Origin of the sequence: Aeromonas allosaccharophila (assembly GCF_000819685.1) — a bacterium.
In the GTDB taxonomy this organism is placed as follows: domain Bacteria; phylum Pseudomonadota; class Gammaproteobacteria; order Enterobacterales; family Aeromonadaceae; genus Aeromonas; species Aeromonas allosaccharophila.
In genome coordinates this window covers 1-111,813 of sequence record NZ_CDBR01000023.1, presented here as the reverse complement: position 1 = coordinate 111,813, position 111,813 = coordinate 1, and the positions used below count along the sequence as shown (strand labels likewise).

Sequence of the window (111,813 nt, the reverse complement as noted above, 5' to 3'; positions counted from 1 at the left end):
AGATCCGGATCATCGTCTCGCAGACATGCGCATCCAATGCTGATGGTCACCGGGTGCGACATGCCAGGCAGCGCCCGGTTGGCCACCATGTAGCGGATCCGCTCCGCTACCCGGCGCGCCTCTTCGAGGCTGGTATCCGGCAGCAGGATCAAAAACTCCTCTCCGCCGGTGCGCCCGAGCTGATCCTGACGCCGCAATTGGCATACTGCCAGTTGTGAAATCCACTGCAGAACCCGGTCTCCCTGATGATGCCCCAATGTATCGTTGATCCGCTTGAAATAATCGATATCGAACACCAGCAGACAAAATGGCGTGCCCTGCTTACGGGCCAGCGCAAACATCTGGCTGCCATAACGCAACACCCGACGCCGGTTGTTGATGCCGGTCAGCTCATCGGTAAAGGCCAGCCGATGCATCCGACGATTGCGCTCAAGCAGCCACCCCATGGTCAGCAGAGCCAATCCCCCGCAGAGTACCATCACCACCAACAGCCAGAAACGACGCTCCTTGACTCGCGCCAACTCCTGCTGCTGTAACTGTTGTTCAGCCCGTAACCGTCGGTTTTCAGCCTCCTGGCGGGCCAGTTCAAACTCGCCACGCACCCAGGCGGTGCTCTGCTCCCGTTGCAGTTGATCGAGACGCTGCTCCTGTACCAGATGTTCACGCAGCGCCGCCAGTGCCGCAGGATAGTTGCTCAACTGCTCCAGTGCGTCACTGCGCAAGCCATAGAGTGTTTTCAGGAAAAGAACATGGTCTTCAGCCTTAAGAATGGGCTCTGCTATTGCCAGCGACCTAAGCGCCTGCTCGGGCTGCTGCACACTGTTCTGCCACTTGGCCAGCACCAGTTCGATATGGGCATGAAGCACCGGATCCACGTCTGGCAACAACACCTTCGCAGCAGTATCCAGCAACACCTTGGCCTCATCGAGGCGAGCCAGCACCAATAGCGCTTCGGCCTTCATCACCTGACGCTCGGCATATTCAATGTGATACCGGATCCGCAAATAGTAGGCGGCGCTCTGTTCAAGCTCTGTCAGGGCATCCTGATAACGGTCGGTCTGCAGGTAAATCATTGCCAGCTGATCGCTTAGTCTTGCCGTGCCATAACTGTCATGGCTGTCGATAAAATGCTGGCGCAGGCTCTCCAGCGCGGCAAGCGCCTCGGTATAAAGACCCATGCGGCGAAAGGCGGCGGCAATATCGAGCTGCGCCTGCTGGTACCAAGAGATAAGTCCTAGCCGCTCGTAAATGGTGTGAGCCCTGGTCAGGTCAACGAGCCCCTGCCCGGATGCCCCCTGAAACGACAACATTGCGCCGCGACGAGCCAGCGCCAGCGCCTCCAGCTTTTCGAGACCAGCCTGCTTGGCCCGCACTAACCCCTCATCGTAATCACGGCGAGCATGGACAACATCCCCTATTAACTGATGAAACCAGCCACGACAGAGGGTCAGATCGACAACTGCAGCCTCATCGCCCCCTTTTTGCACCCACTTCAGTTGGCTATCTGCATAGGCGATGGCAGCACGGGACTTTTCCATGTCATCGGCCGATTGTGACCAGCAGGAGAGCCGCCGGATCCGCATCTGTTGCGACATCGGATAAACGTCCGCCTCCTGAAGCAGGTAGCCAATGCGATCTCGCAACAACTCGATCGGCTGATAGACCCGTTCCATATCATCCAGTTCGCTCTCCAGCTGGGCGGGTGACAAGGGTTGGGCCGCCAGCCCGAACACCGCCAGCAACAGCAGTAAAGCAAGGTGACGCATAAAGACTCCGGGTGAATGGGAGAGGTCATCGGGCAGTGGATGCCGGAAAATCACTATCTTTTCCCCTGCAACAAGGGTTGTAAAGACCTGAGTCCCGCGCTGCCGCCCGAATGGCTGTCTGGTCACATTTTACAGCGACATCATTGACTTGGACGCTCGCGGGACAATCACGGCGGCAAGAGGGCACAACGTAACGTAGAGCCCTCCCGGTTACTAGTGATGCTGCCAGCGCCGCAACAACCGACCACGCAAGCCGCAATCGAGCAGCCAGCTGTTGTCGAACACCCGCAGCAAGGCCGGTTTGGCATGACGGGACATGGCGACGGCGTGAAAACGGGTCTGGCGCTGACGATAGCGATTCATCTGATCGAGCAGGGGATGGGGCAGGCTCTGGGCAATAAAGTCGGAGATGACCAGCACATCGGCCTTGGCAAAGGCGGGATCATCGAGCTTGGCCAGCGCTTTTTCCAGGCAAGGCACCAGGTCGGTACCACCGTGAAAACTCATGGAGAGAAAGCGCTCCGCCTTCTCCAGACCGGTATCTGCGGTGATCTCGAGGGTCGCCACCTCGGTGGAGAAGAGCATCAGGTAGCAGCCACGCTTCTCATCCATCGCCACCTTGAGCAACGCCAGAAACAGCGCCTTGGCACACTCCTCCGGATATCCGCCCATGGAGCCGGAGGTATCGACACAGACGATGAAAGGGCCACGCTGCTGCAGTTGCTTGCCGCCCTGCTCGGGGGTGCGCAGCATGATGCGCTGGCGCGGCAACGTGCCGCGCGACTGGTAACTGAGCAGGCGCCGCTCCAGATAGCGGCGATAGAACTCCAGCTCCAGCTCCGGCAGCCCCAGCATCACCGCCTCGCTTGGCAATAGCCGCATCAGATCGCTGGCCTGATGAATGCCCACCAGATCGTCCGGCACATCATCGCTGGGGGCGGGCTCCAGCTCCAGCACCTCGACCGGCGGCACCGGTTGTTCCTGCGCTCGCCGATCCCGCTCGCTGCGCCCGAGCAGACCCGCGATCTCCGCCAGCAAGGGCTCGCGCTGCAACATGCGGGCATATTGCTTGATCAGCACCAGACTGCGCTTGTGCCAGTGTCCCTGCGCCAGATCCCAAAGGCCGCCAGCGGAAATCTGGTTGGGATCGAGGGCATCGGCCAAGGTGCGGCTCGCCAGCAGCTGATCTTCAATCTCCTGACGCTGCTTCTCCCGCTCCGCCTCGGCGATCTGCTGCTGCAACTGCAACAGGCTCCCCACCAGACTGGCTCGCCACTTGTCGATAAAGAGCTGGCGCAGCCCCTCGGTGGGGTGAGCCATCAGCTGGCGCACCAAGGATCGGGCCTCACCGGCGAAGGGGCTGTACTGCTCCAGCGACTCCAGCAGGCCGGGCAGGCGACCAATCAACTCGGTCATCGGCAGTTGCCGGTGCGCCTGATAGAGCAGGTACTCCTGCTCCAGCGCCACCGGCACCGGCTTGTGACGGATCTCCTCGCCAAGCTGCTCGCCCCAGCTCTGCAGGCGCTTTTTCAGCAGCTTGCCCTGCAGCGGAGAGCGCCGGATAAATTCGGAAATCTTGGGAGAGGCCGCCAGCAGCGCCACCACCTCTCCCGCCAGCTCCCCTTCGCCCATCAGGAGCCCCAGATCCAGCATGCCGATCTCAAGCATGAGCGCTCCTTACTCGTCCAGCCTTGGCAACCGTTCGCGCCACTGCACCAACTCGCTGCGCAACAGTTCGAGATCCCGGTTCAGCACGAAGAAACTGTCTTCCACCTGCTGCAGCCAGCGTGAGGCGATAAAGAGGTGTTGTTGATGACGCTCGAACAGGCTGCGCTGCTGTTTGAGTTCCTGCATCACCTTGCCGACCTGGACCAGTTGCTCGTCGAGCGCCTGCAACCAGGGCTCCAGCACCACTTCGGGAATGGCGTTGCGCTCCATCAATACCAGCGGGATCTGCTGGCGCTGGATATCGAGCACCTGCAGCCGCAGTTCATCATCGAGCACCAGCTCGTAGTGCCCCTCTTTCGGGTTGCCGAACTGATAGCCGACCAGCGCCTCGCCGGTGGGGCGCCAGTGGGAGAGCAGGGTGCGATCGAACACCAGTGTGCGAGTGAGGCGCTCGGGATCGCTGCCATCCAGCGGCGCCGGAGTGAGCAGATGAAAGTGCACCTGCTTGCCAAAGGGTCTGGCATTGGCGAGCGGGATCTCGATGCCCCGGGCGCGGCGGCCAAACCACTGCTTGCGCTGGCGCGCTTTGGTGCAGAGCCGCTGGGCCACGCTCTGTTTCAGCTGTTTGAACTGATCGCGCAGCGCCAGCAGCTGGCGGGTCATCGCCAGTTGCTGATAACCATAGAGACGGGAGAACTCGGTCATCATCTCCATCAGGGTGGTGCGGGACTCCTCGTCATGCCAGAGGCAATCCTTGAACAGCAGCAGGTCGAGGGGGGCCACCTCGTCGCGGCCATTGAAGAAGGCACTCGCCTTGATAAGCCGTACCGCCTTCTTCCAGCGGCGATCCGACACATAACAGCGGTGGGCCAGCTGGCTATCGAGCTGCTGGCGCAGTTGATAGATCAGCTCGAAACAGGCATCAGGCAGGCGCACCTGCTCAATCTGGCTCTGCCACTGCTCGTACTCATCCCCCCGGATCTGCAAGGATTCCGGCAAGTTCTGGTGGGCATGGCCATCACTGGCCAGCATCGCCTGAAAATTCGACTTCTCCTGCACCCGGTCCATCCAGATCCGCACCAGCATCCGGTCGTAGAGCGCCTCCAGCCCGCTATCCGGCGCCGGCAGCTCGTTGGAGGCGGTCACCAGCAAGCGCATCGGGATGGGGTGCTGGCTGTCGCCATTGCGGAACTGCCGCTCGTTGATGGCGGTGAGCAGGGTGTTGAGGATGGCGGGGCCCGCCTTCCAGATCTCGTCGAGGAACACCACCTCGGCCTCCGGCAGATAACCGGCGGTGAGGCGCAGGTATTTGCCATCCTCCTTCAACGCCTGAATGGAGAGAGGGCCAAACACCTCCTCCGGCGTACTGAAACGGGTCATCAGGTATTCAAAATGGCGAGCGTCGTGAAATGCCAGCTTGAGGCGGCGGGCAATCAGGCTCTTGGCGATGCCGGGCGGGCCCAGCAAGAAGAGGCTCTCGCCACTGAGGGCGGCCAGCAGACCGAGGCGCAGGGCATCCTGCCGTTCGTAGAGCCCCTCGCCAAGGGCCGCCAGCAGCCGGGGCAGCCGCTCCTGGATGGGAATAAGACGCGCGGGGTTCTGGGCTTGAGCTAAAGACGACATAGAGACTGTTCCGAAGCTGGGATGATGATAGCCCCAAGGTGCGATATCCATTTGTTCGACCTTGGGTTTTGTCTTGTTATGATGTTTATTCTGGTATCTCTTGCCGCAGAATACCCGACTCTGGCAGGAAAAAACGCCAAGGCGGTGCGATACCGTTGCAGCGCCCATACGTGGCCAGAGTGGTTATCAGCATCATGGCCAGCGTGTCATACCCGCATGCGCCAGATGATACGTTGCAAAGGGTGCAGCAAAACCGGTTCGAGTGTACCCTGCGCAACACGATTTTCCCCAATGCAGATCAAGAGTGAGTCGCCCCAGATGCAAGATCCCGTTCGTCAGAGCATGTTGGCCCGCATGGGCATTCAAAGCTGGCAGCTGCGTCGTCCGGCATTGCTGGGCGCAGAACCTGCTCCCGAACTTGAGCAACATACCGGCCAGACGGCCCCGGCCAGCAGCGCACCGCTGCCCAGCGGCAAACTCTGGCTGCTGGCACCTAGCCTGCCTGCCACCACGCTGCTGGCGGATATCTGCCAGCTGCTCGGTATGACGCCCGATGAGGTCTCCCTGCTCAGCGAGCTGCCGCCCGCCGACCTGCAAAGGGCGGACGCCTCACCGCTGCTCTGGCTGACGGAGGCCAACCCCGCGCGGCCGGATGCGCTAATCTGCCCGCTCGCCCCCAGCGCCGCGCAAAAGCGCGCCCTGTGGCAACAACTGCGCCAGCACCTTGCGGCCAGCGCGGCGTGATCCTGCATCATGCCGCCAAGCCCCACCGTGATGCTGCTCTTTTTACCTGATTTTACACACGCTGCCCCTGCCGCCGCCTCTGCCAACCCTGGTGCCCACAATGCTGCCATCCGGAGCCCCCATGCCTGAGTTTCGTCCCCTGCTCGAGAGCGATTTCGACCTTGTCTACCCCATCGAGCAAGCCGCTCACAAGGAGCCGTGGAGTCAGGCCAACCTGCTCTCCTGCTTCGGCCCTCGCTATCTCAACGGCTTGATGCTGGTAGATGGCCGCCCGGCGGGCTTCTATATCTCGGATCTGGTGGCCGGTGACAGCTCGCTGATGAACATCTGCGTGCATCCGGCGTTTCAGGGCAAGGGGTTGGGACGGGCGCTGTTGCAGGCCTATCTGGCACGCAGCAAGCAAGCCGGCGCAGAGGCCTGGTTTCTCGAGGTGCGGGCCGGTAACCAGACCGCCATCAACCTCTACGAGAGCGCCGGTTTTGCCGAATATTGCCGCCGCGCCGACTACTACGGCACTGGCAACGATCGGGAAGATGCAGTGCTAATGTCGCGGCTGTTCGATTTCGGCTGATACAGCCTGTTCGCCGCACTCCGGCACCTTGTTCCCCTTCAATCGAGGGGGGCGTTATCCAGCGCAGGATCCTGCAAGGAGAGGGTTGTGTGCACCACCGCCTCGAATCCGGCGGCAGAGAGCGGCATATAGAAGCCCCGCTGCCAGGTTTTTCCCGGCATCCAGATCTGGTCGATATCCACCACGACCTTGATGGGCCTGAGGGGCTGCCCCGGCTGCTGGATATAGATACCGGGCGGTGTGGCGACCTTGGGAAAGCGGCGCAGGATCTGCTCGCTGCCATCCCCCTTGCCCGGGTTGAGCCGCACCTTCACCAGCCGGGCGAGCGGGCCTGCCATCTCCTTGCTCTGCCAGAATTTCTTCTCCAGATCGCCGCAGCGGCGGCACTTGGGGGTCTCCAGCACATAGAGCAGCGGATAACCCAACGCCAGCGCCTGTTGCTGGGCCTGATGATACCCCTCGGCTCCCTGATACCAGGGATTGGCGGGCCCCTGTGCCCCCTTGCCAAAAAAGAACCAGGCTGCACAGCCCCCCACCACCATGAGCCCGACTGCAGCCAACGCCCCTTTCACCCACAGATTCATATCGTTAACCCTCTTTGCACTCCCTTGCAGTATCGGCCAGCCTGCCCGAAGGCGTAGCTATTTGCACTCTTTGTGATCCAAGACAAACGGCGAACACTTGTAAGCTGTAATGTTGGAGTTTAAACTCTAGCCCGATTTTTAGTGCCCTCGCGGGCGTACAACTGTAATTAAAGGATGTTTGACTGATGCCGAAGCTTCATCTGGTTCGACTGATGCGTGAACGTATTGCCCAGCTTGGCAACAAGGCTGTCCTGCGGGTTCAGCAAGATGGCCAGTGGCGCGCCATCGGCTGGCGTACTCTGGGCCAGGCCATGGACTACTGCGCCCAGGCGCTGATCCGTGCCGGCCACCAGCCAACCGAAATGGTCGGCATCTACGCCCGCAACATGCCGGAGTGGACCCAGGCCGATCTCGGCATCCTTGCCGCCCGCGGCGTCAGTGTCCCAATCTACCCCACCAGCACCCTCGAACAGCTGCGCTATATCGTGCGCGATGCCAACATCGGCCTGCTGTTCGTCGGGGAACAGCCCCAGTTCGATCAGGCGCTTAACTTGTTAGAGGATGGCGAAATCCGCCAGATCGTCGCCCTCGATGGCAGCGTCAACCTGCGCGGCTGTCCGCAAGCGAGCCACTTCCAGGAGTTTCTGGTCTCCGGCAACCATCAGCCAAGTGAACAGGTGCTGCACGAGCGCGAGAGTCAGTACCGGATGGACGACCTGCTGACCCTGATCTACACCTCCGGCACCACCGGCGAACCCAAGGGGGTGATGCTCGATTTTGCCAACGTTGCCGCCTGTTTCGAAATGCACAACAGCCGCCTCGACCTTAATCCGCAGGATGTGTCGCTCTGCATGCTGCCGCTCAGCCATGTGTTCGAGCGGGTCTGGAGTTTCTACGTGCTCTACTGCGGTGGCGAAAACGTCTATATCCGCGACCCGCAGAAAGTGATGGATGTGATTGGCGAAGTACAACCGACCGTGATGTGCGCCGTGCCGCGCCTCTACGAGAAGGCCTACGCCATGATCCAGGCCAAGGTGGCTCAGGCGCCGGCCCTGCGTCGCGCCCTGTTTGGCTGGGCGACCAAGGTAGGCAAGCAGATGGTTGCTACCCGTCAGGCGGGCAAATCCGCCTCCCCGCAACTCTATGCCCAGCTCTGGCTGGCGGAGCGACTGGTGTTTCGCAAGCTGCGTGCCCGCTTTGGCGGCCGTACCCGCTTCCTGCCGGTGGCAGGCGCCCGTCTCGCCGACGATGTAAACCTCTTCTTCCAGGCGATGGGGCTCAATCTCAAGTACGGCTACGGCATGACCGAAACCACCGCCACCGTCTGCTGCTATGAAGACAGCCAGTTCAAGCTCGGCTCCATCGGCACGGCTCTGAACGGCATCGAAGTGAAGCTGGGTGAGAACAACGAGCTGCTGGTGCGCTCCCCCACCGTGATGCGCGGCTACTACAACAAGCCGGACGCCACCGCCGAGGTGATGACCGAAGATGGCTTCCTGCGTACCGGCGATGCCGGTGAGCTCGATAGCCAGGGCAATATCTACTTCACCGAGCGCCTCAAGGAGCTAATGAAGACCTCCAACGGCAAATATGTGGCCCCGCAACTGGTGGAAGGGACCATCGGCAAGGATCGCTTTATCGAGCAGATCGCCATCGTCGCCGATGCCCGCCACTTCGTCTCGGCACTGATCGTCCCCTGCTTCGAGTCGCTGGAAGAGTACGCCCGCTCCATCAACCTGCAGTACCAGTGCAAGAGCGAGCTGCTGCGCAACTCCCGGGTGAAGGAGTTCTTCGAGGCCCGCATCGCCGACTTGCAAAAAGAGCTGGCCAAGTTCGAGCAGGTGAAGAAGTTCACCCTGCTGCCGAGCGCCTTCTCCATGGAGCTGGGTGAACTCACCCCCACCATGAAGCTGCGCCGCAAGATCATCGAGGCCAAGTACCAGAGCGAAATCGAGGCCATGTATAACCACGTCTGATATCGCTCAGGTTCCAAGCAATAAAAAAGCCGCTCATCGAGCGGCTTTTTACTGTCTGACAAGAGATCAGGGGAGCTTGACCAGTGGCAACTCGCGCATCTCGGTGGGACGCCCCCCCTGGATCTTGTCCACCTCTGCCAGCGCCTGCTTCACCTCATCCCCATTGCGCAGCAGACGATAAGTCAGATCGAAGGTCTTGGTCTCGCCCGGCTGGATCTTGGGCACCAGCCCCAGCGGACGCTGGTACTTGGTGCTGTAGGCATAGCTGGTGCCAGGCTCGATACCCGTCACATACCCCTGGGCCCGGGTGTCGGTGTTCTTCCACAGCGTCAGCACAGGTAACTGTTTGGTGTTGTAACCCACCGCCACCCCGGCGCTGCCAGCTTTGTTGTTCAGCACCGCCAGGGTGTTGCCATTGGCATCGCTGTAAGGCACCAGGTTGAACACCATCTCGTCGAAGCCCTTGGTCGGCCCCAGATAAGTTTGCCAGCTCTTCAGGCCTGCCTTGGCGTAGTCGTTGAACGGGGAAATCTGCTTCACCGGCGTGCTGACTTGCGCTCCCTCTTCCAGGATCGGCGCCCCGAAATTGCTGTGGTAGATGATCTGGTACTCGTTCTCATAATCCGCGTGGTTGGTCAGCTTGTCCTGCAGGGAAAATTCCGCCTGACCGGGCACTACGCTCAGCTGGGTCCAGGTCACCAGCTCGCTCATCTTGAAGGTGCGCTCATCCACTCTACCCAGCACATGAATGGCATAGGGCGGCTCCTCATCGATAGTCACGCTGACCACGGATGCCGGTATGTTCTGCACCCGGCCATGCAGGCTCTTGAGTCGACCGTCATCGTCCACCCCGGGGTGACCTGTCCACTCGTAACCGCAGCGCACCAACATCTCATTGAAGCCATCGAGCCAACCGAGACCGGCGCGGCTCTCCAGATCGATGAAGGCCGGGTTGACCACCTCCTTGACGGGAGAATCCCAACCGAGGCGCAGATCGGCGCCCTTGACCTCCTTGATCCCCATGCCTCGGGTCGGCACCAGGGTAATTTTCATCACGCCGTTGTCGACGATCAACAGATCCACTCCCTCCTGCCGTCCGCCGTGCAGCCGCTTCTTCTCGATGGAGAAAGGAACCTGACTCTTGATACCCAGCTTGTCGCTGCTTATCTTCCAATCCCCCACATCCAGCCCCTGCTGGGAGTCGGTCAACAGGAATTCGGCGGCCTGGCCTGAGCTCGCGCCCAGGGCGAGCAGAACGGCAATGGAGAGTTTCTTCAACATGGATTTATCCTCGTGTCTCTTGTTCTTGTGAATGGTTTTCGTGAAAGCTGAATCGTTTCAGTGATCGAGAAATTAGGCGGCAAGCCCATCAGGCTCAAGCTGAAAAAGAGGGATATGTGAGCGGATTGGCAATAAAACCGCCAATCGCTCTGCTGAAGTGAAGGCTGACTCACAGTTATTTTCGGGCCCGTGACAGGCCGACGGCCCACTGCAAACCGCCAATAAAAAAGCCGCTCCAAAGAGCGGCTTGCAGCAGCGGATCCCGTCAGGCCAGGGTCTTGCTGGTCCCGAAGTAGTCGGCCAGGAAGTCATCAAACGACAGGCTATCGCTGCGCTCGCGCTCCCGCTGCTTGGCCAGCGAATCCTTCGCCTCACCGGCAAAGTAGGCCTCATCCCAGTACTGCAGCTCCCCTGCCAGCAACTCCTCGCGATAGCGGGTCGCCAGCTTGTCGCCGTAGCAGCCGTTGTCCTTGCCACTCTCCAGCAGCTCCTTGAGCATGCGGGCGGAGTAGGTGAGCTCGGGGTTGAGCAGCTTCTCGCGATGCATCGCCAGCGTCTCGCGGTAGCGGTTGCGGCCACAGCAGCGATCCAGCAGCTCGGCCACCTGAGCCAGCTCGTCGAACAGCTTGAGGCCGTACTCTTTGAGGCCAATGGCATTGCCCTGCTCATCTTCAAGCGTCAGGCCGGGACGACGCCCTTCCAGCACTACCTTGTTCTGGTTGCGACGGTTGCGGGCAATCTCCTCGTCACTCAGCACCGCAGACGGGCGCAGCAGGCACCAGACCAGGAACAGATCGAAGAAGCGGATCTGGTCGGCGTCGATGCCGAGCGGGGTGAAGGGGTTGACGTCCACGGTGCGCAGCTCGATGTATTCGATACCGCGCTGATCCAGCGCATCCGAGGGCTTCTCGCCGCTGCGTGGGGTCCGCTTGGGGCGTATCGGGGCGTAGAGCTCGTTCTCCAGCTGCAGCACGTTGTCGTTGAGCTGACGGTACTCCCCATTCACCTTGACTCCGATCTTGGCGAACTCGGGGTCATGGGTATTGATGGCACGGCGCAGGCTGCTGACATAGGCTGGCAGGCTGTCGTGGCTGATCTTGAGCCCTGCCTGGGAACTGTTGGTGTAGCCGAGATCGGAGAGACGCAGCGCGGTGGCGTAAGGTAGATAGAGAGTCCCCTTGCCGGTCTTCTCGAACGGCAGGTTGCTCTTGCGCCCTTTGAGGAAGGATTCGCAGATGGCCGGGGAGGCACCAAACAGATAGGGCACCAGCCAGCCGAAGCGGTAGACGTTGCGAATAAGTCCCATGTACTTGTCGGAGATAAAGCGCTGGCTGCAGCAGCCGACACACTCCAGATCCTGCCACTCGCACCAGAAGCTGTCGGGCATGGAGAAGTTGAAGTGCACCCCGGCGATCACCTGCATCAGGCTGCCGTAGCGGTTCTTCAAGCCCTGACGGTAGAGGGTCTTCATCTTGCCGATGTTGGAGCTGCCGTATTGGGCCAGCCGGATGCTCTCTTCCCCGCCGACGAAGCAGGGCATGGAGAGCGGCCAAATCCGCTCGTCACCCAGATGCTGAATCACATGGTGATGGATGTCGCCGAGCTGCTCCATCAGGCTGTCGATGGAGTCGGTGGCCGGGGTGATGAACTCCAGCAGGCTCTCCGAGTAGTCGGTGGTGATATTGGGATGGGTCAGGGCCGAGCCCAGCGCCCGGGGATGGTCACTCTGGGCGAGTCGGCCATCCGGCGTGATGCGCAGGCATTCACGTTCGATCCCGCGCCGGATCCCCTTGAGCGCGGTGCGGCGCTCCGGTGATCCCAACGCATTCAGCAACTCGGTGAGCGACAAGCTTGTTGTAGTCATATTCACGGCTCATGTGAGGCCGCCCCATCCGGGGCGGCTCTTGATTTTTATAAAGCGTCAGTTACGGCAACTGCAGCGGATAGATGGGAAGATGAAGCTCCTGCAGGGGTTTTTCAAGCTTTTGCTTGTCTCCCACCACCACGATCACCATGTCGGCCGGATTGAGCCAACGGGCGGCACTGGCCTTCAGCGCCTCGGGCGACACTGTCTTGATCAGCTTGTTCTGCTCCTGCACATAGTCCGGCTTCAGGTCATACATCACCATCTGCAGCAGGAAGCCCGCCTTCTGGCCGAGGGTCTCGTAAGAGAGCGCATCCTGCTGGGAAACCGCACTGCGCATATAGGCCAGCTCGACCGGCGTCGGGCCGCTCTTGCGGTAGTTGTCCATCTCCTTGAGGAACTGGCGGATGGCATCCACGGTCGCATCGGCCCGCACATTGGCGCCGGTGGCGAAGGTGCCCACCTCGCGATTGGCGGAGAAGCCCGAGCTGGCCCCGTAGGTGTAGCCCTTGTCTTCGCGCAGGTTGAGGTTGATGCGGCTGTTGAAGTTGCCCCCCAGGTTGAAGTTCATCAGCCCGGCGGTGAAGTAATCCCCCGTGGTATCAAACGCCATGGCGCGACGACCGATGCGGATCACCGACTGGGGCGCCCCCGGCTTGTCCACCAGATAGATGCCCGGCTTGGCCTGCTCACCCTTGGGCTTGAGATCCCCCAGGGTCGGCGTGGCCCCCTTCCACTCGGTCAGGAAGCCCAGTTGCTCCTCGATCTGCTTCTGGCCCACATCACCGACCACCACCACTTTGGCATTGGTGGGGTTGTAGTAGGCCTGATAGAAGTGCTTCACATCCGCCAGCGTCAGCTTGGCCACATCGGCCGGCACCCCGTCGGTAGGTTGACCGAGGCGGTTCTGCTTGCCGTAGACCAGCTCGCGGAACGCCTGCCCAGCCAGCCACTCGGGCTGTTGCTGCGCTTGTTGCATCCCTTGCAGCAGCTGCGCCTTGACCCGCTCGAAGTCCGCCTCCCGCATGCCCGGGCGCTCCAGCACCTCGCGCACCAGCGCCAGCGTCTGGGGCAACTTGTCCGCCAGCGAGCTGACGGTGATCAGGTTGTTGTACTGGGCACTGGAGACATCGATGGAAGAACCCAGCTTTTGCAGCTCGTCACTGAGCTGAGCCTCGGTCAGGCGCACCGTGCCCTGCCCCATCATGGCGGCGGTCAGATTGGCCAGCCCCAGTTGCCCCTTATCTTCGGCACGAATGCCGCCCGGCAAGGCGATCATGATGGAGACCGCGGGGATCTCGTCACTCTTGGTGCCGATAATTTCGATGTTCTTGTCGAGCTTGCCGTGCCAGATGGCGGGCACCTTGACGCTCACCACCTCGCTTGCCTTGGGCTGCACGCTGCGATCGAAATTGTCTTTCACCGGTCGTTCGGCCAGCGCTTCGCCATGCTTGCTGTAATCCGGCAGCTCGCGCTTGGCGGGGGTAAAGTTCGGGGTGGCGACCTGCCACTCTGTCTTACCCTTGGGCACCACGCTCAGCACTACCGCCGGCTTGCCGGCGATGAACTGGTCGTAGGCGGCCTTCACCTGCTCCGGTGTCACCTTGCCGATGGCATCGAGAGTCTTGAACACATAGTTGGGATCCTGGGTAAACACCTGGCCCATGGCGAGCTGGCTCACCTTGCCGGAGACGCTATCGAGCCCCCAGATGGCGGAGGCACGGTACTTGGCGATCGCCTTCTCCAGATCTTCCGGCTTGAGACCGCGCTGGGCGAACTCGCCGATCACCTTGTCCACCTCTCCCTTGAGGGTCTTGAGGCTGCCATCCTGCGACGGGTTGGGGTAGGCGTAGACGGTGAGGGTACAGGCCAGCTCTTCGCAGTAGTGGGACGCCCCCACATCGATCGCCTTGCCGGTTTTCACCAGCGACTGGTAAAGCATGGAGCTGGCGGAACCGCCCAGTACGTCGGCAAACATGTCGAGCGCAGGCTCCTGCGGGTCACCAAGGGATACGGTGGGGTAGCTGATATAGAGCAGCGGCAGGTGCACCTTGTCCTGCAGCGTCACGTAGCGGGTCTCGGGCAGAGTCACCGGCTTCGGCGTCGGCTCGGCCACGTCCGGGCCGCGCGGGATGGAGCCGAAGTACTTCTCGATCCACTCGAGGGCCTGCTTGCTGTCAAAGTCGCCGCCCAGAGTCAGGGTGGCGTTGTTGGGGCCATACCAGCGCAGGAAGAACTGCTTGAGGTCGTTCACATCGACCCGGTCGAGATCTTCCACGTAACCGATAGGCTGCCAGGAGTAAGGGTGAGTACGCGGATAGAGCGCCTCCCCCACCTTCTCGCTCACCAGCCCGTACGGCTGGTTATCGACCCGCTGGGCCCGTTCGTTCTTGACGGTGGCGCGCTGGATCTCGAACTTCTTCTGGCTCACCGCATCGAGCAGGAAGCCCATCCGATCCGCCTCCAGCCAGAGCACTTTTTCCAGCTGGTTGGCAGGCACTGTCTCGTAGTAGTTGGTGCGGTCCTTGTTGGTGGTGCCATTCATGTCGCCACCGGCTTCGTTGATGATCCGCATATGCTCCTGATCACCGACGTGTTTCGAGCCCTGGAACATCATGTGCTCGAAGAAGTGGGCGAAACCGGACTTGCCGACCGTCTCGCGGGATGAGCCGACGTGATAGGTCACATCGAGGTGCACCAGCGGATCGGAGCGATCGGGGGCCAGGATCACGGTCAGGCCGTTGTCCAGCTTGTACATCTGGTAGGGGATGGCGAGCTTGCCCTCCTCCTTGCCCTGTTCGGCGATCAGGGTCGGTGCCGCCAGCACCGGCAGGGTGAAGCCCAGCAGAATCGTTAAAGGTATGACTTTGTTCACGGTAACCTCGTGAGTGACAAAAACAGGCTAGAAAATGTGACTGGCCAGCAGAAAAACCAGGGCATAACGGAACAATTTGCCGAGCCCGATCAAAATGAGAGAGCGCCAGAAGGAGAGGCGCAGCCAACCGGCCAACAGACAGAGACCATCACCGACCACCGGCGTCCAGGCAAGCAGCAGACACCAGTGACCATGTTGTTTGAGCCAGCCTAAGGCTTTTTGTTCCCCACGGCCTTGAAAATCTTCCGGTTTTTTCTTGAAGGTGGCGAGCCAGCCGAGCCACCAGGTGGTCATGGAGCCGAGGGTATTGCCCAGCGTCGCCCACAGTAGCAGGCTCGCCATGCTCCACTCCCCCTTGGCCACCATGGCCCCCAGCAGCACTTCGGAGCTGCCGGGCAGCAGGGTGGCGGAGGTAAAGGCGCTTAAAAAGAGCCACCCCAGCCCCATCTCCATCATCTCGCTCATCCGGGATAGCCGTCGGCCGCAGGCATCCGCAGCAGCAGCTTGCCGCGCACATGGCCCCCTTCGATAGCCTGATGGGCCAGCGCCCCCTCAGCCAGAGCGAACTCACCGGCGAGGGTGACCTTCACCTCCCCCTGACGCAGCAGCACCAACATCTGGCTCAACTGCTTCTGGTCAGGGTGAACCAGCATGCCGACCACCTCGATACCCGCCGCAGCCCCTGCATCCTTGATCTGCTGGGCGGTAATGGTGGGCACCGTCACCAGGCGGCCACCCGACTTGACGCACGCCAGCGCCGCCTTGCCGCTCTCACCGCCTACCAGATCCAGCACCAGATCGACCTGGCCGACCTCTGCCACCACCCGTGCTGGCCAGTTCGCGTCGTGGTAATCCACCATCCAGCGCGCCCCCAGAGCATGGAGGAAGCCATGGTTGTCGGGGCTGGCGGTAGCCACCACCTCGGCGCCATAGGCGCTGGCAAACTGCACCGCCAGATGGCCGACACCACCGGCACCGGCGAGGATCAATACCCGCTGACCGCTCTGGAGGCCGCCGTGCTCAAGCAGCCCCTGCCAGGCGGTGAGACCGGCCAGTGGCAGCGCCGCCCCCTGCTGCAGGCTCACTCCGTCGAGCTTGACCAGCTCGCCTTCGCTTGCCACCACAGACTCCCCGTAGCCACCTGCGGTAAGGGGAAAACCGACCATGCCGCACACCAAATCCCCCTCGACCAGCGAGGTCACCCCGAGGCCCACCTTCTCCACCACGCCGGAGACGTCATAACCCGGCGTCCAGGGTAGCTTGTCCTTGTTCTGGGCAGCCGCCCAGCCAAGACCGGCACGGGTTTTGGCATCGATGGGGTTGACCCCCGCAAAGCAGATGCGCACCCGCACTTCGCCATCGGCAGGCACCTTGTCGAGGGAAGGGTTGAGCTTGAGTACCGAGGGGTCACCGAATGCGGTAATCTGTAGTTGCGTCATTGCACAATCCATCCTGTTGATTGATCAAGGGTCAACAGAATAACAGCGAGGACACCATGGCTCGAATGTTTCTTATTCCTCTGTTGCTGGCACTGGGGTGGTGGGCGTTTCTGCTCTACTTCCGCATCCCGCTCAAACAGGGGGCCAAGGGATTTTACTGGATCATCGGCATCGGTGGCGGACTGGCCGCTTTCCTCAGCCTGATGATGGTGCTGACTCACTGAGTGCTACCGCCACTCGATAACGACAAAGGCCACCGCGTTCCGGTGGCCTTCTCATTATCCGGGTTGCTGCTCCAGCGCCGGATTGAGGTAGTAGTGGCGATTACTCCCCTGCCCCAGTACCCCTTGCGACAGCAGATGGTGGAACACCCGATCCACCTCCTCCAGCGAGAGTGACAGCGCCTGCGCCACCGAGCGCTTGCTGCACTTGAGCTCACCGCTCACCAGCGCACCGCGCACCTGTGCCAGCATCTCGGGAGCAGGCTCTGGGGGCATCATGGGCTCGTGCTGGGCCGCCATCGCCAGTGCTTCCTGCGCCTCAAGGCGGGCTTGCTCCCGCTGCCAGCGCCACATCCGGCGAAAGCGGTTCTCCTCGCCGATCAAGCTGACGAAGAAGGCGCCAAACACGTCGAGCAGCACCGAGAGGAAGCAGACCAACAGGAACTGCACCTGACTGATGCTCATCCCCACCCCGTCCGCCAGACTGCTCATCAGTCCCAGCATGGAGGATTGTTCGTTGACCGGCTTGGCATCGCGCTGCTGGCGCAGCTCATCCTGCTGCAAGCGCAGCTTGGTGTTGGCGTGCTGCAACGAGGAGACGCCGCTAGAGATGCGCTCCAGCTCGATATATTTGCGGGCCGCCTCCTCGTTGAGCTGGATCTGCCGCTCGATGCTGGCGATCTGCTCGTCGAAGCGGGCAAGCTCCCGCTCGTGGCGCGCTTGCTGGCTCAGTACCGTGTTGGTGGCGCTGTTGATGCCGCCGATACTGCCGCCGATGGAGATGGCCGCCAGCACGCTGTAGAACAGCAACGACCAGAAGGCGCCGCCCAGATCCCGCCGCGCCTTGCGCTCACCGTACTCGTACCAGACGTAAAACTTGCCCAGTTCGAAAATGATGGCCAGCCCGCCAAACAGCCACTTCATCAGCGGATTGTCATCGATGGAGAGGAACAGCAGCAGGGAGAAGATGATGGAAGCCAGAATGGCCAACCCGGTGAAACTGTATACCGTCGTCAGAGCAAACCACCCCTTGGGGTAGCGCAGCGCGGAGGAGTCCTGTGTGGTCATGATGAAGGGGTGTGCTGTGCAGGAAAAGTTGGCTGCCGATTATAGTCGTCGAGCCCGCGTAGAGAAGGGCAAATGACTGAATTCCTTCAGATTGACAACCAGCTGCCCAGAGTGCGACCAAAACGGACAAATCGGCAGCAGAAACGCGATACAATCCCCTCCTGACTTAATCGAATGGTGAGATGCACTACGGTTCCGCTCGGGTTCAGCCCCGATCAGTAGACTCATCCACCGTTGCAATTATCCGAGGCCATCATGAACAGTAAGACCACTTTGCTACTCTCCCTTCTTCTGATTAGCGGCAGCGCCGCTGCGACACAGCAATATCAAGAGAGCAGTGGCTCCGAATTCTCCGTCGATGAGCTTAAATTCAATCTGGACTGGGATGACAAGCAGTTCGGCTGGACCCAGAACGACTGCCTCGATCTGGGGATCGGCGAAACCGCTCCAGCCGACTGCAAGGCGGTCAAATTCAATCTGGAAGATGAAGAGAACCGCAATCAGCCACCCAGCACCAACCAGCTCTCCGCCCCTCAGGGTAATAACCAGTAATGTCATGGAGTATTGCAATATGAGCGCACCGACCAGAACCATGCTGAACAAAAACGCCCTGCTGCTCTCCCTGCTGATGGCGCACGGCATCGCTGTTGCAGCCCCGCCCAACAAGAGTGGTGATGGCATCAAGATCTCCGGCGATGACATCAAGCTCAATCTCGACTGGGATGACAAAGAGTACGACTGGTGGCAGGACAACTGCCTGGATCTTGGCATCGGCGACAGCCGGATCAAGCTCAACTGCGACAAGATGGATGGCAAGTACCGGGATCACTACAACCGCAGTATCCACAGCGGCAATAACCCGGGACAGGGTCACGACAAACACCATGACAAGAACAAGGGCAACGGCAAGAAGAACTGACCCCGGTTCCTTATGCAGCAGGGGCTTGATGCCCCTGTGCTTGTTGTTTTACCAGTAATTCTCCGCACTGATATTGCCCGGCGCCCGCCGCAGATTCTTGGCCAACCCCAGCGCCAGCAAGGTCTGCTGGGTCTCTTTCACCATCTCCGGATTACCGCAGATCAGCACCTGGCTCTGCTCGGGTGAAAAGCCCAACCCTACTCGCGCCTGCAATCGACCTTCGGCGATGGCAGCCGGGATCCGCCCTGCCATCGCCTCGGGCCATGGCTCGCGGCTGACAAAGGGAACATAACGAAAGCGTTCGCCATATTGCCCGGCAAAACTGGCGATAAGTGGCTGATAACTGAGCTCCTCGCCTTTGCGCACCCCGTGTACCAGCACCAGATTCTCGAAACGGTTAAAGGCCTCGCCATCGGCCAGCATGGAGAGGAACGGACCGATGGCAGTACCGGTCGAGAGCAGCCAGAGATCGCGCCCGGCGGGCACCTCATCGAGCGTCAGGAAGCCGGTCGCCTGGGATTGCACCAGCAGGGTATCACCGGCTTGCAGCGAGCCGAGCGAGGGGGTCAGTTCACCACTGGGGATCTCGACTAGATAGAACTCGTGGTATGGCGCAGAGGGAGGATTGACGAAGGAGTAGGCGCGCTGAATGCGGCGATCGCCCTGCTCGAGGGCCAGCTTGGTGAATTGACCTGCCTTGTAGGGGGCCAGATCGGCCGCTACGCGCAGGGAGAACAGGGTGGGTGTCCACTCGATGCGTTCGATGACGCGACCCTCGACCCAGGCTGCCATAAAGATCTCCTCCAACAGAACAGACCTTCACTCTACCCCCGGGCCCCAAAATAAAAAACCCGCGCAAGAGCGCGGGTTTTTTCTGCAAAAGCGAATCGCTATTACAGGGCAACAACCTGGATCTGTACGGTTGCTTTAACGTCAGCGTGCAGCTGAACGGCAACTTCGTACTCACCGGTGTTACGCAGAACGTTGCCCATACGGACTTCGCTCTTGGCAACAGCAACACCAGCAGCAGTGATGGCTTCAGCCACGTCACGGGTACCGATGGAACCGAACAGCTTGCCTTCGTCGCCAGATTTGGAGGCGATAACAACGGCAGCCAGTTCGGCCAGCTTGGCAGCGCGCTCTTCAGCGGCAGCTTTACCGGCAGCCAGTTTGGCTTCCAGTTCAGCACGGCGAGCATCGAAAGATTCGATGTTAGCCTTGGTAGCCATAACAGCTTTGCCTTGCGGGATCAGATAGTTACGGGCGTAGCCAGCTTTAACAGCGACTTGATCACCCAGACCGCCCAGTTTGGCGATTTTGTCGAGCAGGATAACTTGCATTACCTTTCCTCTATAAATTTCGTTGAGTTAGGCTTAAGTGCCGGACCGATTCTTACTTGTTGTGCAGATCGGTGTACGGCAGCAGAGCCAGGTAACGAGCACGCTTGATGGCGCGTGCCAGCTGACGCTGATACTTGGCGCGGGTACCGGTGATACGGCTCGGTACGATCTTGCCAGATTCAGTGACGTAGTTTTTCAGAGTAACGATATCTTTGTAGTCGATCTCGGTAACGTTCTCGGCGGTGAAGCGGCAGAACTTACGACGACGGAAATAACGTGCCATGGCCTTTATCCTCTATTCAGTGATCCAGAATTACTCTTCGGAAGCAGCTTCAGTAGCTTCTTCACGGCGCTCGTCGTCACGACGGACAAAACGCTCTTCCTTGGCCTTGGCCATCGGAGAAACTTCAGTCACAGCGTGCTTGGTGCGCATGATCATGTTGCGGATAACGGCATCGTTGAAGCGGAAGTTGGTTTCCAGCTCATCGATAACGGCTTGCTCTGCTTCTACGTTCATCAGAACGTAGTGGGCTTTGTGCAGTTTGTCGATCGGGTAAGCCAGCTGACGACGGCCCCAATCTTCCAGGCGATGAATGGTGCCACCGGAGGTGGTGATAGCGCCGGTGTAACGCTCGATCATGCCGGGTACTTGCTCGCTCTGGTCCGGATGAACCATGAAGACGATTTCGTAATGACGCATTTTAGCTCCTTACGGATTAATTCAGCCTCCGCCCAGGTGCAGCCAGACCTCGGAGGCAAGGAACATAAAGGTGTTTAGTCGCTGCTTTTCTAGGGCGGCATATTGTACAAAATCACATCCTTCACTGCAACTGACTGCCTCAAATGTTTTCCCCGATGGAAATGATACAAAAGACCAATTGATAATAGTTATCATTTAGATCTATTCTCTCTCCATATCCTTATGGAGGGTGATGCCATGCAACCCGCACTGACGACAACGATCCCGGCCCGCAAATTCAAACTGACCCTGCTCGGGCCTGCCTTTATCGCCGCCATCGGTTACATCGATCCGGGCAACTTCGCCACCAATATCCAGGCGGGCTCGACCTTCGGCTACCAGCTGCTGTGGGTGGTGGTGTGGGCCAACCTGATGGCCATGGTGGTGCAGACCCTCTCGGCCAAGCTCGGCATCGTCACCGGCAAGAATCTGGCGGAGCACATTCGCGACCGACTGCCGAAACCGGCGGTGTGGGCCTACTGGGTGCAGGCAGAGATCATCGCCATGGCCACCGATCTCGCGGAATTTATCGGCGCAGCGGTCGGCTTCAAGCTGCTGCTTGGTGTCACCTTGCTGGAGGGGGCCTGTATCACCGCCGTGGTGACCTGGGGGATCCTGATGTTGCAATCTCGCGGCCAGAAACCGCTGGAGTTGGTGGTCGGCGGCCTGCTGCTGTTAGTCGCAGCGGCCTACATCGTTGAGCTGATCTTCTCCCGCCCCCACCTGCCGAGCCTGCTGGAGGGCGCGCTCTTCCCCGGTCTGCCCAACAGCGATGCCGTTTATCTGGCTGCCGGCGTGCTCGGTGCCACCGTGATGCCCCACGTCATCTACCTGCACTCGGCGCTGACCCAACACACGCAGGATCAGGGCTCGGTCAGCCAGCGGCTGCACACCACCCGTGTCGATGTGGCCATCGCCATGACCATCGCCGGCTTCGTCAATCTGGCGATGATGGCGATGGCGGCCGCCGCGTTTCATAGCTCGGGCCACCAGCAGGTGGCGGAGCTGGAGTCCGCCTACCAGACCCTCACCCCGCTGCTGGGTCAGGCGGCGGCGACGCTGTTTGGCCTCTCGCTGGTCGCCTCCGGCATCAGCTCTACTGTGGTGGGTACCCTGGCCGGGCAAGTGGTGATGCAGGGCTTTGTCCGCTTTACCATCCCGCTCTGGCTGCGTCGCGCCATCACCATGGCTCCCGCCTTCGTGGTGATCGCCATGGGGCTCAACACCACCGAAATTCTGGTGCTGAGTCAGGTGATCCTGAGCTTTGGCATCGCGCTGGCCCTGATCCCGCTGTTGATGCTGACCGGCGATCGGGCGCTGATGGGGGAACATCGCAACCACCCCGTCACCCAGGCAGTAGGCCGTCTTATCGTCGCGCTGGTGATCGGCCTCAACGCCTACCTGCTGGTTGCCATGATCTAGCAAACCGTCAAGCAACAGAAGGGCTCATTAACGCTGGTTAATGAGCCCCTTCGCACTTTGGCGTATGCTGCCGCTTTCTCTTCTTATTTATCGTTGCGGGAGCCTTGCCATGGAACATACCCGAGCCAGCTTCGTGCTGGGCCATCATCAGGAACAGGCCAGCGTAGTCTGCTGCCAGCACGGTGACACCACGCTGCTGGTCACCGACCTCACCCCCTTTCATCCCCAAAGCCATCTCTGGCCCGATCAGCCGGGGGATGTGGGCCATGTTCGCTGGGAAGGGGACGAAGCCGCCATTGGCCCTTGCCGGATGGGAGCCATTAGCCCGGATGGCGAGCTGTTTGTCGATACTGCCATTCCGGTCAAGCGGGGGGTTGAAGGGTGGCTGTTCGTGGTGGTGCATCCGCTGAGTGGTGACCACGCACTGGCCGTCGGCAGCCAGGTAGAGTTGCAAGTTGATAGCACCGCCCGCCACGCCTTGAGTCTGGGCCACAGTGGCTGCCATCTGGCCGCGCTCGCCCTCAATCGGATACTCACTCCCTACTGGCGCAAGGAGGTAAGCGAGCGTGATGCGCTGGGTCAGCCCGACTTCGACCGCCTTGCCATCCAGAGTTCACGGGTCGAGCCCATGGGCTCACGCGAGCAGTACCGCATCGGCAAGAGCCTGCGCAAGAAAGGGGTCAACAGCGAGGCGCTGCTGACGGATCTGGCGCTGATTGAAGAGCAAGTCAATCAGCAACTGGCCGACTGGATTGCAGCCGGGGGCGAGATCAGCCGCAGCTGCGCTGGCGAGGCGATCATCGATTCGCGCTACTGGCACTGCACGCTGGAAGGCCAGGAGGTGACCATCCCCTGTGGCGGCACCCATGTCGCCTCGCTCGCCGAGTTGGGAGAAGTCAAGGTAGAGCTCACTCAAGTGGAAGAGGGCTTTGCCATGCTGACCCGGGTCACACCAACCGGCGCCTGAGTCGCAGGTTTGACCACCCGGGGTCACGCCCAGAGTTGGCAATAGAGAAGTATCGTAAAGAGGGGGCATCATCATGCCCCCTCAACGCCAGCCATGACGGGCCAGGGTGCTTCTCTTTTAACCACGCCCTAATTAGAATGCGCCTCCCACAGGAGGCACATCTCATGAGTAGTACCCAACTGCGCACCACCCCGGATCGACTTCGCTATCTGGTTCTCTACGAAGGCATCGGGCTGGCGCTGGTCGCACCGCTGATCAGCCAGCTGTTCGGTCAGGGCGTCGCAGAGGTCGGTTCGCTGGCGATCTTCTTCTCCATCGTCGCCACCGCCTGGACCTACGGCTGGAACCTGTTGTTCGACAAGGGGTTGCTCAAACTTTGCGGGCACACCAACAAGCGACCACTCGACCGCTTCCTGCACACTTTTGGCTATGAGGCGAGCTTTATGCTGCTCTCCCTCCCCTGTGTCATGTTCTGGCTCGATCTGGGACTGTGGGACGCCCTGATGCTGGATCTCGGCTTTGTCGCCTTCTACCTCGTCTACATCATGCTCTTTATCTGGGCCTATGAGCGGATCTGGCCGCTGCCATCCAGCCCACAGACGGCATGAATCCTCAGCCACAGCAAGGCTGACAGAAGGAACTGGCACAGCAATAAAAGTCAGGAAGAACTAGTAGGAAGGATGGGAGAACCCCATAAAAACAATGCCAGTCAGCAAGCTGACTGGCATTGGACAAAACAGACTTTCGGACTTACTTGACGGCGTCTTTCAGAGCCTTGCCAGCCACGAATGAAGGCACGTTGGCAGCAGCAATCTGGATCTCGTTACCAGTTTGCGGGTTACGACCGGTGCGGCCTGCGCGGTGGGTGACCTTGAAGGTGCCAAAACCGACCAGTTGCACAGCATCGCCTTCTTTCAAGCTCTGGGTAATACCATTGATGATCTCTTCCAGAGCCACTTTGGCCTGAGCTTTGCTCAGATCTGCTTTGGCGGCAATCGCATCGACAAGTTGAGCTTTGTTCATAACATTTCCTTTATGATCGGGCATTTAGCGCTGGGTCACTCTATGCAAAAAAAAACGCACAGGCAAAGCCTTTATCGAGCCGAACGCGTCAAACGCTGGGGTTTTCATCAAGATCTGCGGAAATAGTCACATTCCACACCAGAAAAACCGCGGACCGGCCTGAAAGCTGCAGGCATGGGGAAACGAGCGAGAGCCTATTTCTTCGTCACTTAACAATATCCCGGCATGGCTATTGACGCTTGGTCAGATTTTCCCTAGTTATAGGTAATGTCACTGCTCAAACGGCTCGGAAGCCCATCAAACGCCCAGCCTTTGCCCCACGGAGGGATTATGTTGACGAAACTGGAACAGACCAAACAGGCGCTGGCTGGCAAGCATAAGGCTATCGATGACTGGCTGGATGCAAGGCAAGCCTTATTGGTCGAGTATATGAGACTGGCAGGCCTCACCCCGGCCCGCACCAAGCAGCGCAACCTGCCAAAAACGGAAGAGCTGCAGCACTTTTGCGAAAAGCTGGTCGACTATGTCAGCGCCGGTCATTTCGAGATCTACCACCATGTGGTCACCGCCTTCGAGCAAGCCAGCGGCGAAACGCTGGAGCTGGCCAAGCGCATCTATCCCCACATTCGTACCAGCACCGAATTCGCTCTCGAGTTCAACGACAAATACAGTGATGCCGACGAGGCCCAACTGCTGCTGCTGGATGACGATCTCAATGAACTGGGCCCGGTACTGGAAGAGCGCTTCAAACAGGAAGATCGTCTGGTCAAGGCGCTCCATGTGGTGGAATCCTTGACTACCCAACAAGCCTGAACGCCATTTTCGGAGCAAGTTCAAGATACTGGCAACCAAGGTGGATTACACTCAGAGCAATGACCCTAGCGTCCACACTTATTTGCATACAGGAGATGAGCATGTCTGAGCGCCGCCGTTTTGCACGGATCCTCTACTTGACCATGGCAGAACTAACTCAGGGGGAACAGAAGTGGCAGACTCAGCTGGTCGATGTCTCCTTGCAGGGAGCCCTGTTGATCCGCCCCGACGACTGGGAGAGTCGTGACAACAAGGAGTACCAGCTCAGCTTTGTGCTAAGCGGTAGCGATATCGAAATCAAGATGCAGGTCGAGCTGACCCACGAAGCCAGCAAGAAGCTGGGTTTCTATTGCCACCATATCGATATCGATAGCGCCACCCACCTCAAGCGGATGATTGAGCTCAACGTCGGCGACGAAGAGCTGCTCCACCGTGAGCTGGAGCAACTGCTGAGCGAGCATCTGGAACATAGCCAGCCCTGATGACCGGTTCCACCCCGTAAAAAGAGCGCCGAGGCGCTCTTTTTCATTGTTCTGCTCTCTCGATTGCAATGCGGAACGGTTACAGCGCCTCGAGTGCCTCGGACAGCTTCTTGACCGGCACCACATCCATCCCTTCGATGGGGTGCTTGGGGGCATTGGCGTGCGGCACGATGGCGCGACGGAAGCCGTGCTTGGCCGCCTCCTGCAACCGCTCCTGACCGGACGGCACCGGGCGAATTTCACCGGAAAGACCCACTTCACCAAACACCACCAGATCCTTGGGCAGTGCCTGATCCCGGAAGCTGGAGACCATCGCCAGCAGCAGCGCCAGATCCGCACTGGTCTCCTCGACCTTGACCCCGCCGACCACGTTGATGAAGACATCCTGATCCGCCATCTGCAAGCCGCCGTGACGGTGCAGCACCGCCAGCAGCATGGCAAGCCGGTTGTGATCCATACCCACTGCCACCCGGCGCGGGTTGGAGAGCTGGGAGTAGTCCACCAGCGCCTGCAACTCCACCAGCAGCGGTCGGGTGCCCTCCCAAATCACCATGACGATGGAACCGGGCGCCTGCTCCTGCCCCCGACTGAGGAAGATGGCGGAGGGGTTGCTCACTTCGCGCATCCCCTGCTCGGTCATGGCAAAGACTCCCAGCTCGTTGACCGCACCAAAGCGGTTCTTGTGGGAGCGCAGGGTCCGAAAACGGGAGTCATGGCCACCATCGAGCAGTACCGAACAGTCGATACAGTGCTCCAGCACCTTGGGGCCAGCCAGACTGCCATCCTTGGTCACATGACCAACCATAAAGATGGCCACATGATTCTGTTTGGCATAGCGGGTCAGCAGCGCCGCAGCTTCGCGCACCTGTGAGACCGAACCGGGGGACGATTGCACATCCGCCACATGCATCACCTGAATGGAGTCGATCACCATGATCTGCGGCTGCTCCTGCTGGGCAATCAGGCAAATCTGCTCGACGCTGGTCTCGGAGAGCATTCGCAGCTTGTCGGTGGGCAGCCCGAGGCGGTTGGCCCGCATCGCCACCTGCTGGAGCGACTCCTCGCCGGTGACATAGAGGGTTTTCATCCGCTCGGCCAGACCACACATGGTCTGCAGCAGCAGAGTCGACTTGCCCGCCCCCGGGTTGCCGCCGATCAGAATGGCCGAACCGGGCACCACGCCACCGCCAAGCACCCGATCCAGCTCCTTGAACCCTGAGGTAAAACGGGGGATTTCGGTGGTGGCGATCTCTGCCAATGTTTGTACCTGACTGCCGACCGCGCCGGCATAACCGGTGTAACGGGCACTCTTGCCAGCGGGGCTCACCGACCCGAGACGCACCTCGGTGATGGTATTCCACTCCTTGCACTCGCTGCATTGCCCTTGCCAGCGTGTGAAGTCGGCACCACATTCGGAACAAACATAAGCAGTTTTATTTTTGGCCATTGATAACTCGGGGACAGGATGAATTCCTGCTTGATATACTTGTTTGCGACCGACAGATCAAACCCAGAATCGGAAAAGTGACTTTCCGTGGCAGGAACACATGGATTCAGAACACCAGCAACATCTGATTGAACAACTCGTCCCCTTGCTGCGGGAGAAAGATTTCGACGAGATCTTCAACCGCATGACCCAGGAGGAAAACAGCAACAGCCGTTTTCTGATCAAGATGGAGCTCAAGCGCAAGTGCTCACCCTGCCGCAGGGTCATCGACATGCGCGATGAGCTGGGGGATGAGTGCCTGGTGCATGAATTCGACGGCATCACCCACTTCATGCCCGCCGAGGCGATCGGCCTGTTTCAGTCCCAATGCTATCTCTACCGCGATATCTATACTCTCGGCGTCTATGAGGCGCTGCAACAGTGGCAAAAACAGCACCACAACGCTCGTGTGGATGGCCAGCTCTCTCCCCCTGCCAGCCCATTCCGGCAATATGATGTCAACACCATCGCTTTTGCCAGCTACTACGGCCGCCGTCAGGAGCGGATGCACTTCAGCTCGCCGGTGCTGATCAAGTTTCAGGACGGTGAGAAGCTGTTCGCCAAGAGTTCCGATCTCTCGCTTGGGGGCATGCGGGTCTCGGTCCCCTATCTGCCCAACTACCACACCGGCGCCCAGGTGGAGGTCTTCTTTACCGGGTTGGAGCGGGACACCCCCAATCCGGTGCTGCACCAACCGGTCGGCTACCAGATACTCGGTGAAGAGAGCAAAGAGGGGAAATATTGGCTGAGACTGGTGCGCTCCGGCGAGCAGCCCGCCTTCGATGCCTTCCTCAGCGACTTTATCGAGGCCAACAAGATCCGCTATCGGGTCAGCGTTGACTACCTGCTTTCCGCCGCCATCATCAAGGGGTATGAGCAGTTCTACCTGCCGCGGATGACCGGCATGCCGCTCTTCTTCGGCACCGGCGACAGTCCCAACCTCGAGATCGCCCTGCGTACCGAGAACAACCAGCACCTGCTGGAGTATTGGCGCGACGAAAAGAACCGCGATGCCCTCGCGGGCCTCTTCAACGCCGAGCGGATGAAACGGCTCTGCCCGGCCCCCGGCACCACCACCGAGACCATCATCTACTGCTTTACCCACACAGTGCGCAGCCATATCTACTTCTTCTCCGCGACCGCCGAGGAGCTGCGCCAGAGTGGCCTTACCGCCCTCTTCTTCCAGGTGGGCTCGCGCCGCCCCAGCTGGCGCGTCTACAAATTCTCGCTGGAGGCGTGCGATTTGGTCGAGGCAGATGTGGGCCAACTGCAGGGGCAGGACAACCCGCAGTTGCAAGATATCCTGCTGCTCGAGCGGCTCAAGCAGATCGGCTACTGCGGCCTGCTGCAGGAGATAGGCCAGGAGTCCCAGCGGGAAGAGTTCCATCAGGAAGGGGTCAGCAACAATGCCAACGAGCTGCAGCGCTTTGGCCACGAACAGGGCGTCGCCTCGTTCGAGCTCGAAACCCTGCACTATGTCCAGTTGCGCAAGGAGCTGCGCTACATCCACAAGACGGCGGTCGCCATCCACCACAACGGCAAATCCTGGATCGGCTGGACCCGCGACATCTCGACTCACGGCCTGCAAATCGAGCTGGAAGAGGCCTTCGTCGGCGAGAAAAATGATGTGGTGACCATCGCCCTGCCCCGTTTGCAGGAGCTCTCCAAGAGCATGGATCTGCAGCATCTCTCCTACCGGCTGGTCAGCCTCAACATGACCCGCACCGTGCTGCACCTCTGCATCGAGGGGGATTCGGATCGCCACACCGGCCGCCAATTCTTCAGCCTGCTGATCGAGAGCAACCAGAACAAGCTCAAGGCGGCGCAGGAGCAGCGCCGCTATCGTGGGCTGGCGCGGGCACTGCGCAACATCTATACCCACCACCTGTTCAACTCGCCGGTCTACGTCAACAAGCTGAAAGGCGCGCCCAAACCGGCCTCCATCGGCAAGTCTCTGCAACCGCGCAGTCTGCAGCGGCTGCTGCAAGCCTGTGCCGAGCTGCCGGAGCAGGAGAACCTCTACCCGCTGTTTCAGGGGGAGCTGCTCAAAGATCTGCTGATGAACCCGCTGCGCGCCATCGAGCGGGAGGACAAACCGAGAGAAGACGAGGTCTATATCGCCAGCATCCAGACCAAGGCGGGCCTGCCCATCTTCAACAGCCGGCTGGCCAGCAGCTTTGTCAGCAGCAAGGAGAAGCGCCAGTTCATCGAGCTGGCATTGCAACAGGGGGAGTTCTACTCGGTACTGGTCGGCATCTCCCGCACCGGGCGGCCCGACACCAACTTCATCGCCAACGAGCTGGATTACATCGCCAAGTTCGCCATCCACAAGGCCAAAAAGCTGGAAGAGGAGCTGTGGAGCGTGGTGGGTGTCGGCGAGCTGACCGATACCACCCGGGCCACCCTGTTCCGCTTTGGCATCACGCCGCCGCTGAACTGAACATCCCGAAACATCCCCAAATGACACAGGGCGCTCGATGCGCCCTGTTTCTTGTCATGCCGCCTGCGGATTGAGCAGCCAGTCAAGGATCTGGGGGAAGTGATCCTCCTGCGCCTGCGGGGCGGTCAGCATGTTGATGTGGTCATAATCGAGGCGGTTGCCATTATCCCGCCCCAGACGGGTGTGGCGGGTGGCCGAGCCCATCTCGGCGCTGAAACGGCGCACATCGGTCGGGTGACCCAGCACCTTGTCCGCTTTGGCCGAGATCATCCAGAGCGGCGGCCAGTTGACCCGCGCTGCCGCCTCGTCATAGGCAAAACCGTCGTAGGGATCCTGCCAGGGGCCGCACTTGACCCAGGGGATGGTCTCCTGCAGATAGCGCAGCGGCTCGTCGTCAGCACCGATCTTCAGATTGCGAGCCGCCAGAAAACCGCGGCGGCGGGCCAGCCAGGGGGCTAGCCGGTTCCAGATCAGATCCACCTTCAGCCAGCGCTCGGGATTGTGTACCGACACACCGCGCTTGGTGCCAAAGAACAGCAGGCTGGCCACCTGATCTGCCAGCTCGGGGAAACGCACCAGAGTCGAGGCCATGATGACACCACCCCAGGAGTGGGCCACCCAGTGCACCTTGAAGCTGTGATGGCGCGCGGCAATCCAGCGGTGCAGGGCAGGCAGATCCTCGGTGATCAGTTCGTGCTGACCGTGTTCAGCCTGCTCGGCGATGGCCGGGGTGCTGAGCCCCCGCCCCCGCAAATCAGCCACATAGACCTGATAGCCGTGGCGGGCCAGAAAGCAGGCCAGCCCCTTGCCCGATTCGGTGTAGAAGATCCGGCCGTTCTCGATGGCGCCGTGCACCATCAGGATCGGCTCGCCATGCACGGCGACCCGGGGTTTGATGTGGCGAACATGCAGTTGATGGGCGCCACAGGGGATAAACAGAGACTGCTGCAACAATTCCATTTTTATGGGTTTCCTCCTTGAAACACGATCAGCGCTGGTCCCAACGCCGCTCGCTGCAGGCCCGCGCCGCCAACAGGCAGATCACCCCTTCCAGATCGTGATGATTGAGGGTGGCCGCCGCCTGCGCCCGCACCAGCGGTTTGGCGTGAATGGCGATGCCAAGCCCGGCCCCCCCCATCATCTTGAGATCGTTGGCGCCATCGCCGATGGCCACAGTCTGGGCGGCAGCAATGCCGTACTCCTGCGCCAGCTGCTGCAACACCTCGGCCTTGACGCGGGCATCGACGATGCGCCCGCTCACCTCACCGGTCAGCAACGCCCCTTCCACCGCCAGCTCGTTGGCGAAGATAGCATCAAGCCCCAGCGCCTGCTGCAGCTCACCAGCAAAACGGGTAAAACCACCGGAGGCGATGGCCACCTTCCAACCCGCCCCTTTGAGGGTATCGACCATCAACTGCAAACCGGGCATCCACGGCATGTTGGCGGCTACCTCGTCGAGAATGGTGACCGGCGCCCCTGCCAGCAGGGCCACCCGGTTGCGCAGGCTGTCGGAGAACTCCAGCTTGCCCTGCATGGCCGCGGCCGTTACCGCCGCCACCTGCTCCCCCACCCCGGCAAGGCGGGCAATCTCGTCGATACACTCGATGCGGATTGCGGTGGAATCCATGTCCATCACCAGCAGGCCGGGCTCGCTCAGGGTCGGCAGCGCGGGCAGATGACAGAGATCGATCTCCCACTCACCGCTCTTGATCTCGGCAACCAGCGCGGGGGAGAAGCGATCGCAGCCAAGCAGCAGCAGCGGCACGCCCGCCACCTCGGTGGGAGGATAGAGGGTGGCCGCCAGCCCCTGTGCTGCCAACAGTGGCGACAGACGCGCCAGATGGGATGCGCCCAGCCCCTTGCCAAACAGCACCAACCAGCCGCCCGCCTGCGGGGCCTCTGTTGGCTGCAACACATCAACCTTGAGCTGCCAGCAGGGTGCGCCGGACAACAACGCGGGCCAATCGGATAACAGAGGGGGGAGCCGGGACAACAACATAAGGGATACGCCTTCCTTGGTGATCAGGGGGTTAACAATGCTGGCCCAGAGTAGCGTATTGCTTTTTGTACAGGCAAGCGCCAAGATCCCGCCACTCCTTGTCACCATGAGGTCTCACGCTTGCAGCGTCATCTTCCCATCAAACGTGTTCTCAGCCTGGCCGCCGGCATTCTGCTCGGCTGCTGGGTACTCGGCGTGCTCATCCATATGCAGGGTGAAAGCCAGGCGTCACTGCACAGCGAAGCGCGCAACCGGGCGCAGGCGCTGGTCGCCTATGCCGCCCGCGACATGAAGCGCTGGATCAAGGAAGACAAAAGCAGCGAGCTGGAGCGGCTGGCGCGGGATCTGGCGGCCGAACCGGAGATCCTCGATGTCACCCTCTATGACGGACGTGGCATTCCCCTCGCCCAGTCGGAGCAGGCGGTGCCGCTGGAGAGCCTGCTGCCCATCGGCAGCGACAACAAGTCGCTGCCGGATCTGGGCAAGGGGCGGATCCAGTTCGTACAGGAGATCCTCGATGGCGCTCAGACCATCGGCTACCTGCGCATCACCCTGGAAGAGCAAAAGCTGCTGGCAGACAAGGATACCCGGCTCAAAGTTGTGCAGGAGAAACAGCGGCTGATGCTGCTGGTTGCCCTGCTGGCCGGGCTACTCATCTCCTACGGCGTGCGCCGCAACTACATGCGGGTGCGCAAACACAAGAAAAAGAGCAAACCTGCCGATCAGCCGTAGACCGGCGCCGATCCCCCTGCCACCTTGTATATATCCTTGATGGCACAACCAGCAGGAGAGCTGCATGATTGCCCCCACTTTACCCGTGGATGAAGAGAGTCGGCTGGCACGACTGCGGATCCTCGGGCTGCTCGACCGCGAGCCCATCGCCCAGCTGGATCGCCTGACCCGCCTCATCAGCCGCCACTTTGATCTGCCCGTGGCACTGGTCTCCCTGACCGATGTGGATCGCCAGTGGTTTCTCTCCCGCACCGGCATCCCGCTATGCGAAATCAGCCGGGAGCACTCCTTCTGTGGTCACGCCATTTTACAGCCCGGCATCATGCAGGTGCCGGATGCCCGTATCGACCCCCGCTTTGCCGACAATCCGCTGGTGCTCGGCCCGCCCCATGTGGTGTTCTACGCCGGTCGCCCCCTGCGGGCGCTGGACGGAGTGGTGCTCGGCACCCTCTGTCTGGTAGACAGCAAGCCGCGTACCCTCGATGAGGCGCAGCGCCAGGATCTCGATGATTTCGGCCTGCTGGTAGAGAGCACCCTGCACGATCTCGAGCGGCGCCATCAGGTACGCAGCCTCAGCAACGTGCTGGAAGATCAGGAGCATCTCTTCACCCAGACCTTCAACCAGTCGGCGGTCGGCATGGCGCTCTCCTCTATGGAGGGGGTGTGGCTCAAAGCCAATCCGGGACTGCAACAGCTGCTCGGTTATCGCGAACAGGAGATGCTGAATCAAACCTGGCAAGCCATGACCCATCCCGACGATCTGCCGCGGGAACTACCGCTCTTCCAGGCGCTGATCGATGGCCAGCGCCAGCACTACCGGCTGGAGAAGCGGATGTTGCGTGCCGATGGCCGCCACTGTTGGGTACAACTGAGTGTAACCCTGTGCAAGAGCCGCACCGTGGCCCCCCACCTGATCGCCGTGTTTGCCGATCTCACCGAGCGCAAGCTGGCCGAAGAGAAGCTGCTGCAGCTGCAGCTGGGGCTGGCGATGCAGGTGCGAGAACGCACCCGCGAGCAGTCGGCAACCGTCGAGCAACTGCACACCGCGATGGCCGAGGTGGAGCGCAACCGTGCCCGACTGCGCGCCATCACCGACGGCCTGCCGGTTACCATCAGCATGCTCTCGCCAGAGGGGCGCTACCTGTTTGCCAATCAGGCTTACTGCCGCTATTTCGGGCTCGATCCCGAACGCATGCTGGATATGAGCGCGCGGGAAGTGATCGGTGAAGCCGCCTATGCCAATGCCATGACCTATCTGGCCCGGGCACAGGCGGGGGAGCAGGTGAGCTTCGAATACCGCTTCGAGCTGCCCATCGGCCCGCGCGATCTCAAGATCACCATGATCCCGAGCCGGGGCGACGAGGCCGGGATCTATATCCTGGGTGCCGATATCACCCAGTTCAAGGCGCTGCAGAGCCAGCTTGAACATGATGCCAGCCACGACCCGCTCACCACCCTGCCCAACCGGCGCGCGTTCACCCTGCGCCTGACCCGCGAGCTGGAGCGGGTACACCATGACGGGGAGGCGCTCGGCCTGCTGTTTCTCGATCTGGATGGCTTCAAGGAGATCAACGACCGGCTGGGACACCATGTGGGGGATGCCCTGCTGCATCGCTTCGCCAGCGTGCTCTGTGCCGAAGTGCGTCCCGGCGACATGGTGGCCCGCCTCGCAGGCGACGAGTTCACCATCATACTGCCCGACTTGCGCCACCCGGAGCAGGAGCTGCCAGCCCTCTGCCAACGGCTGCTGACCTCCATGGCCGAACCCTGGGATGTGGCTGGCCACCGGCTACCGCTGGCGGGCAGCATTGGCGGTGCGATCTGTCGTCATGGTCAGCACTGCCACATCGACGAGCTGCTGCACCGGGCGGATGCCGCCATGTATCGGGCCAAGCTGGCAGGCAAGGGGCGCTTCGCCCTCGACCTATGACGCCAGCCTCAGAAATGCAAAACGGCGGCCCGAAGGCCGCCGTTTTCATTCCACTTGTCATGCCACTACGACAGATTACTTGTCGCCCAGCAGGACGGAGTCCAGCGCAATCTCGATCATGTCGTTGAAGGTCAGCTGACGCTCTTCGGCAGTGGTCTGCTCGCCGGTACGGATATGATCGGAGACGGTGCAGATGGTCAGTGCCTTGGCACCGTACTCTGCAGCCACGCCGTAGATACCGGCCGCTTCCATCTCGACACCCAGGATGCCGTATTTTTCCATGACGTCGAACATGGAGGGATCCGGGGTGTAGAACAGGTCGGCGGAGAAGATGTTACCAACGCGCACCGGAGTGCCCTTGTTCTTGGCAGCCTGAACAGCATTGGCAACCAGGTCGAAGTCGGCGATGGCAGCGAAGTCATGATCCTTGAAACGCAGGCGGTTTACTTTGGAATCGGTGCAGGCACCCATACCGATCACCACGTCACGCAGTTTCACATCTTCACGCACGGCACCGCAGGAACCCACGCGGATCAGGGTCTTCACACCGTAATCAGTGATCAGCTCTTTTGCGTAGATGGAGCAGGACGGGATACCCATGCCGTGACCCATGACGGAGATACGACGGCCCTTGTAGGTACCGGTAAAACCGAACATGTTGCGCACGTCGCAGATCTGCTCGACGTTCTCCAGGAAAGTTTCAGCGATGTACTTGGCGCGCAGGGGGTCGCCCGGCATCAGCACGGTATCAGCAAAGGCGCCATCTTTCGCATTGATATGAGGAGTTGCCATTCTCTTGATTCCTTCACACAGGTTGAGTTTTATTGTTTTATAAATTGCCCGCCGCCGAAGTGGCGGGCGGGTAAATTACAGGAAGCTGGTACCGTATGCCAGTTTCGGCAGACCGTGGTAAGCCGCGATGCTCTGGCCGATATCGGCAAAGGTCTCGCGACGACCGACGGAGCCAGCCTTGACCGGTTTGCCGAAGAACAGCACCGGAATGTATTCACGGGTGTGGTCAGTGCCACCCCAGGTCGGATCGCAGCCGTGGTCAGCGGTCAGCACCACCACGTCGCCATCCTGCATCTGCTCGAACAGCTCCGGCAGGCGGGAGTCGAAGTACTCCAGCGCATCGGCGTAACCCTTCACGTCACGACGGTGGCCGTAAGAGGAGTCGAAGTCCACAAAGTTGGTGAAGACGATGGTGTTGTCACCGGCGGCTTTCACCTCTTCCAGAGTACGATCCCATAGCTCAACCAGACCTGTACCTTTCACCTTCTTGGTGATGCCCTGCTCGGCATAGATGTCGGCGATCTTGCCGATGGAAACCACCTGGCCACCCGCATCTTTCATGTAGTCCAGCACGGTCGGCGCCGGCGGCAGCACCGAGTAGTCGTGACGGTTGCCGGTACGCTTGAAGTTGCCCTTGCCAGTGCCCACGAACGGACGCGCAATCACGCGGCCGATGTTGTAGGGCTCCAGCAGCTCGCGCACGATGTGGCACAGCTCATAGAGCTTCTCGAGGCCGTAGGTCTCTTCGTGGCAGGCAATCTGGAACACGGAGTCGGCAGAGGTGTAGAGGATCGGCTTGCCGGTCTTCATGTGCTCTTCGCCCAGATCGTCCAGCACCTGGGTACCGGAAGCGTGGCAGTTGCCGAGATAACCCGGCAGACCGGCCTTCTCGACGATGGCGTCCAGCAGCTCCTGCGGGAAGCTGTTATGGTGATCCTTGAAGTAGCCCCACTCGCACAGCACGGGTACACCGGCGATCTCCCAGTGACCGGACGGGGTATCCTTGCCGGAGGAGAGCTCCTGAGCAAAGCCGTAGGCACCGACCACGTCGATATCTTTGTTCAGTCCTTCCGGGAAGTAGCCGGAGGCCTGCTCACAGGCGTGGCCCAAACCCAGCTTGTTGAGGTTCGGCAGATTGAGGGCACCGCGGCCTTCAATGTCACCTGCCGCACACGCCTTGGCGATATGGCCAAGGGTGTTGGCGCCCACATCTCCGAACTTCTCGGCGTCGGCAGCAGCGCCAATACCGAAAGAGTCCATCATCAGAATAAAGGTACGTTTCATGGGTCTTCCCCTTGTTACAAATCAGCCAGGGTGATACGGCGGTACACTTCAGGCAGTGCCTGTGGCCGCTCGCCACCAATCCGGACAGCCGCCTGCACCATGCTGGCAGCCTGAGCATATTGCTCTTCAGTCTGAGCGTGGATCATCGCGATCGGCTTGTCAGCATCGACGCTTTGACCCAGGCGGATAAAGTCGGTCAGACCGACCGCATAATCAAGTTTGTCACCGGCAGCGCGGCGACCACCGCCCATTGCGACCACGGCCAGACCCAGCTCGCGGGTATCCATGGCGGTCACGAAACCGCTGTTGGCCGCAAAGACCGGGCGCACGATGGCCGCTTTCGGCAGGTAAGCGTCATAACGCTCCATGAAATCGGCCGGACCACCGAGGCCAGTCACCATGCGACCGAAGATCTCGGCCGCCTTGCCGTTATCCAGCACCGCCTGCAGTTTGCGGCGGGCATCGCTGTCGTCGCTGGCTAGACCGGCGGAGATCAGCATCTCGGCGCACAGCGCCATGGTCACTTCGTGGATGCGCGGGTTGCGGTATTCACCGGTCAGGTAGCGCACCGCTTCGCGCACTTCCACCGCGTTACCGGCGCTGGAGGCCAGCACCTGGTTCATGTCGGTGAGCAGCGCAGAGGTGCGGCAACCGGCACCGTTGGCCACGGCCACGATGCTCTTGGCCAGCTCTTCGGACGCTTCGAAGGTCGGCATAAAGGCGCCGGAACCCACTTTCACATCCATTACCAGTGCTTCGAGCCCGGAGGCAAGCTTCTTGGAGAGGATGGAGCCGGTGATCATCGCGATGGATTCAACGGTGGCGGTGATGTCCCGTACTGCATAGATACGCTTGTCAGCCGGAGCGAGATCGCCGGTCTGGCCGATGATGGCGACCCCCGCCTCTTTCACCACTTTCAGGAAACGATCGTTATCGACCGAGGTCTGGTAGCCGGGAATGGCATCCAGCTTGTCCAGAGTACCGCCAGTGTGGCCCAGACCGCGGCCGGAGATCATCGGCACGAAACCGCCGCACGCAGCGACCATAGGTCCAAGCATCAGAGAGACCACATCACCCACACCGCCGGTGGAGTGTTTGTCGACAATCGGGCCACCCAGGTTCAGGTGATCCCAGGTCAGTACCATGCCGGAGTCACGCATGGCGCAAGTCAGGGCAACCCGCTCATCCATGGTCATGTCTTTGAAATAGACCGCCATCGCCAGCGCAGCAATCTGCCCCTCGCCGATGGTGTTGTTGGTAATGCCCTGAATGAAGAATTGAATTTCTTGGGTACTGAGCGCTTCACCGTTGCGCTTCTTGCGAATAATTTCTTGAGGCAAAAACATCTTTCATTCCCTCCGCCATTGCTGGCGTCAAACAAGCCTGGATCCTTGCCCGCACACCGCATGGTGGGGGCTAGACAGGGCGGGAGTCCCCCGCCCTGTCATCAACTTATTAGTAACCGCTGGTGTTGGCCGGCTTGTCGCCGTGCCCCAGTGTTGCCAGCAAGCTGGCGAGCAGGCTGGATGCGCCGAAGCGGAAGGTGCGGGCGGATACCCAGTCGTTGCCGAGGATCTCTTCGGCCATGGCCAGGTACTGACCGGCAACGGCTGCATCTTTCACGCCACCAGCAGGCTTGAAGCCGACTTTCGGATTCTTGGCCTTGATCACTTCCATCATGATGCGCGCCGCTTCCGGAGTCGCATTGACCGGCACCTTGCCGGTGGAGGTCTTGATGAAGTCGGCACCGGCATCGATACAGATCTCGGAAGCGCGGCGGATCAGCGCCTCTTCTTTCAGCTCGCCAGTTTCGATGATCACTTTCAACAGCACGTTGGCGCCACAGGCTTCTTTACAAGCTTTGACCAGATCAAAACCGATCTGTTCATTGCCCGCCATGAAGGCACGGTACGGGAATACCACGTCCACTTCGTCGGCACCGTAGGCGACAGCGGCACGGGTTTCGGCCACGGCGATCTCGATGTCGTCGTTGCCGTGAGGGAAGTTGGTCACGGTCGCAATGCGCACGTCGGCAGCGCCGATCTCACGCAGAGTCTTGCGAGCGATAGGGATAAAACGGGGATAGATGCAGACGGCGGCAGTCAGGCCAGCCGGTGACTTGGCCTTGCGGCACAGGTCGATCACCTTCTGATCGGTGTCATCATCGTTCAGGGTGGTCAGGTCCATCAGGTTCAGGGCGCGCTGGGCGGCCACTTTCAGATCAGTCATTCTGTTCTCCAAAGTCTCGATTTAATCCAGATAACCGGGCACAACCAGACCATCCAGCGATGGATGCACAGGCAGTAATCCCCAGCTATACGGGAATGGAATTACAGTGCGAAGGCACCGCCACTATCCGGATGCCATTCAAAGCACCCTGCAGGCACTGCGACTGTAAATAAGGCAAGAGCCCTGTCACTTTCTTACAAAAGTGCGGACTTGGTTCCATGAAGACTTGAGAAAGGCCGACAACATCTGACCCGACTTCCCAATCAATTCCATTTGACCGCCAACACCCGATTTCATCGAGTATTAGTCATTGCCAGCACCCTGCTGGCAATGCCTATTTCAGCCGAGATACCCCCTGTTTGCAAGCCGGATTTGCCAATTTCAGAGGTACCTCACATCTGGCAAATCCAGGTCTAAAAAAGCCTTACGAAAAGAACCGAGTCAGGATCCAGGAGTAGGCCAATCCCCCCAGATAGACCCCGACGATCCCCATTACCCCGGACAAAACGGGTGGTGCCGGGATCGGCAATTTGAGGAAAGAAAACAACAAACCGACTATAAAGCCAGCCACCATCGCCAGTAGCACTTCATTCATATAACCTCCGATTTGACTCATTTTATTATTAGTTTAGATAGGAAAACGGTTGTCACCGATCCATACGCGAACGCCACGGCAGATGCCGTGGCGTTCGTGTTTATACCCTGTCAATCAGGCCGCTATTACATGGCGGAGAGAGCCAGGAAGAAGCCTGCGATAGTGGCAGACATCAGGTTGGACAGAGAGCCAGCCAATACGGCTTTCAGACCAAAACGTGCAATGGTGCCGCGGCGGTTCGGCGCCATGGACCCCAGACCACCCAGCAGGATGGCAACAGAGGAGAGGTTGGCAAAACCACACAGCGCGAAGGAGATGATCGCCTTGGTGTGATCGGACATGGCCACACCGTTGATCAGCACTTCGTCTTTCAGGTACGGAGCGAAGTTCAGGTAAGCCACGAACTCGTTCACTACCAGCTTCTGACCGATGAAGGAACCGGCAACCACTGCTTCATTCCAGGGCACACCGATCAGGAAGGCCAGCGGGGAGAAGATCCAGCCCAGCAGCAGTTCCAGAGAGAGTTGCGGATAACCGAACCAGCCACCCACACCGGAGAAGATGCCGTTGATCATGGCGATCAGACCGATGAAGGCCAGCAGCATGGCGCCGACGTTCAGAGCCAGTTGCATACCGGCAGAGGCGCCAGCAGCAGCAGCGTCAATGACGTTGGCAGGCTTGTCATCCAGCTCGGCATCGGCAGAGCTTTCGTCGTAGTTCGGGGTCTCGGTCTCGGGAACCAGCAGCTTGGCGAACAGCAGACCACCCGGTGCAGCCATGAAGGAGGCAGCAATCAGGTACTCCATCTTCACGCCCATGGAGGCGTAACCTGCCAGTACGGAACCGGCAACGGAAGCCAGACCACCACACATGACGGCGAACAGCTCGGAGTCAGTCATCTTGGCGATGTAAGGACGAACCACCAGCGGCGCTTCGGTCTGACCGACGAAGATGTTGGCAGTTGCAGACAGGGATTCGGTGCGGGAAGTACCCAGTACTTTCTGCAGACCGCCGCCCAGCAACTTGATGACCATCTGCATGATGCCCAGGTAGTAGAGCACTGCAATCAGGGAGGAGAAGAAGATGATGACCGGCAGAACACGGAAGGCAAAAACAAAGCCGCCGCCACCGAACACTTCAAACATCTTGTTGCTGACCAGACCGCCAAACAGGAAGTCGATCCCGTTCTGGCCGTAGCTGATCACGCTGGATACCGCGTCGGACACGCCGACCAGGATATCGCGACCAACCGGAACATAGAGAACAAACGCCCCCAGACCGGCTTGAATTACGAACGCACCGACAACGGTACGCACGTTGATTGCCTTGCGATTGCTGGAGAACAGCACCGCGATAAGGACGAGCGTCGCCATCCCTACCAGACCCATGAACAAATTCATTATTATCTTCCTCTAGTAGCACCTAGCTTGTTAGCGAGTTGTTATTAAACCCAACTAATCAAGGGGAGCGCATTATACTAATTAAAGTCCGATAAAATAGAATGCTGGTCACATTTTATCGTTATCAAAATGTCCAAGTGTCACAAAATTAGACAGCAAACGATTTTTACGCTCGTTTTTTTTCCTGATAACTTAATCATGTGTTGCGGGTTTGTTTCATGGCAATTGAGCATGATGGAAAATGTGTCGGGCAGTTTCAAATAACACCTTTGCAACATCCACCGATGATTCCCCCCGCAACGTCATCAATATTTCCGCTATTTTCGGCAGCGCTTCCGGGGTATTTCGGGTGCCTTGTTCACCTTGCAGCGGCATATCGGGCGAGTCGGTTTCCAGCACCAGGGCCTCAAGCGGCATGGCCCGAAATACCTCTCGCGTCTTGTTCGCCCGCTCAAAACTGATCACCCCGCCCACCCCGAGTCGAAAGCCCAGTTGCCAGAAGGCCTCCGCCTGCTGCAACGAACCGCTGAAGGCGTGGATCACCCCGCCACATGGCGGCTTGAAGCGGCGCAAGACCTTGACCACAGTGTCATTGGCGCGCACCGAGTGGATCATCAAGGGTAGCCCGGCATCGGCGGCCAGCCGGATCTGAGCCTCAAACAGCGCAAATTGCCCTTCCTGCGGCACCTGAGAGCGCAGATCCAGCCCGCACTCGCCAATGGCCACCAACCCGGCAGGCTGGCTCATCACCAGTGTTCGCAGCCGATCCATCACCCCTTCCCGCTGCTCACCGGCATACCAGGGATGAATGCCCAGGCCATAAAAGAGGCCGTCATGCTGATCTGCCAGTGCCATCACACGAGTCCAGTTATCCTCTGCGATGGCAGGAATGATATACTCCATCACCCCCAATGCCCGGCAACGGGCCAGCAGCGCCGCCCTGTCATGGTCAAACACCGGAAAGTCGAGATGGCAATGGGTATCTATCAGCTGCATATCACTCCCACCTGTTTGCGGTCTTTAATGGGTCATTGAACATGATGAACAACAGAAACAACGGCTTTACCCTGATTGAACTGGTGCTGGTGATCATAGTGCTGGGGATCCTGGCCGTCACCGCCCTGCCCCGCTTTATCAATATCAAGGATGATGCCCTGAAAAGCACGGTCTCGGCGACCGCTGGCAGCTTTGCCAGTGCAGTACAGCTGGCTCATGCTGGCTGGGCGGTGAAAGTGCAGGGACAAGACCTCGCACTGTATAACTTCAGCGGGATGGGCAATAAAGATCTGGATATAAACCATTATGGTTGGCCGGTGGGGACCGAGGAGGGTGGTCAAGGAATCGATGAGCCATCGACAGGTGGTGGTAGCGACGAAATATCAGTTAACAGCCCAGAGGACTGCGAGCTCCTCTTCGCGGCAATACTTGATACAGACCAAACTGCCTTCGAGAAGGACAGCACTTCCAGTTATAAGTCTGAGATTATTCGTGCAGACCATCAAACTGAGGCTGGAGGACTGGAACATCGCAACTGCCGCTATATCCTGCGCGACTCGATGGGTCGCTTCCAGACAAGTTCAGAGTATGAAAACGGCCTCGGTTTCGAGTACAACAGTGTTACCGGTGCCGTGACCCGCAATTTTGATTGAGCTCAGCCTCTTCTGCGCAAGCTCGCTCTTTGCTTGAATCATCATCATAACGAACCGGTGTACAGCAGCGCCGGTTCTCCTGAGTGAGCCCCCACTCCTCGCACCATGCATCGTAACGGGCCAGCCAACGTAGTAATACCCCTTTCATCGTCACACCTCCGCCAACAGGTTCAGGTCAAAACCATCCTAATCAGAGTTGGCAAGGGGAGCAAGTCATCCCCATTTTTGCGATCGGGCGAGATAAAAAGAGCCGGTCAGCATGGCTGACCGGCTCTTTAACACTCCCCGCAGAGATTACCCGATGAGCGACAGCTCATCCGCCTCACAGGCTCTTCAGTTTCTCTTCCGGCAGGGCCAGCTCGTCGTTGTGGTTGACGCCGATACCGCGCTCCAGCACATGACGGGCGATGGCGTGCGCCTCTTCCAGCGAGTGCATGCTGTAGGTGCCGCACTGATACTCGTTCAGCTCGGGAATCTTGGCCTGATCCTGCACAGTCAGCACATCGCTCATGGCGGCCTGCCAGGCAGCGCCAACACGGGCTTCGTCCGGCGCACCGATCAGGCTCATGTAGAAGCCGGTACGGCAACCCATGGGGGAGATATCGATGATCTCCACGCCGTTGCCGTTCAGGTGATCACGCATAAAACCGGCGAACAGGTGCTCCAGCGTATGGATACCGCGCTCGGAGAGGATCTCCTGATTCGGTACGCAGAAACGCAGGTCGAACACGGTAATGGTGTCCTTGTTCGGGGTCTGCATGGTCTTGGCCACACGCACCGCTGGCGCTTCCATACGGGTGTGGTCAACGGTAAAACTGTCCAATAACGGCATTTCTGACTCCTGATTTGGTTACCAGAACCAGCCCCCACGGGAGAGCTGATCCTTGCATTGACGGTACTGGGCGCCGTAGCGCTGGGCGCGAGCTTCCACCTTGCGAGAGGTCTTCATCAACCACCCCTTGCTGCGATAGCTGCCACGCCGGTAGCCACCCCACCCTTCGTGATAGTTGAGGTACTGGCCATAGGCATCCCACTTGGAGGTGCCATTGAGCCGCTGGGCTTTGTTAGTGTACCAACCCATAAAATCGATGGCGTCGGCAAAGTCATCGCGGTCACTCCAGCTGTTGCCGGTTTCCCGCTGGTAGTCTGCCCAAGTTTCATCTTTGACCTGAGCATAACCATAAGCCGAACTGGCCCGCCCGGTCGGGATGAAGAGGAAATACTCCATCGGCGGCTGGGCATCATCTACGTAAGAGGACTCCTGATACATCATGGCCATCACCACATGGATCGGCGTCCCCCACTTCTCGTTCATCTTGAGCGCGGCCTTGTGCCACTCCGGCTTCTCGCGAAAGATCTGGCACAGATTCTCCGGCTGAGCAGGTGGTCGGGTACTGCAGGCGGTCAGGCCCGCCAACAGGCTGGCCACCACCACGAAGCGCATCCACCCTATCAAATGAGGCCGCGCTTCGCGCCTCTGGTCAGGTAAAGAGATCGCCAAGGTCAAATCGCGTCTTCGTTCTCTTCGCCGGTACGGATACGAATGACGCGCTCCACCTCGCAGACGAAGATCTTGCCATCACCAATCTTGCCTGTGCGGGCGGTGTTCTGGATCGCTTCCAGACAGGCGTCGAGATCCTCGTCCTGCACCACCAGCTCCACCTTCACTTTCGGCAGGAAGTCGACCATATATTCGGCACCGCGATAAAGCTCGGTATGGCCCTTCTGGCGGCCGAAGCCTTTGACTTCGGATACGGTCATGCCGTTGATGCCGATCTCGGCCAGGGCCTCGCGCACATCGTCCAGCTTGAACGGTTTGATGATGGCTTCAATCTTCTTCATGGTGACTCCTTACCAGTTCTGTTTGCCGAACCCGGATGTAATGGGGTAACGGCGATCCTTACCAAAGTTGCGAGCCGTAATACGGGGCCCGACCGCAGCCTGACGGCGCTTGTATTCGTTGAGATCCACCAGCCGGATCACCTTGCGTACCACTGCCTCTTCGAAGCCCTCCGCCACCATATCGGCGACCGAGGCATCCTCTTCCACATAGCGCTTGAGGATGGCATCGAGGATGTCGTACGGCGGCAGACTGTCCTGATCCACCTGATCCGGCGCCAGCTCTGCTGAAGGCGGGCGGTCGATAACCCGCTGCGGGATCACGTAGTCGACCGAGTTGCGATATTCGCACAACTTGAACACCAGCGTCTTGGGCACATCTTTCAACACGTCAAAACCGCCCGCCATGTCACCGTACAGCGTGGCATAGCCGACCGCCATTTCGCTCTTGTTGCCGGTGGTCAGCACGATGCGACGACGCTTGTTGGAGAGCGCCATCAACAGCACCCCACGGCAGCGTGCCTGCAGGTTCTCTTCGGTAGTATCGCGGGCAGTACCTTCAAACAGCGGCGCCAGCTGGGTCATAAAGCCTTCGAACATCGGCTCGATGGAGATGATGTTGAACTCAACCCCCATCCGCTCGGCCTGCTCCTTGGCATCTTCCACACTCATCTGAGCGGTATAGCGGAACGGCATCATCACCGCCTGCACCTTGTCGGCACCGATGGCATCGGCCGCGATGGCGAGCGTCAGCGCCGAGTCGATCCCACCGGAGAGACCCAGCACGGCGCCCTGGAAGCCGTTTTTGGTGACATAGTCGCGCACCGCCAGCACCAGCGCCTGATAGGTCTCGGCCAACGGCTCGAGCGGCGCAGCCGGTTCCCGCTCTTTCACCGGTTGACCATCGGCAAAACGCACCAGCGCCAGCTCTTCGGCAAACGGTGCCAATTTGTGGGTCAGCTCGCCCTGGCTGTTGAACACCTTGGAGCAGCCGTCGAAAATCAGCTCATCCTGACCGCATACCTGATTGAGGTAGACCAGCGGCAGATCAGTCTGATCGCAGCGCTCCATCATCAGTTCGCGGCGGATCCAGGGTTTCTCCTGATCGTAGGGCGACGCATTGATGGTGAGCAGCAACTCAGCTCCCGCCGCCTTGGCGGCCAGCGCCGGGCCCGGCTGCCACAGATCTTCGCAGATGAGCAATCCCAGCTGATGACCACGGAAGGGGACCACACAGGTCTCGGTTGCCGCGGTGAAGTAGCGCTTCTCGTCGAATACCCCGTAGTTGGGCAAGTCCTGTTTGAAGTAGCGTGCAACCAGCTTGCCGTGCTCATAGAGGGAAGCCGCATTGTAGAGCGCCTCCCCTTCACGCCAGGGGTGACCCACCAGAATGGCGCAAGCCCCCTGCCATGCCGCAATGCGGGCCAGCGCGGCATCAACCCGGATCATCAGATCGGCACGCAACAGCAGATCTTCCGGCGGATAGCCGGTCAGGGCCAGCTCGGAGCAGACCAGCAGATCTGCGCCTTGCTGCTCGGCCTGAGCCGCCGCAGCGAGCACTTTGTCAGTGTTATCTTCGATGGCGCCTACCGTCAGATTCAACTGGGCAAGCATCAGAGAGAGGGCTTTTGCCATGGCGATGCATCTTAAAATCAAAAATGATGGGGAATGATAAAGAAAAGGCGCTGGCTGTGCCAGCGCCTCGGGCTCAAGGGGTACAAGTCAAGCTGGTCGCGTTGGTCACCCCGTTGTCCACCAACAGTGAGCAAGGACCGCTCAGCACCTGATTGTTGGGCTGGGGCGTCATCTGTACGCTGAAAGAGGCTGGCTGCAACATATAGACGGTGCTGCCCTGGTTGGCGTAGGAGAGATTGATGACCAGCGTCGAATTCTCCGGCGCTTCACACAGATAAGCTGCGGGCTGGTTATTCGCCTGCGGTTTGTCAATACGGCAGGTAGCCCCCGAGTTGGAAGTGCTGATACTCAAGTTATTGAAGGCATTTTTGCCACACGCCTCTGGTGGCGGATTGTTGTTCCCCTTGCCACGTTCAAGACACTGTATCCGCCCACTGACCTTCATGGTTGCAGACGGTTGTAGCCCGATATCAATTTTGACCTGCATGTCGGCACTGAGCGCCAATGACTGATCCCGAGGCGAGATCAGCGAGGCAGTAATGCCGGAGTTGCCCTGATAGGCAGTGACCCTGACGATGACGTCACGGAGAGTCTGACTACCGTCCCTGGTCGACTTCTTCGCTGTCATATAACCGCGACTGTAACTGCCGAAATAGTAGTTGTTGAGATCGACGACGGTTTTCACGGGCTCGTTGGTGACCACCGCATAATCGGTGGCGCTGCCAGTCAGGAGGGAAAGCGGCCCCATGGACCACTCAGCCAGCATGGTCAGGTTGATGTCCTGAAACGGTATTTTGGTCAGATAATCCACTGCGCTGGTATCGATATTGGCTAAATAAACGGGATCCAGCACATCCACATAGATGCCTCGCGCAATAAGCTGTGCCGTTCCGGTATTGACTGTAATCCCGGTTGTTAAATCCCCATTCTCTTCAGCGTTAGACGCTAACCAAACAGGGAAGTCAATGATGGTCGGCAACGCAGCAGAGGCCCCCTTAACCCAATTCAGGTTTGATTTTTGCCAGTCAATATAAGTCTTGACGACATACTTGATGTACTTTTGATAGCTTGCCTGATTGGCCGGTTTGGCCAGAAAATCTGCCGTAGTGACCACCACCTTGACCAGGTTCCAGTCAGGCAAGGGTCGGTAAGAACCATCCAGCCGCACAAAACGGCAGGCATCCACATACAGGCCGCTGTTGGCTACATTCAGGACGCTGGTGTACCTGACCCGGCTGGTATTGAGCGGTGCATAAAAGTTAGCGAAACCGGCTTCGCTACCATCAAAGTGATCCTTGCAACAACTCGAGCACAGCGCAGGCTGGCCACTCACGCTGCTATCCAGCGTGCCGGTCTGTTTGCTCACCATGGTCCCGGCTTTCCAATAGAGCTGATTGCTCGCCGAGCTGTAAACCTGCCCAGGCAGATAGGCTGACTGGGTGGAATCATATTTACATGAGCAGGATACAGAGGCCATGTCCTGCAATACCTGCTGGGTATTTCCCCCCGCCATCGGTTTGTAGGTCACCGTCTCGAACTGAACCAGTTTCCCAACCTGCCCATCTTTGGATGTCACTGTAGGCAGCGGTTTGCTGGTTTCCTGCTTGTTACCATCTCCCAGCTCAACCGAAATGACGTCTGGCGCAACCCCTGGCGTATAGTTGACTTTGGGCCCTTGCCTGGCGGCGTTCAAACCGCCGTTCAGCTGGTCTGAACTCAACGACTCCATAGGCGATACGCTACCAACCAGCTGCAGCGAACGTGATACCCCCTCATTGTCAGACCAACCAACAGTGACAGTGATACTCTTTCGCCCCGGATAACCCAGACGATAACCTGACGGCGCCACGTTCTGCCAGCTGGTGCCATTAAGATACTGATTGGTCACAGTCCAACTCACCGCGTAGGGCTCCCCAGCCAGCGTGACAGCCGCGCTGGCCGAGGCTATCTGGTTATACGCGGTCAAGGGTGCCGTTGCCGTGACCACCCCGTTGAAGTTGCGAAACTCATCAAGTTTTGACTCTGCCAAGCGCATTGCGGTCTCGTAACGACGACCATCCTGGGATACTTTCAGCGCCGATTTCGACATAGCCACCAAGCCGACAATCCCTATACCGAGCACCACCAACGTGATCAGAATCTCCAGCAGGCCAAATCCTTTTTGCCTCTTCATCATCATCTTCCTCTACCAGTCCCGCCAGCTACCGGGCACCTGATTGACTATCTGGAAAGAAGCACCGTTCGAAATATTGCTCAATACGTTAGCATCAAACTTCGCATCATAGGTGCCATTCGAGTTACCCAACTGATAATTTGACACCATAGCGCCATGCACTATAGCGCCACCGTTCAGTTTCACATCCGTTGTCGCGGCGGCAGGATCGGATGAATATGCAAACACCAACCCGTACAACACTGTATTGCCGTTTACCGCCAAGTTCCCATTGCGCACGATCAGAATGACTGGTGACGCTGCCGACCCTACATTGGCAGATGGTTTGCAGTCACCATCCACAATGATAAGCCCGGTAGAGGTGGGGCCAAGGGAGCTGCAATCAGTCAACCGCTGGGTGGCTCTGGCCTCCAGATTGGCCCAACCTGTCGCATCATCCTTCTCATTGAACAGATACCAGACCAGATCGGTTGGAAAGGCGGGGTCGTTGTCCTTTATATCCGACTGCTTGTCTCCTTGCTGGCTGATATTGGCCGAGCAGCCCCCACTGTAATCGCCCTGATGGCAGGTTTGTCCCGTTCCTGTTATCAAATCGACGTTGCCGCTGGTCCAGACGGAGAGCGGCACCCCCAACCCACCACCATTGGGATTGGCCACTATGGTGAAGTTGCCTCCCACGGCCATGCCACCGGCTACGGTCAAGGGGGCTGCAGGTGACCCAGCCAGCACACTGAAGCGCACCACCTTGGTTTCGACGGCAGCTTCGGCCTGATCGCTGCTCAATGTTGCCTGAGAACGCACCCTGACCGGAGTGACCACCACAGATCCAACCGTAATAGCGGCATCATCAAAAGACGAAAGTGTGTAACTGCCCGTGGTCATTGTTGTGGTTGCGCCGCTGGTACGCCAGCCGGGATCCAGCGTCAAACGGCCCAAGGCATCGGCCAATCCCTGCTCGGCCATCGCCATCGCTTGCCTATAGAGCACTTCATTGAGAGTGACCCGGCGATCAGCCACCAGCAGCTTGCCAACCAGCAAGGAGATACCAAGCAGGATCAAGACCAGCAACAGAGTGATAGTAAACGTGGTAAAACCGGCATGACGTTTCATGGCATCAATACCCGTCGTTGCGCAGCTTGATATCCCGCTGCAGGTTCAATGTCAGTGTCGGTGCGGACTTGAAGCGCCCGCTGACCGCCAGCTGGATGGCTCGGGCACCGCTGGCCTGACTGCTTGGCAGCAATCTGAAGGTCAAGTTAGTGATTTCGATGGTATTGTCGGTGGAGATAAGGCTGCCGTTGCCACATGTGGTCCCTCCGGGGCCTTGCTTGATCCCCTTATCACCGCTGCTATAGCTGTAAACAAGAGAATCGTCTGCATTCAGCACTCCGTTGTCGTCATTGTCATAACGCACCCTGATACAGGTATACAGCCCGGAACCGGTGGCCGTTTCACTCATCAGATCTAATGCAGTATCAAAATAGAAGCTGGATCGACTACCGGAAGGTGCACCAAGAAACTGGGTAGAACTTGCATCATATCCCGCTCGCTGTATGTCACGAGCCATCATGTCTGTCAGCAGCTGGATCTCCTGATTCAAGCGGCTGGTCTGCATGGCGGTATGGTTGGCCTTGAGAATGGTGGCAAACAGCGAAATGACTGCGGCCACCAGCAGCAAGCCCGCCACCATGGCAACCATCAGTTCAACCAGATTGAATCCCCGCACTCTCAGTCGCATGCAACCTCCCCGACCAGATTGCTCACGGCACAGGTGCGAACTCGCCCAAGATTGTTGGTCACCACCCGCATGCTGGTATCGGATGAACTTATGGTGATATTACCGCTTGGCAAGGTGCCACGGCGGGGTGAGAAACTGATTGGACGGACCTGAGCGGCTGACTCGCTATAGGTCGCGGTCAATAGGATTCCCGGAAACTCCCCGGCATCAACCCCCTTGCGACCCTCTATACTGGAGCATGCGTCACTGCAACTGTTGCAGTTACCGTCAATGCTGATGCGATAGCACCAGTTGTCATCACCACTGTTAAACAAGATCAGTTGCAGATTACGATGACGCTTAAGCGCCTCCGACTTGAGCAACATCATGTCGGTATAGACCGCCATAGTGGCCGCCTTGACCATCTGTTCCTGGCGCAATGACTGGTAACTGGGGATGGCCACGGTCAGTAACAGGGCGACCAAGGCCAGGGCAACCATCAGCTCTATCAGGGTAAAACCGGCGGATCTGCCCTCTGTACTGTCCATCAGCTCAAGACTCCTTTCTTTTTGCATGCCAGTAGAACGTTCTGTCAGTACTATCCTATAGTATCAACCTCTTTCACAAATCATGCTGCTCATGAGAATCAAACAATCTGGTATCACTCTGCTGGAACTGATGGTCGTCATCGCCATCGTGGCTATCATTGCGTCCATTGCTTATCCCAGTTTCACCGATGGGCTACGCAAGTCCCGCCGAGCCGAGGCGTTCAAGGGGTTGCTCAGCATGCAACTCAAACAGGAGGAGTTCCGGATCTCCAACACCACCTACAGCTCCAACCTAAACCAGGTGGGCAGTCCGGCCAGCGATTACTATACCTTCTCCATTTCCGGGGCCAGCGCAACTACCTACACCCTGATTGCCACCAGCAAGGGGGCTCAGATCGGCGACAAGGCAGGCAATACTGCCTGTGATACCCTGACCATCAACAAGGCTGACACCAAGACACCTGCCGATTGCTGGAAGTAGGCTACCAGCAATCTGCTGCCGTCATGCTCGCCATTGATACCCCCTGCTGGCCAGCTTCGTTCAGTATTAACAGACCACAGGGGTCTCCATTCATCACCCCGGTCGGTATCGCCGTCAGGGTATAGCGCCCGCCACTGGCGTTGAGTGCCAGATTGTAATAGGCAGCACCACCATCCCTCGGCAAGGTGGCCAAGCCGGCAGATGCCAGGTTGCCAGCGTCGTAATTGCCATTGGCAGTAAACTCCCGCTCCAGATATTGCGCAGCCTCCAGCAGGGCCGCCTTGGCCTCGGCTCGCTTGGCAACTGCCATGTAGTTGTTGTAACTGGGATATGCGATCGCGGCCAGAATGGCGACCACCACAACCACTATCATCAACTCAATCAGGGTAAACCCACGTTCCATGCCAGCCTCTACTCAAGTTGCAACCAGGACTGACGACCACCCAGATCGCCCGCCCCCTCTTCTAACGTGACAGAGATATTGCCGCTGGAGCCACTGATATATTTGCGCTCCATTTCGGCATCCTCCACCACGCTGGGCGTCGTGGTGAGCTCATCAAACTGCTTCCCACTCACAGGGACCTTGATGTCGTTGCCGGCATCATCTTTGATCGCGACGTAGTCATCATCATTGACCGCTCCATCGCCATTGACGTCGAATACCGAGTAGGTCAGGCGAGCCCCAGAGATGGGGTTCAGCTCCATCAACCAGGATCGACCACCAAAATCACAGGCATCTGCCGAGGGTATCAGGGTGTTAAAGATGAGCCGTTTGTGGCGATACAGCATCTCGGAGACGGCCCGCTCCCCGACCCCCTTGCTCAGTCCGGGTGATTTCAACACCAGATACCAGCCCTTCTGGCTGGTGTAATTGACATCCCGGCTGGAGACCACTCGAACATTGAACTTGATGGTGGTGCCGTTGGCCACGAACTCATGGGTGATGCTCTGCTGCAACAGCTGGCTACTAAGCACGGTAGCCCCCGTATCCCAGATGCCGTAGACGGCATCCAGCCTGGGATTGGTCGGTAACAGCTTGTCATCATTGGTGAAATAGCTGCCAGTGCCCATCAACACCATGATGCCTCCCTTGGGATGGCGGATCGCCAACGGGCGCATGGTTATAGGCTGGCGCGTAGTGGCCGAGCATGTACCATTGCAGGCCTGAAACAGCGGCGTTGGCTTGTTGCCACTCTTGAAGGCGCTTCCCCACTGAGCGCTATTGTTATCGGTCAGATCGAATTTCCAGAGATTGCCCTGCAGATCGCCGGCATAGACATAGTCAACGATCCGATCGCCATCCTCATCCACCGGCAGGGGGGAAGAGAGACCATTGGGCTCGCTGGCTGATCCCACCTGGGTATCGATCGCCTTGATGATGGCACCAGTCGCAAGATCCAGCACAAACAGCCGTGCAGTCTGGCTGGTACTGTTGTAGCCATTTGCTACCAACGCGACCCACTTGTTGTCGGCCTTGACCCGTACCAGCGTCGGGGCGGCCAGTGCGACCCCCATTTCGCTATTGGTGAACTCCCACAGCATCTTGTCAGCAGTGAAGTTGTCAGGTGCCGTCACATCGATGGCAAATACCGCCTTGCCGCCGGCACCGGTCGATCCCAGCAAAATCGTCTTCCAGCTGGAGCCAAGATAGGCATCGCCCACCTTGGGGGTCCCGTCCACATAATAACGGTGGCTGTAATTCGGCTTGGTCAACAGAGGCAGATCCCCCAGCAGGCTGGCGGGAAGATAGCCAAGCCTTTCCACACCATCACTCACCCGAAAGCCATGCAGCATGCCGTCATTGGCGCCGACATAGAGCATGGGCGGGCGGCGGGTGATCGCCGTCGAGCCTAGAAAAGCCTGATAACTCTCCCGCTCGGTCTGAGTCAGGCCGGCAGCGCTGCTGTAACCGTAATCACGCTTGCCCACATAGACGGGATCCGAATTGATGATGTCTCCAAGCAGATCACTACGATTACGAAACGCACCGCCATTGCGTTGCTCACCAGAGCGCTCACCGCGTAGATAGGCGACGCGACTCTCCCCAAGGTTGTCGCCGGCAATATTGAACAGGGCACGGTTGGTCGCATTTAGCGTATCCCAACTAAAGGTGATACCGACTCCGCCTTGCCGGGTAAAGATATTGCGTGCCGAAGGCTCGGGGATCAAGGTAGCGGCATCCCAGGCGATCTCCCCCAAGGAGCCATCGCTGTTAAGCGGGATTGAGACCAGTTGTCCCGACCAGTCGCCGCTGTTGTAGCGGGCCTGATAGATATGGGTATTGCTGTCAAGGCGGGTTGCGTTGGCGGTTACCGAGCTGGCAGAGCTGTTGCGCGCTGCGATCTGGGCAAGGGTACTGCTCAGAGCTGCGGCAAAGGTATCGGGGTCTGCCGCGCTGAAGAAATTCCCTTTGCTGTTGACGGCCGCATGCCATAGATCATCGATCTTGTACTCCGGAATATAAGTCGGGTTTTTATACTCCTTGTCATCTGGATCATGGGGGTTGGGCCAGCGGCTCGGTATACCGTTGGCGGGATTGAGCGACCCGTTGACCCCGAGTCCGACGGTAAAGTTGACCAGATGCTGCCAGTTGGCGGGATCTGCCGTGCTGGTTGGTACCTTATCTGCCAGATCAGGACGCAGATCCGTCTTCCAGTACTGGTAGGCCACGTCGGCCAAGGTATTACTGTAGCCATCCTTGTCCGGATCCCCTACCGATGGAGTAGCGCCGTTCCAATAGCCATCCGTCATCAGGATGTTGTAGCTCTGTCGGCAAGTAAGATGGGGCAAGTTACTGCCTGCGCTACCAACCCAGGGGCCATTGTTGTCGGTGCGGGAAAAGTACTCTCCCACATCCTTCAGACTAGTGCGCAGCGGTGTACCAGCGGCGGGAATGTCACGGCTGTAGAGATCGCTGAAAAAAGCACTGCGGTCAGTGCCGGAGAAAGGCGCCACGCCACGCACAATACTGCCACTGGCGTTAATGGCAGCAAACCCCACTCGCAGGCCCTGCCCCTGGCTGGCAAAGGCACGGCCAACCCCGGCACGGGCCGCCAGGATCCGGGAGCGGTAGTAGGTGTACCAGTTGGCGAAGTTCTGGATCTCCTCCTCATAGGTACAGACGGGTACACCCTTGCAGTCACTACGTTTGGGGCGACCACCATAAGTAGTACCCGACTTGATTTCGACCCGGGTATAACTGCTCGCCTTCTGCACATCACCGCTTCCCTTGTAGGCAAAATAGACGGCAGGCCAGAAGGTCTCGTCATCGTTGTAGTCGGTAGAGGAGAACTCTGTGTAGTAGCGCGGAGCCCATGAGCGATTGTTTTTAGTTAGATCACGGCAACCGGCAGTCGTATTGAAGGGGTTGTGTGGTGCACAACTTTTACTGGCGTTCGCCATCAATGTGCCATCGGCCTTGACCCAGGGGCGATAACTGAGTAACGGGTTGTAGTAGAGGTTGTTGTTATTGCTCGAACGGGTATAAGCATTGCGATCGTTGTTGCTGGCGAATGTTACCGTCCGGTTATCATAATCATCGCTGCCATAGACGTTGTCAGCGCGGGGATAGACATAGCGAGCACTGTTCTCGATCAATCCCTCCGGCATTATTTCAAAATGCATCGAGCCTGAATCATCCAGGGTAAACATGATATTGGGCTCGGCCCGGGTTCCCAGATAGAGGGGCACTTGTGCAATATCCAGCGCTGCCTGTACCGAGGCACAGCAGAGCATCACTGAAAGGCCAAAACCAAGTTTGCCCATACACCGCCTCCTAGCGACTATAGGTCGATTGCAACAGCACCCGGCTCTCGTCAGAGAGGCCAAATCCCCTTGCTGTAATGCGATAGAGACGACGCTCACTGATGGGCTCATCGACCGCCAGACTCTCGCTCCCCCCCTGGGTATAGGGCAATCGTTCGATAAAGTATTCAGGAGCGCGCCCCGCCAAACCGCTGTTGGCATAGGTACGCCAGGCAGTGGAAGGGGATGCAGGATCCACCACGGTGTCGATAAATTCGTACAGGCCCGCGCTGTTGTCATAGGGGCCCGAGTTGCCAGCCTCGATATAGCGCTCAGCGGCGCGCAGGCCCGCTTCTGCCGCCTGCAATGCCTGTAGCGCCTCCTTCTGGTTGCCAGCCATCTTCTCCTGCAACTGGGCCCCCCGCATGCTGGCCATGCCCAACAGGCTTACCATGACCAGAAAGATCAGGCTGATCACCAGCGCCATTCCCTGCTGTCGATGCATCATGACTGGGCTCCTCAAGGTAACCGGTTGCGCAGCGCAACTGTGGTTTCGGCGACCCAGTACCAGTTGCGATCGGTAGCCTGGAAGGTTGTTCCGGCAAAGCTCAGGGCCTGTGGAGCCGACACCACATTGCCCTGGTTACTGCGCATCAGAAGCTGCACTCCAATCCCCAGCACGTTGTCCCAGTTTGGATTGCTGGCGGCACTTACATAGCGATCGGTCGCCCGATCCCGGTTCTGATCCTCTCCGAATGTGAGCTGCATATTGGCCACCCCTTCGATAAGGGGCATGCCTGTGGCCACACCGCTCTTGCGATAGAGAGCGTAAGGGCTGCTGGCCGAGGGGCGGGCGATATAGTAGAGGCGGGTTTCCATCCTGTTCAGTACCGAGCCTGGGCCAAAACGCTCCTCGATCGGGCTACTTGCGCCCCCCCAGGAGCTGGTGTGATTGCCGGGCGTATATTTGTTGTCATTGGAGTGACCGATATTGACCTCGTCCCCTCCACCCACTACCTGGGTCTGGGTGATCTGGAAGATCCTCGCCTTCTGGCAGTCGGAGACCATGACGATATCCCCCTCGCACAAATCGCTATAACCCTGCTTGCCGGTACCGCAATAGTCTGCCTTGCTGGAAAGAGGCTGGACAAACAGCTGCGCTGCGCTGTTGTTGCGCACCACGGGCCCCCCGATGCCGGTAGGCCCCTGCACCAGCAGCACATCGCTACCCGGCATGGGTCTGGGCTCGGAGCCGGTGAAGAGGGCAGAAAGAGGGGCTGGCAAGGTGGCCGTCACATTGTCGTAACCGCGCAGAAAGGTAGTAAAGTTGTAGGGCAGTGCCGTGCTGTTGTTGAGGGTATTAGTGATGTTGACCCCCTGTTTGCTGAGACACCCCTGATAGCCCACCATCCGCAGCTCTTTTTGCAGCAGATTGGTGGCAAACCCGCTGTCTTCCCGTACCCGGGCAATGGCCTCGCCGGTGAGATAGGTTTTGTGGTTGCCGAGAAACACCTGAATGATGACACCCACCGTCACCAGCGAGAGCACCAGGGCGATCATCACCTCGACCAGGCCGACCCCGTGCTGGCGTGGTGGCAGACCAATCCTGCTCATAGGTCGGTCCTCAGGATCATGCTGCGCGACGCGGGGTCAGTCGCCAACCGGCTGCTATCCCACTGAATGGTGATGGTGGCTCTTCCGGCACTGACCGATACGGCACCATCGCCACTGGGCAGACCGGCCACGACCCGCTTCCAGTGCAGCAGATCCTGCACCGCCATGGAGCTACCCGAGACTGCTTCGCCCAACTCGACATTGTATTGCCCATTCAGGGCCGCACTGCGATTGGCCCGCATCATGTCGTTGATCATGTAGGCGTACTGGGTCGCCTCGGTGCGTGTCAGAGCAGACTGGTTACTCTTGAGAGCCTGCAGTTGCAGAGTCGCCATGCCCAGAATACCGATGGAGAGCACCAGCACCGAGATCATGATTTCAAGCAGTGACAAACCCTGTTGTCGCATCATGGGCAGCGAGCCTCGGTAATGGAGGGGCGACCTGCCGCAGTGACGGTGATATCACGGGCAGCCTCGTCCCGACACCCATCCGGACGAAGGGAAAATACCCGAGCCAACTGTGTGCGACCATCGAGAAAACCCTCGCTACTGAAACGCAGCAGGGAGGTATTGCTGCTCAGGGTACCTGTCTCCATATCGGGAAAATCCCGCAACAACTCGCCGTCATCGAGTATGCCGTTGCCGTTGTTATCGACCCAGACCTGCCAGCCGGCCTCCCAGTGGTGCTGGGTCAGGTTATCGGACGAGGCGGAGAGGGTCACTACCGTATTGCGTCGAATGGCTTCGGAGCGGGCAAGGTTGATGGTGGCTACAAAGTTGTTGGCCTGAGTATTGAGGGAAATTGTACGCAACAAAGCGTTGAAGGCAGGAACCCCCAACGTGAGTAACAAGGAGACGAGCACTATGGTCACCATAAGCTCGATAAGGCTAAAACCTGAACGCAAAAACATCCTGTTTCGCTCTGATTTGTTCCGGGAGGACAGACACACTCCATGTGTGTTTAGCCAGAGTAAGGGCTTACAGGCAGTCTATGCCGGGCACTTGGGGTTTCAATCCCGGCAATGCAAAACTTCGAGCTACATCATCAATTTTCGCAGCGATCTGGTTGCGAATATGCGAAAAGGACTCGATGGAACCGAGAATAAAAAGCCACCTCGCTGCGAGGTGGCTCTGGCAATAAACGGGTATCCGGCGGGATAAGACGGGTCAGATGATCCGCAGTTCCGGCGGCACCTCAAAGACTACGTTCTCTTCACGGCCGGGATGCTCGGCAACCACCTTGCCACCCAGCTCGCGCAGGCGAGTGATGACGGATTGCACCAGTACCTCGGGGGCAGAAGCACCGGCAGTGACCCCGATCGCCTTGACCCCATCCAGCCAGCTCGCCTCAATCATCGACGCATCGTCGATAAGATAGGCGCTGGCGCCCACCTTCTCGGCCAGCTCGCGCAGACGGTTGGAGTTGGAGGAGTTGCGAGAACCGACTACCAGCATGGCGTCCACCAGCCCCGCCATCTCCCGCACCGCATCCTGACGGTTCTGGGTGGCGTAGCAGATATCGTCTTTGCGCGGCCCCAGGATCTTGGGGAAGTGCTTGCGCAGTGCATCGATCACGTCAGAAGTTTCATCCACGCTCAGGGTGGTCTGGGTGACGAAGCAGAGGTCATCCGGATTCTTCACCTTGAGTTTGGCCACATCGTCCGGTGTCTCCACCAGATACATGCCGCCTTCGCGATTCTCGTACTGCCCCATGGTGCCAATCACCTCGGGGTGACCGGCGTGGCCGATAAGCACGGCTTCGGAGCCCTTGCGACTGGCGCGATGGACTTCCATGTGAACCTTGGTCACCAGCGGACAGGTGGCATCAAATACCTTGAGGGCGCGGGACTTGGCCATCTCGCGCACTGTCTTGGCCACACCGTGAGCAGAGAAGATGACGATGCTGTCATCCGGCACCTCATCGAGCTCCTCGACGAAGACGGCACCCGCCTCTTTCAGCTTGTTCACCACATAGCGGTTATGCACCACTTCGTGGCGGACATAGATGGGGGCCCCGAACTTCTCCAGCGCGCTCTCGACAATACTGATGGCGCGATCGACACCGGCGCAAAAACCGCGCGGGTTAGCGAGCAGAATATCCATTAATGCACCTTCTCCTCATCATCAACGCCCAGGATCTCCACCTCGAAGGTGACGGTATGACCGGCCAGCGGATGGTTGAAATCGACCGTGACCGACATCCCGGCTACCGCCCGGATAATGCCCGGCAGTTCGCTGCCGTTGGGCTGATCGAACAGGATGATGGTGCCAACTTTTGGCTCCACATCGGCGCCAAATTTGGCACGGTCGAGATGGTAGATGTTGTCGGGATTGGAGAGGCCAAACGCCTGCTCCGGCGCCAGTGTGAAGCTCTTGCTCTCCCCTTCGCACAGGCCCAGCAGGCACTGCTCGAAGGTCGGGGTCAGGCTGCCATCGCCCATCCGCAGGCGGGCCGGTTTGCCGTGCAGCGCCGTGCTGTCGGCAACCGAACCATCTTCCAACTTGATGGAGAAGTGGAACAACACGTTGCTGTTAGCGGTGATCTGCTGGCTCATGCCTGCTCCTTTTTCTCACCACGGAATCCGTCCAACACAATCATGGCGGCCCCGATAAAGATAAAGCTGTCGGCCAGGTTGAATGCCGGCCAGTGGGCACGCTGCCAGTAGAAGTCGAGGAAATCGACCACATGGCCCAGCACCAGCCGGTCAAAGACGTTGCCAAGGGCGCCGCCGATGATGAGGGAATAGGCGATACCGCTCCAACGCTGGGTCACCGACTGCTTGCGCAGCCAGTGGATCAGCAATCCACAGATGGCAAACGCCAGCACCGCGAAGAACCAGCGCTGCCAGCCCCCCTGATCAGCCAGAAAGCTGAATGCGGCGCCCTTGTTGTAGACGTGAACCAGATTGAAGAAGGGGGTGATCTCCACCCCCGGGTAACCAAATGGCAGCAACTTGACCACGGCGAGCTTGCTCGCCTGGTCCAGTACAAAGGCCAGCACTGCCAGCCACAGCCAACGCAGGCCGCTTTTATGTTGAGTCATGTTCATCAGGCAAATTGACGCGTTTCGCCGTCACCCTCGACGTTGGTCACACAGCGACCACAGATCTCTTCGTGACCCGCGATGGTGCCCACGTCTTCCACATGGTGCCAGCAGCGGTCGCACTTGGCGGCGGCAGACTGGGCCACGCTCAGCCACAGGTCATCACGCTCGGTCGCCACAGAGCCTTCCGGCGCAGTGTCGGCCACTACCACCTTGGCCTTTGAGGTGAGCAGCACGAAGCGCAGCTCATCGGCCAGGGCGTTCAGGCGCGCAGCCAGCTCCGGCTTGGCGAACAGGGTCAGTTCGGCCTGCAGGGAGCCGCCGATACGCTTCTCGCCACGGGCCACTTCCAGCGCCTTGTTCACTTCACCACGCACGGTGAGGATCTCGGCCCAGAAATCGTCGTTGAGGGTTTCACCGGCTTCCAGACCGAACAGGCCGTCGTACCACTCTTCGGTGAAGACGAACTCGCCGCGCTCACCCGGCAGCAGTGCCCAGATTTCATCGGCGGTGAAGCTCATGATCGGCGCCATCCAGCGCACCATGGCCTCGGCGATGTGATAGAGCGCGGTCTGGCAGGAGCGACGGGCCAGGCTGTCAGCCTTGGCGGTGTACTGACGATCCTTGATCACGTCCAGATAGAAGGAGCCCATCTCGATGGAGCAGAACTGCATCAGCTTCTGGGTCACGCCGTGGAAGTTGTACTCATCGAACGCTGCCATGATCTCGGCCTGTACCGCTTTGGCACGACCGACAGCCCAGCGATCCACCACCACCATGTCGGCAGGCGCCACCATGTCGGTCGCCGGATTGAAGCCATTCAGGTTGGCCAGCAGGAAGCGGGCGGTGTTGCGAATACGGCGATAAGCATCGGCGGAGCGCTTGAGGATCTCGTCGGAGACGGTCATCTCACCGGTGTAGTCAGTGCTCGCGACCCACAGACGCAGGATGTCGGCGCCCAGCTTGTTCATCACGTCCTGCGGGCTGACCACGTTACCGATGGACTTGGACATCTTGCGACCCTGACCATCCACGGTGAAGCCGTGAGTCAGCACCTGGTTGTACGGGGCCTTGTCTTTCATCGCCACGCCGATCATCAGGGAGGACATGAACCAGCCGCGGTGCTGATCAGAGCCTTCCAGATACATGTCGGCCGGGTTGCCGTTGAACTCGGGACGGGCATCAACCACGGAGGAGTGGGTTGAACCGGAGTCGAACCAGACATCCAGGGTGTCAGGCACCTTGTCGTACATGTCGGCATCGGCACCCAGCAGCTCGGCCTTGTCCAGATCCCACCATGCCTGGATGCCGGACTGCTCGACCCGCTTGGCCACTTCGTGCATCAGGCGCACGGATTCCGGGTGCAGCGCCTGGGTCTCTTTGTGAACGAACAGGGAGATAGGCACACCCCAGGTACGCTGACGGGAGATACACCAGTCAGGACGGTTCTCGACCATCGCCTGAATACGGTTTTTACCCCAGGCCGGTACCCAGCCGCTCTGGCCGTGCTGTTTGATACCGTCCTTCTCGATACGCTCGATCTCTTCCAGCGCACGCTGGCGCAGACCCTTTTGTTCCATGCTGATGAACCACTGCGGGGTGGCACGGAAGATGATCGGGGTCTTGTGACGCCAGCAGTGCGGGTAGGAGTGGTTGAACACCTTGTGATGCAGCAGGGCGCCACGCTCGGTCAGCACTTCGACCACGGAGGCGTTGGCCTTGAACACGTGCTGGCCGGCAAACAGTTCGGTATCTGGCAGATACACGCCGTTGCTGCCAACCGGGTTGGCGACTTCCAGACCGTACTTCTGACCGACCACAAAGTCTTCCTGACCGTGGCCAGGGGCGGTGTGAACGGCGCCGGTACCGGCATCCAGAGTGACGTGATCACCCAGCACCACCGGCACGTCGAAGCTGTAGAAGGGATGGTTGAAGCGCAGCAGCTCGAGCGCGGCACCCTTGGCGTAGCCCAGATTGTGGAACTTCTCGATACCGGCGCGATCCATCACATCCTTGACCAGCTCGGCGGCCAGGATCAGACGCTCGGGGTGCTCGCCTTCAACCTGCACCAGCGCATAGTCGAGGTCGGCGTGCATGGCGATGGCGCGGTTGGCTGGCAGAGTCCACGGAGTGGTGGTCCAGATCACCGCAGAGATCGGGCCCTTGCCGGTGTGGCCTTCGGCGCAGTCAAACTTGGCGGCAACGGTCGCCTCGTCAACGGCTTTGAAACGCACATCGATGGAGGGGGAGTTCTTGTCGTAGTACTCCACTTCGGCTTCAGCCAGCGCGGAGCCACAATCGGTACACCAGTGCACCGGCTTGGAACCTTTGTGCAGGTGGCCGTTTTCAACGATCTTGGCCATGGAGCGGATGATGTTGGCTTCGGTGCCAAAATCCATGGTCAGATAGGGGTGTTCCCAGTCGCCCAGCACACCCAGACGGATGAAGTCGGTCTTCTGCGCTTCGATCTGGGTCTTGGCGTATTTGCGGCACTCGGCGCGGAATTCGGCAGCGGAGACCTTCTCGCCCGGCTTGCCGACCATGCCTTCCACTTTCAGCTCGATAGGCAGACCGTGGCAATCCCAGCCCGGCACATAGGGGGAATCGAAACCGGAGAGGCCCTTGGACTTGATGATGATGTCTTTGAGGATCTTGTTGACCGAGTGACCGATGTGAATGTTGCCGTTCGCATAGGGGGGGCCATCATGCAGAATGAAAGAAGGCTTGCCCGCTTTGGCGCGGCGAATAGCGCCGTAGAGATCCTGATCGTACCAACGTTTCAGCATGTTGGGTTCGCGCTTGGCCAGATCGCCACGCATCGGAAACTCGGTTTCCGGAAGATTCAGGGTGTGTTTATAGTCGCTCATCAGTCCTGGGTTCCCTTCTTTTCTAAAAGAGTGCTGGGTAAATTGAATTGTGGCAGCCCGAACCAGGCTCGGGCCGCCAGGGCATCTCGTTCGATCTGCTCTTTCAAGGCAATGAAAGAGGCAAACTTCTGCTCTTCGCGCAGCTTGTGGCGAAGCAGCACCTTGACCTGCTGACCATATAGATCACCATAAAAATCAAATAGATGTACCTCCAATCTGGCTTGTGTACCGCTCAAGGTCGGCCGTACACCCACATTGGCTACACCGGGGAAGGTCTTGCCGGAACATATCACTTCCACCGCAAACACGCCACCGACCGGGATCACCTGGCGCTTGAGGGCCAGATTGGCGGTGGGAAAACCTATGGTGCGCCCCAGCTTGTCGCCGTGGGCCACCCGGCCGCTGATGGTGTAGGGGCGGCCAAGCATCAGCTCCACTTCCGCCATCCGACCCGCCTTGAGGGCCTCGCGCACCAAGGTGCTGCTGACCCGCTGCCGTTCGAGCTGGAAGCTCTGGGTACTGATTACCTCGAAACCGAAGCGATGACCCGCCTCTTCCAGCAGGTGGAAGTCCCCTTCCCGCCCCTTGCCGAAGCGAAAATCGTCGCCGACCACCAGATAGCGCACCCCGAGCTTCTCCACCAGCAACTGCTCGATGAAGGTCGAGGCCGCTTGCTCGGCAAAGCGATGGCTGAAGCGCACACAGAGCATGCGATCGATATGCAGCCCCCGCAGCGCTTCATACTTCTCCCGCAACCGGCTCAGCCGGGCGGGCGCCGCCGTGCCGGCAAACAGCTCCAGCGGCTGCGGTTCAAACAGCATGACGCAGGCGGGCAATCCCAGCTGGGCCGCTTTCTCCTTGAGACGTGCCAATACCGCATGGTGACCCTGATGAACCCCATCAAAGTTGCCAATGGTCAATACACATCCCCGGTGACGGGGCTTGAGATTGTGAATGCCGCGAATAAGCTCCATCAGTGCCTTGTGCGTTGCTGCCATGGAAATCGGCGGATTATATATCAGGCAGCAGGCAGGGTCAGCCCTCATAGCCTGATTTCAACTATCCGGACCCAATCCCGCCCCCCGTGACGCCATGAGGCACTCTCCCCATGGCGCCGCAGGATCACAGCTACTACTGCCCCGATTTAAGATGACGTGGGCGAATGCCCAGCAGCAGCAACACCACCGCGTAGACCGCGGCCCCCAGCGACAACAGCATGGTCAGCTGCAAACTGGCCTTGCCCATGCTCCATGCGCCCCACTGGGCCAGATCCGGCGACAGGTAGGCGAGCACGCCCCCCATCAGCACACTGGCGACCAGCAGTTTGAGGCAGAATACCCCGGTATGGCGGGAGGGGCGATAGACGCTCTGCTGGTACAACCCCTTGAACAGCAAGGCCGCATTCAGGGTGCCCGAGCAGGCTGTCGAGAGCGCCAGACCCACGTAGCCGAGCGGATAGATGAAGAGGAGGTTGCAGACCATGTTGGCCGCCATCGACATCATCCCGATCCGCACCGGCGTCTTGGTGTCCTGACGGGCGTAATAACCGGGCGCCAACACCTTGATCAGCATCAGGGAGAGCAGCCCAGTGGTGGAGGCCAGCAAGCTGGCGCTCGACATGGCCACTTCATGCAGGCCGAACTCGCCGCGCATAAACAGCACCCGCAAAATGGGCTCGCGCATGACCGCAATGCCGATCATGGCCGGCAGGCCGAGCAGCATCACCATCCGCACCCCCCAATCCATGGTGCGGGAGAAATCGGCTGGATCGGCATCCACATGCTTTTTCGCCAGCGCAGGCAGGATCACGGTACTGATGGCCACCGCAAACAGCCCGAGGGGGAACTCCAGCAGGCGATCCGAGTAGTAGAGGTAGCTGATGGCACCGGTCGCCAGGAAGGAGGCGAGCATGGTGTTGACCAGCAGGTTGATCTGGCTGACCGAGACCCCGAACAGGGCCGGGATCATCAGGGTCCGGATCTTCACCACCCCGGGGTGATGCCATCCCCACTTGGGCCACACCAGCATGTTAATTTGGCGCAAAAAGGGGTACTGGAACAAAAACTGCACCAAACCGCCCAAAAAGACACCAATCGCCAGCGAGATCTCCGGTTTGTCCATCAGCGGCGCAATCCACCAGGCCGCCGCAATCATGGTGATGTTGAGAAACACCGGCGTAAACGACGAGACCGCAAAGCGGCCGAAGGTGTTGAGGATGGCCCCCGCCATGGCGGTAAAGGTGATAAACCAGAGGTAGGGGAAGGTGATCTTGAGCATCAGACTGGCGAGCTCGAACTTCTCGGCAGCAGGGCCGCCGTGCAACCAGTCCCAGAACCAGCCCCAGCCAAACAGCGCGGTCAGCACTCCCGACCCCAGCACCCCGAGCAGGGTAACTACCGTCACTATGCCCCCCAGCGTACCCGCCACCGCGGCCAGCAATTCACGCACTTCCCCCTCGTCGCCATTTTTCTTGTACTCCGTCATTACGGGGACAAAGGCCTGGTTGAAGGCACCTTCGGCGAACAGACGACGCAGAAAGTTGGGAATGCGATTGGCAAAGAAGAAGACGTCTGCGGCCACCCCGGCACCGAGCAGATTGGCGATGACCACATCGCGAACCAAGCCCATTACGCGGGATGCCAGCGTCATTCCGGACACTATCATGCCGGATTTGATCAATTTCTTACTCAAGACGAGGCCTCTGGAACTGTCAGAATGAAAAGAATGCTGCTAGAATCGGCCGACAGTTTAACCGTCTCCCTACTGACACACCACCGGGAGGCGGTGTTTATTTGCACAAATCATTTGACATTATGTGGTTGGAAGGGCATATTTCCGGGCCTTTTCAATACACTCGCTAAGACAGTTTTAGGAGTTTTACCTTGGCTAACATCAAATCTGCTAAGAAGCGCGCTCTTCAGTCAGAAAAACGCCGTCAGCACAACGCCAGCCGTCGTTCAATGACCCGTACCTACCTGAAGAAAGTCATCGCTGCTATCGCCTCTGGCGACAAAGCTGCCGCGACTGCCGCTTTCGCTGTTGCTCAGCCGATCATGGATCGTATGGCGACCAAAGGCCTGATCCACAAGAACAAAGCTGCTCGTCACAAGAGCCGCCTGTCTGCCCAGATCAAAGCTATGGCTTAATCAGCTTCTGCTGATCAAAGCTGAAAAAACCGGCCTTAGTGCCGGTTTTTTATTTATCTGCGCTGCAATAAAGTCGATGCAGCAAACTGATCATTTCACGCACCTCATGGCTGCGCAGCGAATAGTAGACCGTCTGGGCCTCTTTGCGCGTCGTCACCAGCTCATCCCGCCGCAACAGCGCCAGATGCTGTGACAAGGCCGACTGACTCAATCCCAATCGTTCGTTGAGCTCCCCCACCGACAGCTCCCGCTCCAGCAACTGGCACAGAATAAACAGCCGCCGTTCGTTGGCCAGCGCCTTGAGCAAGGCCACCGCTTTACTCGCATTGGCTTCCATCTCTTCAAGTTGCATCACATCTCTCCTCTGCCACTCATCACCGATGATACGTGGTGACGGGCCGTTTTAAAACGACAGGGTGGCCGGCTGGATGGCGGAGAAGTTCTCCTGGCCGGAAAAGAGGAAGGTAAAATCGCTCTCGCAGACCCGCTTCACCGCCGGATGCTGGATCATCCGCTCGGCGAAGATGACGTAATACTCCTCCATCAAATCCTGGGTCTCTCCGATCAGCATCACCCCCTCTCCCTCGAGGATCTCCTCCCGATAGATGGTAGGAGCCATGAAGATGCCCTGATTGAAGAAGCCAAACGCCTTCATCAAGGCGGCATCATCAAACTCGCCAAGAATGCTGGGGGAGACACCCTGCTGCTCGAACCACTGGGTCAGCTGACGCCCCATGGCGGTACGGCGACCGGGGATCAGCAGCTTGCGCTCCTCCAGACAGGCGGGAAAGGGCTTTTCGGGCAACGGCGCCTTGCAGAAGAAGCTGACGCCACAGCCGCCCAGCCGTTTGGAGAGCAGCCCCGCATGCTGGCTGGAGTCCACCGGACAGTCGGAGAGGATCATGTCGAGCTTGTGCTCGCTCAACTGCTCCAGCAGCAGTTCGTGGGTCGATTCGAAGCAGCGCAGGTGAATGGAGCCATCATTGGGGATGACGGAGAGCAGCACGCGGCTGGCAAGGCGCTTGGAGAGGGCATCGGCGATGCCGACGTCGAACAGGATCTGGCTCTCCTTGCGGTAGTTGACGATATCGAGCATCTCGTAGGAGAGGCTGAACATCTTGTCGGCATAGCGAAACACCAACTGGCCCAGCTCGGTCGCCTCAAGGGAGCGCCCCTTGCGTTTGAGCAGCTTGCCGCCGAGGCGCTGCTCCAGCAGCTTGATCTGGCCGGTGACCGTTTGCGGGGTCAAAAAAAGGGCTTCCGCTGCCTGGGTAACGGAGCCCTTCTTCTGAGTCATCCAAAAATAGTAGAGGTGGTTGTAGTTAAGGTGTGACATCCGATGGGGTTCCCGCTTGACGCGGACTCCGGTAGCAGCTGAGTTCAACCGCCAGAATGTCATACATGTCGCTGACCGAGTCAACCTTGTTCGCGCCAAACTGCTCCATCAGGCTGGCCTTGAGGCGTGCCTTGTCCGGCATCCGGTCAGCACAATAACGCTTGTTGGAGTGTTTGACCCGCTCGCCAGCCCGGCTGCTCAGCGCCCGCTCGGAGAAGGTCTCGCCAAAGCGCGCCTTGGCCTGCTTGTCACCCAGCAGCAGGGCGCTATCGACCACTCCGTTCAGATAGGCGGAGCAGTTCGCCGAGGCGGCGTCCTGCTTGCAATCCTCCAGCCCGCCGGCCCATGCCGCGGGGCTCAGCAACAGCATCAACAACCCTGTATGTAGCTTCATAGTCCCTCCGTACTCTGTTCCCCTTCACCCTTGGGAAGGGCCATGCGCAAGGCCAGATAGCCGACTACCGCCGCCATGGTGGAGCCCACCAGGATCCCGAGGCGAGAGTAGCTGCCGTAATCCAGCCCACCGTGCTCGAAGGCGAGCGACGCGATAAACATCGACATGGTAAACCCGATGCCACAGAGGATGCTGACCGCAAAGATCTGCTTGAAGTTGACCCCGGGCGGCAACTGGGCGATGCCCAGTTTGACCGACAGCCAGCTGATGGTGAACACCCCGAGCGGCTTGCCGATAAACAGCCCCAGCATGATCCCCATCGGCACCGGGCTCAGCAGGGCGGAGAGGCCAATCCCCTCCAGCGATACCCCGGCGTTGGCAAACGCAAACAGCGGCAGGATCAGATAGGCACTCCAGGGGTGCAACTTGTACTCCAGATACTTGAGCGGCGAGGCGTAACGCTTGCCGTTAAGCGGAACCATAAAGCCCACCACCACACCCGCAAGGGTCGCATGGACTCCAGACTTGAGTACCGCCACCCAGAGCACCAGACCGACCAGCATGTAGAGACTGATCCTGTCCTCACCGCGGCGATTCATCCAAAGCAGGGTGAGGGTTGCCAGAATACCGATGGCCAGCGCCTCCAGCGACAACTGCTGGGTATAGAAGAGCGCGATGATGATGATGACGCCGAGGTCATCCATGATGGCCAGCGCCAGCAGGAATACCTTGAGGCTCACCGGCACCCGCTTGCCGAGCAGCGCCATCACCCCGAGGGCAAAGGCGATATCGGTCGCGGCCGGAATGGCCCAGCCAGCGCGCGCCACGTCGTCCGAATAGTTGAAAAAGGCGTAGATCAAGGCCGGCGCCAGCATGCCACCCACCGCCGCAATGGCCGGGAAGGTCGCCTGAACCCGGGTAGAAAGCGCCCCTTCCAGCATTTCACGCTTCACTTCCAGACCAACCAGCAGGAAGAAGATCGCCATGAAGCCATCGTTGATCCAGAGCAGCAGCGGCTTGTTGATGTCGAGGGCTGCGATGCGCACCTGCACCGGCGTGTCGAGAAACGCCTGATACCCGCCAGCCAGCGCGGTATTGGCTAAAATCATTGCCAGCATGGCAGCCATGATCAGAATAATTCCGGAGGCGGCCTCCAGCTTCAGGAACTTTTTGATTACGTCACTCATGGTTAAATTTTCCACCGTATTGCTTTGATTTGAGTCTATATCCTGCAACAACCAATGGAAAATCGTTTCTTGCTGCTCAACACAACGAAAAAACCGAAGGCAAAGTAGAACATACCTGCTATAAGCAGGTTTTGCCTCGTCTCAGGCTACCGTCTTATTAATCAATAAAGTGAATTTACAATTATTTAGATGCATAAAGCTGCATAAAAAAGGCGCCCTGAGGCGCCTTGCTATCAGATGGCGACGGGCGCCTTGATACCGGGATGGGGGTCATACCCCTCGATCTCGAAATCCTCGAACTTGTAGTCGAAGATGGAGTCCGGCTTGCGCTTGATCACCAGAGTCGGCAAAGAACGTGGCTCACGGGAAAGCTGCAGCGCAGTCTGCTCCATGTGGTTGGAGTAGAGGTGCACATCACCACCGGTCCAGACGAAGTCACCCACTTCCAGATCGCACTGCTGGGCCATCATGTGGGTCAGCAGGGCATAGCTGGCGATGTTGAACGGCAAGCCGAGGAACACGTCACAGCTGCGCTGGTAGAGCTGGCAGGAGAGCTTGCCGTCCGCCACATAGAACTGGAAGAAGGCGTGGCAAGGGGCCAGCGCCATCTTGTCCAGCTCACCCACGTTCCAGGCGGAGACGATGATGCGGCGCGAATCCGGGTTGTGCTTGATGTCATCCACCGCTTTCTGGATTTGGTCGATGACAGACCCGTCGGCCGCAGGCCAGGAGCGCCACTGCGCGCCATATACAGGCCCCAGATCGCCATTCTCGTCTGCCCACTCATCCCAGATGCTGACGCCATTTTCCTTCAGATAGGCGGTATTGGTATCGCCATTGAGGAACCAGAGCAGCTCGTGAATGATGGAACGCAGGTGGCACTTCTTGGTGGTCACCAGCGGAAAACCTTGTGCCAGATTGAAGCGCATCTGATGGCCGAACAGGGAGACGGTACCGGTGCCGGTACGGTCTGACTTGACGGTGCCCTCATCGAGGATTTTCTGCATCAGGTCGAGATAAGCTCGCATTATTTCGCCTCCTTCACGGCATTACCGAACAACTGCGGACGCTTGTAGGCGACCCAAATCATCAGGGCACCGGCGATAATCATCGGGGTGGAGAGGATCTGGCCCATGCTGATCTCCTGTAAGTAGAGACCAAGCTGGCTGTCCGGCTGGCGCACAAACTCCACCAGGAAGCGGAACAGGCCGTAGAACAGCAGGAACATGCCGGAGATGGCGCCGCGTGGCGGGTTCTTGCGCCAGAACAGGTTGAGAATGATGAACAGTACCACCCCTTCCAGGGCGAACTGGTAGAGCTGGGAGGGATGACGCGGCTCGGGGCCGGCTTCCGGGAAGATGATGGCCCAGGGCACATCGGTGATCCGCCCCCACAACTCGCCGTTGAGGAAGTTGCCGATCCGGCCAACGCCGAGGCCAAACGGAATGAGCGGCGCCACAAAGTCGGCCACGGTGAAGAAGTGGCGCTTGGTCTTGTGAGCAAACCAGATCATCGCGGTGATAACCCCGATCAGGCCACCGTGGAACGACATGCCGCCGGTCCAGATCTTGAACAGGTAGGTGGGATCCGCGAGGAAGAGATCGAAGTTGTAGAACAGCACGTAACCGACACGGCCACCGAGGATCACCCCGAGGAAACCGTAGAACAGCAGATCCGACACCTCGTTGCGGGTCCAGCCGCTGTTTGGTGCATCGGCGCGACGGCCGGCAAGCCACATGGCAAAAGCGAAACCAAACAGGTACATGAGACCATACCAGCGTACCGATAGTGGTCCCAAACTGAATGCTACGGGATCAATCTGCGAGAAAACCCAATATCCATCGTGCTGCATAAGCGGCCCCAGTCATAAGAAAAGCCGCATTTTCCGATCATTCGTCAGCAGGGACAAGGCATGATTATCAATCACTCTGTTTCGATTTATGACCGGCTCGCAGCAAACCGCCCAAACCATGCTCCTCAAGATAGCGGGCAAACAGGCCGCGCAGTATGTGGGGATTGTCATGCTTGAGGCCATCGGCCATCAGTTCGGTCAACTCGCTCAGGGTGGATTGACGCAGCACGTACTTGATCCGGGCGATGTTGTGGGTGTTCATACTGAAGCGGCGATAGCCCATGGCAAGCAGCAGCAGTACACCGACCGGATCACCGGCCAGCTCGCCACAGACCGACACCGGCTTCTGGTAGCGATGGGAGGCATCAACCAGCTGTTGCAGGGCGCGGATCACCGCAGGATGGAAGGCATCGTAGATGTTGGCAACCCGGGAGTTGTTGCGATCCACTGCCAGCAGGTACTGGGTCAGGTCATTGCTGCCCACCGACCAGAAATCGATGAGCGGCGCCATCTCCGGCAAGATAAAGAGGGCTGAAGGCACCTCGATCATCACCCCGAGGCTGGGGTAGCGGATCACAGCATCGCGGCTGGCCGCCTCTTCCGACACTTCCCGCCACGCCTGATCCAGCAGGCGACGGGAGGCTTTGATTTCGCTGACGCTGCTGATCATCGGCAGCATGATGGCCAGATTGTCGAGTCCTTCGCTGGCCCGCAGCATCGCCTTGAGCTGCACCAGAAACAGTTCGGGGTGATCCAGGGTGATCCGGATCCCCCGCCAGCCAAGGAAGGGGTTTCCCTCGACGATGGGGAAATAGGGCAACGGCTTGTCGCCGCCCACATCCAGCGTCCGCATGCAGACCGGCCGGTTGCGGTAGGTCTCCAGAATGCCGCGATAACGGGCAGTCTGTTCCCACTCTGAGGGGAAGCTCTCCTGCAGCATAAAGGGGATCTCGGTGCGATAGAGGCCCACCCCGTCCGCCAGCTGGTTGAGGGAGATCTCGGTATCGGCGCTGAGACCGGCGTTGAGCAGCAGGGAGACCTTGGTGCCGTCGGCCGTCTCGGATGGCAGGTTGTCGACGCTGCGCACCAGGGTATCGAGGGCCCGCTCTTCGCTCAGCAGCTGACGATACTCGGTCAGGATCACCTGATTGGGTTCGATGAAGAGATCGCCGCTGTAGCCATCGACGACCAGCATGCGACCACCGATGTCACCAAGGGGCAGATCAACCCCCATGATGGCGGCCACCCCCATGGCACGGGCCAGAATGGCGGCGTGGGAGTTGGTCCCCCCCTTGAGCGAGACCACCCCGGTCAGATACTCGCGGGGCACTTCCGCCAGAATGGTGGCGGTCACTTCATCGGCAACCAGCACAACCGGCTCGCCGATGGAGATATGTTCAGGTTCATTCTGCACCAGCCGGCTGATCAGCCGCTGGGCAATATCCTTCACGTCGGTGGAGCGCTCCTGCAGGTAGGGATCCTTCATCCCCTTGAACTGCTCGATCAAGCGATCGCTGATCAGCTTGACTGCAGAGACCGCAGTCCAGTGCTCCTTGCTCACCTTGTTGCGAATGGGCTTGATGTAGCCGGGATCGTTCAGCAGATGGAGGTAGATATCGAAGATCGCCACCGAATCCTGGCTGTAGCTCTCGCGAAAACGCAGCGCCAGACTCTCCAGATCGTGACGAACCTCCTCCACGGCCAGCTCCAGCCGCGCCAGCTGGCTGGCATGGTCTTCATCCTTGCGCGGGGTAATGGACGAGAGCGCCTTGCGGGGCCGCCACACCCAGGCCTTGGCCATGGCGATGCCGCTGGCACCGGCAATACCGCGCAGCGGTTTGCTCCAGTCGGTCTTCTGCAACCACCCCTTGGCCTGCGCCTGAGCGATCCGCGCCGCCAGCTGGGCCGCCAGTGTGACCATGAAGGACTCTTCCCCCTCATCGAAGCGGCGACTCTCCTTCTGCTGCACCACCAGAATGCCAACCACCTGACGCTGGTGCATGATGGGGGCACCGAGGAAGGAGCGGAACGCCTCTTCGGCCACATCGGGCAGGAATTTGAAACTGGGGTGCGCGGGGGCATCAGCCAGGTTGATCAGCTCTTCCCGCTGACCCACCAGACCGACGATGCCCTGCTCGTAGGGCAGGGTCACCTTGCCGACTGCGGACGGGGCCAAGCCGTCGGTAGCCGCCAAGCGATAGCGGCGCACCTCGGGTTCCGAGACATAGACGGAGCAGCAGTCCACTGCCATGGCGTGCCGGGTCTGGCTCACCAATGCCTGCAAGGCCTGCTCGAGGGTATTGGCCTCGGCCATGCTCTCGACGATACGTCTCAGTTCCGTTAACAACTAATCTGTGCTCCTTAACGGGCGCGATTGCGTCGCCCATCCTTCTTGTTGACCTGCACTGCCGGCACTGGCATCGCCAGCGGGGCAAACTCTTTCATGACCCGGCGGTAAACCTCCCGCTTGAACGAGACGACCTGACGCACCGGGTACCAGAAGCTGACCCAACGCCAGTCGTCAAATTCGGGATGGCCATGACAGCCGAACTGGATCCGCGATTCCCTGCCCGGACCAAGTTGTAACAGGAACCATTTTTGCTTTTGGCCAATACAGACCGGTGAACTGTCCCAGCGGACAAGACGTTTGGGTAAACGGTACTTTAGCCAGTTACGACTGGTGGCCATGATGGTCACATCTTCGGGCTTGAGGCCAATCTCCTCATACAGCTCTCGATACATGGCCTGCTCTGGCGTTTCACCATCATCAACCCCCCCCTGCGGAAACTGCCAGGAGTGCTGCCCATAGCGTTTAGCCCACAACACTTGTCCTTCACGGTTACAGATCACGATACCGACATTGGGACGAAATCCGTCGCCATCAATCACGTGATCACCTTATAAAGGCTGAATCTATAAGGAGATTGTTCCACATTCACTCCGTGGCAGCAAACAAGGAGTGAATCCCCTGTTTCATGAATAACTTTCAATTTCAAACATACTTATAAACAAATCCAAGGATCCGCGCCCCCAAGTTGCCCACCCAGGCTGTGCATAAAGCTGTTAGCAAACGGGTATATACAGTACTTTTTAACTGTACGCAAAAAGCGACTTTTCGCGCAACCTCGCAGATGAAAAGATAAAAAAACATTATTATACATGCAGTTGAATCAAAACAACTGGATCTAGATCCATGTCAATCAAAGAGCCAGATTCATGATCCGGATTGTGAACAAGTTCAACTGTTCAAAGATCCACCGCGGCGAAATTATCCACAGGAGTGGCACAATATCTACCCCGTTTACCCGATAAAAATGGGGTGGCATTCACAATTTTTTGTAACATATCAGCGACTCCACCCACTTTCATCCACTTATCCAAGATTTCTGTGGATAACTGTGTGTAACATCATGCACAAACCCTTGGACAACTATTTCGAGGTCAAACCAGACCTGGATCACTGCTCGATAAAATAGACAAAACCCTTTAAAATCATCACGATGAGCTGATAGTCCCCAAATTCTCTGCATTTGATCTTATCCACTCAGGATCGGTCATAAAAACAGCGATCCTTCTCGGGATCCTCCCCTGTTAGAATATGGCGAGCAAGATGGAGCCAACTATGCCAAGCAATCCCCAATCCGAGCAGGAGTTATTGAGCCGCGCCTATGCCATAGCTGGCTTCACCCTGGCGCAGCTGGCCGCCGAGGCTGGCGTCGCGGTGCCCAGCGATCTGCGCCGTGACAAGGGGTGGGTCGGTCAGTTGATCGAGCTGCAACTGGGGGCCAGCGCAGGGAGCAAGCCGGAACAGGACTTCCCGGAGCTGGGGATCGAACTCAAGACGATCCCCGTGGATCCTCAGGGCAAACCGCTGGAGACCACCTTCGTCTGTGTCGCCCCACTGATCGGCGTCAGCGGCCAGCGCTGGGAGGAGTCAAACGTGCGCAACAAGCTCTCCCGGGTACTCTGGATCCCGGTGGAAGGCAGTCGCGAGATCCCGGTTGGCGAGCGGCGGGTCGGTATGCCGCTGATGTGGAGCCCGAATCAAGAGGACGATCGGCTACTGCGTCAGGACTGGGAGGAGCTGATGGACATGATTGTGCTGGGGGAAGTGGAGCAGATCAGCGCGCGCCACGGCCAGGTGATGCAACTGCGGCCCAAGGCCGCCAACAACAAGGCACTGACAAGAGCCATCGGTCGTGATGGTCAACCCATCATGACCCTACCGCGCGGCTTCTATCTCAAGATCGACTTCACCCACAGCCTGCTGCAACGCTATTTTGCCCTGCCGACTTGATCTGCCTTATCAACATCTTTGTCATATGATGGTATAAAAATAGACAGGAGCCATTTTTAACTCACAGACAAGGAGGCGTCATGCCACTGATCAAACAGTTTTTAAAGTCCAAGCCCGAGGTCAAGGTGACCTTCGCCGTAGAGAAGGAGGCCGCCGCAGGCGCGGAGCAGGTGATGCTGATCGGTGAGTTCACCCAGTGGCAACCGGTCGAGCTGAAGCGCATGAAGAGCGGTGAGTTCAAAGCCACCCTCAATCTGCCGACCGACGGCCCGGGTTACTTCGAATATTGCTACCAGCTCATCACCCCGGAAGGTGAGACCCTCTACGAGAATGACTGGGCAGCAGATGACTATGTACCAGGCCCCTTCGGGCGCGACAACTCGGTAGTACGGGTCATCCAGTAACGGCACCCAGATAGCCAATAGACGGATACAAAAAAGGCTCGCCATTGGCGAGCCTTTTCACTACCTGTCGAGCTATTTGCCGACATACCGACACCAATTCGAATCGAATTAGTTGAGCTTCTCTTTGATACGAGCAGCTTTGCCGGACAGGTTGCGCAGGTAGTACAGTTTGGCGCGGCGAACATCACCACGACGCTTCAGTTCTACACTGTGGATCAGCGGAGAGTGAGTCTGGAATACACGCTCAACACCTTCGCCGTTGGAGATCTTGCGAACGGTGAAAGCAGAGTGCAGACCGCGGTTACGCTTGGCAATAACGATGCCTTCGAAAGCCTGCAGACGCTCTTTACCACCTTCTTTAACACGAACTTGAACACGTACAGTGTCGCCCTGGGCAAAAGCCGGGATGTCGGTACGCAGTTGCTCTTGTTCAAGCTGCTGAATAATCTTGCTCATTGTCTTTCCTTACCTAGGATAAACTGAAAACTCTACTTAACGCTGTCACGCACTTCGCGGACATACTCGGCAAGAAGTGATTCTTGCTCGTCAGTCAGAGCTAGGTTGTTAATAAGTTCCGGCCTTCTTTGCCAGGTTCGTCCGAGCGACTGTTTGAGACGCCAGCGTCGAATCACTTCGTGATTGCCGCTTGTCAGCGCCTCGGGCACCGCCAATCCATCCAACACCTCCGGCCGAGTGTAGTGGGGATGATCCAGCAAGCCACCCATAAAGGAGTCTTGCTCGGCACTGGCCTGATCACCCAAAACCCCCGGGACCAGACGCGAAACCGCATCGATCAGGGTCATGGCAGGCAACTCGCCACCACTTAACACGTAATCCCCGATAGACCACTCTTCGTCGACTTCGGTTTGTATCACGCGTTCATCGATACCTTCGTATCGACCGGCTACCAGAATCAGTTTCTGATTCGTCGCCAACTCGGTTACGCCCGCTTGAGTCAGCTTGCGTCCCTGAGGAGAGAGATAGATGACTTTCGCCCCGTCTCCCGCCGCTTGCTTGGCTGCATGAATCGCGTCACGCAGCGGCTGAACCATCATTAACATGCCGGGCCCACCACCATAAGGACGATCATCGACCGTACGGTGTTTATCGTGGGTAAACTCCCGGGGGTTCCAGCACTCAATCTGCAGCAGGCCACTCTTGACGGCCCGACCCGTTACCCCGTGCTCGGTAATGGCTCGGAACATTTCAGGGAAGAGGCTAATGACCCCAATCCACATAAGAAACCTCCGGCACCCGTGTTAGCGCGGGAAACTAGAAACCAGGATCCCAATCAACTTCGATTGTTCGAGCAGTCAGATCAATATTCTTGATCACCTGCTCTTCCAGGAACGGAATCAACCGCTCCTTTGCACCAAAGGCATCTTTTACATTGGCCTCAACCACCAACACATCGTTGGAGCCGGTTTCCATCAATTCGGTCACCTTGCCCAGGTCGTATCCCTTGGTGGTCACCACGGAGCAACCAATCAGGTCACGCCAGTAGAACTCACCTTCAGGCAACGCAGGCAACAGATCGGCGGGTACACCAATCTCGACATTGGTCAATGCCAGGGCATCTTCGCGCACATCGATACCATCGAGTTTGCAGATCAGACCCTTGTTGTGACGTTTCCAGGATGAAACTCGAATTTCACGCCACGCCCCGTTCTGATTAATCAGCCAGGGGTTGTAATCGAAAATCGCTTCGGCAACATCGGTGAAGGAGTTCACTTTAAGCCAGCCCTTGATGCCATAAACGGTACCCAGGGTGCCCAGAACTATAGGTTTTTCCACCTTAACTCCTTACCGTTTGGCTGATTAAGCAGCTTTTTTAGCGTCTTTGATCAGCTTGGCAACGCGGTCAGAAACAGCGGCACCAGTAGCAACCCAATGCTCGATACGAGCCAGGTCCAGGTTCAGCTTTTCAGCAGAACCAGCAGCAACCGGGTTGAAGAAACCAACGCGCTCGATGAAGCGACCGTCACGGGCGCAACGGCTGTCAGAAACTACTACCTGGTAAAACGGACGCTTTTTCGCGCCACCACGTTGTAAACGAATGGTTACCATATCGTCCTCATTAACATCTAATGAACAAGGCCCGCAAACACGCGGACCCTAGCTTAAAATAAGCCGCGTAATTCTACTTGGATTCGTAATAATTGCAACCAAGCCAGCCATTTTTTGCGCAGAACAGCAATGAAAAGGGGCCTGCCGCTGCAGACCCCCATCAACACGCGGGCCGGATCAGAACGGGCCGCGACCGCCACCGAAACCGGGGGGCATCATGTTCTTCATCTGGCTCATCATCTTGCGCATGCCGCCCTTGCCGGACATTTTTTTCATCATGCGCTGCATCTCGGTGAACTGCTTGAGCAGCTTGTTCACGTCCTGCACCTGCATGCCGGAGCCTGCGGCGATACGGCGTTTGCGGGAACCCTTGATGAGATCAGGATGAGCGCGCTCTTTCGGCGTCATGGAGCTGATGATCGCTTCCATCCGCACGGTGAGCTTGTCATCCATCTGATCTTTCACGTTATCCGGCAAACCAGACATGCCGGGCAGCTTGTCGAGCATCCCCATCATGCCGCCCATGTTGCGCATCTGGGCCAGTTGCTCGCGGAAGTCCTCGAGATCGAAGCCTTTACCGCTCTTGACCTTACTGGCCAGCTTGGCCGCTTTCTCTTTATCGACGTTGCGCTCGACCTCTTCGATAAGAGAGAGCACATCGCCCATGCCGAGGATGCGGGAGGCGAGACGATCCGGGTGGAATGGCTCCAGCGCGTCAGTCTTCTCACCCATACCGATAAACTTGACCGGCTTGCCAGTGATGTGACGCACCGACAGCGCGGCACCACCACGGGCGTCGCCGTCCGCCTTGGTGAGGATTACACCGGTAAGCGGCAACGCTTCGTTGAATGCCTTGGCGGTGTTGGCGGCATCCTGACCAGTCATGGCATCGACCACGAACAGGGTTTCGACCGGCTTGATGGTGGCGTGCAGATGCTGGATCTCGGCCATCATCTCGCTGTCGACGTGCAGACGACCGGCGGTATCGACGATCACCACGTCATAAAACTTCTTGCGCGCCTGATCGATGGCGGCGGTGGCGATGTCGACCGGCTTCTGGCTGGCGTCGCTCGGGAAGAAGTCAACCCCGATGTCGCTGGCCAGGGTCTCCAGCTGCTTGATCGCCGCAGGGCGATAGACGTCAGCACTGACCACCAGCACTTTCTTCTTGCTGCGCTCTTTGAGCAGTTTGGCCAGTTTGCCGACCGTGGTGGTCTTACCGGCACCCTGCAGACCGGCCATCAGGATGATCGCAGGCGGCTGGGCAGCCAGGTTGAGCTGTTCGTTGGCCTCCCCCATCACGGTGACCAGTTCACCGTGCACAATCTTGATGAATGCCTGGCCAGGGCTCAGGGATTTGGCCACTTCCTGCCCGACTGCGCGCTCTTTGACGCGTGCCACGAAATCACGCACTACCGGCAGGGCGACATCCGCCTCGAGCAGCGCCATGCGGACTTCGCGCAGGGTTTCCTTGATGTTCTCTTCGGTCAGACGACCACGGCCACTGACATTGCGCAAGGTGCGCGAGAGTCGTTCAGTCAAATTCTCAAACATGACGGATTCCGGTTCTTGGCGTAATAAATTGGGGGCATTATAACCCAGAGCGGGCGCGAGGACGATTATTCACCGCACCGCAGCAGCAGGGACCTTCTCCCTATATATGGGCAGATCGACTGTTGCACAACTGGCGAGCACTTCTCGTGCAAGGTATACTGCCCCTCTTACCCTCAAAAGCTTGTGCAACAACGACCTGGTTATGATCGTAATCTCTGTTCTGGCCCTGGCGTTTTATCTGCTGGCCATCATCGCCTCCCTGCATCTGTTACTGAGCGCCAAGCCGGTGGGACAGCGCTCCCTGTTTGCCTGTATCGGATTGGCCCTGATCGCCCATGCCAGCGCCCTCGGTTCAGAGGTATTGCAGAGTTCCGGCCAGAACCTGAGCATGCTCAACGTCGCCTCGCTGGTCAGTCTCATCATCAGTTGCTTCATGACCTGCGTCACCCGCCGCTTCAACGGCTGGATCCTGCTGCCGGTGGTCTACAGCTTCTCGGCCCTGCTGCTGGCGGCCAGCGCCCTGATCCCAGGTCGCTACATCACCCATCTGGAGGCCCATCCCCAGCTGTTGCTGCACATCGGCCTCGCGCTGATGGCCTACTCGGTATTGATGATCGCCTGTCTGTTTGCACTGCAGCTCGCCTGTCTGGACAAGCAACTTAAGTCTAGAAAAATCAGTAACCTGCCAGCCATGCCACCATTGATGACGGTGGAGAAACGGCTGTTCCAGCTGATCTCTGCGGGGGTGCTGCTGCTGACCCTCTCCATCGCCTCCGGCCTCTTCTTCCTCGAAGACATGTTCGCCCAGGGCAAATCCCACAAGGCGGTGCTCTCCATTCTTGCCTGGTGTGTCTACGTGTTGTTGCTGTGGGGTCATCACACCTATGGCTGGCGCGGCCGTAAAGTCATCACGCTCAGTCTGATTGGCAGCGTCATCCTGACCCTTGCCTACTTTGGCAGCCGCTTCGTCAAAGAAGTGTTGCTGAGCTGACCCCTACTTTTTTCGTCACACCATCCAACAGGAGCCCTTTTTGGACAGCATCTCAACGAGCACATTACTGATTGTCCTCGTTATCTTGATCCTTCTATCCGCTTTTTTCTCCAGTTCCGAAACCGGCTTGATGTCCATCAACCGCTACAAGCTGCGGCATCTGGCACAGACCAAACACAAAGCAGCACGCCGCGTCGAGCAACTGCTCGCCCGCCCCGATCGCCTGCTGGGGCTGATCCTGATCGGCAACAATCTGGTCAATATCCTTGCCTCCGCCATCGCCACCATCGTTTGTATCCGACTGTTTGGTGATCTCGGCGTCGCCATCGCCACCTTCGGCCTGACCCTGGTGGTGCTGGTGTTTGGTGAAGTGACCCCCAAGACCCTGGCCGCCATGTTCCCGGAGAAGATCGCCTATCCCGCCTCCTGGATCCTGAAAGGATTGATGGTGCCGCTCTCGCCGCTGGTCTGGCTGATCAACGGCATCACCAGCGGCCTGCTCAAGATGCTGAAGATTAATCCCAACAAGGATGACTCCCTCAACACCGAGGAGCTGCGCACCATCGTCAACGAGGCAGGCAACCTGATCCCCAAGCGTCATCAGGAGATGCTGCTCAGCATCCTGGATCTCGACAAGATGCTGGTCGAGGACATCATGGTGCCACGCAGCGATATCTACGCCATCGACATCAACGATGACTGGAAGAGCATCCAGCGTCAGCTGGCTCACTGCGCCCACACCAAGATCCTGCTCTATCGTGACAATATCGACGACGTTGTCGGCTTTTTACACGCGCGCGATGCCCTGAGACTGGTAGCTCGGGATCTGTTCAACAAATCGAGTCTGTTGCGGGAAGTGGACGAGATCTACTTCATTCCGGAAGGCACCCCGCTCAACGTGCAGCTGGCCAAGTTCCAGCGCAACAAGGAGCGGATCGGCCTGATTGTCGATGAGTATGGCGATATTCAGGGGCTGATCACCCTGGACGACATTCTGGAAGAGATCGTGGGCGACTTCACCACCTCCATGACGCCCGCGCCGAGCGACGAGATCCACCCCCAGCCGGACGGCACGTTTCTGGTGGAAGGCTCGGCCAGTGTGCGCGAGCTGAACAAGGAGATGAACTGGCACCTGCCCATCGACGGCCCGCGCACCCTCAACGGTCTGATCCTCGAATATCTGGAGGAGATCCCCCAGCCCAACATCGGGATCCGACTGGCCGGTTATCCTATCGAGATCCTCGATGTGGAGAACAACATGGTGAAGATGGCGCGGATCATGCCGGCATCTTACCGGGCCGATACGGATTCACAACATTGAAAAAGGGCTGCCAGTGGCAGCCCTTTTCTATTGCTCATTTTCATTGTTCGTCTTCGTCATCCGGCTCCAACACCAGCGTCGGGATCAACTCACCGAAGACCCGCTGCAACTCGTCACGGTTGGCCAGCAGGTCTTGCAGCGTATAGCTGTCCATCACCGCCAAAAATGCATCCATCGCCTCTCGCAGCGCACTCTTGAGCAGGCAGACCGAGACGATGTGGCAAACGGGCGAGCCGCAGTCGATCCCGTCCAGATTGCCTTCCAGCGCCCGGATAACCTGCCCGATATTGATGGTGGCCGGATCGCAAGCCATGCGAATACCGCCATTCTTGCCCCGCTGGGACTGCAGATAGCCCAGCTTCACCAGCTGATTGACCACCTTCACCATGTGGTTGCGGGAAACGCCATACAGGGCCGATACCTTGGCGACGCTCGACAACTCCCCTTCCGGCAGGGTGGCAAGATAGAGCAGGGCTCTCAATCCGAAATCTGTATAACTGGTTAGTCTCATAAAACCTGATTAGCGCAATGCGAAAAGTGGAGTATTGATTCAAATCAAATAAACATCTAGGATGCCACTTATTAAATGACATTTTATATGTTCAATTAGAACGAGGCCCCTATGCTAGATCAAACCACCGTTGCCGTCATCAAAAGCACCATTCCGCTGCTCGAATCGGCAGGTCCGGCCCTTACCCAGCACTTCTATCAGCGGATGTTCAGCCATAACCCGGAGCTGAAAGATATCTTCAACCTGGCCCATCAACGCAGTGGCGGCCAGCCGCTGGCCCTGTTCAATGCGGTCGCGGCTTACGCCAGGAATATCGACAATCTGGGGACACTCGCCGGCGCGGTCGAGCGGATTGCGCACAAACATACCGGATTCCTGATCCAGCCAGAACAATATCACATTGTAGGTAGTCATCTCTTGGCCACGCTCAAAGAATTGGGCGGAAGTGCTGTCACCGACGAGGTGCTGGAGGCATGGGGCAAGGCGTATGGCGTGCTGGCCGACATCTTTATCGGCCGCGAGCGGGAGATCTATCAGGAGAAGGCCAATCAGGATGGCGGCTGGCAAGGTACCCGCAGCTTCATCATCAAGGAGAAGCGGGCCGAGAGCGCCCTCATCACCTCCTTCCTGCTGGCGCCTGAAGATGGCAAGCCGGTACTGGCCTTCAAGCCGGGCCAATACCTCAGCGTCAAGCTGGCTCACTCCGAGCTCGAATATCAGGAGATCCGTCAGTACTCCCTCTCCGATGCGCCCAACGGGCAGAATTACCGCATCAGCGTCAAACGCGAGCCACAGGGTCAGGTCTCCAACCTGCTGCACGATCACCTGCAGGTGGGTGACAAGATCGAGGTGATGCCCCCCACTGGTGATTTTTACCTGAAAGCCGACAGCCATACCCCGGTCGTACTGCTCTCCGCCGGTGTCGGTGTGACGCCGATGATGAGCATGCTCAACCAACTGCTGGCAAGCGGCCATCAGGCTGATATCACCTGGCTGCACGCCTGCGAGCAGGGCGCTGTACACGCCTTCCGGGAGGATATTCAGCAAAAATCCCGCCAGCATCCCAACTTGCTGAGCCGGACCTGGTATCGGGAGCCGGAGGCCAGTAATGTGCAGGGTCAAGATTACGACCTTTCCGGCACCATGGTTCTGACTGAAGTAAAGGAGCGCATAACGCCACAGGCCCACTACTACTTCTGTGGCCCCGTGAGCTTCATGCAGGCAATCAAGCGGCAGCTGCTGGCGGCGGGGGTGCCGGCCGATCAGCTTCATTACGAAGTTTTTGGCCCCCATCAAGATCTCTAAGACGCGGGCAACCATATAACGGAGGGAGGCTCCGGCCTGTCATGGCACGGCGGCTGGAACCGGACCCACAGGTGCAGACCTGTGGGTCATTTTTTGGATCAGTGCATCGCCTTGGCGCGGGCCACCACGTTGGCCGGCATCCGGTTGCCAAGACGGTTGAGTAGACTCGCCGCCTTCTGGTGCAGCGCCTTGTCACCGATGACTGCGCCATGGAGCCAGCGGTAGGCGTCCTCATAATCGAGCGGGCTGCCCATCCCCTGCAACAGCATCTCGACCCACTCGATGCGGGCGCGCAGAAAACCGAGGCTGGCCGCCTCGCGCATCAGGGTCTCGGCACGCACCAGATCCTTCTGCACCAGGGTTCCCTTCCAGTAGTAGCGGCCCAGTTGCTCCAGCGCGGGCGCCAACCCCTGATTGGCCGCCTCCCACATATATTGCACTCCGAGTTCGGCGTTGGGCTTGGTACAGACGCCCCATGCCAGCATATCGCCCCAGAGGTACTGATAGGCCGGGATCTTCATCACCGAGGCGCGCGCTTCGATATCCTGAGTCAGCTGACAGCGATCCTGTTTAACCTGAGTGAGGTGGCGCCCCTGCTCAATCCAGTTGAGCAGCTCGTCCTGACGATAGAGCGGCACCGCCTGCAACTCGCCTGCGGCCAGAGGTGCGGGAGGCACCACTACAGCGGCAGGCTCCGCCGGTTTTGGCAGCGGCGCGGCCCCCTCGCCACTGCTGGCAACGGGTGTGACCGGCTCGGCCGGAAGCAAGACGGGGACAGCCTCAGAGGGCGCTGGCGTAGCAGCAGAGACAGGGGCCGTTGCCACCGCAGCACTGCTTGCGGTCGGAGTCGATGCACTAACCGCTGGCGCATCGCTCGATACGGCAGCCGATACCGCCTCGGCACCATAGAGGGGAGAGGTGAATGCACCGACAAGAACGAGAAGGGTAAGGGGTTTCATCATAAGGATCTCCTGCTGCACTCTGTTATCGGCACCAACCCCCATCCCCTTAGCCTGCCGGGCGGATCTCATCAATACAAAAGGGAGCCGAAGCTCCCTTGTTGGCACGGTTGACCCGCTTACTTGACGAAATCGACACCCAGCTGGATATCGGCTTTCAGGGTAGCCAGCATGCCTTCCATCGCTTCCTGCTCGAACGCGCTCAGCTTGCCGTAATCCAGTACGGTTTCGACGCCGTTCTTGCCCAGCAGTACCGGCTGCGCGAAGAAGGTGGCGTGCTCGCCGTTGCCTTCCACGTAGGCGCACTCAACAACGTTGGCTTCACCCTGCAGACCCTTGATGAGCGACAGACCGAAACGGCAAGCCGCCTGACCCATGGAGAGGGTCGCAGAACCGCCACCGGCTTTGGCTTCCACCACTTCGGTACCGGCATTCTGGATGCGCTTGGTCATGGCAGCCACTTCTTCAGCAGTGAAGGAGGCGCCTTCAATCTGGGAGAGCAGCGGCAGAATGGTCACGCCACTGTGACCACCGATCACGTTGACGCGAACCTTGTCGATGTTCAGCCCTTTGGCGGCAGCAACGAAGGTCTCGGCGCGGATCACGTCCAGGGTGGTGACACCGAACAGACGACGCTTGTCATAGACACCGGCTTTCTTCAGCACTTCGGCGGCGATGGCCACAGTGGTGTTGACCGGGTTGGTGATGATGCCGATCAGTGCTTTCGGGCAAGTGGCCGCGCACTTCTCGACCAGATTCTTGACGATACCGGCGTTGATGTTGAACAGGTCGGAGCGATCCATCCCCGGCTTGCGTGCCACACCGGCGGAGATCAGCACCACATCGGCCCCAACCAGCGCAGGAGTCGGATCTTCACCGCAGAAGCCCTTGATGGCGACGTCGGTAGGAATATGACTGAGGTCAACAGCCACACCCGGGGTCACCGGGGCGATGTCATACAGGCTCAGCTCGGAGCCAGCCGGCAGACGGTTTTTCAACAGCAGAGCGAGGGCTTGACCGATGCCACCAGCGGCACCCAGAACGGCAACTTTCATGATCAACTCCATGTTTAAGCGTAGGTTTAAGGTTGTTTCTTGTTGTGCGCCCAACCTTAATGGATCCCCCCATAAAAAACAATCTGATAACAGTTGCAGTCACGGGTTCTGTGAGCCACGAAACACGCGGGAGCAAAAATTGGAGGAAAATACAAAAAGTTGGAGGAGAAGCACAGTTTTTCTGCACTTCTCCTTACCATAAAGAGGTAGTTATGAAGGTTTCAGGATTGAAATGCCAACGCCCGTTTTTCACACCAGCGAAAACCAATTGTTAACAATCCGTTCATCGCCAAATAAAGCCCGCCAGCCACCCCGAACACCGCCAGGGTATCGTAGGTCTGGGCATTCAACCCCTGCGCCAGCCCCATGATGTCCATGATGGTGATGGTACTGGCGAGAGAGCTCCCCTTGAGCACCAAGATCACCTCGTTGGAGTAGGCTGGCACCAGATGACGGGCGGCGTGGCGCACCTTCATCCAGAGAGTCTGGCCGGAGGAGAAACCGAGCGCCCGGCACGCTTCCACCTCACCGGCCGGGATGGCATCGAGCGCCCCCTTGAACAACCGGGTGGAGTAGGCCGCCGTGTTGAGACCCAACGCCAGCACGGCGCAGAACCAGGGCTGCTTGAGCAGCGGCCAGAGCGGGCTGGCTTTCAGCCACTCGAACTGACCCGGCCCGTAGTAAATCAGGAAGATCTGAATGAGCAGCGGCGTACCGGTAAAGAGCAGCACCCACAACTGCACCAGCTGGGTCGCCACCGGCAGGCGCAACTCCAGCACCCAGGTCATCAGGGCCGCCAGCGCAATCCCCAGCAGCAGGCTGAACAGAGTCAGCTCCAGCGTGGTGACCAGACCGCCCAGCAACGTAACGAGATACTCTTGCATCAGTTAGCCTCCGTAGCGGCGGGTGTAGCGGGCAGCGAGCCCGAGGCCGTACTCGCTCACCAGACTGATAGCCAGATAGATGAGGGCCGCAGCGGCATACCAGGTGAAAGGTTCATAGGTACTAGCCGAGGCCATCTGCGCCTGACGCATCATCTCGTTGACCCCGATCAGCGACACCAGCGCGGTATCTTTCAGTAATACCAGCCACTGGTTGCCGAGGCCCGGCAGGGCGTGACGCCACGCCTGCGGCAACACGATACGCAAGAAGATGTGACTCTTGCCAAGACCCAGCGCCATCGCCGCCAACCGTTGCCCGGCAGGCACCGCATTGAGCGCCGCCCGCAGGGTCTGGGTCGCATAGCTGGCAAACAGCAGGGAGAGCGCCAGCACGCCACAGGCGAACGGGCTGAACTCCACATACTCACCGGTAATTAGGAACAGCACCTGGGTCGAGCCGAAGTAGATGAACAGCACCACCAGCAACTCGGGCAGGCCACGGATCAGCGTGGTCAGGGTGGCCACCGGCCACACCAGCGCACGCTGCTTGCTGAGCTCGGCAGCACTGAACGCCAGTGCCAATACCATGCCCCCGACCAGTGATGCCAAGGCCAGCCCGAGGGTCATCCAGGCTGCATCCAACAACAGGCTCAACATGGCTTACTGCGCGAAGTATTTGTCGAAGATTTTCTGATAGGTGCCGTTGGCCTTGATCTCGGCCAGCCCCTTGTTCAGCTGGGTCAGCAGCTCCTGATTGCCCTTGGCAACCGCGATGCCAAAACCGGTACCGAAGTACTTGGCATCGGTCACCGGCGTACCCACCACCGCATACTCCTTGTGTTGCTTCAGCCAGTCGGCAGCAACGGCGGTATCGGCAAAGACACCGTCGGTACGGCCATTCATCATGTCGAGGAAGGCGCTCTGGTAGCTGGCATAAGGCACGGTCAGCAGACCTTTGCTCACCCAGTTATCCACCAGATAGGACTGGTGAGAGGTGCCGTTCTGCACGCCGACGGTCTTGTCGACCATCTCTTCCGGCCCCTTGAAGGCCCCTTTCTTGGCGACGAATACTGCCGAGTTCTCGTAGTAGATGTCGGAGAAATCGACCTGAGCGGCCCGCTCCGGGGTCACGTCCATGGCGGCGATGGCAGCATCGTAGCGACGGAATTTGAGGCTGGGGATCAGGCTGTCAAAGGCCTGGTTGTGGAAGCTGCACTCCAGCTTGGCCTGCTCGCAGATGGCGCGCGCCAGATCGATGTCAAAACCCTGAAACTCGTTCTTGTCATCCAGGTATTCGAACGGTGCGTAGGTGGCCTCGGTGGCGAACTTGATCTCTTTGGCCATGACGGAGGTACTCAACAGGCCCATGGCAGCAACCAACAACAGACTCTTTTTCATGACAGCTTCCTTATCGATTCAATATCAATGCATCAAGAATTCGGCAAACCGGCTGGTTTGCGGGGATTGGAAAATGGCAGCGGTGCCGGATTCGATGATCCGCCCCTTCTCCAGATAAATCACCTGGCTGGCTACCTTGCGGGCAAAGTCGACCTCGTGGGTCACCACCACCTGGGTAATGCCGGTCTGGCTCAAGTTGCGGATGATCTCGGCCACCTCTTTGGTGATCTCGGGATCGAGGGCTGCTGTCGGCTCGTCAAACAGCAGCACTTCCGGGTCCATCATCAGGGTACGGGCAATGGCCACCCGCTGCTGCTGACCGCCAGAGAGACGGGCAGGCCAGGCATCGCGCTTGTCGGCCAGTTGCAGCTGGGCCAGCAGATAGGCCCCCTTCTCGATGGCGGCCTCCTTGCTCATGCCAAGCACCTTGACCGGCGCTTCAATCAGATTCTCCATCACGGTGAGATGTGGCCAGAGATTGTACTGCTGGAACACCATACCCACCTTGCGACGCAGCAGTTGGGACTGGCGGTTGAATTCGGCGGCAGAGAGGGAGTTCGGGAAAGAAAATTCACTTTCGCCAATCCGCAGAACACCCGCATCCGGGGTATCCAGCAGGTTCATCATCCGTAGCAGGGAACTCTTGCCAGCACCGCTCGGGCCCAGCAACACCAAGGTTTCACCGGGGGATGTCCGAAAGCTGACCTGTTGCAGAACCGGCACCTTGTGCCAGGACTTCTCGATACCTATTAATTCAATACCCATACAGCCCAATTGAATAAGTTTTCAAAATTTCATCCCGATTCTATCCCTAATAAAGGTTGATGCAAGCCATTTTTGAATCAATATGCAGAACAAGCGCCGCTTCCTTGCAAAAAACGGCATATGAATGCAAAATGGCCCCGCTGTTCGTATCTGCCGCCTGTATCGCACAGGCCGCCACACCTCCTCATTCGTGAGACCAAGATGAAACACAACGACAAGCAAGAAAAACTGGCCAAGGCCTTTAAAGCCTTGCTGAAAGAAGAGCGCTTTGGCTCCCAGGCAGAAATCGTCACCGCCCTGCAAGAGCTGGGCTTCGAGAACATCAACCAGTCCAAGGTATCGCGCATGCTGAGCCGCTTCGGCGCCGTTCGCACTCGCAATGCCAAGATGGAGATGGTCTACTGCCTGCCGGTGGAACTGGGCGTCCCCACCACCTCCAGCCCGCTCAAGAATCTGGTGCTGGACGTCGACCACAACGGCGCACTGGTAGTGATCCACACCAGCCCGGGCGCAGCCCAGCTGATCGCCCGCCTGCTCGACTCCCTCGGTAAGGCAGAGGGGATCCTCGGTACCATCGCCGGTGATGACACCATCTTCATCACCCCGACCAGCGACACCGATATCGAAGAGCTCTACCTCTCCGCCCTCGAGCTGTTCGAACAGACCCCGTAATGGTGGCTACCGCGTAACTGCGGTCACGCCAGAACGAAAAATCCCGGCCAAGGCCGGGATTTTTGTTTTCTGAGTCTTCGTCAGGCGGGCTTATTTGCCCTGCGCCATCAAAAAACCTTCCGATGGGGCGAAGAAAGCCGCGCCGGTCACTGCCTTGGTGAAGCGCAGCAGGTGGTCGAAGTGGCTGCCCTCCCCCTTGTACATGCTGGCCAGCATGGCGTTGAAGTGCTGCTGAGTGCGGCAGCAGGAGATGAAGTAGAGCCCCTGCTCGCGCATGGTGCCCCATGGCATGCTCTGGCGCAGGATCTCCATGGACTCCCCTTTCGGCGTCTTGAGGTTGACCCGCTTGATGTGGGCAGTCAGCGGCTTGGCGGCAGACTCATACTCGATGTTGTCGGGCTTGGTGCGACCGATAATGTCTTCCTGCTCTTTTTGCGCCAGCTTCTCCCAGTCGCTCATGGCGTGGACCCAGCGCTGAACGTGGATGTAGGAGCCACCGGCAAACTCGCCCTCGGCCAGCAGCGCCACTTCGGCGCGGTGCTCATCCTGCGGGTTCTCGGTGCCATCGACGAAACCGGTCAGGTCGCGGCAATCCAGATTGCGGAAACCGCGCACCTCTTCGGCCAACTCGACCAGTCCGGCCAGCAGCGCCATCACGCGATGACCGGCATGGTGCAGCACATCTATTCGATCGGCACGCAGCTGCACGAAGAGATCAAACGGGGTGTTGGGGGCTTCCTGACCATTGGCGGATTGCGCCATAAAGCCGCGGAACTGGGGCGGACGGGCGGCAGGGTAGAGACCATCCCAGGCATCGGCGCCAACGGCAACCAGACCGCTGAAACCGGCATCGGGGAAATCGGCGGCCACCGCCTGCCACAGGGCAGGCAACTTGGCCAGACGGCCGGCCAGTTCGGCGGCATCGCCGGTGCGATTGAACATCAGATAGAGGGCGTGCAGATTCGGCTCTGCGCAGATCCCGGCTTGGGCTTTCATATATCTCTCCCCTGAGTAGGCGTTAGCGTTACGGGCTATTAGCGTTGCGCGATTATAAACCAGAGTTGTTCCAGTTCTTTGATTTCACGACGATATCACGCGTTCAGGGTAAAGGGTCGAACAACACCAGCCCATGAGGGGCGACCTTGATCCGTGCCCGCATCCCTTCAAGGGGCTCGCCAATGCTCGCCTCCAGCTGCAGATCGCCACACTCGAACAGCACCCGGCAATGGTGGCCGAGGAACTGCTGCTCCACCACCTTGAGCTCGCCCTCTGCGGCGCTCTCCAGCAGCAGTTGCTGGGGTCTGAGCATCAACTGCAACTGCTCGCCCACCGCACGACCATGGGGTTCGCTGCCACAGATGACCCCGAGCACCGTCTGCACGCAGTGGCTGTCCACCACCTCGGCGGCCAGATAGTTGACCCCGCCGAGAAACTCCGCCACGAAGCGGTTTTGCGGGCGGCGATAGAGCTGCTCCGGCTGGCCCACCTGCTCGATGTGACCGGCGCGAAACAGCGCCAGCCGATCGGCGAAGGCGAAGGCCTCCTCCTTGCTGTGGCTGACGAAGATGGCGCCGATCCCCTGCTGCTTGAGCAGGGCGCGGATCTCGAGGATCAACTTCATCCGCACCTGTGTGTCGATATTGGAGAAGGGTTCATCCAGCAGCATCAGCCGCGGCTTGCACACCAGCGCCCGGGCGATGGCCACCCGCTGCTGCTGACCACCGGAGAGCTGGTGCGGATAACGATCCCCCAGCCCCTGCAGATTGACCAGCGTCAGCGCCTCGTCCACCTGCTGCTGGCGGGCGCGGCGATCGAGTTTGGTCAGGCCAAAGCCAACATTGTCGGCCACCGTCAGGTGGGGAAAGAGGGCGTAATCCTGAAAGATCATCCCGATATTGCGCGCCTCGGGCGGCACGCTGGCACCCGGCCCGTCGAGCAGGGTATCGCCGAGGCGAATCGAGCCCTCAGCCAACGGCAGCAGCCCTGCGATGGCCTTGAGCAACGTGGTTTTGCCGCAGCCACTGGCTCCCAGCAGGCAGACGATCTCGTTGTCTTCCACCGTCAGGGAGAGCTGCTCCAGCACATTGCGGCCGTTGTAACGGCAGCTGACATTTTCAACCTGCAAACAGGACAAGGCTGACTTCCTCTCGTTTCTGGCGGCGCGCTGCCTTTCGGTTCAGCACACCGCATGCAATTTCATTGACCGACGCGGCGACTCAGTGGCCCGGACTGTCCAGAGTGCGGTTGACCCAGATCAGCGGCAACAGCCCCACCAGCACAATGACGATAGCCCCCAGCGCGCCGCGCTCCAGCATCTCGTCCGAGACAAACTGATAGACGTGGGTCGCCAGAGTATCGAAGTTGAACGGCCGCAGCAGCAGAGCGGCGGGCAGCTCCTTCATGGATTCGATGAATACCAGCATGGCACCGGCAAACAGACCGCGGCGCACCAGCGGCAGATGAACCCGCCGCAGCATGGCGCCATCCCCCTGCCCCAGCGATCGGGCCGCCATGTCGAGACTGGGGGAGATCTTGCCCATGCTGCTCTCCACCGAGCCGATGGCGATGGCCACGAAGCGCACCAGATAACCGAACACGATGGCGGTGATGGTGCCGCTCAGCAGCAAGCCTGGGCCCTGACGCCCGAGCCACTCGGCCAGATCGTTGATGGCAAAGTCGAGGGCGGTGAGCGGCACCAGCACCCCGATGGCGAGCACGGTACCCGGCATGGCGTAGCCCATGGCGGCGATGCGCAGGGGCAACAGACTCTTTATCCCGCCATCGAGGCGGCGGAAGAAGCCGAGCAGCAGGGCGATGCCCATCGCCAGCAGAGCGGTCAGCGCCGAGATGAGCAGGCTGTTACCCGCAAAGCGAACAAACTCCGGCGTCCACGACAACTCGAAGTAGCGCACCCCGTAATCAAGCAGGATGACGAACGGCAGGCCGAAACCGGCCAGCACCAGACCCCAGCACCAGAGACCAGCCAACCAGCGGCGAATCCCCTTGAGCGGGTAACGCAGCGGCTGCTCATGGCCCATCGACTTCTGGAACACCTGCTGCCGACTGCGCGAGCGGCGCTCCAGCGCGATCAGCAACACCACCGCCAGCAACATCAGGCAGGAGAGTTTGGCCGCAGTGGCCAGACTGCCGTAACCGAGCCAGGTGTCGTAGACCGCGGTGGTCAGGGTGTTGATGGCAAAGAAGTGGACAGTGGCAAAATCGGCCAACGTCTCCATCGCCACCAGCGACACCGCCACCATGATGGCCGGGCGCGCCAGCGGCAGACTGAGGCGGCGAAAACTCTGCCACGGGGTGCAGCCGAGCAGGCGGCTGGAGTGGATCAGGCTGACCGACTGCTCGAGAAAAGAGGCGCGGGCCAGCAGATAAACATAGGGGAACAGCACCAGCGCCAGCACCCAGGCGGCGCCGCCGAGGGAGCGAATGGCCGGGAACCAGTAATCGGCCGGACTGTTCCAGCCAAAGAGGGCGCGCAACCCGGCTTGTAGCGGGCCCGAGTAGTCGAGCAGATCGGTATAGACGTAGGCGACGATATAGGAGGGCATCGCCATCGGCAGCATCAGCGCCCACTGCAGGGCGCGCCGCCCCGGCACCTGACACATGGCCACCAGCCAGGCGGTGGGCACGCCAAACAGCAGGCTTAGCAATACTACGCCGACCACCAGCCCTAGGGTATTGGCCAGATAGTCAAGCAGCACGGTATCGGCGAGGTGGCGAAAGAGATCTCCCTCAGCCGAGAAGGCAGAGAAAAGCAGGGCTATAACCGGTAAACCCAGCAGCAGGGCGATGGCCCAGCTGCCGGTCATCCATCCAAAATTTTTCATGAGACCACAGAGGTTGATGGGGCCGTTGGCCCCATCTGATTACAAGTCGAACTTCACTTCATCCAGCAACTGCAAGGCGTCCTTGCGGTGCTTGGCATAATCGCTGACCGGTAGTGCGTCAGACTTGAAACTGCCCCAGGACTTGACCATGGCGGACGGCTCGACCCCGGCCTTGACCGGATACTCGGCATTCACGTCCGCATACATGTGCTGAGCGGTGTCACCAGCCAGAAACTCCATCAGCTTCTGGGCCTCGGCCTTGTTCTTGGCATACTTGGTCATGGCCACACCGCTCACGTTGACGTGGGCACCGCGATCAGCCTGGTTCGGGAAGTTGATATAAACCGCATCCGCCCAGGACTTCTGCGCCGGATCTTTCAACATGGCACCCAGGTAGTAACTGTTGCCGAGCGACACGTCACAGATGCCATCCTTGATCGCCTTGACCTGATCCCGGTCGTTGCCCTGCGGCTTGCGCGCCAGGTTGGCCTTGACCCCTTCCAGCCAGGTTTTGGTCTCGGCCATGCCGTGATGGGCAATCATCGAGGAGACCAGCGCCACATTGTACTCATGCTTGCCGCTGCGGGTGCAGATTTTCCCTTTGAATTCCGGTTTGGCCAGATCTTCATAGCTGATGGTATCGAGCTTGCCGAGGCGATCCTTGCTGGAGTAGATGGCGCGAACCCGGGTAGTCAGCGCGAACCAGCGATTCTCCGGATCACGATAGATGGCGGGGATGTTCTCCTGCAGGATCTTGCTATCCACCGGCTGCACCAGCCCCTTGTCCACCAGATCGGTCAGACGGCTGATGTCGACGGTCAGCATCAGATCGGCCGGAGAGAGCTTGCCTTCCCGCTCCAGACGCTCGTTCAATCCCTCTTTGGCGAACACCACGTTCACCTTGATGCCAGATTCCTTCTCGAACTGCTGGATGATGGGCTTGATCAGCTCATCCTGCCGGTTGGAGTAGACATTCACTTCCCCGGCCGCCAATGCCGACTGAGCTGCCAACGCAGAGAAAGCCAGTGCCAACATCTTCATTTTCATCATCCATTCCTTGATTAGCTATACAGAGTGATAACGATTTCCGTTTGCATTCTGCATACATCTTATAAGCGGATCAAGAAAGCTCGCCGTCGCCACATCACATATTTAATCGCCCATAAATGAAAAGGGCCGGATGGAATCCCATTCGGCCTCTTCTGAGCAAAACGTTATGTTGATCAGGCTTCAATAAGCACTCACGCCATCGGGATTCCCCGAGATCGGGAGGTCAACAGATCTGTACGTCACGGATGCGGTTCATCACAGCGCCTCGTCGTCACTCTCGCCGGTGCGGATGCGCACCGCTTGCAGCAAGTCGTAGACAAAAATCTTGCCGTCGCCGATCTTGCCGGTATAGGCCGCCTTGCAGATCGCCTCGATCACCCCTTCCACGTTATCATCGGCGGTAGCAATCTCCAGCTTCACCTTGGGCAGGAAGTCGACCTGATACTCGGCTCCCCGGTATAATTCGGTGTGTCCCTTCTGGCGGCCAAATCCCTTGACCTCGGACACGGTCAGCCCTTCCACCCCCAGGTTGGCAATAGCCTCGCGGACATCGTCCAACTTGAACGGTTTGATAATCGCACTAATCAGCTTCATCTGGTTGCTCCCAATCCATGGTGTGTCATGAATCGGGTTTCAATTCTTATGCCAAGTATTTTTATTGTTTTATTTCATATAGATAGAGTTTAATGTCGGCGCCATTCGCCAGGTACATCCCCATAACTGGCCAGCACGCCCCATAATGAGGCACCATGCTGCAGCGGTCAGCGGGTATGCACCAAACAAGAGCAAAACAGCATGTTAGTTATCTCCAACAGCGTCACAATTCCCTGGCATGAGCTGCAATTTCAGACCATGCGGGCACAGGGCAACGGTGGACAGCACGTCAACAAGACCGACTCCGCCGTCTGGTTGCGCTTCGATTACCGCAACTCTCCCAGCCTGACGCCCCTCTACAAGGAGGGTCTCGACAAGCTGAGCGACAGCCGGGTACACGATGGCTTTGTACTGATCCGGGTCGAGAGCCATCGCAGCCAGGACATGAACCGCAAGGAGGCGATGAGCCGTCTGGTGGAGTTGCTGAAAAAAGCAGCCTGGCGCCCCAAGGCCCGCCATGCTACCAAGCCGACCCGCAGCTCCCAACGCAAGCGGGTCGATGCCAAAAAGCGCAAGGGGGATATCAAATCCGCCCGCGGCAAACCGGTTCTGGACTGAGCCAACCCCCAGCCCCCAAAGGATGTCAGCCGATGAGATACAGTTTTTGCGACAGCGCCCGCGGCCCCCTGCTCATTGCCATCAATCAGGATGGTCTGCGCTATGTGGAGTTCGTGCGGGGGGAGCAGCCGGTAACTCCGACCGATGAGTGGCAGCGTGATGACCTGGCTCTTGCTCCTTTCGTCGAGCAGTTCACCGCCTATTTTGCCGGAAAATTACAGCAGTTCGATCTGCCCATGGCAGCGAAGGGCACCCCGTTCCAGCAAACTGTGTGGAACGCTTTGTGTGATATCCCCTATGGCGAGACCGTGAGCTATCTCGAGATTGCCCAGGCTATCGGCAATCCCAAGGCGGTGCGGGCGGTAGGCGCTGCCAATGGCCGCAATCCGCTCAGCATCATAGTACCCTGCCATCGGGTGATCGGACGCAGCGGCGAGCTGACCGGCTATGCTGGCGGCATTCCCATCAAGCGCTGGTTGCTGGCACTGGAACAGGCAGGCACAACATTCGAGCTGGCCCCATGATTCGAGCTGGCCCCATGACACGATGAGCGCCCCGGAGAGGGACGGGACAATATCGTGGCCAGAATGAAAAGGCTTTGAGCCTGAGGCCACGCTTTGCTGACAAGATGAACAGAAAATGAAGAATCGCCTCAGAACTACTTCAGATTGAGCTTGGCATTATGGCTCCATACTTGAATGGCACGGCTCATTCGCTGATTCAAGTAGCACCCATGTGACGCTTCCAATCTGTCTTTTTCCCCGCGCCTCCTCTGAGGCGCTTTTTTTGTGCCGACACAACAGGCCACCACTTGGGCTGAATGGCCTGAACGCCACAAAATCTGCACCCGCCCAAAAACCCAGAGGCGAAGGATCATCCTTCGCCTCTGACGTAACAGCTGGCTACTCGCTCTGAGGCAGGAACTGCAATTCCGGCGCCGAGGAGGTCAGCACATCGGCGCAATAATCCCAGGTCGAGATGCGATAGTGCTGCAGATCTTCATCCAGATGCAGGCCGTCCGACTCCTGATGGAACCAGCTGGCAAAACGGGATGGGGTGATGAGCTGGATCTGCTCTTCGATAGCGTGGCTATCCTTCCCCTCGGCCAGATCGCAATCTTCGATAACCCGCAGGGCGTAGATATGGCGAAAATAGACCCGGCAGAGGATTTGCGGGGGCAGATCGATGCTGCGTGCCCGCCCCAGCATGATGGTCAGGGAGTCGCTCCAGAGATCCTGATGCAGCTCGGCCACAACCAAGCCGGGCGGTAGCTGGCGGGACGGAGCCCAAGGGACGGCAACCTGCCGAATGGCATTTTTCTGTTCCATATTCACCTCGCAACGACTCGCTCCCTGTCTTGAGTCTATCTGAACCACATAGTCCCGGCGAAGGCAATCGATGGACAATAAAAACGGCAATAAAAAAGCCGACGTATCAAACGTCGGCGAATAAAAAGTGCTTACAACAGAGGATTCACATATTCAGACCCGCGGGTCGAAAGATTGGTTCCCTCTTTTTGTAATTAATTTTCGGCGCGTTTAAACATCAGGGTATTGGCATCCGACTCTTCCGGCACGAAATAGTAACCCTCGGCGTTGAAACCGGTCAGTTGCTCCACCTCGGTCAGACGGTGCTTGATGATGTGGCGAGCCATCATGCCGCGCGCCTTCTTGGCGTAAAAGCTGATGATCTTGAACTGGCCGTTCTTCTCATCCTTGAACACCGGGGTGACAATCCGCCCTTTCAGGCTCTTGGGCCGTACCGACTTGAAATACTCGTCGGAGGCCAGATTGATCAGCACCTCATCCCCCTGCGCGGCCAGCGCCTCATTGAGATGGTGAGTGACCACCTCGCCCCAGAACTGGTAGAGATCCTTACCGCGGCTATTGTCGAGCCTGGTCCCCATCTCCAGCCGGTAAGGCATCATCAGATCGAGGGGGCGCAGCACGCCGTAGAGGCCGGAGAGCATCCGCAGGTGCGCCTGAGCGAAGTCAAAATCGGCCTCGCTGAAATCCTCCACTGCCAATCCGGTGTAGACATCCCCCTTGAAGGCCAGCAGTGCCTGACGGGCGTTGGCAGGGGTAAAATCTGGCTGCCACTGCGCAAACCGCGCGGCGTTGAGGCCAGCCAACTTGTCACTGATCTTCATCAGGCTGGCGATCTGATCCGGGCTCAGTTGACGGGCCCGGCTAATCAGTTCGGCAGAGTGATCCAGCAGCTCGGGTTGGGTGAAACGGGGGGTCACCAGCGGTGACTCGTAATCCAGCGTCTTGGCCGGGGAAACCACAATCAGCATAACGTTCCTTTATGGCGAGGGGCCGAACAGCAGGTCGGCCCCATGATTCATTCATCCAGCGTCACATTCTCCAGCGTGCCGGAGCCAAGCGTCTCCTGACCAGAGAGCTTGATTTGCAGACGCAAATCATTAGCCGAGTCGGCGTGAGCGAGGGCCTCACTGTAGCCAATCTGGCCGGCACAGAACAGGCTGAACAACGCCTGATCGAAGGTCTGCATGCCCAGCTCGGTGGATTTGGTCATCACCTCCTTGAGGCGGTGCATCTCACCCTTGCGGATGATGTCGGTGATCAGCGGGGTATTGAGCAGCACCTCGAACGCGGCAAAACGCCGCTTGCCATCCATGCTTGGCACCAGTTGCTGGGCAACGATGGCTTTCAGGTTGAAGGAGAGATCGAACAGGAACTGGCGATGTTTGTCTTGCGGCACCAGATGGAGGATGCGATCCAGCGCCTGGTTGGCGTTGTTGGCATGCAGAGTGGCGAGGCAAAGGTGGCCGGTCTCGGCGAACTGCAGAGCAAACTCCATGGTCTCCGAGCTTCTGATCTCGCCGATCAGGATCACGTCCGGCGCCTGACGCAGCGAGCTCTTCAGCGCCACATCGAACGACTCGGTATCGATCCCCACTTCACGCTGGGTCACCAGACTGCGGCCATGCTGATGGACGAACTCCACCGGGTCTTCCACCGTCAGAATGTGGCCATCGGCATGCTGGTTGCGATAGCCGATCATCGCCGCCTGAGTGGTGGACTTACCCGCGCCGGTGGCCCCGACAAACAGCACCAACCCCCGCTTGGCCATGGCGACCTCCTGCAGGATGTTGGGCAACTGCAGATCTTCAAAGGTGGGGATGCGGGTCTCAATGCGACGTATCACCATGCCGGGCAGCTCCTGCTGCCAGAAGGCGCTAACCCGAAAACGACCCAGCGCCTCGCGATAGATGGCGTAGTTGGCCTCCTTGGTGCGGATATAGCGCTCGAAGTGATCGCTGCTCAGAGTATCCCTGACCAGCGTCAGCGCCCCCTTCTTGTCGAGCGCCTCGCCCCCCAGCGACACCAGATGGCCATTGACCTTGAGAGTGGGCGGCGAGCCCACCGTCACAAACAGATCCGAGCCTTTTCGTTCGACCAGTTCGCTCAGCAATTCATCCAGATTCATCATTTATCCCTCCCTGGGTTCGACGCTCTTAAACGCTGTTGGGATCGACGGCCTTGGCCTTGGCATCGAGGGATGCCACCACGCCGCGGCTCACCAGCTGCTTGAGGCTCTGATCCATGGTCTGCATGCCGTGGGTCATCCCGGTCTGGATCACCGAGTAAAGCTGGGCGATCTTGTCCTCACGGATCAGGTTACGCACCGCCGGAATGCCCATCATGATCTCGTGTGCCGCCACCCGGCCGCCACCAATGCGCTTGAGCAGGGTCTGGGAGATAACCGCCCGCAGCGATTCGGAGAGCATGGAGCGCACCATGTCTTTCTCCGCACCGGGGAAGACGTCGATGATACGGTCGATGGTCTTGGCCGCCGACGAGGTGTGCAAGGTGCCAAACACCAGGTGGCCGGTTTCGGCGGCAGTCATGGCCAGACGAATGGTCTCGAGGTCACGCATCTCGCCCACCAGAATGATGTCCGGGTCTTCCCGCAGTGCCGAGCGCAGGGCGTTGCTGAAGCTCTTGGTATCGCGGTGTACTTCCCGCTGGTTCACCAGACAGCGCTTGTTCTCATGGACGAATTCGATGGGGTCTTCGATGGTGAGAATGTGGTGATGGAAGTTCTCGTTGATGTAGTTGACCATGGCCGCCAGGGTGGTCGATTTGCCGGAACCGGTCGGGCCGGTCACCAGCACCAGACCGCGCGGGTATTCGGAGATCTTGCGAAAGATCTCCGGCGCATCGAGATCCTCGAGGCTCAAGACCGTGCTGGGAATGGTACGAAATACCGCGCCGGAACCGCGCGCCTGCTGGAAGGCGTTAACCCGGAAACGAGCCAGATTGGGCACCTCGAACGAGAAATCGACCTCGAAGTTCTCCTCCAGCTCCTTGCGCTGATGGTCGTTCATGATGTCATAAATGAGGGCATGCACTTCCCGGTGTTCCAGGGCGGGCAAATTGATCTTGCGAACCTCACCATCAACCCTGATCATCGGTGGAACCCCGGCCGAGAGGTGTAGATCCGAGGCTTTATGCTTTACACTGAAAGCCAATAACTCTGTGATATCCATAGACTTGTCATTCTCCCATCACAAGATCACTAACGAAATATGAACCAGATTGCCCAGCACCTGTTTCAGGTAAAGGAACGTATTGCCCAGGCCGCCGAACGGGCGAGCCGCAACCTGCAGCAGATCCGCCTGCTGGCCGTGAGCAAGACCAAGCCCGTCGAGGCCGTCATGGCCGCCCATGCCGCAGGTCAGCGCTGCTTTGGCGAATCCTACGCACAGGAAGCGGCGACCAAGATCGATACCTTGCGCCAGCAGCCGGAATATTGCGACATAGAGTGGCACTTTATCGGCCCTTTGCAATCGAACAAATCCAAACTGGTCGCCGAACGGTTCGACTGGGTGCAGAGCGTGGATCGGGACAAGTTGATCGACCGCCTCAACAACCAGCGTCCCGCCAGCATGGCACCGCTAAATGTTTGTCTGCAAATCAATATTAGCGGAGAGAGCAGCAAATCCGGAACGTCGGAACAAGAGATTTTCCGCCTTGCCGAGCTGGTCTCCCAGAGTGACCGACTGGTGCTGCGGGGACTGATGGCCATTCCCGAACACACCAGTGACGAGACCGTCCTGGCCGCCCAAATGACCCGCATGCAGACTCTGTTCACCGAGCTTGCGCGACAATACCCGAGCGTCGATACCCTCTCGATGGGCATGACCGAAGATCTCGAGCTGGCCATCGCCTATGGCAGCACCATGGTGCGGGTCGGCACCGCCATCTTCGGAGCCCGTGACTACTCATAGGCAAGGCCAGCGGATAACCGATAGCTCCGCCTCTTGCCACGACTTCATCAACAGGAGCGTTTGATGGAACACCGAATTCTGGCGTCAGGTGGTGCAGGCAGCACCCACCTCACCGCGACCCCATGTGCTACAGGAGCATCTGATGCAGCATAGAACGCTGGCCTTTATCGGCGCGGGCAACATGAGCCGCAGCATCATTGCCGGACTGGTCAAGGCGGGCTATCCCGCCGGACAGATCACGGCCGCCAACCCCAGCCGCCCCAAGCTGGAGGCGCTGGCGAGCGAACATGGCATTCGCATCACCCAGAGTAATGCCGAGGCGGCCCGCGACGCCGAAGTGATCGTGCTGGCGGTCAAGCCGCAGCTGATGGCTGGCATGCTGGCTGCGCTGGTTGCCGAGCTGGGCTCCCTTGAGGGCAAGTTGCTCATCTCCATCGCGGCCGGTATCAAGGTGGCGCGCCTTGGCGAGATGGCCGGTGGCCATGACCGCATCATCCGCACCATGCCCAATACCCCGGCCCTGCTGGGTCTGGGCATGACCGGCCTCTATGCGCCCGAGCATATTGGAGCCCGCGATCGCGAGTTTGCCGAGCAGATGATGCAGGCGGTCGGCAAGACCCTGTGGGTGGAGCAGGAGTCCGGCATCAACGGCGTCATCGCCGCGGCGGGCAGTGCCCCGGCCTACTTCTTCCTCTTTATGCAGGCCATCGCCGAAGAGGCAGAGGCAATGGGCTTCTCGCCCGATCAGGCACGCCTGCTGGTTCAGCAGACCGCGCTGGGCGCTGCCGCCATGGTGGAGCAGAACCCCGAGCTGGCGCTGCAAACCCTGCGCGAGCAGGTGACCAGCAAGGGCGGCACCACTGCCGAAGCAATCAACACCTTCCAGCAGCAGGGGCTGATGCCGCTGACTGCGCAAGCCATGCAGGCGGCCGTCGCTCGTGCCACCGAAATGGAAACCCTCTTCTAACAGGAGCCCAGATGAACACTGCTTACTTTCTGATTAACACCGTTTTCGATCTCTACCTGATGGTGATCCTGCTGCGCGTCTGGTTGCAGTGGGCCCGCGCCGACTTCTACAACCCGATGAGCCAGATGGTGGTCAAGCTGACCAATCCGCTGGTGATCCCGCTGCGCCGCGTTATCCCGGGCTTTGGTGGCATCGATCTCGCCTCCGTGGTGCTGGCGCTGGTCATCGCCTTTGCCAAGCTGGCCCTGCTCAAGAGCATGAACGTGCTGCTGGCAGACTGGCTCAGCATCAGCCTGTTCGCCGCACTGACCGTGCTGAAGAAAGCCGGTTCGATGATCTTCTGGGTACTGCTGATCCGCGCCATCCTGAGCTGGGTCAGCCAGGGCCGCAACCCCATCGAATACGTGATGCATCAGCTGACCGAGCCGTTCCTCGCCCCTATCCGCCGCGTACTGCCGGCACTGGGCGGGCTGGACTTGTCGGTACTGGTCGCCTTTATCGGCCTGCAAGCCATCAACTACCTGCTGGGTGACCTGTTTGGCCAGCTGTGGTGGATGATTTGATGCCAGCCGTCCTGCAACAAGGGGATGAACTGGTACTGCATCTGGTGATCCAGCCCAAGGCGAGTCGGGATCAGATCATCGGATTGCATGGCGAAGAGCTGAAAGTGGCCATCACGGCGCCGCCCGTCGATGGCCAGGCCAACAGCCATCTGATCAAGTTTCTAGCCAAGCAGTTCAAGGTGGCCAAGGGACAGATCACCATAGTGCGGGGCGAGCTGGGGCGACACAAAACCGTCGCCATCGACAGCCCCAAACAGTTGCCGCAAGAAGTGAGTGCGCTGCTGAATGACACGCAAGGCTGAATGAATCGGCCTGCGCCAACCGTAGATATGAGAGGGATGACAGATGAAAACAGCCTGGATGAGTGGCCTGCTGGCACTGCTGATGACCCTGCCGCTCAAGGCAGAACAGATGAAGGAGCTTGGGCCCTGGCTGGTGCACTACAACGCCTTCAACTCCAGCTTCCTCACACCAGAGGTCGCCAAGGCGTATGGACTGGAGCGCAGCCGCTACAACGCCATCATCAATATCGCGGTACAGGACAAGCAGAAAGTGGCGCAAGCCGTGGGGATCACCGGTGAGGCCAAGAACCTGACCGGTACCATCCGCACCCTGAACTTTCAGGAGGTAAAAGAGGGGGATGCCATCTACTATCTGGCGACCCTCCCCTACCGCAACGAAGATACCTATCAGTTCACCCTGAAGATCATGGGCGGTGGGCAGCAACAGAACCTCAGCTTCCAGCAAACCTTCTACGTCGACTGAGCAGCAACAAGAAGCCCCGACCAAGGCCGGGGCTTCATTTTATCCATATGACAAGGGCGCCATCAGGGCGCCCTTGTTGCATCTATCCCGTACCGCAACGGTTACAGGGCGAGGAACAGACCGGCCAGACAGGCACTCATCAGGTTCGCCAGCACGCCGGAGAGAATGGCGCGCATGCCGTAACGGGCGATGAAGGATTTGCGCTCCGGCACCATGGAGCCCAGACCACCGATCAGGATCGCCATGGAGGAGATGTTGGCAAAGCCGCACAGGGCGAAGGTCACGATGGCCTTGCTCGACTCGCTCAGGGTCTGATCCTGCACCAGACCGATGAAGGCGACGAACTCGTTGACCACGATCTTGGTACCGATCAGGGCACCCGCCGCCTGCGCCTGCTCCCAGGGCACACCGATCAGCCAGGAGACGGGGGCAAACAGCCAACCCAGAATGATCTGGAAGCTCAGATCCAGCCCCACCAGACCGCCAGCCCAACCCAGCAGGCCATTGAGCATGGCGATCACGCCGACGAAGGCCAGCAGGGTGGCACCGACCGCCACCGCAATATTGAGGCCAGACATGGCGCCATCGGCCGCCGCTTCGATCACGTTGGTGGCGCGGGGGATCTCGACATCCTGATGGTGATCGACCTCTTCAGCTCCCGGCGGCACCAGGATCTTGGCCATCGCCAGACCGGCAGGGGCCGACATGAAGGCGGCAGCGATCAGGTATTTCAACTCAACCCCGAGGCTGGCATAGCCCACCAAGGTGCCACCGGCGACAGAGGCGAGACCACAGCTCATCACCGCGAAGAACTGGGAATCGGACATCTTGGAGAGGTAGGGTTTGACCACCAGCGGCGCTTCCACCATGCCGACGAAGATGTTGGCGGTCGCGGAAAGACTCTCGGCACGGCCGGTGCCCAGCAGCTTCTGCAGACCGCCGCCCAGCAGGGCGATCACCCGCGGCATGATACCGATGTGGTAGAGGATGGCGATCACTGCAGAGAAGAAGATGATGACCGGCAACACGTTGAAGGCAAAGATGAAGCCCAGCTTGAACTTGGCCAGATCACCGAACAGGAAGGCGATCCCCTCCTGACCATAACCGATCACGCTGCTGACGCTTTCGCTGACCCCGTTCAGCACGTGCTGACCGGCAGGCAACCAGAGCACCAGACCGGCAAACATGATTTGCAGGCAGAGGGCAAGGCCAACTGTTCGCAACGGGATACGACGACGATTATCAGAGCAGATGACGGCAAGCGCCAGGATACTCAGGATGCCGAGCAGGGCAATCATAGGGACTCCATCAGGTGGGGCAAAAGATGGGCGCGGATTCTGCGCCTCTCACCCCGTCACTGCAAGTCCGCTTGGTTACAGCTCTGTTAGCAAAAACGTTTTCACGATATCGGTTGCGCCAACTGGCTGATTTGGTTCAATTTTAGTATCACGCGAAAGCCAGTGTTTTTATATGGAAACGATCATTCCTCACTGCCGGACAATTTACCGCCTAGCCAGGGGGCCAGCCGCTGCTCCCAATAGGGTTCTGGACCAAAGCGGGCCTTGAGGAAATCGATGAAGAGACGGATCTTGGGATCCAGATGTTCGCGGCGGGCGTAAACGGCGTGTACCGCCATCTGCTGATTTGGCCGCCACTGGGGCAACAGCGGGATCAGCTGACCGCTCTGCAGCTCCTTGTCCAACAGGTAGTTGGCGATATAGGCGATGCCCAGTCCGGCCAGCGCCGCATCGCGCAACGCCTCCGCCATATCCACCCGATAGTTACCCGCCACCTGCACCGTCTGGCGCTCCTTGCCCTGACGAAACGCCCACTGATGATAGCGGCGCTCCCGGCTCTGGTAGGTGATGCAGTTGTGCTGGGCCAGATCCTTCGGATGGAGCGGCGTGCCGTGGCTCAACAGGTAATCCGGCGAGGCCGCCAGTACGAAGCCGATGTCGGCCAGCCGCTGCCCCACCAGCCCTTCCGGCTTGTCTTCGTAAGTGGTGATCCAGAGATCCAGCCCCTCATCCACCAGACTGGTTCTGTGGTCAAACAGCGAGACCTCCAGCTCCAGCTCGGGATAGCAATCCTGAAACGCCTTGAGATGGGGAATGACATGCAAACGACCGAAGGATTGGCCGACCCCGAGATGGAGCACACCGCTCACCTTGCCGCGCCGCTCGGCGATCATGGAGTCCGCCTCCTGCGCCACCGCCACCAGCGCATGGCAGTGACGGGCATACTCCTGCCCCAGTTCGGTCAGGGCGAAGCGGCGGGTGGTACGCTGCACCAGCTGGGCGCCGAGGGTGGTCTCAAGCAGCGCCAACTGCTTGCTGATATGGGATTTGGAGACTCCGAGACGGCGGGCAGCGGCAGAGATCCCCTGCTCGCGCACCAGCGCATCGAAGATGACCATTTGGGGAAGACGTTGCAGCACAAGATAACCAGAGTGAGTGGCGGGCGCCCATTATTCCAGAGCCGCCCGCCAAGGGGTAGGGTCAGAGCCCCAGCGCCCGGGTGATCTGCAGTTTGAGGGGATCGTCAGCCGGATTCTGGTTGGCGCCGTAGCTGGCGATCAGCTTGCCATCACGCCCCACCAGATACTTGTGGAAGTTCCAGTTCGGCTCATCCCCGTCTGCGGCCGCAGCCAGCCCCTTGAACAACGGCACGGCATCGGAGCCCCGCACCGCCACCCGATTGAACATCGGGAAGGTGACGCCATAGTCGCGGCGGCACACCTCGGCAGTCTTGGTCTCGTTACCCGCCTCCTGCCAGAAGTCGTTGGAGGGGAAACCCAGAATAATCAGCCCTTTATCCTTGTAGCTCTGGTAGAGCTTCTCCAGATCGCGGAACTGGCCGCTGTAGCCACAGTAGGAGGCAGTATTGACCACCAGCACCACCTTGCCCTCGGTCAGTTGACAGAGGTTGTGGCGCTGAGAGTTGTTGAGCTCCCGCATCTCCACATTGAAATAATCGGGGCATGCCGCAGAGGCCGCGCTGGCCCCCAATAACAGCAACAGAGTGAACCATTTCATCGCCAAGACTCCTTTTGTTTTATCCATCATACGCGGTTACCAAGCCTGCAGTTCACGCTCAATGCAGGGGAATGCCGGTCAACCAGCCGTGGCCCCAGAAAACCAGCAGCGCGGTGGCCGCCAATCCCGCACCGACGCTGATGCCGGTGCCCGTCCAGTTGGCCGCCGGGCGCGGTGCTTGTTGCCACTCCCGCACCGAAATCCAGACGATGCTCACCAGCGCCCACAGCCCGATGCCGCCAAACAGCACCAAGGATCGCGCCTCGCTGTTGACCAGCAGATGGGCCACCGCCCAGAGCAAGGTGCCAAGCAGTTGGGGATGCACCAGCCAGCGGCGCAGATGATTAGCACCCTGACCGGAGAAGAAGAGGATCAGCGCAAAGGGCATCATCACCGTCATGGTCATCGGCCCCCAATCCGGCAGGAAGTAGAGCGGCAAGGCGCTGGCCGACCGCCAACCGGCGATGATGCAGGCGATGGCGACAAACACCAGCAGGGAGAAGAGCCCCTTGTAGCGATTCTCACCCAGCCGCTCGCGCAGCCGCGCCCGATGGGCCACGGCAAAACAGGGGTAGAGATGGATCAGGGTAAACAGCGCAACCCCCAGGGTCAGCAGGAACATGCGTCTCTCCTTGTACTTGGTACGACCACTATGCCGTAAAGGGAGAGATGCGCCTATAGAAACCAGTGACAGGGCAGGATACGGGGAACGTGAAGGAGACAAAAAAGCCGACCTCGAAGGGTCGGCGAAAAGTGCTAAGGGCAACCGGATTTCTCATCAAATGAGAAAGGCCCCCTCACGGGGCGAGGGATGGTCGATGCCCGGGTAGCAGGCATCGACCAAATATCAGCGGGGCAACCGATAGAGCGCGGCCACGTTGCGCGCGGTCAGCTCGATATTGATGCTGGCGGTGGCCAACGCCTCCGGCAGGGACATGGCGCGGTTGACCACGGCGAATACCGCATCCAGCCCGTGCTCGTGTACCACACCACAATCGTCGGTCAGACAGCCGGAGATACCGATCACCGGCTTGCCGAACTGCTTGGCGCAGCGTGCGACACCGATTGGCGTCTTGCCGTGGATGGTCTGGCTGTCGATGCGACCTTCACCGGTGATGACCAGATCCGCATCGGCCACTTCCTCGGCCAGTTTCAGGGCCTCGATGACGATCTGGATACCGGGCTTGAGCTCGGCACCGAGCAGGCCGACCAGCGCGGCGCCCATGCCACCGGCTGCGCCCGCCCCCGGAATATCCTTCACCTGTTTGCCGAGCGCCTGCTCGATGCAGTCGGCGTAACGGGAGAGGTTGGCATCGAGTTGCGCCACCATCTCGGGGGTCGCCCCCTTTTGCGGGCCAAACACCGCGGAAGCGCCTTTCGGGCCGCACAGCGGGTTGTTCACATCGCACGCCACCTCGATGACCAGCTCGCTCAAGCGCGGATCCAGACCGCTCAGATCGATGGTCGCCAGCTCACTGAGACCACCACCGCCCAGCTCGATGGCAGAGCCATCGGCTTTGAGCAGCTTGCCACCGAGTGCCTGGATCATGCCGGCACCGCCGTCATTGGTGGCGCTGCCGCCGATACCGAGGATCAGGTGTTTCACTCCCATCTCCAGCGCGGCCAGGATCAGCTCGCCGGTACCGAAGCTTGAGGTGAGCAGCGGATTGCGCTGCTCGGGCGCAACCAGATGGATGCCGGAGGCGGCGGCCATCTCGATGACGGCGCGCTGGCCATCACCCAGCAGGCCGACGAAGCCCTGCACCTTGTTGCCAAGAGGCGCGGTCACTTCGACCGGCAGGATGCGGCCACCGGTGGCATCAACCAGCGATTGCACCGTACCTTCACCGCCATCGGCCATCGGCAATTTGACGTAGGTGGCGTTCGGCAGCACCTGTTTGAAACCGGCCTCGATGGCATCAGCCACCGCCATGGCGCTCAGACTCTCCTTGAATGAATCGGGGGCAATAACAATTTTCATATCAATTCCTTAGGCGAGGCCAAACACGCCAAACATCAGGGTGGAGACAGTGGCAATGGTCAGACCGACTGCTGTTTCGTAAGGGATAAGTTTCAGACGCTCCCCCACCCCCATGTGGACGCTGCCACCAGTGGCATGGAAGAAAGAGCCGTGGGGCATGTGGTCAAACACGGTGGCACCGGCATGGATCATCGCCGCTCCGGCCAGACTGCTGATCCCCAGTTCAATCAGGGTGGAGCTGAATACGTTGGAGGCCACCACGGTACCGGCGGTGGTCGAGGCGGTCGCTAGCGACATCAAAGCACCGGAGATAGGCGCCAGCAGGTAAGAAGGCAGACCGGAGGCGGTCAGGCCGCTGATCAGCACATCTTTCAGGCCGGAGTTGGCGATGATGCCTGCCAGGGTACCGGTACCCAGCAGCATGATGGCAACCGGCGCCATGCGGGCGAGGCCGGAGACCGCAAACTGGTTCACCTTGCTGAATTTACCCATCATCAGGGCACCAACCAGACCACCGAGGGGCAGTGCAATCAGCGGATCCACCACGATACCGGCGACCGGCCGCAGGGCCAGCAGCAGGATGGCGACCAGCGGCGCGCTGATGGCGGCGGCAAAGCCCGGCAACTTGGCACCGGCAAAGCTCACCACTTCATCAGCAGCAACCTTGCTGCCCTTGTTGTTCAGCCGCTTGGCCAGCCAGTAGGCCATCACCAGACCGAACAGACCCGGAATGATGCCTGCCGCCATCACAGAGGTGAGGGGCAGATGGAAAGCATCAGCCGCGGCAATGGCGTTGGGGTTGGGGGACATGACGTTACCCGCCTTGCCGCCGCCGATCATCGCCAGCAGGATGGCCGCCTTGGAGAGGTCGGCACGGCGGGCGATGGCCAGCGCGATGGGGGCGACCGTGATAACGGCCACATCCACGAATACGCCGACCGCAGTCAGGATCAGAGTCGCCAGCGCCAGTGCCAGCAAAGCGCGGGTTTCACCCAGCTTCTTGACGATGGTCTCGGCGATAGTGGTGGCCGCACCCGATTCGATCAGCACGCCCGCCAGTACACCGGCCGCCAGGATCCGCATCACCGCAGTGGTGATCCCCTGGGCGCCGCCGATCATCAGGGCGACGGTCTGGGTCAGGTCGGCACCGCCAATCAGGCCACCGGCCAGGGCACCCACGATCATGCCGTAAGCGGGCGGCACCTTCTTCAAAATGAGGATGATGGCGATGGAGAGCGCCGCGATGGCGCCAAGGGCTGTAACCGGGATCATGACGGACACCTTGAATAGATAGAGTGCTCGCCATTATGGGGATGCAAAGCGATAAATCTTTAGACGAAACGACAAATAACAGACACTGAAAAGCACGTTAATTGTAAAAACAAACAATTACATACTCAGATTAAGTCCCAGGTAAAGCTGAAATTTGTCGTCTAACTTGTTGAAATTCAACCCGGTTATCTGCTCTATCCGCCCCAGCCGATAGCGCAGGGTATTGGGGTGAATGAACAAGGCTTCGGCACAGCGATGCAGATCACAATCCTGCAAGAAATAGTGGCGCAGGGTCTTCTGCAACGCCCCCTTGCTATCCTCTTCGGCCAGTTTCAGCAAGGGAGCACGCAGCTGATCCGCCTGCCAGGAGTCCATCAGACTCCCCAGCAGCACCGGCAAGCGGTAGTCCTCAAAGAAGTAGACCTGCTTGCGCGGCGCCTGCCGCATGCCACGACGCAATGTATCCCGCGCCGTCTGGTAAGAGCGCGCCAGCCCGTCGATCCCGGCAAAGTAATCGCCCACCGCGATATGCACCTTGAAGTGGGGAATACGGGCCAGCAACTGCTTGATCCGGCTGCGCTCCTGCGCCGACTGCCAGACCCCCTCGCTCAGCTGCGCCGGTTTGAGCACCACTATCTCGTCGAGCCCGTTGATGGCGACCAGATTGTCTCGCTCCGGATTTTCCAGCTGATGAACCAGCTCCCGCAACCGAGCCGGATCGGCCTCCTCCAGCGCCAGCACCGCCACCACCCGAGGCTGGGCCAAGTCCAGCCCGAGAAAGCGGGCCGCCTGTTGCAGCTGATCGACTCGCCCCTCGCCCCGAATGAGCTGCAACACCAGCTCCTCCTTGTGGCGCTTGTCCCACTACAACTGCTCGGTGAGCGCCGCCTGCTCCAGGATCAGCTCGGCGGTCATCCGCACCAGTTCGGCGTAAGCGCGCACTTCATCCGGATCGCCGGAGATGCCGATCACCCCGATCAGCTCCCCCTGATAGGCGATAGGCAGGTTAATGCCGGGCCGCACCCCCTTGAGCTGCAAGGCGGTCGCTTCGCTGATCTCCACCACCCGGTTTTCGGTGAGCGCCAGCACGGCCCCTTCATGGCGTTCATGGATCCGCTCCGGATTGCCGGACGCAATAATGAGGCCGCGTTCGTCCATCACGTTGACCGAAAAGGAGAGGATCTTCATCGCCCGGCTCACAATCTGGCGTGCGAGCATGTCATTTAGCTGCATAGGTACTCCGCTGAACCAACCGGGAATAACCAGAGGCGATGACCAGTCTCTGTGACTCATCCGTCACGTTGACCGAAAACGACAGGATCTTCATCGCCCGCGCGACGATCTGGCGGGCAAGACGCTCATTTAGTTGCATAACATCTCCGGACAAGAGGCAGATCAGGCTGTGCTGCCCGCGTTAACCGGCAGCAGATGGGCGCAAAGATGCCACATCATCAAGACAAGCGAGAGGGGGATCGCTAGAATAGGCCACTTTACCCGATGTGTGCCCCGCCATGGAGCAGGAATTGCGTGCTTGCACCCGCCTGCCCGTGATGGCCCATCCCTCCGATCTGGACTGTGCTATGGATTATGAATTTCGCCGCGACCCGTTTGGTGGCTATCGCGCCCGGTTCTCCATGGGCCATGAAGCCATCGGTCAGTGGTTGATCGACGAGGTTGGCAAGGATGAAGAGAAGCTCGACGAGCTCTTCGCCATCATTGACCAGCTATCCAACCGCACCCGAGTCGAATACCGGCTCAATGGCGGTGACTACTCCCTGCTGCTGACCCATGAAGAGGCGGAGGTGAAAGCCAACGCCCTCAATATCGAGCTGGATGAGGATCTCGACGATCTCGCCTACTACGATGATGAACAGCTGGCCATGTGCGGGCTGGAAGATTTTGCCCAGGTGCTCGCCTCCTGGCGCGCCTTTATCCGTAACGAGGATATGGGCTGATTGACCCGATATCGGGTTAAAATACGAAATGAATATGTCGGGCAAACATGCCCTTTTGCCTAACTCAACAGGATTGACTATGTCTATTTACGATTTTGATGACGAACTGCCGGAAGACGAAGAACAGGAATCCACCAAGAAAGCAGCTGTGCCAGCCAAGAAGAAAGGCAAGCAGGTGATGAACACCCAGGTCAACCTGAGCCCGCGTGATGCCAGCCGCCTCAACGGCATGCACGTTGAAGCCATCACCACCCTGGACGACGTCAGCCTGCCGAAGAACGTCATCTTCAAGGCTGGCCTGATCGCCCTGGGTGAGCTGGAAGCCAGCAAGCGCGCCGATATCATCGCCCGCGTGATCGCCGAATCAGGCCGCTAATCCCCCCCTCTGAATGCAAATAAGCCGGCGCGATTGCTCCGGCTTATTTTTTCTGCCATAGATGGCACCGCCCGCCGTTACGCCCCCCTACCAGCTCATCATAACTTCCGTTGGCATGTAATGTTGCCAGCGCGCGGTTGAAGCGCCGTACCACATCGGCCCCATCGGGTAATTTGCGCGAGACAATCAGATAGAGTGCCTCGGCCTCGCGAAAATAGGGCAAGGGTTGCAAATGACAGGGGTCGCCAAATGCCTGCAGGCTGGCGTCCGCCATCACGGCATCATTCATGGTTATCAGATCGACCCGTTGACGCGCCAGCAACTGCAGACACTGCGTCAGGGTCTTGGGACTCTGTACGATCAACCCGAACTGCTTTACCACGCTATCAAAGTTGCTGGAGCTCCAACCCAGAGGCATACACACTTTCAACCCCTGCCATCGGCCATCCAGCACGGCCTGACTGCCGCGGTAGGTGAACCATGAGAGGTGATCGAGATGGATGGGATCGCTGTAGTAGAAATCAAGCTCGCGCTCGCGGGTGCGAGCATACGGGTAGGTCGCGGTGGCCAGACCATTGAGGGCCTGTTGATAGCCCCGGGCCCAGGGCAGATAGTCCACAGCCAGATCGTGATAGCCGGCAGTGTGCAGCACCCTGGTCACCAGTCGGGTGCTCTGCCCGCCCTCCGGTAAATCGGCGCCGGAATAGGGGGAATAGTCCCCGGTCACCAGCGTCAACGGGGCACTGGATAGCCATCCACACCAACAACCGAGCAGCCACCAACCGTGCTTCATCCCGACCTCTGAAATTCAGTGCATGCGAACAGGGAGACGATCCTGATATTAGCCGCAACACCGACAATTGACGCCGTTATCAGTATCTAGGCAAGTCAGGCTCCCCATACCGCTCAACCGTTGCTTCACGGCATGCCGATATCTGCGTTGTGATGACCCTCCAAGATCCATCAAGCCGGAGTCACGGCTCCGGCTTGATGTTTTTTATGCTCCCCCTCTCATCATCTATCGCAACGGGGCAACCGGGGTAAGGCTCCGGGAACCAGCTTGTCGTAATGACCACTGGCGCGAGCTTCAGCCAGCACCTCGTTGAAGCGTTCAATCAGCTCATGCCCCCCTTGCAACTTGCGCGAAACCAGCAGATAGAAGGTATCGCGCTGGCGAAAATAGGGGAGCGGTTGCAGATAGTTGGGATCACCGAACACCTGCATGCTGGCTTCTGCCGTCACCGCATCGTTCATCGGCATCAGATCAACCCGCTTGAGCTCCAGCATTTTCAAGCACTGCGCCAGACTCTTTGGGCGGGTGAGTTGCAAGGAAAAACGGGCAATGACCTCATCCGCGTGACTGGTACTCCAGCCTGCGGGAATGCAGACCCGCAATCCCTGCCATTTGCCGTCGAGCACCCGATCGCTGGCGCGATAGCTGAACCAGGAGAGGTAATTGATGTGGATGGGGGCACTGTAATAGAAGAGCTTGGCCCGCTCGCGCGTCCAGGCATAGGGGAAAGTGGCGGACACCAGACCGTTGCGCGTCAGCTCATAACCCCGGTTCCAGGGCAAAAACTCCACCTTCAGCTCGTCATAGCCCGCCTCACGCAGCAGGGTGGTGACCAGCCGGGTACTCAGGCCGCCATCAGGCAGCGCAGCCCCGGAATAGGGTGAGAACTCCCCGGTCACCAGCGACAAGGGGGCGCATGACAACCATCCACACCAACAACAGAACAACCAGCCATAGTGCTTCATCACCATCCCTCTTTTTACTCACTTATTGAGTATAGGAGGCTGGCCCGGATAACCCGCTCTGGTTGCCTTTGCGCCGATGCACCTTAGATGGTCGCCCCGGTTTG

Annotated in this window: 115 protein-coding genes and 1 pseudogene (1 of these 116 only partly in view); 32 read left to right on the top strand and 84 right to left on the bottom strand. The window is 59.0% G+C overall.

What is annotated here, in order from left to right; translation table 11 throughout:
* The 3 genes from BN1115_RS04965 to BN1115_RS04955 form a co-directional block, all read right to left on the bottom strand.
* Positions 1-1,766, bottom strand: partial view of a tetratricopeptide repeat-containing diguanylate cyclase gene (locus tag BN1115_RS04965; protein WP_042656303.1) — the 5' portion only. Its footprint begins 82 nt before the window's first position; the window shows 1,766 of its 1,848 coding nt (coding positions 1-1,766); it begins with the start codon at positions 1,764-1,766; the stop codon falls past the left edge of the window.
* A gap of 213 nt (positions 1,767-1,979) precedes the next feature.
* On the bottom strand, positions 1,980-3,434 hold the full coding sequence (gene viaA / locus BN1115_RS04960; protein WP_042656302.1) for an ATPase RavA stimulator ViaA: 1,455 nt from the start codon (positions 3,432-3,434) through the stop codon (positions 1,980-1,982).
* A 9-nt stretch (positions 3,435-3,443) separates the two neighbouring features.
* Entirely contained in the window at positions 3,444-5,057 is a 1,614-nt protein-coding gene (locus BN1115_RS04955; RefSeq protein ID WP_042656301.1) for an ATPase RavA domain-containing protein, read from the bottom strand.
* 318 nt (positions 5,058-5,375) lie between these two features.
* Between BN1115_RS04955 and BN1115_RS04950 the strand changes: the two genes are divergently transcribed.
* Positions 5,376-5,801, top strand: a complete 426-nt coding sequence (locus tag BN1115_RS04950; RefSeq protein ID WP_042656344.1) for a DNA polymerase III subunit psi — start codon at positions 5,376-5,378, stop codon at positions 5,799-5,801.
* A gap of 121 nt (positions 5,802-5,922) precedes the next feature.
* Positions 5,923-6,372, top strand: coding sequence for a ribosomal protein S18-alanine N-acetyltransferase (rimI, locus tag BN1115_RS04945; RefSeq protein WP_042656300.1), 450 nt, complete (start codon positions 5,923-5,925; stop codon positions 6,370-6,372).
* A 38-nt stretch (positions 6,373-6,410) separates the two neighbouring features.
* On the opposite strand, the gene BN1115_RS04940 is transcribed toward rimI, so the two are convergent.
* On the bottom strand, positions 6,411-6,914 hold the full coding sequence (locus BN1115_RS04940) for a thioredoxin domain-containing protein (protein WP_425247589.1): 504 nt from the start codon (positions 6,912-6,914) through the stop codon (positions 6,411-6,413).
* A gap of 227 nt (positions 6,915-7,141) precedes the next feature.
* On the opposite strand from BN1115_RS04940, the gene BN1115_RS04935 reads away from it, so the two are divergent.
* Positions 7,142-8,932, top strand: coding sequence for an AMP-dependent synthetase/ligase (locus BN1115_RS04935; RefSeq protein WP_042656298.1), 1,791 nt, complete (start codon positions 7,142-7,144; stop codon positions 8,930-8,932).
* Positions 8,933-8,998: 66 nt separating this feature from the next.
* Here BN1115_RS04935 and BN1115_RS04930 read toward each other — a convergent pair whose 3' ends face one another.
* The 5 genes from BN1115_RS04930 to BN1115_RS04910 form a co-directional block, all read right to left on the bottom strand.
* Positions 8,999-10,213, bottom strand: a complete 1,215-nt coding sequence (locus tag BN1115_RS04930) for an aldose 1-epimerase family protein (protein ID WP_042656297.1) — start codon at positions 10,211-10,213, stop codon at positions 8,999-9,001.
* A 265-nt stretch (positions 10,214-10,478) separates the two neighbouring features.
* Entirely contained in the window at positions 10,479-12,077 is a 1,599-nt protein-coding gene (gene gshA, locus BN1115_RS04925) for a glutamate--cysteine ligase (protein ID WP_042656296.1), read from the bottom strand.
* Between the two features lie 61 nt (positions 12,078-12,138).
* Positions 12,139-14,952 carry a M16 family metallopeptidase gene (locus BN1115_RS04920; protein ID WP_042656295.1) on the bottom strand — a complete coding sequence of 938 codons (2,814 nt, stop codon included), beginning with the start codon at positions 14,950-14,952 and terminating at the stop codon, positions 12,139-12,141.
* A 27-nt stretch (positions 14,953-14,979) separates the two neighbouring features.
* Positions 14,980-15,417, bottom strand: coding sequence for a YqaA family protein (locus BN1115_RS04915; protein ID WP_042656294.1), 438 nt, complete (start codon positions 15,415-15,417; stop codon positions 14,980-14,982).
* Positions 15,414-16,391, bottom strand: a complete 978-nt coding sequence (locus BN1115_RS04910) for an NADP-dependent oxidoreductase (protein ID WP_050070489.1) — start codon at positions 16,389-16,391, stop codon at positions 15,414-15,416. The genes BN1115_RS04915 and BN1115_RS04910 overlap by 4 nt, the downstream gene beginning before the upstream one ends.
* A 56-nt stretch (positions 16,392-16,447) precedes the next feature.
* On the opposite strand from BN1115_RS04910, the gene BN1115_RS22165 reads away from it, so the two are divergent.
* Entirely contained in the window at positions 16,448-16,615 is a 168-nt protein-coding gene (locus BN1115_RS22165; RefSeq protein WP_005308905.1) for a hypothetical protein, read from the top strand.
* 54 nt (positions 16,616-16,669) lie between these two features.
* Here the strand turns inward: BN1115_RS22165 and BN1115_RS04905 are convergent, their stop codons facing one another.
* The gene (locus BN1115_RS04905; RefSeq protein ID WP_042656292.1) at positions 16,670-17,680 is read right to left on the bottom strand and encodes a hypothetical protein; all 1,011 of its coding nucleotides are present in this window, start codon (positions 17,678-17,680) and stop codon (positions 16,670-16,672) included.
* Positions 17,681-17,935: 255 nt separating this feature from the next.
* Between BN1115_RS04905 and BN1115_RS04900 the strand changes: the two genes are divergently transcribed.
* Entirely contained in the window at positions 17,936-18,232 is a 297-nt protein-coding gene (locus tag BN1115_RS04900) for a hypothetical protein (protein ID WP_042656291.1), read from the top strand.
* Between the two features lie 40 nt (positions 18,233-18,272).
* Positions 18,273-18,599 carry a hypothetical protein gene (locus BN1115_RS04895; RefSeq protein ID WP_082034798.1) on the top strand — a complete coding sequence of 109 codons (327 nt, stop codon included), beginning with the start codon at positions 18,273-18,275 and terminating at the stop codon, positions 18,597-18,599.
* 48 nt (positions 18,600-18,647) lie between these two features.
* Here BN1115_RS04895 and BN1115_RS04890 read toward each other — a convergent pair whose 3' ends face one another.
* The 4 genes from BN1115_RS04890 to rpsF all read right to left on the bottom strand — a co-directional run bounded on the left by BN1115_RS04890 (position 18,648) and on the right by rpsF (position 20,639).
* Positions 18,648-19,391, bottom strand: a complete 744-nt coding sequence (locus BN1115_RS04890) for a ferredoxin--NADP reductase (protein ID WP_042656289.1) — start codon at positions 19,389-19,391, stop codon at positions 18,648-18,650.
* A gap of 101 nt (positions 19,392-19,492) precedes the next feature.
* Entirely contained in the window at positions 19,493-19,939 is a 447-nt protein-coding gene (rplI, locus tag BN1115_RS04885) for a 50S ribosomal protein L9 (protein WP_042063007.1), read from the bottom strand.
* Between the two features lie 52 nt (positions 19,940-19,991).
* The gene (gene rpsR / locus BN1115_RS04880) at positions 19,992-20,222 is read right to left on the bottom strand and encodes a 30S ribosomal protein S18 (RefSeq protein ID WP_005313392.1); all 231 of its coding nucleotides are present in this window, start codon (positions 20,220-20,222) and stop codon (positions 19,992-19,994) included.
* 30 nt (positions 20,223-20,252) lie between these two features.
* A complete protein-coding gene (rpsF, locus tag BN1115_RS04875) occupies positions 20,253-20,639 on the bottom strand; it encodes a 30S ribosomal protein S6 (protein WP_033135470.1) in 387 nt (128 codons plus the stop codon).
* 237 nt (positions 20,640-20,876) lie between these two features.
* Between rpsF and BN1115_RS04870 the strand changes: the two genes are divergently transcribed.
* From BN1115_RS04870 to BN1115_RS04860, 3 genes are all read left to right on the top strand, one after another.
* Positions 20,877-22,100: an Nramp family divalent metal transporter gene (locus BN1115_RS04870; protein WP_042656288.1), complete on the top strand. Its 1,224-nt coding sequence runs from the start codon at positions 20,877-20,879 to the stop codon at positions 22,098-22,100.
* 109 nt (positions 22,101-22,209) lie between these two features.
* Positions 22,210-23,067, top strand: coding sequence for an alanyl-tRNA editing protein (locus tag BN1115_RS04865; protein WP_042656287.1), 858 nt, complete (start codon positions 22,210-22,212; stop codon positions 23,065-23,067).
* Between the two features lie 164 nt (positions 23,068-23,231).
* Positions 23,232-23,675, top strand: a complete 444-nt coding sequence (locus tag BN1115_RS04860; protein WP_050070488.1) for a PACE efflux transporter — start codon at positions 23,232-23,234, stop codon at positions 23,673-23,675.
* A 142-nt stretch (positions 23,676-23,817) separates the two neighbouring features.
* Here BN1115_RS04860 and BN1115_RS04855 read toward each other — a convergent pair whose 3' ends face one another.
* Complete coding sequence (locus BN1115_RS04855) at positions 23,818-24,090, bottom strand: HU family DNA-binding protein (RefSeq protein WP_033135475.1); 273 nt, start codon at positions 24,088-24,090, stop codon at positions 23,818-23,820.
* Between the two features lie 330 nt (positions 24,091-24,420).
* Here BN1115_RS04855 and BN1115_RS04850 point away from each other — a divergent pair, with 330 nt between their 5' ends.
* Together BN1115_RS04850 and BN1115_RS04845 are read left to right on the top strand one after the other, a co-directional pair.
* Positions 24,421-24,903 (top strand): Rsd/AlgQ family anti-sigma factor, encoded by a 483-nt coding sequence (locus tag BN1115_RS04850; RefSeq protein WP_042063003.1) that lies wholly within the window; start codon positions 24,421-24,423, stop codon positions 24,901-24,903.
* 101 nt (positions 24,904-25,004) lie between these two features.
* Positions 25,005-25,385 (top strand): PilZ domain-containing protein, encoded by a 381-nt coding sequence (locus BN1115_RS04845; RefSeq protein ID WP_042063002.1) that lies wholly within the window; start codon positions 25,005-25,007, stop codon positions 25,383-25,385.
* Between the two features lie 79 nt (positions 25,386-25,464).
* Here BN1115_RS04845 and radA read toward each other — a convergent pair whose 3' ends face one another.
* Complete coding sequence (gene radA, locus BN1115_RS04840; protein ID WP_042656286.1) at positions 25,465-26,832, bottom strand: DNA repair protein RadA; 1,368 nt, start codon at positions 26,830-26,832, stop codon at positions 25,465-25,467.
* 100 nt (positions 26,833-26,932) lie between these two features.
* Here radA and BN1115_RS04835 point away from each other — a divergent pair, with 100 nt between their 5' ends.
* Complete coding sequence (locus BN1115_RS04835) at positions 26,933-29,311, top strand: PilZ domain-containing protein (protein WP_042656285.1); 2,379 nt, start codon at positions 26,933-26,935, stop codon at positions 29,309-29,311.
* Positions 29,312-29,365: 54 nt separating this feature from the next.
* On the opposite strand, the gene BN1115_RS04830 is transcribed toward BN1115_RS04835, so the two are convergent.
* Both BN1115_RS04830 and serB read right to left on the bottom strand, forming a co-directional pair.
* On the bottom strand, positions 29,366-30,271 hold the full coding sequence (locus BN1115_RS04830; RefSeq protein WP_042656284.1) for an alpha/beta fold hydrolase: 906 nt from the start codon (positions 30,269-30,271) through the stop codon (positions 29,366-29,368).
* A 28-nt stretch (positions 30,272-30,299) separates the two neighbouring features.
* Complete coding sequence (gene serB, locus BN1115_RS04825) at positions 30,300-31,310, bottom strand: phosphoserine phosphatase SerB (RefSeq protein ID WP_042656283.1); 1,011 nt, start codon at positions 31,308-31,310, stop codon at positions 30,300-30,302.
* A gap of 120 nt (positions 31,311-31,430) precedes the next feature.
* Between serB and BN1115_RS04820 the strand changes: the two genes are divergently transcribed.
* Together BN1115_RS04820 and BN1115_RS04815 are read left to right on the top strand one after the other, a co-directional pair.
* Positions 31,431-32,042, top strand: a complete 612-nt coding sequence (locus BN1115_RS04820; protein WP_042656282.1) for an AhpA/YtjB family protein — start codon at positions 31,431-31,433, stop codon at positions 32,040-32,042.
* A 64-nt stretch (positions 32,043-32,106) separates the two neighbouring features.
* Positions 32,107-33,972, top strand: coding sequence for a sensor domain-containing diguanylate cyclase (locus BN1115_RS04815; protein ID WP_042656281.1), 1,866 nt, complete (start codon positions 32,107-32,109; stop codon positions 33,970-33,972).
* A 75-nt stretch (positions 33,973-34,047) separates the two neighbouring features.
* Here BN1115_RS04815 and deoD read toward each other — a convergent pair whose 3' ends face one another.
* The 7 genes from deoD to BN1115_RS04780 all read right to left on the bottom strand — a co-directional run bounded on the left by deoD (position 34,048) and on the right by BN1115_RS04780 (position 41,268).
* A complete protein-coding gene (deoD, locus tag BN1115_RS04810) occupies positions 34,048-34,764 on the bottom strand; it encodes a purine-nucleoside phosphorylase (RefSeq protein ID WP_033135484.1) in 717 nt (238 codons plus the stop codon).
* A 75-nt stretch (positions 34,765-34,839) separates the two neighbouring features.
* The gene (locus BN1115_RS04805; RefSeq protein ID WP_042656280.1) at positions 34,840-36,048 is read right to left on the bottom strand and encodes a phosphopentomutase; all 1,209 of its coding nucleotides are present in this window, start codon (positions 36,046-36,048) and stop codon (positions 34,840-34,842) included.
* Between the two features lie 14 nt (positions 36,049-36,062).
* A complete protein-coding gene (gene deoA / locus BN1115_RS04800; RefSeq protein WP_042656279.1) occupies positions 36,063-37,394 on the bottom strand; it encodes a thymidine phosphorylase in 1,332 nt (443 codons plus the stop codon).
* A gap of 109 nt (positions 37,395-37,503) precedes the next feature.
* Positions 37,504-38,277, bottom strand: coding sequence for a deoxyribose-phosphate aldolase (gene deoC / locus BN1115_RS04795; RefSeq protein ID WP_042656278.1), 774 nt, complete (start codon positions 38,275-38,277; stop codon positions 37,504-37,506).
* A gap of 424 nt (positions 38,278-38,701) precedes the next feature.
* Entirely contained in the window at positions 38,702-38,872 is a 171-nt protein-coding gene (locus tag BN1115_RS04790; RefSeq protein WP_005340467.1) for a XapX domain-containing protein, read from the bottom strand.
* 125 nt (positions 38,873-38,997) lie between these two features.
* On the bottom strand, positions 38,998-40,272 hold the full coding sequence (locus BN1115_RS04785; protein WP_042656277.1) for a NupC/NupG family nucleoside CNT transporter: 1,275 nt from the start codon (positions 40,270-40,272) through the stop codon (positions 38,998-39,000).
* 216 nt (positions 40,273-40,488) lie between these two features.
* The gene (locus tag BN1115_RS04780) at positions 40,489-41,268 is read right to left on the bottom strand and encodes a TatD family hydrolase (RefSeq protein WP_042656276.1); all 780 of its coding nucleotides are present in this window, start codon (positions 41,266-41,268) and stop codon (positions 40,489-40,491) included.
* A gap of 41 nt (positions 41,269-41,309) precedes the next feature.
* Between BN1115_RS04780 and BN1115_RS04775 the strand changes: the two genes are divergently transcribed.
* Positions 41,310-41,921 (top strand): type II secretion system protein, encoded by a 612-nt coding sequence (locus tag BN1115_RS04775; protein ID WP_050070487.1) that lies wholly within the window; start codon positions 41,310-41,312, stop codon positions 41,919-41,921.
* 322 nt (positions 41,922-42,243) lie between these two features.
* Here the strand turns inward: BN1115_RS04775 and luxS are convergent, their stop codons facing one another.
* From luxS to BN1115_RS04735, 8 genes are all read right to left on the bottom strand, one after another.
* Positions 42,244-42,753: an S-ribosylhomocysteine lyase gene (gene luxS, locus BN1115_RS04770; RefSeq protein ID WP_005340462.1), complete on the bottom strand. Its 510-nt coding sequence runs from the start codon at positions 42,751-42,753 to the stop codon at positions 42,244-42,246.
* 18 nt (positions 42,754-42,771) lie between these two features.
* Positions 42,772-43,365 carry a transglycosylase SLT domain-containing protein gene (locus tag BN1115_RS04765; protein WP_042656274.1) on the bottom strand — a complete coding sequence of 198 codons (594 nt, stop codon included), beginning with the start codon at positions 43,363-43,365 and terminating at the stop codon, positions 42,772-42,774.
* A gap of 59 nt (positions 43,366-43,424) precedes the next feature.
* Positions 43,425-43,763, bottom strand: coding sequence for a nitrogen regulatory protein P-II (gene glnB / locus BN1115_RS04760; RefSeq protein WP_005308848.1), 339 nt, complete (start codon positions 43,761-43,763; stop codon positions 43,425-43,427).
* Between the two features lie 9 nt (positions 43,764-43,772).
* Entirely contained in the window at positions 43,773-45,395 is a 1,623-nt protein-coding gene (locus tag BN1115_RS04755; RefSeq protein WP_042656273.1) for an NAD+ synthase, read from the bottom strand.
* Between the two features lie 73 nt (positions 45,396-45,468).
* Complete coding sequence (locus tag BN1115_RS04750; protein WP_042656272.1) at positions 45,469-47,568, bottom strand: type IV pilus modification PilV family protein; 2,100 nt, start codon at positions 47,566-47,568, stop codon at positions 45,469-45,471.
* Positions 47,569-47,580: 12 nt separating this feature from the next.
* Positions 47,581-48,678, bottom strand: a complete 1,098-nt coding sequence (locus tag BN1115_RS04745; protein WP_042656271.1) for a PilX N-terminal domain-containing pilus assembly protein — start codon at positions 48,676-48,678, stop codon at positions 47,581-47,583.
* Positions 48,679-48,682: 4 nt separating this feature from the next.
* Positions 48,683-49,306, bottom strand: coding sequence for a PilW family protein (locus BN1115_RS04740; RefSeq protein WP_082034795.1), 624 nt, complete (start codon positions 49,304-49,306; stop codon positions 48,683-48,685).
* The gene (locus tag BN1115_RS04735) at positions 49,297-49,833 is read right to left on the bottom strand and encodes a GspH/FimT family pseudopilin (protein ID WP_042656270.1); all 537 of its coding nucleotides are present in this window, start codon (positions 49,831-49,833) and stop codon (positions 49,297-49,299) included. The genes BN1115_RS04740 and BN1115_RS04735 overlap by 10 nt, the downstream gene beginning before the upstream one ends.
* Before the next feature lie 91 nt (positions 49,834-49,924).
* On the opposite strand from BN1115_RS04735, the gene BN1115_RS04730 reads away from it, so the two are divergent.
* Positions 49,925-50,314 (top strand): type IV pilin protein, encoded by a 390-nt coding sequence (locus BN1115_RS04730; protein ID WP_042656341.1) that lies wholly within the window; start codon positions 49,925-49,927, stop codon positions 50,312-50,314.
* Position 50,315: 1 nt separating this feature from the next.
* On the opposite strand, the gene tppA is transcribed toward BN1115_RS04730, so the two are convergent.
* The 12 genes from tppA to murJ form a co-directional block, all read right to left on the bottom strand.
* Positions 50,316-50,717, bottom strand: a complete 402-nt coding sequence (gene tppA, locus BN1115_RS04725) for a type IVa pilus pseudopilin TppA (RefSeq protein ID WP_042656269.1) — start codon at positions 50,715-50,717, stop codon at positions 50,316-50,318.
* Between the two features lie 8 nt (positions 50,718-50,725).
* Entirely contained in the window at positions 50,726-54,079 is a 3,354-nt protein-coding gene (locus tag BN1115_RS04720) for a pilus assembly protein (protein ID WP_042656268.1), read from the bottom strand.
* A 10-nt stretch (positions 54,080-54,089) separates the two neighbouring features.
* Complete coding sequence (locus BN1115_RS04715; RefSeq protein ID WP_128821492.1) at positions 54,090-54,566, bottom strand: pilus assembly PilX family protein; 477 nt, start codon at positions 54,564-54,566, stop codon at positions 54,090-54,092.
* 11 nt (positions 54,567-54,577) lie between these two features.
* Positions 54,578-55,672: a PilW family protein gene (locus tag BN1115_RS04710; protein WP_042656267.1), complete on the bottom strand. Its 1,095-nt coding sequence runs from the start codon at positions 55,670-55,672 to the stop codon at positions 54,578-54,580.
* Positions 55,669-56,082 (bottom strand): type IV pilus modification protein PilV, encoded by a 414-nt coding sequence (gene pilV, locus BN1115_RS04705; RefSeq protein WP_042656266.1) that lies wholly within the window; start codon positions 56,080-56,082, stop codon positions 55,669-55,671. Before pilV ends, BN1115_RS04710 begins: the two co-directional genes overlap by 4 nt.
* The gene (locus tag BN1115_RS04700; protein ID WP_042656265.1) at positions 56,079-56,582 is read right to left on the bottom strand and encodes a GspH/FimT family pseudopilin; all 504 of its coding nucleotides are present in this window, start codon (positions 56,580-56,582) and stop codon (positions 56,079-56,081) included. Before BN1115_RS04700 ends, pilV begins: the two co-directional genes overlap by 4 nt.
* A gap of 256 nt (positions 56,583-56,838) precedes the next feature.
* Complete coding sequence (ispH, locus tag BN1115_RS04695) at positions 56,839-57,774, bottom strand: 4-hydroxy-3-methylbut-2-enyl diphosphate reductase (RefSeq protein ID WP_042656264.1); 936 nt, start codon at positions 57,772-57,774, stop codon at positions 56,839-56,841.
* Positions 57,774-58,226: an FKBP-type peptidyl-prolyl cis-trans isomerase gene (gene fkpB, locus BN1115_RS04690; protein ID WP_042656263.1), complete on the bottom strand. Its 453-nt coding sequence runs from the start codon at positions 58,224-58,226 to the stop codon at positions 57,774-57,776. Before fkpB ends, ispH begins: the two co-directional genes overlap by 1 nt.
* Positions 58,223-58,720, bottom strand: a complete 498-nt coding sequence (lspA, locus tag BN1115_RS04685; RefSeq protein WP_005340447.1) for a signal peptidase II — start codon at positions 58,718-58,720, stop codon at positions 58,223-58,225. The genes fkpB and lspA overlap by 4 nt, the downstream gene beginning before the upstream one ends.
* The gene (ileS, locus tag BN1115_RS04680; RefSeq protein ID WP_042656262.1) at positions 58,720-61,581 is read right to left on the bottom strand and encodes an isoleucine--tRNA ligase; all 2,862 of its coding nucleotides are present in this window, start codon (positions 61,579-61,581) and stop codon (positions 58,720-58,722) included. Before ileS ends, lspA begins: the two co-directional genes overlap by 1 nt.
* The gene (gene ribF / locus BN1115_RS04675; protein ID WP_042656261.1) at positions 61,581-62,555 is read right to left on the bottom strand and encodes a bifunctional riboflavin kinase/FAD synthetase; all 975 of its coding nucleotides are present in this window, start codon (positions 62,553-62,555) and stop codon (positions 61,581-61,583) included. The genes ileS and ribF overlap by 1 nt, the downstream gene beginning before the upstream one ends.
* A gap of 157 nt (positions 62,556-62,712) precedes the next feature.
* The gene (murJ, locus tag BN1115_RS04670; protein WP_042656260.1) at positions 62,713-64,272 is read right to left on the bottom strand and encodes a murein biosynthesis integral membrane protein MurJ; all 1,560 of its coding nucleotides are present in this window, start codon (positions 64,270-64,272) and stop codon (positions 62,713-62,715) included.
* A gap of 191 nt (positions 64,273-64,463) precedes the next feature.
* Here murJ and rpsT point away from each other — a divergent pair, with 191 nt between their 5' ends.
* The gene (rpsT, locus tag BN1115_RS04665; RefSeq protein WP_005308808.1) at positions 64,464-64,727 is read left to right on the top strand and encodes a 30S ribosomal protein S20; all 264 of its coding nucleotides are present in this window, start codon (positions 64,464-64,466) and stop codon (positions 64,725-64,727) included.
* Between the two features lie 49 nt (positions 64,728-64,776).
* On the opposite strand, the gene BN1115_RS04660 is transcribed toward rpsT, so the two are convergent.
* The 8 genes from BN1115_RS04660 to rppH form a co-directional block, all read right to left on the bottom strand.
* Entirely contained in the window at positions 64,777-65,079 is a 303-nt protein-coding gene (locus BN1115_RS04660) for an ArsR/SmtB family transcription factor (protein WP_013724128.1), read from the bottom strand.
* A 51-nt stretch (positions 65,080-65,130) separates the two neighbouring features.
* The gene (nhaR, locus tag BN1115_RS04655; protein WP_005340434.1) at positions 65,131-66,063 is read right to left on the bottom strand and encodes a transcriptional activator NhaR; all 933 of its coding nucleotides are present in this window, start codon (positions 66,061-66,063) and stop codon (positions 65,131-65,133) included.
* Complete coding sequence (locus tag BN1115_RS04650; RefSeq protein ID WP_042656259.1) at positions 66,050-66,457, bottom strand: Rossmann-fold NAD(P)-binding domain-containing protein; 408 nt, start codon at positions 66,455-66,457, stop codon at positions 66,050-66,052. The genes nhaR and BN1115_RS04650 overlap by 14 nt, the downstream gene beginning before the upstream one ends.
* On the bottom strand, positions 66,454-67,644 hold the full coding sequence (gene nhaA, locus BN1115_RS04645) for a Na+/H+ antiporter NhaA (RefSeq protein WP_042656258.1): 1,191 nt from the start codon (positions 67,642-67,644) through the stop codon (positions 66,454-66,456). Before nhaA ends, BN1115_RS04650 begins: the two co-directional genes overlap by 4 nt.
* A gap of 233 nt (positions 67,645-67,877) precedes the next feature.
* The gene (gene thyA, locus BN1115_RS04640; RefSeq protein ID WP_042656257.1) at positions 67,878-68,672 is read right to left on the bottom strand and encodes a thymidylate synthase; all 795 of its coding nucleotides are present in this window, start codon (positions 68,670-68,672) and stop codon (positions 67,878-67,880) included.
* Positions 68,672-69,496, bottom strand: coding sequence for a prolipoprotein diacylglyceryl transferase (gene lgt, locus BN1115_RS04635; RefSeq protein WP_042656256.1), 825 nt, complete (start codon positions 69,494-69,496; stop codon positions 68,672-68,674). The genes thyA and lgt overlap by 1 nt, the downstream gene beginning before the upstream one ends.
* A gap of 67 nt (positions 69,497-69,563) precedes the next feature.
* A complete protein-coding gene (ptsP, locus tag BN1115_RS04630) occupies positions 69,564-71,843 on the bottom strand; it encodes a phosphoenolpyruvate--protein phosphotransferase (RefSeq protein WP_042656255.1) in 2,280 nt (759 codons plus the stop codon).
* 14 nt (positions 71,844-71,857) lie between these two features.
* Complete coding sequence (gene rppH / locus BN1115_RS04625; protein WP_033135511.1) at positions 71,858-72,385, bottom strand: RNA pyrophosphohydrolase; 528 nt, start codon at positions 72,383-72,385, stop codon at positions 71,858-71,860.
* Positions 72,386-73,118: 733 nt separating this feature from the next.
* On the opposite strand from rppH, the gene mutH reads away from it, so the two are divergent.
* Complete coding sequence (gene mutH, locus BN1115_RS04620; protein WP_042656254.1) at positions 73,119-73,793, top strand: DNA mismatch repair endonuclease MutH; 675 nt, start codon at positions 73,119-73,121, stop codon at positions 73,791-73,793.
* Between the two features lie 80 nt (positions 73,794-73,873).
* Positions 73,874-74,197, top strand: coding sequence for an isoamylase early set domain-containing protein (locus BN1115_RS04615; protein ID WP_019445584.1), 324 nt, complete (start codon positions 73,874-73,876; stop codon positions 74,195-74,197).
* A gap of 108 nt (positions 74,198-74,305) precedes the next feature.
* Here the strand turns inward: BN1115_RS04615 and rplS are convergent, their stop codons facing one another.
* From rplS to ffh, 5 genes are all read right to left on the bottom strand, one after another.
* On the bottom strand, positions 74,306-74,653 hold the full coding sequence (gene rplS, locus BN1115_RS04610; protein WP_005313505.1) for a 50S ribosomal protein L19: 348 nt from the start codon (positions 74,651-74,653) through the stop codon (positions 74,306-74,308).
* A 32-nt stretch (positions 74,654-74,685) separates the two neighbouring features.
* A complete protein-coding gene (gene trmD / locus BN1115_RS04605) occupies positions 74,686-75,435 on the bottom strand; it encodes a tRNA (guanosine(37)-N1)-methyltransferase TrmD (protein ID WP_042656253.1) in 750 nt (249 codons plus the stop codon).
* A 34-nt stretch (positions 75,436-75,469) separates the two neighbouring features.
* The gene (gene rimM / locus BN1115_RS04600) at positions 75,470-75,991 is read right to left on the bottom strand and encodes a ribosome maturation factor RimM (protein ID WP_042059665.1); all 522 of its coding nucleotides are present in this window, start codon (positions 75,989-75,991) and stop codon (positions 75,470-75,472) included.
* Between the two features lie 24 nt (positions 75,992-76,015).
* A complete protein-coding gene (gene rpsP / locus BN1115_RS04595; RefSeq protein ID WP_042059663.1) occupies positions 76,016-76,264 on the bottom strand; it encodes a 30S ribosomal protein S16 in 249 nt (82 codons plus the stop codon).
* A gap of 177 nt (positions 76,265-76,441) precedes the next feature.
* The gene (ffh, locus tag BN1115_RS04590) at positions 76,442-77,818 is read right to left on the bottom strand and encodes a signal recognition particle protein (RefSeq protein WP_033135516.1); all 1,377 of its coding nucleotides are present in this window, start codon (positions 77,816-77,818) and stop codon (positions 76,442-76,444) included.
* 202 nt (positions 77,819-78,020) lie between these two features.
* Here ffh and BN1115_RS04585 point away from each other — a divergent pair, with 202 nt between their 5' ends.
* Entirely contained in the window at positions 78,021-78,809 is a 789-nt protein-coding gene (locus tag BN1115_RS04585; RefSeq protein WP_042059703.1) for a cytochrome C assembly family protein, read from the top strand.
* A 40-nt stretch (positions 78,810-78,849) separates the two neighbouring features.
* Positions 78,850-80,130 carry an HlyC/CorC family transporter gene (locus BN1115_RS04580; protein ID WP_042059662.1) on the top strand — a complete coding sequence of 427 codons (1,281 nt, stop codon included), beginning with the start codon at positions 78,850-78,852 and terminating at the stop codon, positions 80,128-80,130.
* Between the two features lie 40 nt (positions 80,131-80,170).
* Here BN1115_RS04580 and BN1115_RS04575 read toward each other — a convergent pair whose 3' ends face one another.
* On the bottom strand, positions 80,171-80,641 hold the full coding sequence (locus BN1115_RS04575) for an Rrf2 family transcriptional regulator (RefSeq protein ID WP_042059661.1): 471 nt from the start codon (positions 80,639-80,641) through the stop codon (positions 80,171-80,173).
* A 111-nt stretch (positions 80,642-80,752) separates the two neighbouring features.
* On the opposite strand from BN1115_RS04575, the gene hmpA reads away from it, so the two are divergent.
* Positions 80,753-81,946, top strand: coding sequence for an NO-inducible flavohemoprotein (gene hmpA, locus BN1115_RS04570; protein WP_042656252.1), 1,194 nt, complete (start codon positions 80,753-80,755; stop codon positions 81,944-81,946).
* A 98-nt stretch (positions 81,947-82,044) separates the two neighbouring features.
* Here the strand turns inward: hmpA and BN1115_RS04565 are convergent, their stop codons facing one another.
* The 6 genes from BN1115_RS04565 to BN1115_RS04540 all read right to left on the bottom strand — a co-directional run bounded on the left by BN1115_RS04565 (position 82,045) and on the right by BN1115_RS04540 (position 87,004).
* Positions 82,045-82,626 (bottom strand): tetratricopeptide repeat protein, encoded by a 582-nt coding sequence (locus BN1115_RS04565; protein ID WP_128821500.1) that lies wholly within the window; start codon positions 82,624-82,626, stop codon positions 82,045-82,047.
* Between the two features lie 398 nt (positions 82,627-83,024).
* Entirely contained in the window at positions 83,025-83,960 is a 936-nt protein-coding gene (gene mdh, locus BN1115_RS04560) for a malate dehydrogenase (protein WP_005340384.1), read from the bottom strand.
* A 221-nt stretch (positions 83,961-84,181) separates the two neighbouring features.
* A complete protein-coding gene (gene artM / locus BN1115_RS04555) occupies positions 84,182-84,844 on the bottom strand; it encodes an arginine ABC transporter permease ArtM (RefSeq protein WP_042656251.1) in 663 nt (220 codons plus the stop codon).
* Between the two features lie 3 nt (positions 84,845-84,847).
* The gene (artQ, locus tag BN1115_RS04550; RefSeq protein ID WP_042656250.1) at positions 84,848-85,498 is read right to left on the bottom strand and encodes an arginine ABC transporter permease ArtQ; all 651 of its coding nucleotides are present in this window, start codon (positions 85,496-85,498) and stop codon (positions 84,848-84,850) included.
* Positions 85,499-85,501: 3 nt separating this feature from the next.
* Entirely contained in the window at positions 85,502-86,239 is a 738-nt protein-coding gene (locus BN1115_RS04545; protein ID WP_005348898.1) for a transporter substrate-binding domain-containing protein, read from the bottom strand.
* 24 nt (positions 86,240-86,263) lie between these two features.
* Positions 86,264-87,004, bottom strand: a complete 741-nt coding sequence (locus BN1115_RS04540; protein ID WP_005357971.1) for an ATP-binding cassette domain-containing protein — start codon at positions 87,002-87,004, stop codon at positions 86,264-86,266.
* 201 nt (positions 87,005-87,205) lie between these two features.
* On the opposite strand from BN1115_RS04540, the gene argR reads away from it, so the two are divergent.
* The gene (gene argR, locus BN1115_RS04535) at positions 87,206-87,676 is read left to right on the top strand and encodes a transcriptional regulator ArgR (RefSeq protein WP_005340378.1); all 471 of its coding nucleotides are present in this window, start codon (positions 87,206-87,208) and stop codon (positions 87,674-87,676) included.
* Between the two features lie 90 nt (positions 87,677-87,766).
* Here the strand turns inward: argR and BN1115_RS04530 are convergent, their stop codons facing one another.
* The 5 genes from BN1115_RS04530 to glnK all read right to left on the bottom strand — a co-directional run bounded on the left by BN1115_RS04530 (position 87,767) and on the right by glnK (position 93,162).
* Positions 87,767-88,672 carry a Dyp-type peroxidase gene (locus BN1115_RS04530; RefSeq protein ID WP_042656249.1) on the bottom strand — a complete coding sequence of 302 codons (906 nt, stop codon included), beginning with the start codon at positions 88,670-88,672 and terminating at the stop codon, positions 87,767-87,769.
* A gap of 103 nt (positions 88,673-88,775) precedes the next feature.
* Complete coding sequence (locus BN1115_RS04525; protein WP_042656248.1) at positions 88,776-89,810, bottom strand: ABC transporter ATP-binding protein; 1,035 nt, start codon at positions 89,808-89,810, stop codon at positions 88,776-88,778.
* Positions 89,811-89,892: 82 nt separating this feature from the next.
* Positions 89,893-91,518, bottom strand: a complete 1,626-nt coding sequence (locus BN1115_RS04520; protein WP_042656247.1) for an ABC transporter permease — start codon at positions 91,516-91,518, stop codon at positions 89,893-89,895.
* Between the two features lie 39 nt (positions 91,519-91,557).
* Positions 91,558-92,565, bottom strand: a complete 1,008-nt coding sequence (locus tag BN1115_RS04515) for a Fe(3+) ABC transporter substrate-binding protein (RefSeq protein WP_005340374.1) — start codon at positions 92,563-92,565, stop codon at positions 91,558-91,560.
* A gap of 258 nt (positions 92,566-92,823) precedes the next feature.
* Positions 92,824-93,162, bottom strand: coding sequence for a P-II family nitrogen regulator (gene glnK / locus BN1115_RS04510; protein WP_005341406.1), 339 nt, complete (start codon positions 93,160-93,162; stop codon positions 92,824-92,826).
* Between the two features lie 201 nt (positions 93,163-93,363).
* On the opposite strand from glnK, the gene arfB reads away from it, so the two are divergent.
* On the top strand, positions 93,364-93,780 hold the full coding sequence (arfB, locus tag BN1115_RS04505) for an alternative ribosome rescue aminoacyl-tRNA hydrolase ArfB (RefSeq protein ID WP_019445599.1): 417 nt from the start codon (positions 93,364-93,366) through the stop codon (positions 93,778-93,780).
* A 32-nt stretch (positions 93,781-93,812) separates the two neighbouring features.
* Positions 93,813-94,304 carry a methylated-DNA--[protein]-cysteine S-methyltransferase gene (locus tag BN1115_RS04500; protein ID WP_042656246.1) on the top strand — a complete coding sequence of 164 codons (492 nt, stop codon included), beginning with the start codon at positions 93,813-93,815 and terminating at the stop codon, positions 94,302-94,304.
* Positions 94,305-94,682: 378 nt separating this feature from the next.
* Here BN1115_RS04500 and BN1115_RS04495 read toward each other — a convergent pair whose 3' ends face one another.
* The 4 genes from BN1115_RS04495 to tapT form a co-directional block, all read right to left on the bottom strand.
* Positions 94,683-95,108: a hypothetical protein gene (locus BN1115_RS04495; RefSeq protein ID WP_005340360.1), complete on the bottom strand. Its 426-nt coding sequence runs from the start codon at positions 95,106-95,108 to the stop codon at positions 94,683-94,685.
* A 194-nt stretch (positions 95,109-95,302) separates the two neighbouring features.
* Positions 95,303-96,076 (bottom strand): peroxide stress protein YaaA, encoded by a 774-nt coding sequence (gene yaaA / locus BN1115_RS04490; RefSeq protein WP_042656245.1) that lies wholly within the window; start codon positions 96,074-96,076, stop codon positions 95,303-95,305.
* Positions 96,077-96,123: 47 nt separating this feature from the next.
* A complete protein-coding gene (gene tapU, locus BN1115_RS04485) occupies positions 96,124-97,233 on the bottom strand; it encodes a type IVa pilus ATPase TapU (protein WP_042656338.1) in 1,110 nt (369 codons plus the stop codon).
* A 28-nt stretch (positions 97,234-97,261) separates the two neighbouring features.
* Positions 97,262-98,296: a type IVa pilus ATPase TapT gene (gene tapT / locus BN1115_RS04480; RefSeq protein ID WP_042063177.1), complete on the bottom strand. Its 1,035-nt coding sequence runs from the start codon at positions 98,294-98,296 to the stop codon at positions 97,262-97,264.
* A 39-nt stretch (positions 98,297-98,335) separates the two neighbouring features.
* Here tapT and BN1115_RS04475 point away from each other — a divergent pair, with 39 nt between their 5' ends.
* The 5 genes from BN1115_RS04475 to BN1115_RS04455 all read left to right on the top strand — a co-directional run bounded on the left by BN1115_RS04475 (position 98,336) and on the right by BN1115_RS04455 (position 101,332).
* Positions 98,336-99,037, top strand: coding sequence for a YggS family pyridoxal phosphate-dependent enzyme (locus BN1115_RS04475; protein ID WP_042656244.1), 702 nt, complete (start codon positions 98,336-98,338; stop codon positions 99,035-99,037).
* Between the two features lie 142 nt (positions 99,038-99,179).
* Positions 99,180-100,004, top strand: coding sequence for a pyrroline-5-carboxylate reductase (gene proC / locus BN1115_RS04470; RefSeq protein ID WP_042656243.1), 825 nt, complete (start codon positions 99,180-99,182; stop codon positions 100,002-100,004).
* Positions 100,005-100,015: 11 nt separating this feature from the next.
* Positions 100,016-100,567 carry a YggT family protein gene (locus tag BN1115_RS04465; protein ID WP_042011910.1) on the top strand — a complete coding sequence of 184 codons (552 nt, stop codon included), beginning with the start codon at positions 100,016-100,018 and terminating at the stop codon, positions 100,565-100,567.
* On the top strand, positions 100,567-100,869 hold the full coding sequence (yggU, locus tag BN1115_RS04460) for a DUF167 family protein YggU (protein ID WP_005340341.1): 303 nt from the start codon (positions 100,567-100,569) through the stop codon (positions 100,867-100,869). Before BN1115_RS04465 ends, yggU begins: the two co-directional genes overlap by 1 nt.
* A gap of 43 nt (positions 100,870-100,912) precedes the next feature.
* Positions 100,913-101,332 (top strand): DUF4426 domain-containing protein, encoded by a 420-nt coding sequence (locus tag BN1115_RS04455; protein ID WP_005340339.1) that lies wholly within the window; start codon positions 100,913-100,915, stop codon positions 101,330-101,332.
* Between the two features lie 101 nt (positions 101,333-101,433).
* Here the strand turns inward: BN1115_RS04455 and BN1115_RS04450 are convergent, their stop codons facing one another.
* The 8 genes and pseudogenes from BN1115_RS04450 to BN1115_RS22160 all read right to left on the bottom strand — a co-directional run bounded on the left by BN1115_RS04450 (position 101,434) and on the right by BN1115_RS22160 (position 108,992).
* Complete coding sequence (locus tag BN1115_RS04450) at positions 101,434-102,630, bottom strand: NupC/NupG family nucleoside CNT transporter (protein WP_042656242.1); 1,197 nt, start codon at positions 102,628-102,630, stop codon at positions 101,434-101,436.
* A 182-nt stretch (positions 102,631-102,812) separates the two neighbouring features.
* The gene (locus BN1115_RS04445) at positions 102,813-103,748 is read right to left on the bottom strand and encodes a LysR family transcriptional regulator (RefSeq protein ID WP_042656241.1); all 936 of its coding nucleotides are present in this window, start codon (positions 103,746-103,748) and stop codon (positions 102,813-102,815) included.
* An 82-nt stretch (positions 103,749-103,830) separates the two neighbouring features.
* The gene (locus tag BN1115_RS04440; protein WP_042656240.1) at positions 103,831-104,367 is read right to left on the bottom strand and encodes a glutathione peroxidase; all 537 of its coding nucleotides are present in this window, start codon (positions 104,365-104,367) and stop codon (positions 103,831-103,833) included.
* A gap of 58 nt (positions 104,368-104,425) precedes the next feature.
* Positions 104,426-104,989 carry an NnrU family protein gene (locus tag BN1115_RS04435; protein WP_042656239.1) on the bottom strand — a complete coding sequence of 188 codons (564 nt, stop codon included), beginning with the start codon at positions 104,987-104,989 and terminating at the stop codon, positions 104,426-104,428.
* Positions 104,990-105,214: 225 nt separating this feature from the next.
* On the bottom strand, positions 105,215-106,348 hold the full coding sequence (locus tag BN1115_RS04430) for a glycerate kinase (protein WP_042656238.1): 1,134 nt from the start codon (positions 106,346-106,348) through the stop codon (positions 105,215-105,217).
* A gap of 9 nt (positions 106,349-106,357) precedes the next feature.
* Complete coding sequence (locus BN1115_RS04425) at positions 106,358-107,620, bottom strand: GntP family permease (protein WP_005340326.1); 1,263 nt, start codon at positions 107,618-107,620, stop codon at positions 106,358-106,360.
* A gap of 117 nt (positions 107,621-107,737) precedes the next feature.
* Positions 107,738-108,853 (bottom strand): annotated as a pseudogene (locus BN1115_RS04420) (sugar diacid recognition domain-containing protein).
* Positions 108,840-108,992 carry a sugar diacid recognition domain-containing protein gene (locus BN1115_RS22160; protein WP_425247523.1) on the bottom strand — a complete coding sequence of 51 codons (153 nt, stop codon included), beginning with the start codon at positions 108,990-108,992 and terminating at the stop codon, positions 108,840-108,842. Before BN1115_RS22160 ends, BN1115_RS04420 begins: the two are co-directional and overlap by 14 nt.
* 208 nt (positions 108,993-109,200) lie before the next feature.
* On the opposite strand from BN1115_RS22160, the gene BN1115_RS04415 reads away from it, so the two are divergent.
* Together BN1115_RS04415 and BN1115_RS04410 are read left to right on the top strand one after the other, a co-directional pair.
* On the top strand, positions 109,201-109,575 hold the full coding sequence (locus tag BN1115_RS04415; protein WP_042656337.1) for a YacL family protein: 375 nt from the start codon (positions 109,201-109,203) through the stop codon (positions 109,573-109,575).
* 79 nt (positions 109,576-109,654) lie between these two features.
* The gene (locus BN1115_RS04410) at positions 109,655-109,951 is read left to right on the top strand and encodes a hypothetical protein (RefSeq protein ID WP_042656237.1); all 297 of its coding nucleotides are present in this window, start codon (positions 109,655-109,657) and stop codon (positions 109,949-109,951) included.
* A 43-nt stretch (positions 109,952-109,994) separates the two neighbouring features.
* Here BN1115_RS04410 and BN1115_RS04405 read toward each other — a convergent pair whose 3' ends face one another.
* Positions 109,995-110,744, bottom strand: a complete 750-nt coding sequence (locus BN1115_RS04405; protein ID WP_042656236.1) for a substrate-binding periplasmic protein — start codon at positions 110,742-110,744, stop codon at positions 109,995-109,997.
* 221 nt (positions 110,745-110,965) lie between these two features.
* Positions 110,966-111,667, bottom strand: coding sequence for a substrate-binding periplasmic protein (locus BN1115_RS04400; RefSeq protein ID WP_244152218.1), 702 nt, complete (start codon positions 111,665-111,667; stop codon positions 110,966-110,968).
* Between the last annotated feature and the right edge of the window lie 146 nt (positions 111,668-111,813).

Coding starts and splice junctions, on each gene's coding strand:
- viaA (WP_042656302.1), bottom strand. CDS start 3,434: ATGCTTGAGATCGGCATGCTGGATCTGGGGCTCCTGATGGGCGAAGGG.
- BN1115_RS04955 (WP_042656301.1), bottom strand. CDS start 5,057: ATGTCGTCTTTAGCTCAAGCCCAGAACCCCGCGCGTCTTATTCCCATC.
- BN1115_RS04950 (WP_042656344.1), top strand. CDS start 5,376: ATGCAAGATCCCGTTCGTCAGAGCATGTTGGCCCGCATGGGCATTCAA.
- rimI (WP_042656300.1), top strand. CDS start 5,923: ATGCCTGAGTTTCGTCCCCTGCTCGAGAGCGATTTCGACCTTGTCTAC.
- BN1115_RS04940 (WP_425247589.1), bottom strand. CDS start 6,914: ATGGTGGTGGGGGGCTGTGCAGCCTGGTTCTTTTTTGGCAAGGGGGCA.
- BN1115_RS04935 (WP_042656298.1), top strand. CDS start 7,142: ATGCCGAAGCTTCATCTGGTTCGACTGATGCGTGAACGTATTGCCCAG.
- BN1115_RS04930 (WP_042656297.1), bottom strand. CDS start 10,213: ATGTTGAAGAAACTCTCCATTGCCGTTCTGCTCGCCCTGGGCGCGAGC.
- gshA (WP_042656296.1), bottom strand. CDS start 12,077: ATGACTACAACAAGCTTGTCGCTCACCGAGTTGCTGAATGCGTTGGGA.
- BN1115_RS04915 (WP_042656294.1), bottom strand. CDS start 15,417: ATGAGCGAGATGATGGAGATGGGGCTGGGGTGGCTCTTTTTAAGCGCC.
- BN1115_RS04910 (WP_050070489.1), bottom strand. CDS start 16,391: ATGACGCAACTACAGATTACCGCATTCGGTGACCCCTCGGTACTCAAG.
- BN1115_RS22165 (WP_005308905.1), top strand. CDS start 16,448: ATGGCTCGAATGTTTCTTATTCCTCTGTTGCTGGCACTGGGGTGGTGG.
- BN1115_RS04905 (WP_042656292.1), bottom strand. CDS start 17,680: ATGACCACACAGGACTCCTCCGCGCTGCGCTACCCCAAGGGGTGGTTT.
- BN1115_RS04900 (WP_042656291.1), top strand. CDS start 17,936: ATGAACAGTAAGACCACTTTGCTACTCTCCCTTCTTCTGATTAGCGGC.
- BN1115_RS04895 (WP_082034798.1), top strand. CDS start 18,273: ATGCTGAACAAAAACGCCCTGCTGCTCTCCCTGCTGATGGCGCACGGC.
- BN1115_RS04890 (WP_042656289.1), bottom strand. CDS start 19,391: ATGGCAGCCTGGGTCGAGGGTCGCGTCATCGAACGCATCGAGTGGACA.
- rplI (WP_042063007.1), bottom strand. CDS start 19,939: ATGCAAGTTATCCTGCTCGACAAAATCGCCAAACTGGGCGGTCTGGGT.
- rpsR (WP_005313392.1), bottom strand. CDS start 20,222: ATGGCACGTTATTTCCGTCGTCGTAAGTTCTGCCGCTTCACCGCCGAG.
- rpsF (WP_033135470.1), bottom strand. CDS start 20,639: ATGCGTCATTACGAAATCGTCTTCATGGTTCATCCGGACCAGAGCGAG.
- BN1115_RS04870 (WP_042656288.1), top strand. CDS start 20,877: ATGCAACCCGCACTGACGACAACGATCCCGGCCCGCAAATTCAAACTG.
- BN1115_RS04865 (WP_042656287.1), top strand. CDS start 22,210: ATGGAACATACCCGAGCCAGCTTCGTGCTGGGCCATCATCAGGAACAG.
- BN1115_RS04860 (WP_050070488.1), top strand. CDS start 23,232: ATGAGTAGTACCCAACTGCGCACCACCCCGGATCGACTTCGCTATCTG.
- BN1115_RS04855 (WP_033135475.1), bottom strand. CDS start 24,090: ATGAACAAAGCTCAACTTGTCGATGCGATTGCCGCCAAAGCAGATCTG.
- BN1115_RS04850 (WP_042063003.1), top strand. CDS start 24,421: ATGTTGACGAAACTGGAACAGACCAAACAGGCGCTGGCTGGCAAGCAT.
- BN1115_RS04845 (WP_042063002.1), top strand. CDS start 25,005: ATGTCTGAGCGCCGCCGTTTTGCACGGATCCTCTACTTGACCATGGCA.
- radA (WP_042656286.1), bottom strand. CDS start 26,832: ATGGCCAAAAATAAAACTGCTTATGTTTGTTCCGAATGTGGTGCCGAC.
- BN1115_RS04835 (WP_042656285.1), top strand. CDS start 26,933: ATGGATTCAGAACACCAGCAACATCTGATTGAACAACTCGTCCCCTTG.
- BN1115_RS04830 (WP_042656284.1), bottom strand. CDS start 30,271: ATGGAATTGTTGCAGCAGTCTCTGTTTATCCCCTGTGGCGCCCATCAA.
- serB (WP_042656283.1), bottom strand. CDS start 31,310: ATGTTGTTGTCCCGGCTCCCCCCTCTGTTATCCGATTGGCCCGCGTTG.
- BN1115_RS04815 (WP_042656281.1), top strand. CDS start 32,107: ATGATTGCCCCCACTTTACCCGTGGATGAAGAGAGTCGGCTGGCACGA.
- deoD (WP_033135484.1), bottom strand. CDS start 34,764: ATGGCAACTCCTCATATCAATGCGAAAGATGGCGCCTTTGCTGATACC.
- BN1115_RS04805 (WP_042656280.1), bottom strand. CDS start 36,048: ATGAAACGTACCTTTATTCTGATGATGGACTCTTTCGGTATTGGCGCT.
- deoA (WP_042656279.1), bottom strand. CDS start 37,394: ATGTTTTTGCCTCAAGAAATTATTCGCAAGAAGCGCAACGGTGAAGCG.
- deoC (WP_042656278.1), bottom strand. CDS start 38,277: ATGACTGATCTGAAAGTGGCCGCCCAGCGCGCCCTGAACCTGATGGAC.
- BN1115_RS04790 (WP_005340467.1), bottom strand. CDS start 38,872: ATGAATGAAGTGCTACTGGCGATGGTGGCTGGCTTTATAGTCGGTTTG.
- BN1115_RS04785 (WP_042656277.1), bottom strand. CDS start 40,272: ATGAATTTGTTCATGGGTCTGGTAGGGATGGCGACGCTCGTCCTTATC.
- BN1115_RS04780 (WP_042656276.1), bottom strand. CDS start 41,268: ATGCAGCTGATAGATACCCATTGCCATCTCGACTTTCCGGTGTTTGAC.
- BN1115_RS04775 (WP_050070487.1), top strand. CDS start 41,310: ATGATGAACAACAGAAACAACGGCTTTACCCTGATTGAACTGGTGCTG.
- luxS (WP_005340462.1), bottom strand. CDS start 42,753: ATGCCGTTATTGGACAGTTTTACCGTTGACCACACCCGTATGGAAGCG.
- BN1115_RS04765 (WP_042656274.1), bottom strand. CDS start 43,365: ATGCGCTTCGTGGTGGTGGCCAGCCTGTTGGCGGGCCTGACCGCCTGC.
- glnB (WP_005308848.1), bottom strand. CDS start 43,763: ATGAAGAAGATTGAAGCCATCATCAAACCGTTCAAGCTGGACGATGTG.
- BN1115_RS04755 (WP_042656273.1), bottom strand. CDS start 45,395: ATGGCAAAAGCCCTCTCTCTGATGCTTGCCCAGTTGAATCTGACGGTA.
- BN1115_RS04750 (WP_042656272.1), bottom strand. CDS start 47,568: ATGAAGAGGCAAAAAGGATTTGGCCTGCTGGAGATTCTGATCACGTTG.
- BN1115_RS04745 (WP_042656271.1), bottom strand. CDS start 48,678: ATGAAACGTCATGCCGGTTTTACCACGTTTACTATCACTCTGTTGCTG.
- BN1115_RS04740 (WP_082034795.1), bottom strand. CDS start 49,306: ATGCGACTGAGAGTGCGGGGATTCAATCTGGTTGAACTGATGGTTGCC.
- BN1115_RS04735 (WP_042656270.1), bottom strand. CDS start 49,833: ATGGACAGTACAGAGGGCAGATCCGCCGGTTTTACCCTGATAGAGCTG.
- BN1115_RS04730 (WP_042656341.1), top strand. CDS start 49,925: ATGAGAATCAAACAATCTGGTATCACTCTGCTGGAACTGATGGTCGTC.
- tppA (WP_042656269.1), bottom strand. CDS start 50,717: ATGGAACGTGGGTTTACCCTGATTGAGTTGATGATAGTGGTTGTGGTG.
- BN1115_RS04720 (WP_042656268.1), bottom strand. CDS start 54,079: ATGGGCAAACTTGGTTTTGGCCTTTCAGTGATGCTCTGCTGTGCCTCG.
- BN1115_RS04715 (WP_128821492.1), bottom strand. CDS start 54,566: ATGATGCATCGACAGCAGGGAATGGCGCTGGTGATCAGCCTGATCTTT.
- BN1115_RS04710 (WP_042656267.1), bottom strand. CDS start 55,672: ATGAGCAGGATTGGTCTGCCACCACGCCAGCACGGGGTCGGCCTGGTC.
- pilV (WP_042656266.1), bottom strand. CDS start 56,082: ATGATGCGACAACAGGGTTTGTCACTGCTTGAAATCATGATCTCGGTG.
- BN1115_RS04700 (WP_042656265.1), bottom strand. CDS start 56,582: ATGTTTTTGCGTTCAGGTTTTAGCCTTATCGAGCTTATGGTGACCATA.
- ispH (WP_042656264.1), bottom strand. CDS start 57,774: ATGGATATTCTGCTCGCTAACCCGCGCGGTTTTTGCGCCGGTGTCGAT.
- fkpB (WP_042656263.1), bottom strand. CDS start 58,226: ATGAGCCAGCAGATCACCGCTAACAGCAACGTGTTGTTCCACTTCTCC.
- lspA (WP_005340447.1), bottom strand. CDS start 58,720: ATGAACATGACTCAACATAAAAGCGGCCTGCGTTGGCTGTGGCTGGCA.
- ileS (WP_042656262.1), bottom strand. CDS start 61,581: ATGAGCGACTATAAACACACCCTGAATCTTCCGGAAACCGAGTTTCCG.
- ribF (WP_042656261.1), bottom strand. CDS start 62,555: ATGGAGCTTATTCGCGGCATTCACAATCTCAAGCCCCGTCACCGGGGA.
- BN1115_RS04660 (WP_013724128.1), bottom strand. CDS start 65,079: ATGCAACTTGAAGAGATGGAAGCCAATGCGAGTAAAGCGGTGGCCTTG.
- nhaR (WP_005340434.1), bottom strand. CDS start 66,063: ATGTCACACCTTAACTACAACCACCTCTACTATTTTTGGATGACTCAG.
- BN1115_RS04650 (WP_042656259.1), bottom strand. CDS start 66,457: ATGAAGCTACATACAGGGTTGTTGATGCTGTTGCTGAGCCCCGCGGCA.
- nhaA (WP_042656258.1), bottom strand. CDS start 67,644: ATGAGTGACGTAATCAAAAAGTTCCTGAAGCTGGAGGCCGCCTCCGGA.
- thyA (WP_042656257.1), bottom strand. CDS start 68,672: ATGCGAGCTTATCTCGACCTGATGCAGAAAATCCTCGATGAGGGCACC.
- lgt (WP_042656256.1), bottom strand. CDS start 69,496: ATGCAGCACGATGGATATTGGGTTTTCTCGCAGATTGATCCCGTAGCA.
- mutH (WP_042656254.1), top strand. CDS start 73,119: ATGCCAAGCAATCCCCAATCCGAGCAGGAGTTATTGAGCCGCGCCTAT.
- BN1115_RS04615 (WP_019445584.1), top strand. CDS start 73,874: ATGCCACTGATCAAACAGTTTTTAAAGTCCAAGCCCGAGGTCAAGGTG.
- rplS (WP_005313505.1), bottom strand. CDS start 74,653: ATGAGCAAGATTATTCAGCAGCTTGAACAAGAGCAACTGCGTACCGAC.
- trmD (WP_042656253.1), bottom strand. CDS start 75,435: ATGTGGATTGGGGTCATTAGCCTCTTCCCTGAAATGTTCCGAGCCATT.
- rpsP (WP_042059663.1), bottom strand. CDS start 76,264: ATGGTAACCATTCGTTTACAACGTGGTGGCGCGAAAAAGCGTCCGTTT.
- ffh (WP_033135516.1), bottom strand. CDS start 77,818: ATGTTTGAGAATTTGACTGAACGACTCTCGCGCACCTTGCGCAATGTC.
- BN1115_RS04585 (WP_042059703.1), top strand. CDS start 78,021: ATGATCGTAATCTCTGTTCTGGCCCTGGCGTTTTATCTGCTGGCCATC.
- BN1115_RS04575 (WP_042059661.1), bottom strand. CDS start 80,641: ATGAGACTAACCAGTTATACAGATTTCGGATTGAGAGCCCTGCTCTAT.
- hmpA (WP_042656252.1), top strand. CDS start 80,753: ATGCTAGATCAAACCACCGTTGCCGTCATCAAAAGCACCATTCCGCTG.
- mdh (WP_005340384.1), bottom strand. CDS start 83,960: ATGAAAGTTGCCGTTCTGGGTGCCGCTGGTGGCATCGGTCAAGCCCTC.
- artM (WP_042656251.1), bottom strand. CDS start 84,844: ATGCAAGAGTATCTCGTTACGTTGCTGGGCGGTCTGGTCACCACGCTG.
- artQ (WP_042656250.1), bottom strand. CDS start 85,498: ATGTTGAGCCTGTTGTTGGATGCAGCCTGGATGACCCTCGGGCTGGCC.
- BN1115_RS04545 (WP_005348898.1), bottom strand. CDS start 86,239: ATGAAAAAGAGTCTGTTGTTGGTTGCTGCCATGGGCCTGTTGAGTACC.
- BN1115_RS04540 (WP_005357971.1), bottom strand. CDS start 87,004: ATGGGTATTGAATTAATAGGTATCGAGAAGTCCTGGCACAAGGTGCCG.
- argR (WP_005340378.1), top strand. CDS start 87,206: ATGAAACACAACGACAAGCAAGAAAAACTGGCCAAGGCCTTTAAAGCC.
- BN1115_RS04530 (WP_042656249.1), bottom strand. CDS start 88,672: ATGAAAGCCCAAGCCGGGATCTGCGCAGAGCCGAATCTGCACGCCCTC.
- BN1115_RS04520 (WP_042656247.1), bottom strand. CDS start 91,518: ATGAAAAATTTTGGATGGATGACCGGCAGCTGGGCCATCGCCCTGCTG.
- BN1115_RS04515 (WP_005340374.1), bottom strand. CDS start 92,565: ATGAAAATGAAGATGTTGGCACTGGCTTTCTCTGCGTTGGCAGCTCAG.
- glnK (WP_005341406.1), bottom strand. CDS start 93,162: ATGAAGCTGATTAGTGCGATTATCAAACCGTTCAAGTTGGACGATGTC.
- arfB (WP_019445599.1), top strand. CDS start 93,364: ATGTTAGTTATCTCCAACAGCGTCACAATTCCCTGGCATGAGCTGCAA.
- BN1115_RS04500 (WP_042656246.1), top strand. CDS start 93,813: ATGAGATACAGTTTTTGCGACAGCGCCCGCGGCCCCCTGCTCATTGCC.
- BN1115_RS04495 (WP_005340360.1), bottom strand. CDS start 95,108: ATGGAACAGAAAAATGCCATTCGGCAGGTTGCCGTCCCTTGGGCTCCG.
- yaaA (WP_042656245.1), bottom strand. CDS start 96,076: ATGCTGATTGTGGTTTCCCCGGCCAAGACGCTGGATTACGAGTCACCG.
- tapU (WP_042656338.1), bottom strand. CDS start 97,233: ATGAATCTGGATGAATTGCTGAGCGAACTGGTCGAACGAAAAGGCTCG.
- tapT (WP_042063177.1), bottom strand. CDS start 98,296: ATGGATATCACAGAGTTATTGGCTTTCAGTGTAAAGCATAAAGCCTCG.
- BN1115_RS04475 (WP_042656244.1), top strand. CDS start 98,336: ATGAACCAGATTGCCCAGCACCTGTTTCAGGTAAAGGAACGTATTGCC.
- proC (WP_042656243.1), top strand. CDS start 99,180: ATGCAGCATAGAACGCTGGCCTTTATCGGCGCGGGCAACATGAGCCGC.
- BN1115_RS04465 (WP_042011910.1), top strand. CDS start 100,016: ATGAACACTGCTTACTTTCTGATTAACACCGTTTTCGATCTCTACCTG.
- yggU (WP_005340341.1), top strand. CDS start 100,567: ATGCCAGCCGTCCTGCAACAAGGGGATGAACTGGTACTGCATCTGGTG.
- BN1115_RS04455 (WP_005340339.1), top strand. CDS start 100,913: ATGAAAACAGCCTGGATGAGTGGCCTGCTGGCACTGCTGATGACCCTG.
- BN1115_RS04450 (WP_042656242.1), bottom strand. CDS start 102,630: ATGATTGCCCTGCTCGGCATCCTGAGTATCCTGGCGCTTGCCGTCATC.
- BN1115_RS04445 (WP_042656241.1), bottom strand. CDS start 103,748: ATGGTCATCTTCGATGCGCTGGTGCGCGAGCAGGGGATCTCTGCCGCT.
- BN1115_RS04440 (WP_042656240.1), bottom strand. CDS start 104,367: ATGAAATGGTTCACTCTGTTGCTGTTATTGGGGGCCAGCGCGGCCTCT.
- BN1115_RS04435 (WP_042656239.1), bottom strand. CDS start 104,989: ATGTTCCTGCTGACCCTGGGGGTTGCGCTGTTTACCCTGATCCATCTC.
- BN1115_RS04430 (WP_042656238.1), bottom strand. CDS start 106,348: ATGAAAATTGTTATTGCCCCCGATTCATTCAAGGAGAGTCTGAGCGCC.
- BN1115_RS04425 (WP_005340326.1), bottom strand. CDS start 107,620: ATGATCCCGGTTACAGCCCTTGGCGCCATCGCGGCGCTCTCCATCGCC.
- BN1115_RS22160 (WP_425247523.1), bottom strand. CDS start 108,992: ATGCAACTAAATGAGCGTCTTGCCCGCCAGATCGTCGCGCGGGCGATG.
- BN1115_RS04415 (WP_042656337.1), top strand. CDS start 109,201: ATGGATTATGAATTTCGCCGCGACCCGTTTGGTGGCTATCGCGCCCGG.
- BN1115_RS04410 (WP_042656237.1), top strand. CDS start 109,655: ATGTCTATTTACGATTTTGATGACGAACTGCCGGAAGACGAAGAACAG.
- BN1115_RS04405 (WP_042656236.1), bottom strand. CDS start 110,744: ATGAAGCACGGTTGGTGGCTGCTCGGTTGTTGGTGTGGATGGCTATCC.